This is a genomic window from Paenibacillus sp. J31R120 (genome assembly GCF_056269225.1).
The window spans coordinates 288,357-403,699 of record NZ_JBWDNN010000001.1 but is presented as its reverse complement, the minus strand read 5'-3'; the positions used below and the strand labels follow the sequence as shown (position 1 = coordinate 403,699).

101 protein-coding genes and 3 pseudogenes (2 of these 104 cut by a window edge) are annotated in these 115,343 nt (G+C 49.2%); 31 read left to right on the top strand and 73 right to left on the bottom strand.

The window, feature by feature from the left end; all coding sequences use genetic code 11:
- A protein-coding gene (locus AC0YNW_RS01800) for an NAD(P)-dependent oxidoreductase (RefSeq protein WP_475830534.1) crosses the window boundary here: on the bottom strand, nt 1-307 show its beginning. The gene continues 617 nt to the left of window position 1, outside the view; 307 of the gene's 924 nt are visible here — the first part of the coding sequence; it begins with the start codon at nt 305-307; its stop codon lies beyond the left edge, outside the window.
- Nucleotides 308-655: 348 nt separating this feature from the next.
- Here AC0YNW_RS01800 and AC0YNW_RS01795 point away from each other — a divergent pair, with 348 nt between their 5' ends.
- Complete coding sequence (locus tag AC0YNW_RS01795) at nt 656-1,234, top strand: hypothetical protein (RefSeq protein WP_475830533.1); 579 nt, start codon at nt 656-658, stop codon at nt 1,232-1,234.
- Nucleotides 1,235-1,439: 205 nt separating this feature from the next.
- On the opposite strand, the gene AC0YNW_RS01790 is transcribed toward AC0YNW_RS01795, so the two are convergent.
- Nucleotides 1,440-1,811 (bottom strand): iron chaperone, encoded by a 372-nt coding sequence (locus AC0YNW_RS01790; protein WP_475830532.1) that lies wholly within the window; start codon nt 1,809-1,811, stop codon nt 1,440-1,442.
- 232 nt (nt 1,812-2,043) lie between these two features.
- On the opposite strand from AC0YNW_RS01790, the gene AC0YNW_RS01785 reads away from it, so the two are divergent.
- Both AC0YNW_RS01785 and AC0YNW_RS01780 read left to right on the top strand, forming a co-directional pair.
- Nucleotides 2,044-2,286: a hypothetical protein gene (locus tag AC0YNW_RS01785; RefSeq protein WP_475830531.1), complete on the top strand. Its 243-nt coding sequence runs from the start codon at nt 2,044-2,046 to the stop codon at nt 2,284-2,286.
- 397 nt (nt 2,287-2,683) lie between these two features.
- Nucleotides 2,684-3,595 carry an EamA family transporter gene (locus tag AC0YNW_RS01780; RefSeq protein ID WP_475830530.1) on the top strand — a complete coding sequence of 304 codons (912 nt, stop codon included), beginning with the start codon at nt 2,684-2,686 and terminating at the stop codon, nt 3,593-3,595.
- Nucleotides 3,596-3,712: 117 nt separating this feature from the next.
- Here AC0YNW_RS01780 and AC0YNW_RS01775 read toward each other — a convergent pair whose 3' ends face one another.
- The 3 genes and pseudogenes from AC0YNW_RS01775 to AC0YNW_RS01765 form a co-directional block, all read right to left on the bottom strand.
- The gene (locus AC0YNW_RS01775) at nt 3,713-4,576 is read right to left on the bottom strand and encodes an aldo/keto reductase (RefSeq protein WP_475830529.1); all 864 of its coding nucleotides are present in this window, start codon (nt 4,574-4,576) and stop codon (nt 3,713-3,715) included.
- Nucleotides 4,577-4,616: 40 nt separating this feature from the next.
- On the bottom strand, nt 4,617-4,940 hold the full coding sequence (locus AC0YNW_RS01770) for an ArsR/SmtB family transcription factor (RefSeq protein ID WP_475830528.1): 324 nt from the start codon (nt 4,938-4,940) through the stop codon (nt 4,617-4,619).
- A 164-nt stretch (nt 4,941-5,104) separates the two neighbouring features.
- Nucleotides 5,105-5,337: pseudogene (locus AC0YNW_RS01765) on the bottom strand (sigma factor-like helix-turn-helix DNA-binding protein); the annotation flags it as partial.
- Between the two features lie 138 nt (nt 5,338-5,475).
- Here AC0YNW_RS01765 and AC0YNW_RS01760 point away from each other — a divergent pair.
- Entirely contained in the window at nt 5,476-6,660 is a 1,185-nt protein-coding gene (locus tag AC0YNW_RS01760) for a patatin-like phospholipase family protein (RefSeq protein ID WP_475830527.1), read from the top strand.
- Between the two features lie 301 nt (nt 6,661-6,961).
- Here the strand turns inward: AC0YNW_RS01760 and sigK (AC0YNW_RS01755) are convergent, their stop codons facing one another.
- The 21 genes from sigK (AC0YNW_RS01755) to AC0YNW_RS01655 all read right to left on the bottom strand — a co-directional run bounded on the left by sigK (AC0YNW_RS01755) (nt 6,962) and on the right by AC0YNW_RS01655 (nt 33,262).
- Nucleotides 6,962-7,444, bottom strand: coding sequence for an RNA polymerase sporulation sigma factor SigK (gene sigK / locus AC0YNW_RS01755; protein WP_475830526.1), 483 nt, complete (start codon nt 7,442-7,444; stop codon nt 6,962-6,964).
- Between the two features lie 33 nt (nt 7,445-7,477).
- Complete coding sequence (locus AC0YNW_RS01750) at nt 7,478-10,945, bottom strand: DUF4132 domain-containing protein (protein ID WP_475830525.1); 3,468 nt, start codon at nt 10,943-10,945, stop codon at nt 7,478-7,480.
- Nucleotides 10,946-11,332: 387 nt separating this feature from the next.
- The gene (gene sigK, locus AC0YNW_RS01745; RefSeq protein ID WP_475830524.1) at nt 11,333-12,031 is read right to left on the bottom strand and encodes an RNA polymerase sporulation sigma factor SigK; all 699 of its coding nucleotides are present in this window, start codon (nt 12,029-12,031) and stop codon (nt 11,333-11,335) included.
- Nucleotides 12,032-12,430: 399 nt separating this feature from the next.
- Complete coding sequence (locus AC0YNW_RS01740) at nt 12,431-13,606, bottom strand: N-acetylglucosamine-6-phosphate deacetylase (RefSeq protein WP_475830523.1); 1,176 nt, start codon at nt 13,604-13,606, stop codon at nt 12,431-12,433.
- Nucleotides 13,603-14,379: a glucosamine-6-phosphate deaminase gene (locus AC0YNW_RS01735; protein ID WP_475830522.1), complete on the bottom strand. Its 777-nt coding sequence runs from the start codon at nt 14,377-14,379 to the stop codon at nt 13,603-13,605. The genes AC0YNW_RS01740 and AC0YNW_RS01735 overlap by 4 nt, the downstream gene beginning before the upstream one ends.
- Before the next feature lie 24 nt (nt 14,380-14,403).
- A complete protein-coding gene (gene uxuA / locus AC0YNW_RS01730; protein WP_475830521.1) occupies nt 14,404-15,462 on the bottom strand; it encodes a mannonate dehydratase in 1,059 nt (352 codons plus the stop codon).
- Between the two features lie 28 nt (nt 15,463-15,490).
- A complete protein-coding gene (locus AC0YNW_RS01725; protein WP_475830520.1) occupies nt 15,491-16,258 on the bottom strand; it encodes an SDR family oxidoreductase in 768 nt (255 codons plus the stop codon).
- 50 nt (nt 16,259-16,308) lie between these two features.
- Entirely contained in the window at nt 16,309-17,064 is a 756-nt protein-coding gene (locus AC0YNW_RS01720; RefSeq protein WP_475830519.1) for a sugar isomerase domain-containing protein, read from the bottom strand.
- Nucleotides 17,033-18,298 (bottom strand): neutral/alkaline non-lysosomal ceramidase N-terminal domain-containing protein, encoded by a 1,266-nt coding sequence (locus AC0YNW_RS01715; RefSeq protein WP_475830518.1) that lies wholly within the window; start codon nt 18,296-18,298, stop codon nt 17,033-17,035. The genes AC0YNW_RS01720 and AC0YNW_RS01715 overlap by 32 nt, the downstream gene beginning before the upstream one ends.
- Before the next feature lie 37 nt (nt 18,299-18,335).
- Nucleotides 18,336-19,607, bottom strand: a complete 1,272-nt coding sequence (locus AC0YNW_RS01710) for an AGE family epimerase/isomerase (RefSeq protein ID WP_475830517.1) — start codon at nt 19,605-19,607, stop codon at nt 18,336-18,338.
- A gap of 15 nt (nt 19,608-19,622) precedes the next feature.
- Complete coding sequence (locus AC0YNW_RS01705) at nt 19,623-20,450, bottom strand: carbohydrate ABC transporter permease (protein ID WP_475830516.1); 828 nt, start codon at nt 20,448-20,450, stop codon at nt 19,623-19,625.
- On the bottom strand, nt 20,447-21,370 hold the full coding sequence (locus tag AC0YNW_RS01700) for a carbohydrate ABC transporter permease (protein WP_475830515.1): 924 nt from the start codon (nt 21,368-21,370) through the stop codon (nt 20,447-20,449). Before AC0YNW_RS01700 ends, AC0YNW_RS01705 begins: the two co-directional genes overlap by 4 nt.
- A 68-nt stretch (nt 21,371-21,438) precedes the next feature.
- Nucleotides 21,439-22,773: an extracellular solute-binding protein gene (locus AC0YNW_RS01695; RefSeq protein WP_475830514.1), complete on the bottom strand. Its 1,335-nt coding sequence runs from the start codon at nt 22,771-22,773 to the stop codon at nt 21,439-21,441.
- 27 nt (nt 22,774-22,800) lie between these two features.
- Nucleotides 22,801-23,802 carry a LacI family DNA-binding transcriptional regulator gene (locus AC0YNW_RS01690; protein ID WP_475830513.1) on the bottom strand — a complete coding sequence of 334 codons (1,002 nt, stop codon included), beginning with the start codon at nt 23,800-23,802 and terminating at the stop codon, nt 22,801-22,803.
- A gap of 432 nt (nt 23,803-24,234) precedes the next feature.
- Nucleotides 24,235-25,401 (bottom strand): M20 family metallopeptidase, encoded by a 1,167-nt coding sequence (locus AC0YNW_RS01685; protein ID WP_475830512.1) that lies wholly within the window; start codon nt 25,399-25,401, stop codon nt 24,235-24,237.
- 157 nt (nt 25,402-25,558) lie between these two features.
- Nucleotides 25,559-26,686 carry an alanine racemase gene (locus AC0YNW_RS01680; RefSeq protein ID WP_475830511.1) on the bottom strand — a complete coding sequence of 376 codons (1,128 nt, stop codon included), beginning with the start codon at nt 26,684-26,686 and terminating at the stop codon, nt 25,559-25,561.
- Between the two features lie 80 nt (nt 26,687-26,766).
- A complete protein-coding gene (locus tag AC0YNW_RS01675; protein ID WP_475830510.1) occupies nt 26,767-28,377 on the bottom strand; it encodes a response regulator transcription factor in 1,611 nt (536 codons plus the stop codon).
- Complete coding sequence (locus AC0YNW_RS01670) at nt 28,352-30,109, bottom strand: sensor histidine kinase (RefSeq protein ID WP_475830509.1); 1,758 nt, start codon at nt 30,107-30,109, stop codon at nt 28,352-28,354. The genes AC0YNW_RS01675 and AC0YNW_RS01670 overlap by 26 nt, the downstream gene beginning before the upstream one ends.
- Nucleotides 30,110-30,159: 50 nt before the next feature.
- Nucleotides 30,160-30,978, bottom strand: a complete 819-nt coding sequence (locus AC0YNW_RS01665; RefSeq protein ID WP_387472322.1) for a carbohydrate ABC transporter permease — start codon at nt 30,976-30,978, stop codon at nt 30,160-30,162.
- Nucleotides 30,975-31,856 (bottom strand): carbohydrate ABC transporter permease, encoded by an 882-nt coding sequence (locus AC0YNW_RS01660; RefSeq protein WP_387472324.1) that lies wholly within the window; start codon nt 31,854-31,856, stop codon nt 30,975-30,977. Before AC0YNW_RS01660 ends, AC0YNW_RS01665 begins: the two co-directional genes overlap by 4 nt.
- Before the next feature lie 77 nt (nt 31,857-31,933).
- Entirely contained in the window at nt 31,934-33,262 is a 1,329-nt protein-coding gene (locus tag AC0YNW_RS01655) for an ABC transporter substrate-binding protein (protein WP_475830508.1), read from the bottom strand.
- A gap of 311 nt (nt 33,263-33,573) precedes the next feature.
- On the opposite strand from AC0YNW_RS01655, the pseudogene AC0YNW_RS01650 reads away from it, so the two are divergent.
- Nucleotides 33,574-33,753 (top strand): annotated as a pseudogene (locus AC0YNW_RS01650) (YHYH domain-containing protein); the annotation flags it as partial.
- Nucleotides 33,754-34,494: 741 nt separating this feature from the next.
- On the opposite strand, the gene AC0YNW_RS01645 reads toward AC0YNW_RS01650, so the two are convergent.
- Together AC0YNW_RS01645 and AC0YNW_RS01640 are read right to left on the bottom strand one after the other, a co-directional pair.
- Nucleotides 34,495-35,055 (bottom strand): YdeI/OmpD-associated family protein, encoded by a 561-nt coding sequence (locus AC0YNW_RS01645; protein WP_475830507.1) that lies wholly within the window; start codon nt 35,053-35,055, stop codon nt 34,495-34,497.
- Nucleotides 35,042-35,500, bottom strand: a complete 459-nt coding sequence (locus tag AC0YNW_RS01640) for a VOC family protein (RefSeq protein ID WP_475830506.1) — start codon at nt 35,498-35,500, stop codon at nt 35,042-35,044. Before AC0YNW_RS01640 ends, AC0YNW_RS01645 begins: the two co-directional genes overlap by 14 nt.
- A gap of 582 nt (nt 35,501-36,082) precedes the next feature.
- Between AC0YNW_RS01640 and AC0YNW_RS01635 the strand changes: the two are divergent.
- Nucleotides 36,083-36,244 (top strand): annotated as a pseudogene (locus tag AC0YNW_RS01635) (IS256 family transposase); the annotation flags it as partial.
- 92 nt (nt 36,245-36,336) lie between these two features.
- On the opposite strand, the gene AC0YNW_RS01630 reads toward AC0YNW_RS01635, so the two are convergent.
- The 4 genes from AC0YNW_RS01630 to AC0YNW_RS01615 form a co-directional block, all read right to left on the bottom strand.
- On the bottom strand, nt 36,337-37,635 hold the full coding sequence (locus tag AC0YNW_RS01630; RefSeq protein WP_475830505.1) for an NCS2 family permease: 1,299 nt from the start codon (nt 37,633-37,635) through the stop codon (nt 36,337-36,339).
- 111 nt (nt 37,636-37,746) lie between these two features.
- Nucleotides 37,747-38,568: a purine-nucleoside phosphorylase gene (locus tag AC0YNW_RS01625; protein WP_475831251.1), complete on the bottom strand. Its 822-nt coding sequence runs from the start codon at nt 38,566-38,568 to the stop codon at nt 37,747-37,749.
- A gap of 67 nt (nt 38,569-38,635) precedes the next feature.
- A complete protein-coding gene (locus AC0YNW_RS01620) occupies nt 38,636-40,066 on the bottom strand; it encodes a sulfatase family protein (protein ID WP_475830504.1) in 1,431 nt (476 codons plus the stop codon).
- A gap of 38 nt (nt 40,067-40,104) precedes the next feature.
- Nucleotides 40,105-41,514, bottom strand: a complete 1,410-nt coding sequence (locus tag AC0YNW_RS01615; protein ID WP_475830503.1) for an MFS transporter — start codon at nt 41,512-41,514, stop codon at nt 40,105-40,107.
- Between the two features lie 520 nt (nt 41,515-42,034).
- Between AC0YNW_RS01615 and AC0YNW_RS01610 the strand changes: the two genes are divergently transcribed.
- The gene (locus AC0YNW_RS01610) at nt 42,035-42,967 is read left to right on the top strand and encodes an ROK family protein (RefSeq protein ID WP_475830502.1); all 933 of its coding nucleotides are present in this window, start codon (nt 42,035-42,037) and stop codon (nt 42,965-42,967) included.
- Between the two features lie 279 nt (nt 42,968-43,246).
- On the opposite strand, the gene AC0YNW_RS01605 is transcribed toward AC0YNW_RS01610, so the two are convergent.
- From AC0YNW_RS01605 to AC0YNW_RS01585, 5 genes are all read right to left on the bottom strand, one after another.
- Entirely contained in the window at nt 43,247-44,287 is a 1,041-nt protein-coding gene (locus tag AC0YNW_RS01605) for an LLM class flavin-dependent oxidoreductase (RefSeq protein WP_475830501.1), read from the bottom strand.
- Between the two features lie 142 nt (nt 44,288-44,429).
- Complete coding sequence (locus AC0YNW_RS01600; protein WP_475830500.1) at nt 44,430-45,290, bottom strand: MetQ/NlpA family ABC transporter substrate-binding protein; 861 nt, start codon at nt 45,288-45,290, stop codon at nt 44,430-44,432.
- Nucleotides 45,291-45,405: 115 nt separating this feature from the next.
- Nucleotides 45,406-46,074, bottom strand: coding sequence for a methionine ABC transporter permease (locus AC0YNW_RS01595; RefSeq protein ID WP_475830499.1), 669 nt, complete (start codon nt 46,072-46,074; stop codon nt 45,406-45,408).
- On the bottom strand, nt 46,071-46,859 hold the full coding sequence (locus tag AC0YNW_RS01590; protein WP_387472347.1) for a methionine ABC transporter ATP-binding protein: 789 nt from the start codon (nt 46,857-46,859) through the stop codon (nt 46,071-46,073). The genes AC0YNW_RS01595 and AC0YNW_RS01590 overlap by 4 nt, the downstream gene beginning before the upstream one ends.
- A gap of 22 nt (nt 46,860-46,881) precedes the next feature.
- A complete protein-coding gene (locus AC0YNW_RS01585) occupies nt 46,882-48,192 on the bottom strand; it encodes a homocysteine synthase (RefSeq protein ID WP_475830498.1) in 1,311 nt (436 codons plus the stop codon).
- Between the two features lie 285 nt (nt 48,193-48,477).
- Here AC0YNW_RS01585 and AC0YNW_RS01580 point away from each other — a divergent pair, with 285 nt between their 5' ends.
- Complete coding sequence (locus tag AC0YNW_RS01580) at nt 48,478-49,815, top strand: LLM class flavin-dependent oxidoreductase (protein ID WP_475830497.1); 1,338 nt, start codon at nt 48,478-48,480, stop codon at nt 49,813-49,815.
- Here AC0YNW_RS01580 and AC0YNW_RS01575 read toward each other — a convergent pair.
- Together AC0YNW_RS01575 and AC0YNW_RS01570 are read right to left on the bottom strand one after the other, a co-directional pair.
- A complete protein-coding gene (locus AC0YNW_RS01575; protein ID WP_475830496.1) occupies nt 49,812-50,003 on the bottom strand; it encodes a hypothetical protein in 192 nt (63 codons plus the stop codon). The genes AC0YNW_RS01580 and AC0YNW_RS01575 overlap by 4 nt on opposite strands.
- 50 nt (nt 50,004-50,053) lie before the next feature.
- Entirely contained in the window at nt 50,054-50,374 is a 321-nt protein-coding gene (locus tag AC0YNW_RS01570) for a CocE/NonD family hydrolase (RefSeq protein ID WP_475830495.1), read from the bottom strand.
- Between the two features lie 279 nt (nt 50,375-50,653).
- On the opposite strand from AC0YNW_RS01570, the gene AC0YNW_RS01565 reads away from it, so the two are divergent.
- Nucleotides 50,654-50,869, top strand: a complete 216-nt coding sequence (locus AC0YNW_RS01565) for an aspartyl-phosphate phosphatase Spo0E family protein (protein WP_387472353.1) — start codon at nt 50,654-50,656, stop codon at nt 50,867-50,869.
- A 114-nt stretch (nt 50,870-50,983) separates the two neighbouring features.
- Here AC0YNW_RS01565 and AC0YNW_RS01560 read toward each other — a convergent pair whose 3' ends face one another.
- Nucleotides 50,984-51,601 (bottom strand): GntR family transcriptional regulator, encoded by a 618-nt coding sequence (locus tag AC0YNW_RS01560; RefSeq protein ID WP_475830494.1) that lies wholly within the window; start codon nt 51,599-51,601, stop codon nt 50,984-50,986.
- A gap of 201 nt (nt 51,602-51,802) precedes the next feature.
- On the opposite strand from AC0YNW_RS01560, the gene garR reads away from it, so the two are divergent.
- From garR to AC0YNW_RS01540, 4 genes are all read left to right on the top strand, one after another.
- Nucleotides 51,803-52,699 (top strand): 2-hydroxy-3-oxopropionate reductase, encoded by an 897-nt coding sequence (gene garR / locus AC0YNW_RS01555; protein ID WP_475830493.1) that lies wholly within the window; start codon nt 51,803-51,805, stop codon nt 52,697-52,699.
- 33 nt (nt 52,700-52,732) lie between these two features.
- Nucleotides 52,733-54,079 (top strand): GntP family permease, encoded by a 1,347-nt coding sequence (locus AC0YNW_RS01550; RefSeq protein WP_475830492.1) that lies wholly within the window; start codon nt 52,733-52,735, stop codon nt 54,077-54,079.
- Between the two features lie 34 nt (nt 54,080-54,113).
- Nucleotides 54,114-55,550, top strand: a complete 1,437-nt coding sequence (locus tag AC0YNW_RS01545) for a four-carbon acid sugar kinase family protein (protein ID WP_475830491.1) — start codon at nt 54,114-54,116, stop codon at nt 55,548-55,550.
- An 87-nt stretch (nt 55,551-55,637) separates the two neighbouring features.
- Nucleotides 55,638-56,489 (top strand): class II fructose-bisphosphate aldolase, encoded by an 852-nt coding sequence (locus tag AC0YNW_RS01540; RefSeq protein ID WP_475830490.1) that lies wholly within the window; start codon nt 55,638-55,640, stop codon nt 56,487-56,489.
- A 374-nt stretch (nt 56,490-56,863) separates the two neighbouring features.
- Here AC0YNW_RS01540 and AC0YNW_RS01535 read toward each other — a convergent pair whose 3' ends face one another.
- The gene (locus tag AC0YNW_RS01535) at nt 56,864-57,610 is read right to left on the bottom strand and encodes an IclR family transcriptional regulator (RefSeq protein WP_475830489.1); all 747 of its coding nucleotides are present in this window, start codon (nt 57,608-57,610) and stop codon (nt 56,864-56,866) included.
- 189 nt (nt 57,611-57,799) lie between these two features.
- On the opposite strand from AC0YNW_RS01535, the gene AC0YNW_RS01530 reads away from it, so the two are divergent.
- The gene (locus tag AC0YNW_RS01530; protein ID WP_475831250.1) at nt 57,800-57,880 is read left to right on the top strand and encodes a histidine phosphatase family protein; all 81 of its coding nucleotides are present in this window, start codon (nt 57,800-57,802) and stop codon (nt 57,878-57,880) included.
- Nucleotides 57,867-58,337, top strand: coding sequence for a histidine phosphatase family protein (locus tag AC0YNW_RS01525; protein WP_475831249.1), 471 nt, complete (start codon nt 57,867-57,869; stop codon nt 58,335-58,337). The genes AC0YNW_RS01530 and AC0YNW_RS01525 overlap by 14 nt, the downstream gene beginning before the upstream one ends.
- 223 nt (nt 58,338-58,560) lie before the next feature.
- On the opposite strand, the gene AC0YNW_RS01520 is transcribed toward AC0YNW_RS01525, so the two are convergent.
- Complete coding sequence (locus AC0YNW_RS01520) at nt 58,561-59,133, bottom strand: hypothetical protein (protein WP_475830488.1); 573 nt, start codon at nt 59,131-59,133, stop codon at nt 58,561-58,563.
- Nucleotides 59,134-59,485: 352 nt separating this feature from the next.
- Here AC0YNW_RS01520 and AC0YNW_RS01515 point away from each other — a divergent pair, with 352 nt between their 5' ends.
- Nucleotides 59,486-65,119: a glycerophosphodiester phosphodiesterase family protein gene (locus AC0YNW_RS01515; protein ID WP_475830487.1), complete on the top strand. Its 5,634-nt coding sequence runs from the start codon at nt 59,486-59,488 to the stop codon at nt 65,117-65,119.
- A 63-nt stretch (nt 65,120-65,182) separates the two neighbouring features.
- On the opposite strand, the gene AC0YNW_RS01510 is transcribed toward AC0YNW_RS01515, so the two are convergent.
- From AC0YNW_RS01510 to AC0YNW_RS01470, 9 genes are all read right to left on the bottom strand, one after another.
- Complete coding sequence (locus tag AC0YNW_RS01510) at nt 65,183-65,689, bottom strand: DinB family protein (protein ID WP_475830486.1); 507 nt, start codon at nt 65,687-65,689, stop codon at nt 65,183-65,185.
- Between the two features lie 179 nt (nt 65,690-65,868).
- Nucleotides 65,869-66,798, bottom strand: coding sequence for a VanW family protein (locus AC0YNW_RS01505; protein WP_475830485.1), 930 nt, complete (start codon nt 66,796-66,798; stop codon nt 65,869-65,871).
- A 151-nt stretch (nt 66,799-66,949) separates the two neighbouring features.
- On the bottom strand, nt 66,950-67,303 hold the full coding sequence (locus AC0YNW_RS01500) for a hypothetical protein (RefSeq protein WP_387472868.1): 354 nt from the start codon (nt 67,301-67,303) through the stop codon (nt 66,950-66,952).
- Between the two features lie 55 nt (nt 67,304-67,358).
- Nucleotides 67,359-69,647, bottom strand: coding sequence for a right-handed parallel beta-helix repeat-containing protein (locus tag AC0YNW_RS01495; protein ID WP_475830484.1), 2,289 nt, complete (start codon nt 69,645-69,647; stop codon nt 67,359-67,361).
- 141 nt (nt 69,648-69,788) lie between these two features.
- Nucleotides 69,789-70,031: a hypothetical protein gene (locus tag AC0YNW_RS01490; RefSeq protein ID WP_475830483.1), complete on the bottom strand. Its 243-nt coding sequence runs from the start codon at nt 70,029-70,031 to the stop codon at nt 69,789-69,791.
- 16 nt (nt 70,032-70,047) lie between these two features.
- Nucleotides 70,048-70,365 carry a hypothetical protein gene (locus AC0YNW_RS01485; RefSeq protein WP_475830482.1) on the bottom strand — a complete coding sequence of 106 codons (318 nt, stop codon included), beginning with the start codon at nt 70,363-70,365 and terminating at the stop codon, nt 70,048-70,050.
- 31 nt (nt 70,366-70,396) lie between these two features.
- The gene (locus AC0YNW_RS01480) at nt 70,397-70,993 is read right to left on the bottom strand and encodes a hypothetical protein (protein ID WP_475830481.1); all 597 of its coding nucleotides are present in this window, start codon (nt 70,991-70,993) and stop codon (nt 70,397-70,399) included.
- A gap of 25 nt (nt 70,994-71,018) precedes the next feature.
- Nucleotides 71,019-71,360 carry a hypothetical protein gene (locus tag AC0YNW_RS01475; RefSeq protein ID WP_475830480.1) on the bottom strand — a complete coding sequence of 114 codons (342 nt, stop codon included), beginning with the start codon at nt 71,358-71,360 and terminating at the stop codon, nt 71,019-71,021.
- Nucleotides 71,361-71,377: 17 nt separating this feature from the next.
- Nucleotides 71,378-72,019, bottom strand: coding sequence for a DUF3885 domain-containing protein (locus AC0YNW_RS01470; protein WP_475830479.1), 642 nt, complete (start codon nt 72,017-72,019; stop codon nt 71,378-71,380).
- Nucleotides 72,020-72,261: 242 nt separating this feature from the next.
- On the opposite strand from AC0YNW_RS01470, the gene AC0YNW_RS01465 reads away from it, so the two are divergent.
- Nucleotides 72,262-72,843 (top strand): TetR/AcrR family transcriptional regulator, encoded by a 582-nt coding sequence (locus tag AC0YNW_RS01465; RefSeq protein ID WP_475830478.1) that lies wholly within the window; start codon nt 72,262-72,264, stop codon nt 72,841-72,843.
- Nucleotides 72,844-72,868: 25 nt separating this feature from the next.
- Entirely contained in the window at nt 72,869-74,071 is a 1,203-nt protein-coding gene (locus tag AC0YNW_RS01460) for an MFS transporter (RefSeq protein WP_475830477.1), read from the top strand.
- A 103-nt stretch (nt 74,072-74,174) separates the two neighbouring features.
- Here AC0YNW_RS01460 and AC0YNW_RS01455 read toward each other — a convergent pair whose 3' ends face one another.
- Together AC0YNW_RS01455 and AC0YNW_RS01450 are read right to left on the bottom strand one after the other, a co-directional pair.
- Nucleotides 74,175-74,621, bottom strand: coding sequence for a hypothetical protein (locus AC0YNW_RS01455; protein WP_475830476.1), 447 nt, complete (start codon nt 74,619-74,621; stop codon nt 74,175-74,177).
- 4 nt (nt 74,622-74,625) lie between these two features.
- Nucleotides 74,626-75,360, bottom strand: coding sequence for an HAD family hydrolase (locus tag AC0YNW_RS01450; protein WP_475830475.1), 735 nt, complete (start codon nt 75,358-75,360; stop codon nt 74,626-74,628).
- Between the two features lie 260 nt (nt 75,361-75,620).
- On the opposite strand from AC0YNW_RS01450, the gene AC0YNW_RS01445 reads away from it, so the two are divergent.
- On the top strand, nt 75,621-76,175 hold the full coding sequence (locus AC0YNW_RS01445) for a pyridoxamine 5'-phosphate oxidase family protein (protein WP_475830474.1): 555 nt from the start codon (nt 75,621-75,623) through the stop codon (nt 76,173-76,175).
- A 112-nt stretch (nt 76,176-76,287) separates the two neighbouring features.
- Nucleotides 76,288-77,715: a MocR-like pyridoxine biosynthesis transcription factor PdxR gene (gene pdxR / locus AC0YNW_RS01440; protein ID WP_475830473.1), complete on the top strand. Its 1,428-nt coding sequence runs from the start codon at nt 76,288-76,290 to the stop codon at nt 77,713-77,715.
- An 18-nt stretch (nt 77,716-77,733) separates the two neighbouring features.
- Here the strand turns inward: pdxR and AC0YNW_RS01435 are convergent, their stop codons facing one another.
- The 9 genes from AC0YNW_RS01435 to AC0YNW_RS01395 all read right to left on the bottom strand — a co-directional run bounded on the left by AC0YNW_RS01435 (nt 77,734) and on the right by AC0YNW_RS01395 (nt 86,131).
- On the bottom strand, nt 77,734-78,963 hold the full coding sequence (locus AC0YNW_RS01435) for a benzoate/H(+) symporter BenE family transporter (protein ID WP_475830472.1): 1,230 nt from the start codon (nt 78,961-78,963) through the stop codon (nt 77,734-77,736).
- Between the two features lie 21 nt (nt 78,964-78,984).
- On the bottom strand, nt 78,985-79,728 hold the full coding sequence (locus AC0YNW_RS01430; RefSeq protein WP_475831248.1) for a YggS family pyridoxal phosphate-dependent enzyme: 744 nt from the start codon (nt 79,726-79,728) through the stop codon (nt 78,985-78,987).
- 23 nt (nt 79,729-79,751) lie between these two features.
- Complete coding sequence (serA, locus tag AC0YNW_RS01425; RefSeq protein ID WP_475830471.1) at nt 79,752-81,344, bottom strand: phosphoglycerate dehydrogenase; 1,593 nt, start codon at nt 81,342-81,344, stop codon at nt 79,752-79,754.
- A 247-nt stretch (nt 81,345-81,591) separates the two neighbouring features.
- A complete protein-coding gene (locus AC0YNW_RS01420; RefSeq protein ID WP_475830470.1) occupies nt 81,592-82,077 on the bottom strand; it encodes an NUDIX domain-containing protein in 486 nt (161 codons plus the stop codon).
- 291 nt (nt 82,078-82,368) lie between these two features.
- Complete coding sequence (locus AC0YNW_RS01415; RefSeq protein ID WP_475830469.1) at nt 82,369-82,914, bottom strand: hypothetical protein; 546 nt, start codon at nt 82,912-82,914, stop codon at nt 82,369-82,371.
- 981 nt (nt 82,915-83,895) lie between these two features.
- Nucleotides 83,896-84,312 (bottom strand): hypothetical protein, encoded by a 417-nt coding sequence (locus AC0YNW_RS01410; protein WP_475830468.1) that lies wholly within the window; start codon nt 84,310-84,312, stop codon nt 83,896-83,898.
- Between the two features lie 286 nt (nt 84,313-84,598).
- Nucleotides 84,599-84,685 (bottom strand): hypothetical protein, encoded by an 87-nt coding sequence (locus AC0YNW_RS01405; RefSeq protein ID WP_475831247.1) that lies wholly within the window; start codon nt 84,683-84,685, stop codon nt 84,599-84,601.
- A 129-nt stretch (nt 84,686-84,814) separates the two neighbouring features.
- On the bottom strand, nt 84,815-85,291 hold the full coding sequence (locus AC0YNW_RS01400) for a GbsR/MarR family transcriptional regulator (protein WP_475830467.1): 477 nt from the start codon (nt 85,289-85,291) through the stop codon (nt 84,815-84,817).
- 12 nt (nt 85,292-85,303) lie between these two features.
- Nucleotides 85,304-86,131, bottom strand: coding sequence for an alpha/beta fold hydrolase (locus AC0YNW_RS01395; RefSeq protein WP_475830466.1), 828 nt, complete (start codon nt 86,129-86,131; stop codon nt 85,304-85,306).
- A 429-nt stretch (nt 86,132-86,560) separates the two neighbouring features.
- Between AC0YNW_RS01395 and AC0YNW_RS01390 the strand changes: the two genes are divergently transcribed.
- The gene (locus AC0YNW_RS01390; RefSeq protein ID WP_475830465.1) at nt 86,561-90,298 is read left to right on the top strand and encodes a non-ribosomal peptide synthetase; all 3,738 of its coding nucleotides are present in this window, start codon (nt 86,561-86,563) and stop codon (nt 90,296-90,298) included.
- Nucleotides 90,299-90,381: 83 nt separating this feature from the next.
- Here AC0YNW_RS01390 and AC0YNW_RS01385 read toward each other — a convergent pair whose 3' ends face one another.
- From AC0YNW_RS01385 to AC0YNW_RS01370, 4 genes are all read right to left on the bottom strand, one after another.
- The gene (locus AC0YNW_RS01385) at nt 90,382-91,458 is read right to left on the bottom strand and encodes a cysteine peptidase family C39 domain-containing protein (RefSeq protein ID WP_475830464.1); all 1,077 of its coding nucleotides are present in this window, start codon (nt 91,456-91,458) and stop codon (nt 90,382-90,384) included.
- A gap of 322 nt (nt 91,459-91,780) precedes the next feature.
- On the bottom strand, nt 91,781-92,842 hold the full coding sequence (locus AC0YNW_RS01380; protein ID WP_475830463.1) for an NAD(P)/FAD-dependent oxidoreductase: 1,062 nt from the start codon (nt 92,840-92,842) through the stop codon (nt 91,781-91,783).
- A gap of 47 nt (nt 92,843-92,889) precedes the next feature.
- A complete protein-coding gene (locus AC0YNW_RS01375; protein WP_475830462.1) occupies nt 92,890-94,557 on the bottom strand; it encodes an AraC family transcriptional regulator in 1,668 nt (555 codons plus the stop codon).
- 152 nt (nt 94,558-94,709) lie between these two features.
- Nucleotides 94,710-95,678, bottom strand: a complete 969-nt coding sequence (locus AC0YNW_RS01370) for an ABC transporter substrate-binding protein (RefSeq protein WP_475831246.1) — start codon at nt 95,676-95,678, stop codon at nt 94,710-94,712.
- 2,001 nt (nt 95,679-97,679) lie between these two features.
- On the opposite strand from AC0YNW_RS01370, the gene AC0YNW_RS01365 reads away from it, so the two are divergent.
- The 4 genes from AC0YNW_RS01365 to AC0YNW_RS01350 all read left to right on the top strand — a co-directional run bounded on the left by AC0YNW_RS01365 (nt 97,680) and on the right by AC0YNW_RS01350 (nt 99,796).
- On the top strand, nt 97,680-98,240 hold the full coding sequence (locus AC0YNW_RS01365) for a sigma-70 family RNA polymerase sigma factor (protein ID WP_475830461.1): 561 nt from the start codon (nt 97,680-97,682) through the stop codon (nt 98,238-98,240).
- A 41-nt stretch (nt 98,241-98,281) separates the two neighbouring features.
- Entirely contained in the window at nt 98,282-98,464 is a 183-nt protein-coding gene (locus AC0YNW_RS01360; protein WP_475830460.1) for a YvrJ family protein, read from the top strand.
- A gap of 14 nt (nt 98,465-98,478) precedes the next feature.
- Nucleotides 98,479-98,682, top strand: a complete 204-nt coding sequence (locus AC0YNW_RS01355; RefSeq protein WP_475830459.1) for a helix-turn-helix domain-containing protein — start codon at nt 98,479-98,481, stop codon at nt 98,680-98,682.
- A gap of 316 nt (nt 98,683-98,998) precedes the next feature.
- Nucleotides 98,999-99,796, top strand: a complete 798-nt coding sequence (locus tag AC0YNW_RS01350) for a phosphodiester glycosidase family protein (RefSeq protein ID WP_475830458.1) — start codon at nt 98,999-99,001, stop codon at nt 99,794-99,796.
- A gap of 69 nt (nt 99,797-99,865) precedes the next feature.
- Here the strand turns inward: AC0YNW_RS01350 and AC0YNW_RS01345 are convergent, their stop codons facing one another.
- From AC0YNW_RS01345 to AC0YNW_RS01325, 5 genes are all read right to left on the bottom strand, one after another.
- Complete coding sequence (locus AC0YNW_RS01345; protein ID WP_475830456.1) at nt 99,866-100,429, bottom strand: hypothetical protein; 564 nt, start codon at nt 100,427-100,429, stop codon at nt 99,866-99,868.
- Between the two features lie 624 nt (nt 100,430-101,053).
- Complete coding sequence (locus AC0YNW_RS01340) at nt 101,054-101,917, bottom strand: DegV family protein (protein ID WP_475830455.1); 864 nt, start codon at nt 101,915-101,917, stop codon at nt 101,054-101,056.
- Between the two features lie 141 nt (nt 101,918-102,058).
- Nucleotides 102,059-103,402 (bottom strand): DUF445 domain-containing protein, encoded by a 1,344-nt coding sequence (locus AC0YNW_RS01335; RefSeq protein ID WP_475830454.1) that lies wholly within the window; start codon nt 103,400-103,402, stop codon nt 102,059-102,061.
- Between the two features lies 1 nt (nt 103,403).
- On the bottom strand, nt 103,404-104,693 hold the full coding sequence (locus AC0YNW_RS01330; protein ID WP_475830453.1) for a DUF445 family protein: 1,290 nt from the start codon (nt 104,691-104,693) through the stop codon (nt 103,404-103,406).
- Between the two features lie 160 nt (nt 104,694-104,853).
- Nucleotides 104,854-106,008, bottom strand: coding sequence for a peptidoglycan-binding domain-containing protein (locus tag AC0YNW_RS01325; RefSeq protein ID WP_475830452.1), 1,155 nt, complete (start codon nt 106,006-106,008; stop codon nt 104,854-104,856).
- A gap of 209 nt (nt 106,009-106,217) precedes the next feature.
- Here AC0YNW_RS01325 and AC0YNW_RS01320 point away from each other — a divergent pair, with 209 nt between their 5' ends.
- A complete protein-coding gene (locus tag AC0YNW_RS01320; protein ID WP_475831245.1) occupies nt 106,218-106,904 on the top strand; it encodes a response regulator transcription factor in 687 nt (228 codons plus the stop codon).
- The gene (locus tag AC0YNW_RS01315) at nt 106,901-108,412 is read left to right on the top strand and encodes a sensor histidine kinase (protein WP_475830451.1); all 1,512 of its coding nucleotides are present in this window, start codon (nt 106,901-106,903) and stop codon (nt 108,410-108,412) included. Before AC0YNW_RS01320 ends, AC0YNW_RS01315 begins: the two co-directional genes overlap by 4 nt.
- Nucleotides 108,413-108,425: 13 nt before the next feature.
- Here AC0YNW_RS01315 and AC0YNW_RS01310 read toward each other — a convergent pair whose 3' ends face one another.
- Entirely contained in the window at nt 108,426-109,673 is a 1,248-nt protein-coding gene (locus AC0YNW_RS01310) for a purple acid phosphatase family protein (protein ID WP_475830450.1), read from the bottom strand.
- A gap of 160 nt (nt 109,674-109,833) precedes the next feature.
- On the opposite strand from AC0YNW_RS01310, the gene AC0YNW_RS01305 reads away from it, so the two are divergent.
- Genes AC0YNW_RS01305 through AC0YNW_RS01295 form a run of 3 tightly spaced genes read left to right on the top strand, consistent with a single transcriptional unit; the run spans nt 109,834 to nt 113,250 of the window.
- Nucleotides 109,834-110,547 carry a polyphosphate polymerase domain-containing protein gene (locus tag AC0YNW_RS01305; protein WP_475830449.1) on the top strand — a complete coding sequence of 238 codons (714 nt, stop codon included), beginning with the start codon at nt 109,834-109,836 and terminating at the stop codon, nt 110,545-110,547.
- Between the two features lies 1 nt (nt 110,548).
- Entirely contained in the window at nt 110,549-111,244 is a 696-nt protein-coding gene (locus tag AC0YNW_RS01300) for a DUF4956 domain-containing protein (protein WP_387472534.1), read from the top strand.
- 20 nt (nt 111,245-111,264) lie between these two features.
- The gene (locus AC0YNW_RS01295; RefSeq protein ID WP_475830448.1) at nt 111,265-113,250 is read left to right on the top strand and encodes a CotH kinase family protein; all 1,986 of its coding nucleotides are present in this window, start codon (nt 111,265-111,267) and stop codon (nt 113,248-113,250) included.
- A gap of 43 nt (nt 113,251-113,293) precedes the next feature.
- On the opposite strand, the gene AC0YNW_RS01290 is transcribed toward AC0YNW_RS01295, so the two are convergent.
- A complete protein-coding gene (locus tag AC0YNW_RS01290) occupies nt 113,294-114,577 on the bottom strand; it encodes an MFS transporter (protein ID WP_475830447.1) in 1,284 nt (427 codons plus the stop codon).
- A gap of 405 nt (nt 114,578-114,982) precedes the next feature.
- Between AC0YNW_RS01290 and AC0YNW_RS01285 the strand changes: the two genes are divergently transcribed.
- A protein-coding gene (locus AC0YNW_RS01285; RefSeq protein WP_475830446.1) for a 3'-5' exonuclease crosses the window boundary here: on the top strand, nt 114,983-115,343 show its 5' portion. Its footprint extends 272 nt past the window's final position; only the first 361 of its 633 coding nucleotides appear in the window; its start codon is at nt 114,983-114,985; its stop codon lies beyond the right edge, outside the window.

Sequence of the window (115,343 nt, the reverse complement as noted above, 5' to 3'; positions counted from 1 at the left end):
GCTCCGCGACCGCTTGCACGCCCATTTGCTCAATGCCTTGAACAAGGATGCCTTGCTGCTGAGCTGCAGCTTGGTCAACATAATCCGTATTGTGTGCGCGCACGCCGATATAACGACAGGCGTCCATAGTGGATATAGCAGCAGCTGTCAGCTTGGAATGAACCAGCGCCAGCTCATATTTCGCCAGTACATCGCCTTCTAGCTGCTTGAAATCCACTGTCTCTACTCGAAAATACTGCTCTAACCGCTCTCGCTCAGATTGCTGCAATTCGATTACAGAATCTACCGCGCATAACGATTTGCTCATGCCCAGGCACCTCCCTTTTTTCATTATTTCAACTTACACCTCTTCGTTGTATATATCTGTATATTTATATAAATTTATCATTTTGTCGATATCAATGTTATACATTAGATTCTATTTTGATTATAGGGGAAATTTAGGATGGACTACAGGCGATTAACTTTAATTACTTTATTCGCAGGGTTAATAGGATGGCTAGCCATATACATACTTGCCCACTACACATTCATTGGTATTTTTGTAGCTCCTTTGTTTACCATCGCTCCTTATGCCAGTCTCTTATTTGCGATTATTATGTTCTTCATGACGAGAAAGTGACTTTCGGTCGAACGGCTCCTCGCTGTTCTCTTATTGTTGCCGATCCTGCTTTCGGCGGTAATACCCCGAATAAATCAACAAATCGATTTATATAAAACGCCTACCGATGCATTAATTCGATCTTATTTTGAATCCATTTATTACTCAAAACTCACAGTCATGGACCTCACTGATCCTCTCGTGGAGTATAGTAATCAAAATAAAACGATGCTGGTCAATATAAAATTAATACCTGAGCTCTTTCTTCAAGATATTGAAGCTCGTGAAAAACGAAATACTCAATCTCAATCCGACCATTCACGTGCTCAATACATAATGAATAGATTAACGACTCCATTTATTTGGCGTCCCAGAGAACTAAAAGAATATACCCTCAAACCTGAACATATCATTGTTCACGCTTACTGGGGCAACGAAATGTTGATGGAAGTTCACTTTCAGAAAATAAATAAAGAATATGTGATTATACCTCCATTTCCTAATCTAAGTTTAATTGAGGAAAATGCTCAGGGGTATTTACTGGTTCAAAAAGATGATACCTTCAAAAAAATAAAAGTTTATGATAGCGAAACAGAAAGTTCCGATATTAAGATTGATTTAAAGGTGAATTGATGTTCGTTAACGCCCTTGTCCGTACTGTGAAAACATCATTCATTTTTTTAAACTTCTTATCTGCATAAGAGTTTCGTTCTCGATACAACGGGGCGTCAAAGGACGCAAGCAACGCAAACAATAGAAAAACCGATTGAAGTCATAGGACTCAATCGGTTTTTCAACAGGTTTTAGTTTCACGTTCTTATTAGTGCTATTTCAGGCATTATTTCCGCCAAAAAGTTGTACAATCTGCCTTGTCCACGATATTAAACTCAATCATTTTCTCAAGCAATGAGAAGTCGACCGGATTATCCCAGCGGAATCGCACCAACTCCTTGGTATGATCATAGCCAGCTTGTACAATTTCATCCGCAAATTGAACCATTCCCGCTCGCTCAGGCGCAACAGCCAAATGTTGCTTGGATACGCTAAAGCCAATAATATATGTGTCGTGATCAGTGAACATCGGCTGCTTCCAAGCTATCTTGGGCTCCAAATTCGGATATCGCTCGGCTCCCCATGTCAGTACCTCTTCCGTACGGGCTCGATGCTGCTCGTTCACAATATTTGCTAAATATTCCGCAAAAATTTCCATGTTTTTCCCCCCCTCCTTGAATCACCAGTAACCAAGCCTACATCAAGTATATCAATGAAATTTGCGGCTTACCATTCCTATGCTATTATGCGCTCCATAACATTCTGACCATAAAATCATATCGAAGCATACACCCATCGCATTACAAACCTGTATATACAAGTAAGCATCAAACCAATATAATTACTTATAATTATTAATTTTACCATAAATTATAGAAAGGGATTTGCCTATGAATAAAAAATCATCTCATCCAAGGGTATTAACGATTACCCTATTTGGCCTTATTGGGCTTGTCATCGGTGCAGTATTTTTCATTCTTTCATTTTACGGAGTAAACATTCCTATTGTTATCAACACAACCAGTTATGAAGGAACCTCATCTGCTCTCATGCTGTTGATTGGTTTTCCAATTTTACTGCTGATCATCGGCAGTATCGTCTCTATCTTCGTCAGGTCTTCCGGCAGCAGATAATAATACGTCATCATTCAATCCTTTCACCCGAAGAAACCATTTCATTCCAGCAACGTATTACCTAAAAACTGGATGGTCGGAGGTTATAATGAAACGTGTATCACGAAAAAAGTTGGATACTGGCTCATTCATTTTGGATTTTTTGATAGAGTTATTGATATACGTGCCGCGTCTGGTGATTCGGGCAGTAAGATGGATTTTCGATTAGCTGGCCCCATTTTTTGCAATTAATGATTGACAACGATCATAAAGTGTTTTTATACTGAATACCGAAACGGAATAATAAAACCTGTTTGGGATGTATGTGGACTTTTCTGGAGAACACTCTCTATTTTCGCCACACAAAGGCTTATTGGCCTTTTGTGTGGTTTTTTTGCATTCAAAAAGGGGGATTACAATGAAATTATGGCATTATGCGTTGATCGTTTTTTTAGGAGGCTGCTGTTATGGAATCTTGTCCACCTTTGTTAAACTGGCGTATGCGGCAGGCTTTTCGGTGTCGGATGTAACCGGGGGCCAATACTTATTCGGAGCTGTACTTGCTTGGCTGGCTGTTTTATTTACCAAAAAGACAAAGCTGACTCGCATCCAAATCACCAAGCTGCTTCTATCGGGCATTCCATTTGGATTGACAGGCGTCTTTTACTATCAGGCTCTACAAACGCTTAACGCATCATTGGCGATCATTTTCCTGTTCCAATTTGTTTGGATCGGAGCTCTCTTTGAATGGATGTTTCATAAGAAAAAGCCGACAGGGAGCAAACTTCTATCCATTGGTCTGCTTCTGATCGGCTCTGTCTTGGCTGCCAATATTCTGTTCCAGGGAGGGATGACGTTGTCCTTGGCAGGATGCATCTGGGGCTTGCTTGCTGCATTCAGCTTCACTACGTTCATCTTTTTGAGCAGCATCGTTGAGAAAGCGACCCCTCCCCTCTTAAAAAGCGCTCTACTTTCCACTGGGGGAGTTATCGTCGTGTTTTGCGCATTCCCGCCCACTTTTTTATTTGATTTGGATGTATGGATTGGGGTAGCTCCCTATGGATTGGCACTGGGGATTTTCGGGGTCGTGCTTCCTCCCCTTTTGTTCACTATTGGAATGCCGCATGTCGGCTCAGGTTTGGGCACCATACTGACTGCATCCGAATTGCCGATCGTCATTATCATGTCCTCTGTCGTACTGGGAGAAGTCATTAGTCTGCCTCAGTGGATTGGCGTGATCGTTATTTTAATAGGGATTGCTAGCAGCAATATTCGGTTTAAAAAATCGAACAAGAGACCTGCAGCTATTCAGAAATCTGCCAGCAGCTAACACAAAAAAGCCGTTCGAGATGTACTGCCCCTTGTTATGGATAACAGAGGGCAGTTCATCTCGCACGGCTGCTGCCAATTAATTGTCTTTCATTCTCGATCTTTATATTCCGTACTCCTACAAGAAGAGCTTCATCAGTTTAACAAACATGGGGTTCACCTGATATCCTCTTGGATTGACAGAATATCGCTTCCCAGTATCCAACCTCGCAATTCGCTCCATATCCTCCTCACTCAAATTGAAGTTCCATACATCCATATTTTCCTTTATGCGTTGGGGATTCGAGGACTTTGGTATGACGATTGTTTCCCGGTTTAGGTGCCAGCGTAAAATGACTTGTCCAACCGTTTTTTGATGTCGTCGAGCAATGGCCTTTAGTTCCTCATTCTCCAACAAAGCCTTATTCCCTTGCCCCAATGGTGCCCATGCTTCATGCAATATTTGATGACGAGACATATACTCCCTCAATGGCTGTTGTTGAAATTCAGGATGAGTCTCGATTTGATTAATCATCGGAGTAATCTCCGCATGCTTCTTCAGATGCTCCAGGTGATCGATCTCAAAGTTTGCTACACCTATAACTTTTATTTTTCCCTCAACGTACAATTTCTCTAATGCTTTCCATGCGTCGACATAATGAGGACCGGCAAAATGAAGAAGATACATGTCAAGATAAGTTGTATTCAACTTTTTACAGCTATTCTCAAAGGCCTGCTGTGTCTGCCAATACCCCAGATCGGTTGTCCAAACCTTTGAAGTTAGAAAGAAATCTTCTCGCGGAAGACCACTATTCTGTATTCCACGCCCCAATGCTTCTTCATTTCCGTAAATACGTGCTGTATCAAAATGACGATATCCAGCTTTAATGGCTTCATTAATGGTTTTTTCAAAAACACCGTTCTTCCCTTGTTTGAGATTATAGACACCAAACCCGAGCTGAGGAATGTTCACTCCGTTCGCAGCTGCAATGGACAGATCCATACGTTTTCTCCTTTCTGAAAAACTACGATACATATTGCATTTACTTGCAAAGCGACAAAATGATATCAATCATATTCCGTATGTCCTGCAATTTTTCAATCGCATGGATACGATAATAGTTTTTGGTTCCCTCTTTATGAACGCTAACGATTCCGGCATCTTTTAACACTTTAAGATGGTGGGCTAAAGCAGGTCGAGATAGATGCGTATACTGTCCAATCTCGCCCACCCGCATACCAGAATCTTGTGCTCTTTGGGCTAGAGTTATCAAAATGGCTTGGCGAGTTTCATTACCTATGGCCAAAAGCACAGCTTGGTTACTTTTAAAATTACGCAGCGTACGATGCATAACATCCTGTTCCATCCATTCTCTCTCCTTAGCGAAACCAATTAAACCGTCTGGCAGTGAATAGCTTAACATATGTTCTTCATTCATAATCTATCGGTAAAGGAAATCGAGACCATTGAATGTAGCCAAATACAAAAAAGCCGGCATTAGCCGGCTGTCACAAAACGATGAATACCTCGTTACCTCTTCACCTTATAAAACTCATGATATAGCTTCATAAGCGCCCGCTTCTCAATCCTCGAAACGTAACTCCGCGAGATGCCTAATTCCTTCGCAATCTCCCGTTGCGTCCGTTCATCCCCGCCATGCACCAAACCAAATCGGCCGATACCTTATCTGCGTCGTCATCCGTTTCCGTATCCAAGATATCGATCAACGTAATTTCGTTGCCTTTCTTGTCCGTCCCTATCGGATAACTTGTTATTTTGCATTGCGAGATTGTACACATCAGGATAGATCGCGCGTTATAATATATATAACTTTCCATTACGGAATATAGGCGGCTCTACATTAAAGTTTCCAAGCGAGTAATGAAGGAGGTTCGGAAGTTGTGACATCAACGAATACAGGCAAGTTGGCGCTTGCGCTTGAAGGGGGCGGCGCCAAGGGCGCTTACCATATGGGAGTGATGAAAGCCTACCAAGAGACGGGCCAAACCTTCGACGCCATAGCCGGCACCTCGATCGGTGCCCTGAATGGAGCCGTCATCGCGCAAGGGGATTTCGAGTTCGGATACCAGGTCTGGGAGCGGCTGGACGCCCGATCGATCTTCGACATTAGTGACGAAGAATACCGCTTGCTGATGCGGCGAAAGCTCGATACGGCCGCCTTACGCCATTTGGCTGCGCGTACCAAAAGGCTAATCGCGGACAGGGGCATGGACACGCGAAAAATGCGCCTCTTGATGGAATCCCTCGTCGACGAAAGTCGGCTGCGGGCTGCCGCAGTGGACTTCGGTCTCGTGACGGTCTCCTTGAGCGATCGGGCGCCGCTCGAGCTTTACAAGGAGGATATTCCGCAGGGGCGCATATTGGACTATCTGATGGCCAGCGCCGCTTTTCCCGGCTTTCAGACGACGTACATCGACGATAAAGCTTTTATCGACGGTGGACTATACGACAATTGTCCGATCAACATGCTCGCTCGAAAAGGATATACGAGCATCGTCGCAGTCCGAACGCTCGGGTTCGGCGTGACGCGCAAAATCCGCTATCCTGGCCTCACAATTACGACGATCTCACCCTCCGAGCCGCTAGGCGGTATGATGAGCTTTAGTCCCGAAACGATACGCCGCAGCATGAGCATGGGATATTACGACGCGCTCCGACAGCTGAGGGGCTTGCAAGGGCGCACTTACTGTATTGATATAGGAGGTTTAACCGAAGAGGCTTGCGACGAGAGGCTGGTTTCACTCCCCGATGCCAAGCTGCTTGCGCTCGGCCGTATGCTCGGCGCGAGCGGTATTCCTTCTCGGGAACTGTGGAGCAGGGTCATCGTGCCAAGGCTGTCGAGCAGCATGCGCCTCCCCGCTGACGCCTCCTCCATTACTTTTATCCTCCGTCTGGCGGAGGTACTAGCCTCGGCCAAGGGAATTAATAAATACGCCATCTACCGCTTTCCCGATTGGGTGCGCTCCACAATAAACGGCCCTCTGAAGAACGTCCAAGGACTCGGCTTCCGACAAGTGGAGCTCTGCATGGCGGCTCAGCGCATTTTAGAAGGAATTCGGTTGTGATAAGCTTAGAATTTCGCGGTATGTCTACACCGACGTTTAAGGTAGAAGAAGTAATTTAATTAATGCGATCATTGTAATTGAGTTTGTAATCTCCTTGATTTGTTATTGGATCCGTTAGCGGGAATAACGTCGTGGACCCATCAACATCATTTAAAGGAGTATTTTGCTCGAACTTATTTCTTCATAATTGGTTAGCATGGCCTTATAAATTAAAAAAAGCCGGCATCGCCGGCTAATCAACAATTTTGCATTTTCATTTCTTCGCCTTATAAAACTCATGATACAGCTTCATAAGCGCCCGCTACTCAATCCTCGATACATAACTCCGCGAGATGCCCAGCTCCTTCGCGATCTCCCGCTGCGTCCGCTCGTCTCCGCCGTGCACCAAACCAAATCTGCCAATCACAACTTCCTTCTCGCGGTCATCCAGTATGTCCAGGTTTTTGTAAATCTTGCTCTTTTCGATCTTAAGCTGAACCTTATCCCCGACGTCATCCGTTTCCGTACCCAAGATATCGATCAACGTAATTTCGTTGCCTTCCTTGTCCGTCCCTATCGGGTCATGCAGCGAGACGTCCTTGCGGGTTTTCTTCAGTGATCTTAAATGCATAAATATTTCGTTCTCAATACAACGCGCGGCGAAGGTCGCGAGCTTGGTGCCTTTGCCCGTCTGGAAGCTTTCGATGGCCTTGATCAGGCCGATGGTGCCAATGCTGACGAGATCCTCCAGATCCTCACCGGTGTTGTCGAATTTTTTGACGATGTGGTCACAGGCCGATGTCATACTTAATACCGGCGTTATCACTAACAGAAAAAATTAATCTCGATTCAACTGCCAATCCTCATCAATGCCAATGCGTCCAGCTAATATTGAATCTATTTCATACAAAAGCTCGCTAAACAAATGTGAGGGTAATTCTCCCGGAGCAATTCTGTCTTCGTTCTTTATTTCACTATGCACGTAACTCCCACGGGCAACCGTGCCTGCACGATAAAATTCCAATTCGTAGATTGTGACCACCTCATTCTCCATTCCAATTGGAATTCCGCTGAACGTTAAGCTGGCTCCAAACCCTTGAGTTTCGTGTTCCTTGTAATATTGATAATAGCTGCCGCCTTCAACTACAGAACCTTTTGACCAGCCGAATTTGGTCATCGAACCAAGCAACGAATATCCGTTTATTGTTACTCCCGCATATCGCATTACACAAGTTGCATCTCTTTCCTCGCTTGTTACAATGAACGTATTCCGAACCAATTGAACGATAGGCTGCACAACTTCATAATCCGCTAGATGCTGCTTCCACTTCTGTTTCTCTTCATCGTCAAGCTCCAAGGGATGAACAAGCCTGACAAAATCCATCTCCGAATGTGTGATTTTGTTCCCGTAGGATGTGCAAAAACTCCCGTCATCCATATAGCGATATGTTGCTCTAAGCTCTTCCCCTGTATAGATTCCCCAAACGAGGCCCGAAGCAAAGATATGCTGAACCGGATTGTTAACGAATAGTTTATGCCATTCTGCGAACGTCCACCTTCTCTTGGTTGCAAGAGACTGCTCCAAGCGAATTTTTATCGACTCCCGTATGGTTTTTAACTGTTTTTTCAGCTGCTTGAATTCAGTCTGCGCGCCAGCGGCAAGGACGGTATCATCCGCTTTTGAAGGAGTCGGTAAAACTTTATACGTTTTTCCGCTCTCATCTGTAATTCGCAAGTCATGATTGATTAGAAGTTCCACTCTAAATTGCCTGGATCCATACTGAAGCGTTCGGCCCCTCTTGGCATCGAAACCCAAATTCGGAACGACCCGATCGGCAAGCTCCTCGGTTGAAATTCCTCTTATCATTGCAACTTGACTGAAAGCATCGATAGCTGCCTGCCTAACTTGCTTGAATTTAAACTTTCTTGCGATTTGATCGATGAAGACAAGCACCGAATCCAATGGTGACAATATTAGCGCTCTCACCGCTTCACAAGCGATTGCCCCGCGGGATTCCAAAGGCCATACTTTTATTTGCTCCTGTATCGATGAGACAACTCGCTCGTCACCGAAGGCAGCCGCGAAAGCCAAAACCCATTTTTTCGAAGCTTCTGCGCCATCATAAAGCCATCGCTTTAAAACTTCATGAGCTAAGTCAGCTAGATCATCCCCGCGTAGCGGAGCAGCCAACTCATGTGCCTTCCAATTACGGCTGACTTCTTCCTGAACAACATATAGTCTAAGAATATTAAGTATTACATGATCCTCAACCACTTCTCCGGATTGTTGCACACGAGGACGAGATAATGTCGACGACTCAAGCCACGCCATGTTGGCCGAAGGCGGCACGACAATCATTGGGTTAAAAGATAAATCATCGTTTGAGCCTAATTGATCCTTTAATGAATTGGCGATGAGTTCTTTGATTTTCGCGTTTTTCTCGCTAGTATACAATCTCTGCAGTTCTTGAATAGACTGTTCATTTTCCCATCCGCTAAGTAGTCGAACGACACTTTCTCGTACAGCCGCCTTCTTATGAGCAAGTAGCGGAACGACAGAAGCTACAATATGAGAAATAGGTGTCAGGAGCTTTACAGTCTTATCGCGCACAATCTTGCTATCATCAGCCAGATAGGATACCGCTAATCCGGCAAATCGTTCTGCATCAAATGTCATAAGCATGTTTAAAATAAAACATTTTTCAAGATTAGTATTCGCATGATTAGTGAGATAGCTCGCCAAATGATCTGCGAACTGGACCATGTTTTTATTCAGATAATGGAGAGTTTGCTGTGACCAAGCATGGTCATCTGGATGAACTTGATCTATCTGTGCAGTCTTAATAAGAAAAGGAATTAAATCCTGCAATTCACCCCCAGCTTGCAAATAGGCATCTAAAAATGCCTCAAAGCCAAGCCCATTCTTCAACGTCCAACTGCATAAATAAGCTAATGTTTGATTATCTGTATATGCAAGGAAACAAACTACACGATGATAGAGGCTGGAATGCGACCATAGATGCACAGCAGCCGATAAAAATGGACGGAACGTTTGATCATTAGCTTTATATTGCAGCCACTTTGCCTTAAGCTCGTCAACAATTGGATCCCCGCGAAAGAACCTCATAAGATCAGGCAAGTCCTCCGCCGGCACCTTCTCCGCTATCAATATTTCTTCTATATGAATCAGGAATTGCTCCTCCACTAGCTCCAGATAAGGGTAACCTTCTACAAATTCCCATAAAGCAAGGCATAGGTATAGTGTTTCCAGCTGTGACGAACCTGCAATTGCCCGCTCGTATTCCTGTCTATCACGAGATAGCTCTTCTTGCAGCAAACTCTTATTATCGTAGTTTGCGAGCTGCCGTATATACACTTCTCTTGGTATACCATGCATCGCATAAAAATAAGGAACTTCAAGTCTTCTTTCTCTCCAACCGTAAAAAACAGCAGAGGAAAACAACCTGTAGAAAGCTTCTGGATGGAAGATCACTAGAAAACGTATAAAAGATTTCGAGAACTGAATCAGCTCATGGGTAACTTCCGCCACATAAATGGCCTGTTTCAACCACTTTTCGGATAAGCTTGAGTTTAGATCCCACTCTGTTAGCTTTGCCAATTGCCTAATCTGTTCAGCTCCCATATCGCTTCGGATAGCCTGCAAAATAATCTCAGCAACCGCTGAGGTTTGTTGGTCTCTTTTTAACTCATTTTCAACCCAAAACATAAACTCGTGTTCCAACTGACTTGATGATAGATCGCCATTGTTGTTTACTTTTAACAGATTAGCAATCAGAAACAACCTCTCAATCTTATCCGTTTGTTGTAAATTTTCATGAATTAACTTAGGTTCACGTTCGGCGACATGAGCGATAAAATCAAATTTTTGTTTTTCCATTCGTTTGGATAATTCATCATGCTCCAGAAACCACTTCCATACCTGGCCAAGCGGAATATTATAACTGCTCATGATTGTTAAACAGCCCCTACGCCACAATGCGTCTTCCGTATAACCACAGCTTGCTTCCAGAAAACTAGCTTGTCCGATTTCGAGCATCACCGTTAGTAGTCTCCCCAGCAACTCCGGTTCCTTCCCTCTAAGATGACGCTTGCGGATATATGACCAGATTTTATCCATGCCGCCCACCTGGTAATGCCGCGGTGCAATAATAATTGGCAAATTGTCCGGGATGGGGCCTCCCGCTTCAATAAAATACGCGCAAGTCGCAGCCTGCTTCGCCTCTAAGCCAATAGTAATTAGCATTTGTTCCAATTCACTTGATATCAATATGGACTTTTTATCCAAATTTATATTCACTCCACTCCGTAGTTTTCACATAGCTTTGTTACTGACGAATACTTCTGGCAGCAACAATGAGGCCTGCTTCATTGAATTACTGTTTTAGCTGTTCGTAAGCGTACTAAGGTGCACTCTGGGGCATTCTCCACGCCCGAAATAACGATGCGCTATAAGCGCATACTGTCCGATAATCCTTGGGAAAAGGGAGTTCCAATTCTTAGCAGGTAGTCAATCATGACCGATTAACGTTTGATTGATATTAAATAGTGAACTATATTTGTAATATCGACACTAAATGTATTATTTTGCACACACTATAATGGCTTATTAAACGTGTATCAAACCATAACATCTCCATGTAAAAACGCCACCTTCACCAGGTGGCGTTCAATACTACCTCTTCGCCTTATAAAACTCATGATATAGCTTCATAAGCGCCCGCTTCTCAATCCTCGAAACATAACTCCGCGAGATGCCCAGCTCCTTCGCGATCTCCCGCTGCGTCCGCTCATCTCCGCCATGTACGAGTCCGAATCTCCCTATAACCACTTCTTTTTCGCGATCATCCAGTATGTCCAGGTTTTTGTAAATCTTGCTTTTCTCGATCTTAAGCTGAACCTTATCCGCGACGTCATCCGTTTCCGTACCCAAGATATCGATCAACGTAATTTCGTTGCCTTCCTTATCCGTGCCTATCGGGTCATGCAGCGAGACGTCCTTGCGGGTTTTCTTCAACGATCGTAAATGCATAAGTATTTCATTCTCGATACAACGAGCAGCGAAAGTCGCGAGCTTGGTGCCTTTGCCCGTCTGGAAGCTTTCAATGGCCTTGATCAGGCCGATGGTGCCAATGCTGATGAGATCCTCCAGATCCTCACCGGTGTTGTCGAATTTTTTGACGATGTGAGCGACCAGCCTTAAGTTATGCTCTATGAGCAAATTGCGCGAATGCGCATTGCCTTCAGCCATCAACGCCAAATGCTTTGTCTCTTCTTCCTCCTTCAGAGGCTGAGGAAAAGCATTGTTCTTCACATACGACACGAGCAACGTAAGCTGTTTGATAAATAAAGCGATAGCCGTAAAAAATCCCATGCTCCGTACACCCCCAAGCTGAATGGCTCAGGCTTATTTTTAAGCCCTTGCGCGAAGATTCGTCAGTTGTACATTGTATGTGGGCGAGGGCCTATGTGTGCATGTACGGCTTAATGACCCAGAAAAGTCTTCAATTGCTCACGTGTGTCATTTTATTCATATTGTTTGTCCGGTTCAAAGATATCATCTTCCGAATACAGGTGGGAATCCAACAAAAGAAACCATTCCTAGGTAAAATGGAAGTGCGACCTGCCATTTACGAAGGAATGGTTTCTTTGTGCATTCCATATACCATGGAACAACATTAATTCGTTCCGAGCGGATTATTGAGGTGCTCTTGCGCGGCTATGTGCCGCACATCGAGAAGCGCGCGCTCTACATTCAGAACATCATAGGGCATCACTTGGATGAATACACCTTTACGCCCTGAACATATGTTTCGCGAATCCGCAGCGAATCTCCGTTGCGGTCGAGCAATACGAAATCAGCATCCACCCCTGGGCCGAACGCTAATTCTTTTCCGTTCAGGAAAGCCCGAGGACGAATGGACGCCATGTTCCAAGCCTCCGCGAAGGTGCAAAGCTTATGGCGCGTCATCTGTTCCACGCCCCGAAGGAGCATTTGGGCGGAGCCGGCAAGCAAATTCGGCTGATCGGCAAGATGCAGCCGGCCCTCAGGCGTCAGAACGACCTTGCCGCCGATATGAGGCGTATATTCGCCGGGCGGCATACCCGCCAATTGAACCATATCGCTGACGAGCATTACCCGCTCCCCTTTCACCTTCAATATAACCTTTAACACGGATTCGGGAAGATGAAATCCATCGGCAATCATGCAAGCCCATAACCGATCCTGCGCAAGCTGCTCCCATATATAATTCGGATGCCGCGGCAGCATCAGATGAGCGCCATTGCCCAGATGGGTGGACATGCTCGCGCCGGCAGCCGCCGCCTCCTGAATTTGCTCAGCGGTTGCGCTAGTATGGCCTATGGAGACAATGACGCCGCTTGCCGTACACTTCTCGATAAATTCAGTAGATCCAGGCCATTCCGGCGATAACGTTATGATTTTAATTTTGCCTTGGGCCGCTTCTTGCCAACGCTGGAACAGCTCCCAGTCCGGCGGCTGCACTAATGACTTGCCGTGCGCGCCTCGTGGTCCGTCCTCCGGCGAAATAAACGGCCCTTCGAGATGAATGCCGGCGACTGCATAATCCGTGCATGTATCCGCAGCGCAGGCAGCGGCAATCGCCTCGACCGCCTCAGCGATTGCCTCGGAGCTGTTCGTGATGACCGTAGGCAGATAAGAGGTGACCCCCTCCGCCCACAAGGCATGGGTAAATTGCTGCGGCATCCCGGTTGCAATCGGAAGCGTATTGAAATCCATACCCTGATACCCGTTGATTTGCAAATCGAGAAGTCCTGGAGCAATCCAAGGCTGATTGCCCGCCTCCTCATCCAAGCGGGTCATTCGTTCGATCTTGCCGCCGCTTAGCTCAACCTGCACAAGCTCGCCCGATTCATAATGAATCGCCTTCAGCATGCCGGACTTGATTGCTGCCGCTTCGATTGTCATATCGGGTCAACCCCATAGGCATCAGTATCGACAAACAGCGTGCAGCTTGTATGAGTTCGCAGGATCGAAGCCGGACATTCCGTCGTAATCGGCCCATACAATGTCTTATTTACCGCCTCGCGCTTAGTCGCACCCGGCACCATGCAATATAAATGCTTGCCCGACAAAAGCGCCGGAATAGTCAAGGTAAGCGCATGGGTCGGCACATCGTCGAACAGAGGAAAACATCCATCATTCACCTGCTGCTGCCGGCAAACCGCATCAAGCTCCACTGGCTTCACCCAGAGCGGATCATGAAAATCAGCCACCGGCGGATCGTTGAATGCAAGATGCCCGTTCTCTCCGATTCCAAGGCAGACAATATCAATCGGCTGCTCCTGAAGCAGTTGGGCATATCGACGGCATTCCTCTTCGGCCAAGCCGGTACTATCAATGAGATGAATGCGGCCAGGCTGAACCCGATTGAATAAGCGCTCGCAGATATACGTACTGAATTTTTGCCCGGCATCGGCAGGCAGACCTATATATTCATCCATATGAAAGGCGGTCACCTTCGACCAATCTATGCCCTCCGCCTGCGCAAGCTGATCGACGAATTCATTCTGCGACGGCGCGGATGCAAAGATCATGCGCACGTGGCCCTGCTGCGTAATGAGCTGCTTCATCCGCTCTATAACCTGCTCCGCTGCGGATTCGCCCATCTCTTGCCGCGTACGATATACCTGAACCTCCAATTGATCCACTTGTTTGATCTCCAGCGGTTTCGTCTTCATGTTCATTTCCCTCCGAGTTTATCGCTAGTCGTTTGCACGCTCTCTTTCTTTTGTCACCGCTTCCCATGCACCGTTCAAATAAACCGCTCCGAGCGCACGGTCGTATAGCCCGTAGCCCGGCTTGCCCGTCTCCCCCCAGATCATCCGGCCGTGATCCGGCCTGATTGGACCGGCGAAATTAATATCGCGCAATGCGCGGATAATTTCCACCATGTCCAGCGATCCGGCCCTCGAGAGATGCGCGGATTCTTGGAAGGATCTAGGCCCCGTCCATTTTACATTGCGGGCATGAACGAAATGGACTCTGTCTTTTGCCCCAAAATATCGAATCATCTCCGGCACGTCATTGGATGGGTCCGCACCCAGGGAGCCGCTGCACAGGCAGAGGCCATGATTGGGACTATCATGCAGTCCGATCAGCCGCTCCAGGTTTTGCCGATTGGTAATAATGCGCGGCAAGCCAAATATCGGCCATGGCGGATCATCCGGATGAATAGCCATGCGAAGCCCGACCTCATCGGCCACCGGCATAATCGCTTGTATGAAATAGGCGAGGTTTTCCCACAGCTTTTCCTCTGGAACGGATTGATAATGATCGAATAAAATTTGCAGCTGCCCATCCTCATAGCTGGTATCCCAGCCGGGTAGCTTCAGCTCGCCGGAGAGCGGATTCATCCGCTCAATGACTTCTTCCTCATAAATCAGTGCTGTTGAACCATCATCCAGCTCATAATCAAGCGAGGAGCGAGTCCAGTCGAATACCGGCATGAAATTATAGCAAACGACCGGAATTCCCGCTTTCGCCAAGTTGCGCAGCGTTTGCTTATAATGCTCAATATAGCGATCACGCGTAGGCAAGCCGATTTTTATATCTTCGTGCACAGGCACGCTTTCAATCACTTCCAATTGCAATCCCGCAGCTTCTATCGTCTGCTTCAACGCCATAATGTTCTCATAGGGCCATACCTCGCCTACGGGAATATCATAAATGGCCGTTACTATACCATCGACGCCGGGAATTTGCCGGATCTTCTCTAATGTTACCGGGTCCTGATGTCCGAACCATCGGAATGACATTTTCAATTCAAGCGCCTCCTGCCCTAGGTGATTGTTATATCGTCATAGCCCCGAAACCGCCGTCGACGCGCAAGAGCGTGCCGGTGACAAAGCTTGATGCCCGCTCCGCAGCCAGATAGACTGCGGCTCCTTGCAATTCCTCAGGATTGCCGAAGCGTCTCATCGGCGTATGGCCCATAATCGCATCCGTCCTCTCCTCCGACAAGATGCTGCGATTTTGCTCAGCGGGGAAAAATCCCGGAATGATAGCATTCACCCGAACGCCCGCCGGAGCAAATTCTCGAGCCAGAAACTTCGTCATATTGTTGACCGCCGCCTTGGACGCGGAATAAGTAAACACGCGAGATAAAGGAGGGTCCGATGAAACGGATGAAATGTTGATGATGCTTCCGCCGTTACCTTGCTGCACCATCTGCTGGCCAAATATTTGGCAGACAAGAAACACGCTCTTCAGATTGACATCCATAATCGAATCCCATTCCTCGGACGTAATCTCAAAAAAAGGCGTGGCGCTGTTGACGCCAGGGCAATTCATAACAATATCGACTTGGCCCGACCATTCCAGCACCTCAGCCAGCACGCGCTTCAAGTCCGCTTCCTGCGTGGCATCGGCAGCGAAACATCGGGAGGAGCCTCCTGCTTCTTCGATCCGCCTGCTCACCTCGCGTGACTTGTCCTGATTTCTCCCTACTATGGCAAGCTGCGCTCCATGAGCAGCCAGAGCCGCCGCCATCGCTCCGCCAAGCGTGCTGTTTCCGCCAATGACCACCGCCGTTTTCCCTGACAAATCAAATAGATTCATAGAACCTCCGTGACCGGTATCGACCATACTCTCACCCCCTTGGCCTTCCATTAAAGTTTCTTGATCCTGTCTTTGAACCTCCCGATGAATCGGGCGTTGGCTTCATCGCCGCCGGTCGCATTGCCGCTCATCCAGATCGGCGGTTGAATGCCTTCCTCAGCCAGCAACCCGATCGTTTCGGCGACTAGCGAATTCAGCAAATATGCATTGGCAAAGGTTGAAATGGCCGCCACTTGCTGCTCCATGTCGCCAACCTGCAGGATCGCGTCCCCGACAGGAACCTTGCTGTCCAGCACAACATCCACAAGATCATGAAGATTCTGCTTGGAAGGATGTCTTGCCGCGTGGCCGGCCGGCGTCTCCGTCGCATGGCGGACCGAAGTGACTCCGATCGTGCGTACCCCTCGCTTCTTCGCCTCCAGCGCTGCATCAATCGTAGCGGCATTAATGCCGTATGCATTAATAATGATGAGTAAATCGCCTTCTTGCAGCCCATAATCGTCGATCACGATTTTACCGTGACCAGGCAGCCGCTCGGTCGCCATGGACCGCAATGCTCCTCCGCTTAACAACGTGCCTTCATCGAGAATTGCGCTAATATGCATCAATCCGCCTGCCCGGAAAAATATTTCCTGTGATCCAAGATTCGAATGGCCGCCAGGCCCATACGCATAAACGAGCTTATCCTGCTTGATCTGCTCGGCTGCCATTCGGGCGGCACGGAAAACAGCCTCCTGCTCTTCATCATGCAAAAGCTGGATATGAGCGATCACTTTATTTAAGTATTGGGTCATGAGTTTCGTCATCCTGATTCCTCCCATCCTTGATTAACAGCAGCCCTCTTATTGCTTGTATGATCGTATCCTCGACAGAAGGTGCAAATCTTGCCGGCAATTGAAAAAAAACATGCGACTCATCCGCCTCGTATCCACCCTCCGCAAGCTGCCCGGCAGTTGGAATATAGCCGAGCATCCCGTTGCTGTAACCAAGCGGCAGCACCTTCCCTGCGGAGTGCTCCTTCACATAGCTCCCGTATTCGGTGACGACTTCCCCATCCATCGCCAGCAGCGATAATTCATCCGCAATCGTAACTAGACGGATATGGAACGGCACGGCCCCCTTACGGCTGCCGGTGTCCGGCTCTGCTTCCAATGGCAGCTCTACGGTGACTGACCTGCTGTCGATCATGACAGGTGTAATGCTGCGCATCGGACGACGCAATACGCTCATCACTTGATCCGCCAGCTCGGCACCGAAGCGGACAACCTCCTCGTCGCCTCCACGGTAAAACTCGCCGTCTTTGACCAATCTGGGCCTGACATCTCCGCAGCAGCCCTGCATAAAAAACGCCATCGCATTCGCACCGAGCTTCTCCTCCACCAGCGCCATCGCCACGCCTGGAAACTCGGATGAGACCAGATTCTGATCCGTCGTCGTCGGATGGCAGGCAAAATGTACCATGACCGCCTTCTGCCGGTTGTTCTCGGCAACAAATCGGATCACATTCAATTCGGGATCGACAACCCCTTCCTCATGGGGAGCCATCCGAATTTGTCCGTCCTCCCACCGTCTCCGGTTAATGCCAATCCCGCAATGTCCGATGCCCCGCTCCATCGTCACGGGCTCTAGATTGCCGAATGCTTCTTCGATGGCTTCAGCCAGCTTCTGCTCCAGAAATTCCACGTATTGCAGGTCCATAAGGCCAATAGCATGTTCGAACCGATCGCTTGTCTGCGGGCCCGAATGCGTATGGCTGGCATTCAGAATGACAGCTGAGGACGCAATGCCCCAGCGCCGGCTGATCATGGCGTACATCCGCTCCATACGCTCTGAGCCCCACCAGATAATATCCGCCGCAACGATCAACGCAAGCTCTCGCTCACCTGAAGTGCTGCTTGATTGCACAACCATCGCTTTCAAATAAAGTGAATGCGCCTCCCCTTCCATCTCCCCCGTACGGTGTTCAAACCCTGCGAGCGGCAACGGAAGCAAGGGTGTTATGTTTCGTCTGGCAACTCCCAGACTAAGTGTGACGGTCATCGGTTGATTCCCCCTCGCGGATGGTCATTCAGTCCGACTAGGACGGCTTCGCAGCCAGCAATTCAATGGTCAGCAGCACATTCCTCATAATGTGATAAGGATCCTTCACCGGAAGCGCAACCACCTTCTGCGTCGGTTGCCCTTGCCGATCGCGAATTTGAATCCATTCGCCAGTCAGCGGATCAGGATGCGGGAACGTGCGGAACACGTAATGATGCATTTGATCGTACATGCGCAGGAACTGTTCATCCTGCGTCAGCTTATGACATAACAAAAACGTATATAACGCTTCGGAATGCGGCCACCAAATTTTCATATCCCATGTATCGCAGATCAGCGACTCATACCCATCGTTGATTTTCCGGCCGCGCGGTTCGCCTCCATCCCGGTCCACATAGCGGTAGAGTCCGCCATATACCCCATCCCAACCAATCTCGAACGCCTTCTTGACCACGCGTCCCGCCTTCTCGATCAGCTCTGGACGGCCCAGCTTGCGTGCTTCCTGGAGCACAAACCACATGCACTCGATCGAATGCCCGGGAGCGATTTGCCTGGCAAGCAGCGTATCGCGGCCCGCTTCATGAAGCGGCAGCAGCTCGGTTAGCAAATCCTCCTCATGCACAAACCTGTCCATGATTTCATTCATATAATGCCTGCTGCGTTCGCGAATCTCCAGCCCGGCCGGATGGGAAGCGGCCATCAACGCATCTGCCAGCTCCTGCGCAACATTCAGCATAATCATCGCAAATGACTGTGAGGCAAAACCGTCGGGAACCGGATAAGGCTCGCTGCGCACGCTTCCAGCCTCCAGCCTGGCCTCGATGCTTCTGTACAGCTTCAAGGCCAGTTCAAGCACTTCACTATCGTTCTGCGCCCGGGCATATTCGGCAAAGCCCAATACGACGAAACCGTCCGCATAGAAACTGAGGTCATACCCCTGACCCGGGATAAATTCCTTTTTCTCCCCAGTCTCTGTCAGCAAGTAAGCGCAATTTCCGTTGTCCAGAAACACATGCTTCGCAAGAAAAGAAACCGTCTTTCCGGCATGCTCCAGAATTTTGTCCGCCTTCCAGCCAAGCTGCTTCTCGTCCAGCAATCCCTGGCGGCACATCCGGACCATCCGCGACATAATCCAGACAAACCTTCCTTGCGACCAGGTGAACTTATCGGTGCTCAACAATTCTGTTCCTTCATTATTAAAGCAGGTGTATATACCGCCATGGGTCCGGTCCAGCGCACGCTTCCAGAAAGGCCATAAGCTTCCCTGGAGATGATCCCGATAAAACGAAAGCAGGCTGTTCATTTGCATTCACCCGTTCATCCGTTATTTGCTTCCCGTCATGCTGATGCTCTCAATGATGTGCTTTCTCAAGAAGATAAACACAAGCAAGATAGGCAATACCGACATGACCGATCCTGCCGACATGACAGTCAAATCAATAGAGAATGCCGATTGGAACATCGCCAGGCCCAATTCCATCGTATACAGCTTCGTATCGCCAACGACGAGCAGCGGCCAAATAAAGGCGTTCCAAGCTTCGATGAAGGCGAAAATACCGAGCGCGCTCATCGGCGCTTTGCAGAGCGGCGCCACGATGCGGAAGAAAATGCGCCACTCGGACGCTCCCTCCATCCTTGCCGCTTCCAGCATCTCATCTGGAATTTGCTGCATAATGTTTTGCCGCATAAAGAAAATCCCGAAGCTCATAACCAGATAAGGAGCGACCAATCCGCGGAAGTTGTTCAGCATATCCAGCTTTTGCATTTGCAAATACAAAGGAATCATATAAATTTCGAACGGTACGATTGCTGTCGCCAGCAGAATAGCGAATAATACCGCGCCCCCGATAAAGCGGAATTTTGCAAAGATGTACCCGGCAAGCAGTGAGGTAAAGACAATCGCTACTGCCGAAATCGTCGCCATCCGCAAGCTGTTCCAAAAATAAAGATGAAAAGGCACGGCATCAAATACGGCAACGAAGTTATCCAGCTTAAATGATTTTGGAATAAAAGACGGCGGCCAAACGTTCAGCTCGGTCGGAGTTTTGAATGCCGTCGAGATCATCCAAAGAAAAGGAATGATCATGATGACAGCCCCGATGGTCAAGACAATGATTCGGATGATGCTGGAAAGCCGTTTTTTCTTGGTCATCGTTTCATCCTCCTGCCCGAACTTTTTTTCTCACGCGCCAATCCCATCTGAATGCCAGTCAAGACCAGCACGATCAAGAACAAGATAACGGCTTCAGCCGAAGCATAACCCATATTGAAGAAACGGAAAGCGTTTTCAATCATGTCATATACAAGCACCCGTACTACATAACCCGGAGACCCCTGAATATCCGATGCCAGAACATAAATCTGGCTGAATACGTTATACCCGTGGATCAGAGTAATGACAGAGACGAATACCGTAATCGGCTTCAGCAAAGGGATCGTGATAAAACGGAAAGCTTTCAGCCCGGTTGCTCCGTCAATCGAAGCTGCTTCATAATATTCCTTCGAAATTCCGGTTAAGCCTACCGTAAAAATGATCATATTGTAGCCAATTGTCTTCCACACCGTAAGCATGATGACAGAGACAATAGCCAGCGTTGGATCAAGCAGCCACGGCTTCGGACTGATGCCGAAGAAGGACAATGCGTAGTTGAATAATCCTTGCTGCGAATCCAGAATCCACTTCCAGGTTACGGCTACCGGTACCATCGGCGTAATATACGGCAAGAAATAAATCGCCTCGTACCATGATTTGAACCGAATCCCCCTGGACAGCAAATACGCGATAATGAGTGCTATCGGCACGCTGAAGATTAAGATGCCAAAGGCGATAATCGTCGTGTTCTTGAGTGCAGTAAGGAACGGATCACTTTGAAACAAAGTAACGAAGTTTTCCATTCCGACAAACGGCTTGTCGACAGATACCATATCCCATTGAAACAAGCTGATATAGAAAGTCTTAACGATAGGAATGAACCGAAGATACGTGTAAATCGCTATGATCGGAGTCAGTCCCAGCAGCACAAACCAATGATGCGGTTTAAGCCGGAACCTTTTCTTCGCCAAAGTTGCCATTGTTCATTTCCCTTTCATCCGTTAATAAGGAGAACCCTCCCCGTATTCGGTTCGGGTTCCCGGTTCGATTACTCGGCCAAATGTCCCGCCTTCTTCAAGATAGCGTTCGTATCCTTTGCTAGATCCGCCAGGAATGCTTTCATTTTATCCGGATTATCGACGAGCGACGCATCCGTAAAACCTTTCTCCGATAGACGATCTGCAAATTTAGTCAATATTTCATCAAATTCCGGAATGGTCGGATAAGCATGCAGCTCCTGCTTTGTGAAAAAAGCCTTAAATGCCGGATTTTCTTTGAAAAACTCCTCGAAGTCCAGATCTTCTCTCGCCGGCAGCCATCCGGTCATTTCTACCATCTGCTTATGGTTCTCCGGCTTCATCAGGAAGCGGATGAACTCCCAGGCCGCCTGTTCTTTATCCTTGGCAGCATTCGTCACATAGAAATCGGACATTCCGATTACATTGGCTACAGGCAGCGGCGCAGTTGCGTATTCCAGATCCGGCGCCTTCACTTTAATATCGCCGATTACCCAGGATTCGCGGACGAAGAATGCTGCCATTTCCATTTCGAACGCTTCCGCATCATGCTTGATCGTCGGATCGTCCGTTTTATATTTGTGAACCATATCGATGTACATTTGCAACGTTTTGAGACCGGCTTCATTATCGTAATTCGCCTTATACTTTCCAGGCGAAACTTCTTTTACAATACTGCCTCCATGCTGCGCGAGCAGTGTCCAGAACTTCTCGCCCAGGCCGCTGCCTCCGCCCGTCAGGCGCAAGCTCATCCCTGCACGCTGCAAGTTGCCCGAGGCGTCTTTGACAGCCAGCTTTTGAGCGTACTCCAAAAATTGATCCATGCTGCTCGGCGGCTCTGTCAGTCCCGCTTCTTCGAACATTTTGGTATTGTAATAAATAACCCCTTTTCCGAGCTGATGAGGGATTCCATACACCACATTATCCACTTGAGCGCGATCGGCGATCAATTCCGGATAATTGCCTCCTGTCACAAGCTGGGCCAGGTCGTCAGGCGCCTTCTTCAGCATATTGCCTTGAATGAACCGCAGAGCAATGACCGGGTTGAGCGACACAATATCCGCGGCGCTGCTGGACGGCAAACCTGCAGCGACTTTTTTCTCGAAATCTCTAAGCGGGAAGGATGCGATGTTGACCGTGACGTTCGGATGCTCTTTCTTGTAATCTTCCGCCATTTTCTTATACCAAGGGTCAAGCTCCGGGTATCCTCCCCAGATGGTCAGCTCTACCGGCTTATTCTGCTTATTACCGTCTTTTGAATTGTTTTTTTGCGAGTTCGGGTTGTTAGCGCTTGAGCAGCCGACAAGGGCCAGCGACACGATTAAGACTAGAGAAATTAGCGTGATCAACCTCTTTTTTGCTTTCATCGGAAGTCCTCCTAAACGGATTTTTCGTTAGTGAAGCGATTTCACAGAAGAACGAACAACCAATTTTTCATCTAGCGTAACTTGCCTGTATTCCGCAATATTTTCTTCAAAAATACGTTCAAACAAAATATTCGCTAGCAGCTTGCCCGCATCGTAAGTCGGAATAGAGACCGAAGTGAGCGGAAAAATCATAAGTTCGATATCGTCAAAGCCAACGAGCGAAAGATCGTCAGGAATTTTCAAGCCAGCGCTTCCGCAGGCTTTAATCACGCCCAACGCAATGACATCGTCAAAACAAATCAATGCGGTCGGACGATCCTTCATGGCAATCAACTGGTTGCCCACATCGACCCCATCCTCCAAATGTTTGGCTTCATGGAAGACATGCTCTTCCGATAAGCTGAGGCCGCTGGCCATCATCGCATCCTTAAATCCTTGGAACCTCAGCTTGGAAGCTCTCGACGTTCGCTGACCCGTTACAAACCCGATTTTTTTATGCCCGTTCTCAATCAAATGGTTGGTCACCTGAACGCTTCCGTTATAGTCATCGAACTGTACATAATCGCAGGTCAATCCCGGAATGGAACCGAGCAGAGTAAACGGAATTTTCTTTCTCTTTAATTCATAAATGTGATCGAACGCTACACCTTCCAGCAGCGGAGCGATAATGAGACCATCTACCCGTTTGCCGACCATGACACTGACTTGAGTGACTTCAACCATATGATTCTCGCCGCTGCTGCATAAAAAAACGGTATATCCATGCTCATTGGCAACTTCTTGTACACCTTTCGTAATTTGATTGTAGAAAGGGTTGGTAATGTCTTTAATGACCAGGCCAATCGTTTTCGTGAATTTGGATGTCAGTCCTCTGGCAATTTCATTGGGGACATAGCCATGCTTTTCGGCCGCCTCCAATACCTTCACTCTAGTCTTCTCTGAGAACCCCGCCTTGTTGTTCAGAACCCCTGAAACGGTGCTTTTCGCTAAACCAGTTATTCTTGCCAGATCCGCAATTGTTATATTCATAATCACGACCCTCCTATTCATTTGAACCGTTTCAAATTTTGTGTGTACTTATGGAACCAGTTAAATAATAGCAATAAGTGACTGGTTCGATAAAATTTGAACCGTTTCAAATTCTCATTTTTCTGAATTATAAAGCGTTTTCATTTCCATTGTCAACTACTATTTTGAAAAGGGATACGTGGTGTATCATCAATCCAGCCATGCAAATCGCAGATAAACCGTGCTCGATGGCGTGCGTTGCTTTTCCTTTCATCGGTGTCTGCATGGCTTCCTGCAATCAATCGCCAATAAGAAATCCCCGTATGGCTGGCCGTTGAAGATAACGGCTAGCGGCGGAATTCTGCTAAAGTCCTTGCGACTCGAAAATAAAAAAAGCTTTAAGTCGAGGATACGACTTAAAGCTTTTCAGGTTAGCAGAGGTTCGATTCTTGATTAAGACCCATAAGATAAAATTACATCAATCAAAATATCCGCAGCAAGCGCCACCTGCTCCAGCTCCACCCACTCGTCTTCGGTATGTGCCTGGTCGATAGATCCCGGGCCGAACACGACTGACGGGATGCCGACAAGCGCCAGCTTGCTGGCATCGGTGCAGTACGGCACGCCGTGCGTCTTCACTTCTCCGATCCGCTTGGAAGCCGCTTGCGTAAGAAGCCGCACGACATCGGAATCCGCGCTAGTATTAAGCGTATAATCCAGCACGAACGGCGGATAGACATTGACGCGCGCCCGGTCATCCCCAAGATTCAGCGTAGTCAGCTCATCACGAAGATCCGCCCATACCTGCTCGCTGTCCTCGCCTGGAATAGTACGGCGGTCAATCTTGATGCGGGAGCGGTCCGGAATCGTATTCGGCGCGACTCCGCCGACAATCTCTGTGACACTGAGCGAGCCAGCACCGACCAAAGGATGAGGCTGGGCCAGCAAGCGAGGAGTGACGACATCTCTTAGATGGGAGATGACCTGCACCATGGCATCAATGGCATTCACGCCTTCGCTTGGCCGGGAAGCATGGGCCGACACGCCCACCGTCTCGATCTCACAGCGGACAACACCCTTATGGGCAATGACGGCATGAAGCTCCGTCGGTTCGCCGACGATCGCCGCGCCGAATTTCTCATGGATGTTGAGCAGGTCGAGTACACCTTTGTAATGGACTTCCTCATCGACCGCAGCAGCGAGATAGACCGGAACGGCAGGCACTTGCCCATTCTCAGCGCACCACTCGATAGCCGCCAGCATGGCGGCAAGCGAAGCCTTCGTGTCGCAGGCTCCCCTTCCGTACAGCTTGCCGTCTGCAACCTCTGCGGCGAAGGGCTCGATGGTCATGTTGGTCGTCTGCACCGTATCCATATGCGCCTCCAGCAGCAAGCCAGGCGAATTATTGTTCACGCCAGGCAGCATCCCGACAATGTTCGGACGGTTCGGCAGCACCTCGCGGCGCTCGGCAGACAAGCCTAGCCGCTGGAAAAACCGCTCCACATAATCAGCTACCGCAAGCTCCGGCACGCCCCCTTCAAAGTTGGGATTCACGCTCGGAATTTGCACCAGGTCCCTCAATATTTCCGTCGTACGAGCAGCGTCGATTCTATTGGTCATAACAGTGAGCCGCCTTTCGTTTGTGTGTAGGGTAGTAGCCATTGGTCATAACAGGGGTCAGCAACAGGTTGTTTCAACGGCTCGATGGACGATCCGACAAAACGATTGGATCAGCTGTGCAGCCATAGCTGGAATTCATCTTCAGGAAAGTACATTCTCAATAATTGCAGCCTCTCGCATCGGTTTTAATCCGGCCGACAATTTCTCCGCCGCGCACCGCGTATACGTAGTCGTTCAAATTCGGAATGACGCAGGAGTGGTTCGGAATAATCTCGATGCGATCCCCGATAGACAGGCTGACTTGCGCAGGGTCGTAACGCAGCATGCCATGCTCTTCATTAAGCGAAGCGATCATAACATCCGGCTGGCCGACAATCATCCCGAAGCCATCGGTATGATGGGAACGATCGCTGGTCAACGTTTTGGTTCCGGCGTCAATGGTCGCCATGCCCGGCATCGGCATGCTGATGACCGTAGCAATGACCCGAAGCGCGCAATCCTCAGGCTCTGCAAGGCCCATGCTAACTGCGGACACGTCATTGTATAAATAATTGCCCGCGCGCACCTCCGTAATGCCTTCCGCATACTCACACAGCTTCGACGTTGGCGTCGAGCCCGAGCTAACGATATCAACCGGGATACCCGCTTCACGCAGATCGCTTACAACGCCGCGAATGATCTCCGCTTCCTCGCGTACAGCAGCCTTCAGCGCATCGTCCGTTTGGTTCCGATACACCAGGCCGAAATAAGCCATAATGCCGGCAATCTCAATGCCCGGCAGTTCCCGTATCTTGCGTGCGAAGGCTACAATATCCTCGCCAGGCTGGCGTCCGCCGCGATGAAGACCGCCATCCAACTCGATCAGCACGCGCACGGGCTGTCCCGCCCGCTCGCCAACAGCGGACAAGCCAAGTGCAGCCTCCCAGCTGTCGACGGTAACGGTGACGCGGATGCGGCGGTGCAAACGTTCCAGCCGCTCCAGATTGCGCTCGCCGACGATCGCAAGTGCGACGAGAATGTCGTCGATACCTCCATCAGCGAATACTTCCGCCTCGGACAGCTTGGCCACTGTAATGCCGACCGCTCCTGCTTCAAGCTGCTTGCGGGCAACCTCCAATGACTTATGCGTCTTAATATGCGGCCGATGGCGAATGCCATGCTGAGCCAGCTTCTCTGCCATAAGAGCGATATTACGCTCTGCCGCATCCAGATCAACAAAGGCATAAGGCGTTGGCGGATTGCGGTCAAGCTCCGGCAAACCTGGTGTCATCGTATTATCGTTCATCTCTGTTGCTCCTCTCCCATTAGGGCATCTCTATCTCTTCATACATGAACCTCAGGGTATAATCGTTCGTGCGGTCTTCCTCACGAGCCATACTTGTCCCGGTATTCCTGCGGCGTCAATCCGGTATGCTTCTTGAATACATGAATAAAGGAATGCGCCCGCTGATAGCCAAGCCGGGCGGCAATCTCATAAATTTTGTCCGATGTGTCGAGCAGCAACCTGGCCGCCTTCTCCATCCGTATTCGATAGACGTATTCGGTGATGTTCTCCCCAGTCTCCAGCTTATAAATCTTCGAAATATAGACCGGATGGAGAAAAACATGCCTCGATATCGCGGTCAGCGACACATCTTCGTCGAGATGCTGCTCGACAAATTGCCGCACATCGGCAATCAGCTTCGCACGCGAGTCCTGCTTATCCGTTTCTGCTTCACTGCTGAGCCTGCCCAGCAGCTCCAGCGACCAGTCCAGCAATTGCTGCGCATTGCGGAACGGCAAGCCTACAGTCAGCTTCTCATAGCCCGGACCGATCAGATCAGACAATCGCTGTCCATTCTTATGCGCATAGGATGAAACTGCCGAGGCGATGATGAAGTAGGCCTCCAGTAATTGCTCCTCCGTCTGCAGCTCCGCGGCGATGCTCTTCAGCCGCTGCTCCGCTTGCTGCCATTGACCCGCTTCCAGCAAATGCGACAGGGACGGCAGCTCATACAGAGAAGATAACGAACATGTTTCGTTCTCGCCGATTGCCGCATCCGATACGGTCAGAATAAGATCGGACACATCGCCGATGCGCTTGCGCAGCGTCGATAGCGTGCCGTCATACATCATGGCCAGATCAGTCGGGAATACCCCAGTCCGGCTGATGAGGATCGTCGCCGAGCCGCGCAGGAACGTATGAATCGCATCCTTCAACTGGCTTGCTTTGCTCTCCAGCATGCGGTACAACTCGGCGCAATCTGCGCCGCCCTCCCCGTGCGTGATTAGGAACACCAGATATTGATGCACATCCTTCCCGTGCCACAGCTGGCAATCCGGCTGGAACAGCTCCTCCGCCATGTTGCCTACCGCGTATTCCACGAGCGCAAGACTATGCGGATCATAGTTGTGAAAGGGCTGCTCCAGCCTGACCAGCATTAAGGCAAAGGCCTGCTCATAAAATTCCGGCACAGACAGCATCGTCATCTTATCGCGAAGCTCAGCCGCCGCATAGCGCTTCCCAAGCAGCAGCTCCCCCAGCAGATTGCCGCGCATCTGGGGAAGATTCTCCCGGAGCGCTTGCGCAATCCGCTCTTGCGAGATGACCTCGCGCCACTCCTCCGCAAGCTCGGTGCGCACCTGCGCAACGGCAGCCAGCAGCTCCTCATCCTTAGCTGGCTTCAGCAGATAGCTGACTGCCCCGTGCCGGATCGCTTCCTTGGCATATTCGAATTCCGCATGGCCCGACAGAAGAATACACTTCGTCTTGCGCCAGCGCCGCCGGATCTGCTCCGACAGCTCCAGTCCCGACATGCCAGGCATGCGGATATCGGTCAGCACAATATCGATCGTACAGGACTCCATCACATCCAGCGCTTCCTCGGCGGAATACGCTTTATGAACCCCTGTGATACCCGACTCGCTCCACGGCACCAGCTCTGACAGCCGGTCGGTAATATGCCGTTCATCATCCACGATCAGCAATTGCGCCATGCTCCGATTCCTCCCTCCAGATCATGGTGACTTGCAGTCCGCCCAGCGGACTAATCGCTAGCTGAAGGCCTGAACCCGGGCCAAATAGATATCTTAGGCGTTGATGCACATTCCAGACGCCGCAGCTGGTCTGCTCCTCCAACGGCTGGCGAAGCTTCTGCTCCAGCATCAGCAGCTGCTCGTAAGGCATACCTGCCCCGTTATCCTCCACGACAAGCATATAGCGGCCTTCTCCGGCATGTCCGGTAATCCGAATCAATCCGGCCCCGGGTTTTCTCTCGATGCCGTGGACAATCGCATTCTCCACGATCGGCTGCAGCAGCAGCCTCGGAAGCGGCAGCTCCAGCATCTCTTCCGGCACATCGATCTCATAGCGAAGCCGCCCTAACCGCAGGTTGTGAATTTCCAGATAGTTCTCGACAAGCTGCAGCTCCTCGCGCAGCGAGGCCGGCCGATCTTCCATCCGGGTCGTATACCGGTAATATTCAGCAAGATTCTGAGCCATCGCCACGACCGATGGCGTATCTTGCATTTTTGCCGTATTTATAATGAAGAACAGGCTGTTGTACAGAAAATGCGGGTTGATCTGCGCCTGTAATTGCTTCAGCGTAGCCTCATGCCCCCGTATCTTCTCCGCATAGACGCGCTCCACAAGATCCTGAATTTCCTCCGCCATTTCATTGAACCGCAGGAACAGGAAGTCGAACTCATTGCTTGTGCTGTTCTCGATCCGCGTCGACAGATTGCCCTTCTTCAACATCTGCACCCCGCGCATCAGCTTGCCAATCGGCCGCTGAACATTGCGGTACAGCAAATAGGATGCGATGACACCCATAGCGAGCAGCAGACCGATCGTCGCGTAGAACATCGCGTTCGTCTTGTGAATGGGCTGGAGGATACTCTCCATTGGCACATAATCAACCAGATACCAGCCAAGCTGCTGCGACTTCACATAGAAGATCGCCACACGCCCCATGCCAATATCTGCAACCACATGCCCGCTGACTCCCAGCTCTCTGCCGCCGAGCTTACTCATAACCTCACGGACGGCATCCGTATTCATTGTCGTGCTGCCGATCGGATCATAGGCCTTGTTGTAGAGGAACGGATCGCTTCGCCCGTCCCACTTGACCATGTCCAGCATGCCGGAGATGTTCGATACAGGAAAGCCTACCTGAAACATCGCATCCACCTGCTCTACAGAGGTTGCACTGTACGGCTCCGAGATTTGCCTGATGAAGCGTGCGCCCGGCACCTGGGCATAGCCCTTGGGATCGTCGTCATAGATCCAGCCCTTGCGCAAGGCGAACCGCTTCACGTCGCCCCACGGATCATAATCCTTAAGCAGATTCGAAGACAGCATCATATCTTGCTTTGGCAAATACAACGTAATCTCGTTCATCCACGAGCTGGATACGCTCTGAAGACTCAGCTTCTTGTTAATCCGATATTCCTCGCGCTGCCGATCGTACGGAATCGTCTTATCCCGCTCCATCAGCTCGCGCACATGAGGATCGGCGCTAAGTGTAACCGTATACATAGCCAACTGCTCGATGGTGGCATCGAACTGCTGAAGCAAGAACGACAGCTGCCCGAGACTGTTGGCTCCGATTTCATTTTCCACAACATCCACGCTTACTTTATTCGTATAGCCATATAAGACCAGGACGGGTATTAGAAACAAGACGATCATGATCATAATTTTGGAAAAAATCGTGCTTTTTCGCGGCATGGCAGCGCGCCCCTTTGTGAAAGGCATGTCCTCTTGGTTGTACAAGTAGTTTAGCCCTTCACTGCGCCCGCCGCAAGACCGCTTACGATAAACCGCTGGGCAAGCAGCGCAATAATCAGCACTGGAAGTGTAATGACGCAGGCCGAAGCCATCAGTGCGCCCCAGTTAATTTCGGAATAGGACATAAAGTTGAATACCGCGACTGGAAGCGTCTTTGTCTTGTCTCCCGCCAGAATAATCGAGAACATAAAGTTGTTCCATGAGAAAATAAAAGACAATAGCGATGAGGTAACAATTCCCGGTCCTGAGATCGGCAATACAATTCTTAGGAACACTTGAGTCGGCGTACATCCGTCAATCAAGCCCGCTTCCTCAATCTCCGTCGGCAAGCCCTCGAAGAAGGAGATCATCACCCAGATGATGAACGGCAGGCCAACCAGCATATGGCTGAGAATAAGCGACAGATAGGAATCAACCATTCCGAGCTGCGAGAAAATAATGAACCATGGAATAAGGAACGTGATGCCCGGAATGATGCGGGCAACCAGAATGATCAGACTAAGACCTTGCAGCCGGTGACGTGCAATCGCGTACGCTGCAGGCAGTCCCAGAATTAAGGAGCCGAGCGTCGATCCTGCTGCCACAATAAAGCTGTTGATGATAAACTTCATGAAGTCGTATTCGCTGAAGACATTCACATAGTTTTGTCCCGTAGGCTTGAAGATCAGAAACTCATCGGGTGACATGATTTGCGCCTGTGTCTTGAACGAAGCCAGCAGCATCCATACGAACGGAAAGGCAAAGCAGATGACTACCAAGCCCGTGAGCGAGCTCATGATGATCGTTTTTAATCGTTTTTTTCGCTTCATGAAGCCACCTCCAGACGTTTGCGCACATAGATCATGAACAGCGTTAAAGCCATAACGATGGCAAAAAAGATGACAAGCAGCGTTGAAGCCATACCCAGCTTAAAGTACTGGAAGCCAAGCGTATAGCCGTAGATGTTCAGCGTCTCCGACTTCATGTTCGGACCGCCTTGCGTGGTCGCATAGATAATATCGAACGTCTTCAGAACATCGATCAGGCGCAGCATGACCGCTACGATAATCGTCGGACGCAGCAGCGGCAGCGTCACATACCAGAACTTCTGCCAGGTCGAAGCCCCGTCCACATCGGCCGCTTCATACGGCTCTGTCGGCAGCGTCGCCAGGCCGGCCATGACGATCAGCGAGATCATCGGCGTCCACATCCACACGTCCATCAGAATAAGGGACGGCATAACCTGAGACGGCGAGGCAATCCATAGCTGTGGGCTGAGTCCGATCATCTTGAGCAGCGTATTGGCGGCGCCAATGCTCGGCTCATAGATCAATAGCCAGACAAGTCCCATCGCGACAGGCGTTGCAACCATTGGGAGCAGGAAGATTGTTTTGACCAAGTTTTTGCCAAAAAATTCACGGTGCAGCAATACCGCAATCGCCACGCCCAGCACCGTCTGCACAATTAAGGCGCCAAATGTAAAGACGAAGGTCTGCTTGACCGTCACCCAAAAACGGGCATCTGTTAATAAGGCGATATAGTTGTCGAGTCCGACCCACTTCGGTGGCGTCGTCGAGGACATGCTCCATTCATAGAAACTGATTCGAAAAGTATATAAAATCGGGAATACCATCATAAGAAGCACGAATAATACAGCCGGCATGGTGTATATCCATTTCTGGTTGCGATCAAACCAGTTCGTTCGCATTGCCTCCATCCTTTCTCGTTGCGCCCCGGGATGAAGAAGGGACGCGCCCTACGGACGCATCCCTCCAACTCCGCAGCTTATTGACCAGATTCGTTATCAATTAAGGCTTGGAATTCTTTGTTGGCCTGATCGGCCGCTGCCTGGATATCTTCGCCCGTAATCGCGCGCTGCACGATCGAACCGATAATATCGCGGGCTTCGCCTACGGCATTCACTTGCGGCAGAGAGTGGTCGACGCCGCCCTTCTGCGTCTCCATTGTTACTTCAGCCAGCTCTTTCGGGAAGGCTACTGTGCCTTCAGGGCTTGCCCATACGGACAAGCGCGACCCCGGATTGCCAAGCTTCTGCGTCTCCAGCATAATCTCTTTGCTAGTAGCCCACTCGATGAACGCCCATGCCGCATCCTTGTCCGCAGCTTTGGCATTCATCGCGATGCCCCACGAAGCGATGTTGAACGGCTGTGAGCCCGCATCGCCAGCCGGGAATACCGCATAGCCGATTTGATCGGCGACGGTGGATTTCTCCGGATCAGCCGCGTTCAGATAGATGGAGTTCACATCTGCGAAGAAAGCAGCTTTGCCTTGTGCGAATACGCCAATAGCTTGCGGCCAGGACATATTCAGCACGCCTGGAGGGCCGAAGTCACGAAGCAGCGTCGCATAGGTGTCCATGCCCTTAACCGATTCAGGCGAATTCAGAACTGCCTTGCCGTCGCGCATAAATTCGCCGCCTTCAGAGTACATGAACGACGAGATCTGCGACACAAGCGCGGAACGCTGGCCGCGAGCGGAGAAGCCGTACATTTCCTTGCTTGGATCATGCAGCGCTTTTGCTGCCGCCAGAAGCTCGTCCATCGTCTTAGGGACGGCAATGTTCGCTTCCTCCAGCAGATCCTTGCGGTAATACAGGATGTGCTGCTCGGTAATCGTCGGGATGCCAACGATTTTGCCATCGATCATATTCGTACTGACGGATGCCTTCGAGAAATCATCGAAATCGTAATCCGCATTTTTGTTCACGTACTCATCCAGCGGCTGAAGCCAGCCGTTGTTGTAGAATTGCTTCGCATGCTGCAGCGGGCTGTACATGAACACGTCAGGCGTTGCCGAGCCGGATGTGAATTGTACGGTCAGCTTCTGGGACAATTGATCCTCGAAGTAGCTCTGTACATCCACCTTCATCCCGGTTTCTTCTTCGAATTGCGGAATCAGCTCTTTAATCGCATCCCCCCACGGGTGGTTCGCTGTAGCGATGGACAGCTTCTTGCCCTGGAACGGCTTGTTCCCTCCATCACCTTCCGCGCCCGGGCTAGGCTTGTCGTTCCCGCCGCCGCATGCACTCAGCATGCTGACCGCCAGGACTGCGGCAAGTGTTCCTTGCATCCAGCGCTTCATCTTTCTCTTCATACGATTGACCTCCTGTACAAATAGGATGAATAACGGGTGCATGCTGTCAGTCTTTCTTATCGGGTCACCCGTTACATCTAGACTAAAGCATCCCGCTTTCCGGTTAAATAACGCACATTCAACAACGATAACGAGGGATTAAAGAAATGTTTCGTAATCGCAATCTGATATAAGGGCTGAACACGTTATGAATGATCACAAAGCATTTCTTTTCAAGTATTTGCTAAAAATATTAGAAAATCCCTATTAAGCACCCGATAACTTCTTTAAAATGGAATGAAATATGAAAAGTAGGGAGACAAATACCCATCATGAAAAAAATGACCGTATTCATCACACTATTATTTTTCCTATGCAGCAGCTTGGCTTCTGCCCACCCGGGAAGAACAGACTCCTCCGGCGGACATACATGCCGCACGAATTGTGAGAAGTGGGGACTGGCCTATGGGGAATATCATTATCATAATGGGGGCGGCAAAAGCTCCTCTTCTACTTCATCGACATCATCTAAAGCCGCTGACACCAGAAGCGCGGAGGAGATCGAAGCGGACGGCTATATTTGGAATGGAGACTATTATTTGAAGCAGAGCAGCTATTACAATGCTTTGTATTACTATTTCAAAACAAAAGATACAGGCTACAGCTGGAAAGTAAATGCTTCGAATCAATCGGCTGCGGCCAAAAAAGTAGCTGAGCAAGCAAAAGCCTTCTACGAATCCGACCAGCTCGACAAAGCAAAGCTATATTATGAGCTGCTGGGACAGGACGCCGCCTACAGCAACACATTCCATGTTCCGGCGAAACTCCAGCTCATTCAGGAGCGCCAGGCTTTCCATAATGCCTTTGCCAATGCGCGTTGGTATTTCAATCAGAAGAACTACGTCAATGCCGTCCTGATCGCCGACAAAAAAATGAAAGAAGGGCTTGCCGCGAATAGTCATGCCCTACAATTCATGAAGGATGCAGCTTTAAAGCTCACGCAGCAAGCGTACAGCGCCTTCGCGAATCAAGACTACGAAAATGCCCTCAAGCGCTACAACGTATTGGCGAACGCTGAATACGCCCCTGCCGATCTAAAAGAAGCAGCACGGAAAAACGCTATTATTACAGAGAAACGCATGAGTGAGTAGAACTTCCACCCATTCCATTCTCTCTTTCCGACAAAAAACAAGCTAACTCCGGTGCTGTACCGGCTCCAGCTTGTTTTTTTCGTCGGCATATATCCACTGAGACTATCCTTCCAGAAGACGGCCTTCATCATGCCATTGACCGTACATCTTATTCGCTCGGGTATGCGCTATAAACTTATCCAGCCGTGAAGTATATAAGGCAACATCCTTTTCAACAGACTGGATATTATCGATTCTGATTCTGACATACAGCTCAGGCAATGCCTGAAAGTTGCTATATAGCTCTTCGTCCTGCTTCAGCCTCTGCAGAATATCTTCTTGGATGACGAATGAACCCGGGTCCATCTCTGGCAAAACGCTCCTTCCCGCCTCTGTCATTAAGCCTAAGCGATCCAGCCGCCGGACGCGCTCCTTGTTCAGCTCCGTCCAGCTGCTGTTTTTCCGACGGGGAGAGAAGCGCTGGCCAGTCTGATGCTCACCCCTACGTTTGCGGGTGCTGTCAATCCAGCCAAAACAAAGCGCCTCTTCCACGATGTCCAGATAGCTGATCGGATCGTTCTTCGTTGTAATCAACCAGCAATACGGTTGTACTTGATGATGCTCGCTTAGCCACCCTCGCCATGCTTGGCGGGTACTTAACCGCACGGCATTATCGATGATCATGTGCAATCACACCCTTCTGCTGCTGTTCCCATACGTCTGCATAATGCGGATTGTACATGATGCCCAGCACGTTGCCGAACGGATCTACGACCGAAGCCGTGACGAATCCTGAATCTCCTCTAGGTATAAGAGGCTCGTACTCTGCAGCACCCATCTCCTTCAGCTTCTGAAGCATCGCGTGGATATCATCCACATGCCAATACATAATGACGCCCCCAGGACCAGCAGCTGCTTGGGCAGGCGCAAATCGGCGATCAATAATGCCCAGCTCATGCTGGTAGTCGCCGAGACGGAATTCCGCATAGGCAAGCCGGCCATCCGGTCCCGGTCGTTCAAAATACGGGACGATGCCGAGCAGCTCCGCATACCATGTTTTCGCTGCCTCCACATCATCCGCCCAATAACTGATCGTCGCAAATCCTCGTAAAGATTGTACTTTGCTCATTAGGGTTGCCTCCCGTTTATGGTCAGAGTATACGCTCACTTCGCTTCGCAAGTATGATCACCTCTTCGCAGTTCCAATTGTACGCCCTCAACGCTGACATCTGTCTGTCAGTGTTTCCAATCTTGTTCTGAATAGCCCTGTTGGTGGATGCTGAGAGTGAAGAATTCGCTCGGATCGACTTAAGACTCGGTTCGTGGTGCTGTGGAGTTGAGTCCATTGAGCGATACAGGTCGATGGCATCGACTTAAATGGGCGGGGATGGCGCAATGTGTGAATTAAGTCGATGGCATCGACTTAAAAAGCTCGGGGAGGGTGCATTGTGTCAATTAGGTCGATGGCATCGACTTAAAAAGCTCGGGAATGGCGCAATGTGTCAATTAGGTCGATGGCATCGACTTAAAAAGCTCGGGCATGGCGTATGTGTCAATTAGGTCGATGGCATCGACTTAAATGGGCGGGAATGGCGCAATGAGAGTTGAGTCCATATAATTGTGTAATTATGTACTTCATAAAAAGTAAGCCATGAAGTAAATACTCATCTAGAAAAGTTGCCTAGACCATTCCAGAGGAGAGTATTTATTCATGGCTCACGATCAGGTTACACTAAAAAATCCATTATTAAACCAACTGTTTATCGGAGAAAATCGAGATGCCGGCGCTGCCGCTTTACTTGAGACTGTTTTAAATGAAGTGTCAAAGGCACAAGCGACCGAACAATTAGCCGCTTCGGAATATGAGCGAACACCCCATCCTAAAAAAGCAACAACACCCTCCTCGTGCGGATGGTGTTGTTGCTGAGGCGAACCTTGCGTATCAAGTTTTTCTTCATTTCAATCTTATCCCATTACATGGAGAACAAAGTTAACAAGAAAGAGAGCTGCGGTACAATATAGCGGAAGCGATATTTCTTTTGCTTTTCCTAGTGCAGCTTTCAATATAACATAAGCTATAAATCCGAATGCCATTCCATCTACAATACTGTATGTCATAGGGATTACGGCGATAATAAGAAATGCAGGAAACCACTCGGTAAACTGGTTGAATGGAATGCGCTGTATCCCGGAAAGCATCAAACCTCCGACAATGATCAATACCGGAGAAATTGCACTATCCGGAATCAGCTTAATGATAGGCATACAAAATATGGCCATAAAAAATAGTATACCCGTTGTAATCGCTGTAAGCCCATTGCGCCCGCCTGCCGAAATACCCGCAACACTTTCTACCGTTGAAACCGTAGGGCTCGTACCGAAAAGGCCGGCCGTAATCGTCGAGAGTGCGTTAGCCTGCAAAGAGCGTTTAAATTTCTGAGGCTTCCCTGCCATGCTCAGATGGCTGTTTATCATGCCAATGTTTTCAAACACAAGGACGAGAGCCAGTGTGAAAGCGGCAATCCAGAATGTCGCCGAGGCCAGGCTGCCAAACGAAAAGGCTCCAAAAAGATCCAAGTATACCTGGAGGGACATATTGCCATTCGATGCTTCACGGATGTTTACCTGACCGAGGCCGATGGCAAGCAAGGTGCCACAAGCTATGGTAATCAGAAAGTTACCGGGTACTTTCCTAATGAACAACACCATCGCAATGACTAACGTTACCAAAGTCATCATCGTAGAGGGGTTGGAAAATTCACCCAAGGAAACGAATGTTTGTTCATTGGCAACGACGATGCCTCCTTTTTGGAACCCAATCAATGTTAGAAACAAGCCTATACCTACCGTTGTCGCTTCCTTTAGCGAATCGGGAATGGACAATGATATCGTTCGAGCGAGCGGTGTAAACGCAACAATAGCAAACAGGATGCCCGACACGACCACGGCTCCCAGTGCTTCCTGCCACGTAAGCCCCATCGTTTGAACAATTGTATACGTGAACAGAGCGTTGATCCCCATCCCCGGGACCAGAATGATTGGCGTATCCGCCCACCATCCCATTAGCAAACACCCTACGAATGATGTTAAGGCGGTTGCGATAACCCCTGCTTCAAACGGGATGCCTGCATCCTCCAAAATAGATGCGTTTACAGCGATAATATACACGATCGTGAAAAAGGAAACGAGGCCTGCCATCAATTCTCTCTGCACTGGGCGTTGAAGCTCTACGCTTTCCTTCTTCCGACCAAATCGTTTACTCATTCATGCTGTACCTTCCTTCTTTATAGCCCCTCGCCCACCCGTTACTAGTATGATTGCCGCTTCAGCGCGCTGAGCTGATCTCAACGAATCAACGGATCGCCGCCTTTGCGCTTACATCTCTTCGATTATGCCAAGGACAAGCTGCAAAAATGTTTTTTTGACTTGTTCAGCCGCTTCCATAACTTCCTCATGTGATAAAGGCTGTTCCAGAATCCCCGCGGCTTTATTCGTGATGCATGAAATGCCGAGCACCTCCACGCCTGCATGTCTAGCTGCGATAACTTCCGGGACGGTCGACATGCCAACAGCGTCGGCTCCAATGACTCTTGCGAACCGGATTTCGGCAGGTGTTTCGTAAGAAGGGCCGATATTCCCCAGGTATACGCCTTCACGGAAGGCAAAACTTTTACTGGCTGCAACTTCATGAGCCAATTGAATAAGGCGTTTGCTGTATGCTTCGGACATATCCGGAAATCGTGGGCCTACCTCTTTGTCATTCGATCCGATAAGCGGGTTGGTTCCCATATGATTGATGTGGTCTGTTATGAGCATCAAATCTCCGACTTCAAACTCCACATTAACTCCACCAGCAGCGTTTGTGACAATAAGCTGGTTAACGCCCAGTGCCTTTAGGACTCGCACTGGAAATGTTACGTGTGTCGCAGAGTATCCTTCATATAAATGGAATCGGCCTTTCATCATCACGACATGCTTGCCGTTTATATGACCGGCAACCAGTTCCCCGGCGTGACCTTCTACCGTCGAAACCGGGAAGTGAGGAATAGCGTGATAAGGAATCGAGGTTGCCTCTTCAATTAAATCCGCCAATATACCTAGTCCCGAGCCCAAAATTAATCCAATTTCCGGTCGGTAGCCTAACTCATGTTCGATAAATGATACAGCCTCTTGGACTTGTTGTTTCATGTTGGACATATTTAGCTCTTCACCTTTCAAATACCTTATTTAATTGATTGATTTCCTAATCCCTATACTTTCATGTTTATTGCCGCTGCTTCAATTTCTCCATATGCAGCCGGCCCTCTTGATTAAAGGCAGCAATTCCGGGCACATTCGGTCCCGCAAGATTGCTCTGTCCGGTACCGGTAACAGGCATTCGCGCTCCATCCATCTGCGGATCAGCGTACTTCACGAACCATTGCTCGAGTTGATTCCTCATCGCCTGAACGAGGTCCGCATATGCCGGTTCCCCATACAAGTTGTTGCGCTCCTCCGGATCACGCTCTAAATCGAAGAAAGCAAAAGGTCCGTAAGGATAACGATGAATATACTTATATTGGTACGAACGAATCATGCGCACAGGACCATATTCATCATAGACAACGATGTGACCTTCTTCCTGACCTTCTATGCCATCCAGCAACGAACAGAAGCTTCGCCCCGGCAAATCTGTATTCGATTGATAAGATATGCCTACATACTCGAGCAATGTCGGCATCACATCATATTGACTAAGCAACGCAGAGCTCACTTCGCCTTGCCTAATACGACCAGGATGACTGAATATAGCCGGTACTTTAACAGAATTGTCGTACATATTTTGCGGGTAGGTTGCATTACCCTTGCCCCATATACCATGTTGACCGCAGCTAAATCCGTTATCGCTCATAAAGCAAATTAACGTATTCTCTCGCAACCCAAGATGCTCAAGCTTGTCCAGCAACAGCCCTACGTTATAATCCATCGCTGTAACCGCTGCGAAGTATCCCTTAAGATTCTCCCTGGCCTCTTCGAATACATTCGCGGGATTAGACAGAGACAGGTAATCTGGATGCATAGGTTCCTGTGGACAAGAGTGAAATTGGCATTCGTTATACAGGTCAACATACTTCTGCGGATGCTCTCCAATCCACAAGTGGTGCGGCGCCGTATAATGAACACTTATATAGAACGGGTTCTTCCGCTCGGACTGCTCCTCGATAAATCCCATTGCATCTTGTGTGATCAAATCGGTTAAATATCCCGATTCTTTAATCACTTCCCCGTTTCGCACCATCATCGGGTTGTTGTAATGCCCACCGTCATACAGATAGGTGTACCAGTGGCTAAATCCATTCTGCGGCTTATAGTCATTACACAGCCCCCACTTTCCGCTAAGACCGCATATATACCCTTGCTCGGCTAACAGATCAGTATACGCGACTTGCCCGTCCAAATAAGACAAGTGCGGGTTATCATTCTCTCTGACGAAATCATGTACGCCATGCTGAGAAGGGATTTTCCCAGTAAGAATGGAACCTCTTGCCGGAGTGCACACGGGAGAGGTGCAGAAAAAATGATCGAATCGTATGCCTTCGCTCGCCAATCGATCCAAATTAGGCGTCTTGATCTCATCATTTCCAGCGCAGCCAAGCGCCCATTGTCCCTGATCGTCCGTCAGTATAAACACAATATTGGGTTTCTGAGTTGACATTGTTGTCGTTCCTCCATCCTCTCACAATCTTTTCTACACTAAGCCTGCTTAATCAACGCCTCCTGAGGCTTGACATTTTTCTTAAATATGAATAGGAACATGGACGTCGCCGCTACAATAAGAACTAAAAGTATGACTGACATATTACTGAATGGCGCGGCTTCCGCGCGACCGGAGAAATCGACTAGAGCCTTACTCATGAACGAAGCGCCGAAGAACATCCCGATAAAGGCAGCTCCGATTGAAGAGCCTAATTGCACGACCAGCTTCTCTATGCCAACGCCCGCGCCATGAAATTGAGATGGCAAAAGTTGGGTGTAGTTTGATAAATATCCTGAGAAAAACAGCACATAGCCAATATTGAAAACCCCAAGTCCAATAAATACAGGCACTGCCGAAAATCCGACAAAGAGTGCAACGACCAATAGACCGGTAAAAATGAAACCGCCTCCAAGGATCACCATATTTCTATATCCGATGGCCTTAATAATTCGTCCAGAGAACATGCCTGTCGCAAACGCCAATATATTGGTGAACATATTGAACATCCCGATTACGCTCAGAGACATGCCGTACGTATCCCTCACAATAAATGGGAAAATGAACAGGAACGCCGCTTGGGTCATATAAAAAATTAAGCAAACTAGAAGCGATCCGCTTACCCCTTTAATACTGAGCACACGCAGATCAACAAATGGATCTTTTTTCTTATTGGAATAAAGCACAAAAATGAAGCCAAGTACAATAGCTGCCCCCAACATCCAGAGATACTGCATTTTGAAGGTAAAGAAAAGAATAATAAGTGTGACGACTCCCGTCAGCATAACAACTCCTGCGTAATCAAAAGAATGCTGCCGGCTTTTCTCCTGTGGCATATGCCTGTAAATAGTTGGGATGCTGAATATCGTAATACATGAAAATAAGAAAATGTAATTCCAGCTCAGGTGCTCGGTAATATAGCCGCCGAGCGCATTGCCGAAAGCCGCGCCCAGTTGGAAAATGGCTCCGATAAATCCGAATAGCTTTGCCGCCTCAAGCTTATTGAAATAACGAAGCGCAATAATGACAGCTAGTGCGACCGGTGCTGCAATCGACATCCCGAACAAAACACGGAAAAGAATTAATAGCGTGAAATGATAGACGGAGAATACGCCGAGAACCGAAATAATCGGAAATGTGGCGCAAGTGACAAGCAAGATTCTCCGCATGCTGATGCGATCGGCTAATATCGTATAAACGATCGAGCAAACTCCAAATGCCAGCGTCCCCATTGAGATAACGAGACTCACCGTTGATGGGGCAACTTTGAATTCATCAACAAGCTTTGGGGATATCAAATTGAATACATTGTTATTAAATACAAAGAAAAATTCAAACACCAGCAACCAAGTCAATACCTTCCATATCCCGCGTTTTTCCTCTTTCGACAACTCAGTTGTCGTTCCCATAAATACTCACCCCATCCTTTAGTATGCTCCTTTATTTCAGCTACATGTAACTGTTTTCATTGTAATGGGATTGAGCCTATTTGTACATAACTTTTTTTGAATTTGAATAAAAGTATTTGTTTTTAATTATATAAAACCTGATATTCCAATAATTACTCGTAACTTATTTCGTTTTTGAATGTATGTATACGGATTCTTCATCAAACTATTTTTTCCTATTTTTCTCCATTCTTGTATCCCCATAAGGATTCAGCTAGAATGAGAATGAATTTTCTTTTCTAATGAATAGGAAGTGATTCTTCTGCTTAAGCAATTTACACAACCCATGTCGCCCAAAAATTTGAACTTGCAGACCATGTATCGGATTATTCATAAATTCGGGCCTGTATCGGTCAGTGATGTTGTGGAAATATCCAAATTAAAGCCCAATACTTGCTCTCGCTTATTAGAAGAGCTTCTTCTAGCGAATTTAATTCAGTTGTCCGGATACGGACTCTCCAGCGGGGGACGAAAGCCGCTCATGTATCGGATTAATGCGAAAGCCTATTCGGTAATCGGCATCGACATTTCACTCTCGTATATAACGATTGCGTTGCTTGATTTGGAGCTGGATATTATCGATGTCATAAAGAAAAAACTTCAATCATCTGAAAGTGCCGCAGCCATTCAAGCATTTTGCCTGGAATCCGTTCAAAGCTTAATTCAGGAACATCATATCGATCAAGAGAAGCTGCTTGGGATTGGAATTGGTTCGACCAGTCATCGTCCTGTAAACGGGATCGTGCAATTCATGGAGGAACGATTCCAAGTCAGGATCATAGAGAAAAACGGAGCAGATCTCGCAGCCCTGGGCGAATACCGCAAATTCAATCATGATCAGGGGGAACGGCTCCTTTACACGATGTCTAGCATTGGCATTCGGAGCGGATTTGTAACCAAACTCGGAATCGAAAATCGGCATTCCGTCCTATCCGATCATGCATTCGGCCATATGGTCGTAGATGTGAATGGTCCAAGATGCACCTGCGGCGCCTATGGATGCTTAGAGGCGTTCAGCAGCGTTCGAGCCATTCGTCACGAACTCGTGCGTCAGATTAAGTTGGGGCAACCATCTAAGCTTACTGCGCTTATAGACAATATCGAGCATCTCGAATTCGAGCATATGCAAGAAGCGCTTACGCTTGAAGATTCTTTGACTTGCCACGTTGTAAAAACCGCCGCCTATTATTTTGGCATTGGTCTGTTCAATTTGACCCTCATCACACAGCCGGACACCGTTATTATTGGAGGGGCGCTAGGTCCGAATCCCGTATTTTTCAATACTGCGGTCGACGCAGTTAAAAAAAGAATGTCAACCCTGCCTGAGATGAACATCCAATACAAACCTGCCGCAAACTACAACATTGTTGCCATTGGTGCAGGCTGCCACGTCATTGATTCATTTACGGAATAATATACAGCTCCTTTTGAATCATTTCCTCGCATATTTCCGCAAAAAAGCATCGTCCCGCATAAAGGGAACGATGCTTTTATTACGTTGAATCGCCGCAGCGACTTATCGATATAGATTAACTTATAACGGCGATATCGTTCTTGCGATACACCGAATACGGCCTATTTCGGTTGAGAGCAAGATGTAGCCCGCAGCAACGTTCCAGTAACTGGGGACTTTCTCGACAGCCTGAACAAGGCGCAGCCGTTATTGGCTGCGCCTTGTTCTTTTCATATCCAATTAAGGAATAGCTCGGTCGGCCTCCTTCTCTTCAGAAGCTGTTTGTGCCGCTTCAATGAGCAGCTCGAAGCTGCGGATACGCTTCTCCGGGTGGCGAATCGGAGCAAGCAAGATCAGCTCCGGCACATTCAGCCGCTCAGCCTTGCGCTTCAGCTCGCGCCATACCGACTCGCCTGTTCCTTTTGTAATATGCGGCTGCTTCACTTCGATCGTATACGGCTCCGTCGACTGCTTCTCGAATTGCTCCGCATGCTCCAGCGTCGATACTGTGATCGTGCGACCGCTTGCCAGATGAATCTTAATCAGCTGCACTTCGCTGGCAATCGCCGCAGCCTCCTCTTCCGTATCCGCGGCAATAATCGATAACGCCACCAGCGGTAGCGGCTCCGAGCCGCGCACCGAAGTAAAGGCATCACGATAAGCGTTCAAAGCCTCTTCCGCTGCATCCTCATCGCCCGTAATAAATAAGGAGAATACGTACGGCAATCCGAGGCGTGCGGCTTGCTTCGCGCTTTCGACCGACGTGCCGAGAATGAAGAGATCGGCGGGAATAAGCGGGAGCGGCGTGGCCTTCAATCCGTACAGCGGATGGCTCTCCTCCAAGGAATCCGTTAAGTAGCGGTCTAGTTCCGCGAGCTTCTCCGTCAAATCCGGCAAGGTACCGTCATTGCTCTGCCGAAGCGCCTGCGCAGACTTTGGCAATCCGCCCGGCGAACGTCCGATGCCGAGATCGACCCGGCCGGGCGCCAGCGACGACAGCACGTTGAAGTTTTCCGCAACCTTGTACGGGCTGTAATGCTGGAGCATAACGCCTCCTGAGCCTACGCGAATCCGCTCCGTGCTTGCCAGCAAATACGAGATGAGCACCTCCGGCGACGATCCCGCTACATGAGTGGAGTCATGATGCTCCGATACCCAGAAACGGTAGTAGCCTAGCTGCTCTGCCCGCTGCGCCAGCCGCACGGTACTCCTTAACGCTTCCGAGCCCGTATCTCCTTTATGAATAGGGCTTTGATCCAAAATGCTTAATCGTACAGCCATCTTGCAGCCTCCCTGTGTCATAAGTTTGATCGCATAGATGCGAGCAAGCCGCCCTCGCAAGTAGGACGGCTTTGCCGCAAGTTTCTAACTTGGTTTTTCTTGTTTACTTAGAGAATGTCGCTCGTTCTGGCTTAATCGCCCATTAGAATGCCGGTACAACAGCTACGCCGTACTTCTCTTCAATGAACTTCTTCACCTCTGGCGAAGTGAGCGCATCGTGCAGCTTTTTGATTTCCTCTCGGTTCTCGTCACCCTTGCGCACGACAATGATGTTGGCATATGGAGAATTCGCATTTTCACGGAACAGAGCTGACTCCGGATCAATCTTCGCTTCCAGAATCAAGTTCGTATTAATAATAGCGCCGTCCAGATCCGGCAGTGCACGCGGCAGCGTCGCGGAGTCGGCTTCAATAAATTCCAGCTTAAGCGGATTGTCGACAATGTCCTTCGGCGTCGCCTCATAGGTCGTGAGATCATCGCGCAGCTTGATCAGACCTTGCTCCTGAAGCAGCACCAGCGCGCGGTATTCATTGGACGGGTTGTTCGGAATGCCGATTTTGGCGCCTTCCTTAATCTCATCCTTCGACTTGAGCTTATCAGAGTAGAAGCCGATTGGCTCCACGTGAACCTTCGTCGTCACAGCAAAATCATAACCCTTCTCATCCTTGATCGAATCAAGGTAAGGCACGTGCTGGAAGAAGTTCGCATCGATCTGCTTCTCATGCAGCGCCGGATTCAGCTGCCCTTCATCGTCGAAGACCACCACTTCAAGGTCGACACCCTTCTCCTTCAAAGACGCCTTCACCTCATTCAAAATCTCGGCATGCGGCACGGCGGCGGAGCCGACCTTCAGCGTCACGCTTCCCGTATTGCCGCCAGCTGCCTCCGACGGCCCCGGCTCATTGCCCTTTTCCTTATTGCCAGATGAGCAGCCCGCAGCCAGGATGGCAAGAGTCAGCATAAGAGCAGCTACTGTAATCGATTTGATTTTTTTACGTTTCATCGGAATCATGACCTTCTTTCCTGTAATTGGATTCATGTGATTGCATTGTCTATGTATCGATTCCTGCGGGCGCTGGAATTGGATCATAGGATTGAATTGGATGAATCGGATTGCCTTATTCCCGTTTGAACCGCCGCTGCTGGATGCTTCGGGCCATCCAATCCCCCGTCCATTGAATGAGTTGAACGAGCACAATAATAACGAGCACGGTAGCAAGCAGAATATCCTCCCGGAACCGCTGATAGCCGAATCGGATTGCCAGGCTGCCCAGCCCGCCCGCTCCGATCGCTCCGGCTACTGCCGTAAATTCCGTAATCGCAATGACGGCAATCGTTGCAGCGCGCACAAGCGCGGGCAATGCCTCGGGAATGAGCACCCGAAAGATGATAACGGCGGGAGATGCGCCGACCGACTTCGCTGCTTCGATCTTGCCCCCGGCAACTTCTTTGAGCGAATTCTCGATAATTCGCGCCAGGAATGGAGCTGCACCGATGGACAATGCCACGATCGCCGCTTTCGGACCTAGCGAGGTACCGACGATGAATCGCGATACAGGCAGCAGAATGACGATTAGAATGATAAATGGCAAGGAGCGAACGGTATTTATGAAGAAGCCGATCACCTTGTTCAGAATCGGAATCGGCAGAATGCCGCCCCGTTCTGTCACGACCACCGTAATACCGAGCACCAGACCGATCGCGAGAGCGAACAGCGACGACCAGAACACCATATACAGCGTCTCCAGCAGTCCGGTCCACAGCAAATCGAATAGATCATCCCTCATATGCCCGCACCCTGTCCCTCTACCAAAAACCGATTGGCGTAATAGTTTTGCACAATATGGACGAACCGCTTTGACGTGGCGCTTTCGGGATGCATAAAAAATTTATCCACCGTACCCGTCTCTACAATTCGACCGCCTTCGATGACCGCCATCCGGTTGCAAATATGCTGCAGCACATCCAGCTCATGCGTAATGAGCACAATCGTCAGCTTCAGCTTGCGGTTAATATCCTTCATCAGCTCCAGGATGGAATGCGTCGTCTCCGGGTCAAGCGCCGACGTTGCCTCATCGCTGAGCAGCACATCGGGGTCGTTGGCGAGCGCCCGAGCAATGCCGACGCGCTGCTTCTGCCCTCCGCTCAGCTGCGACGGGTACATGCCCGCTTTGTCAGACAGCTGCACCAGCTCCAGGATGTCGGTCACGCGATCGCGAATTTCGGCTTTGCTCTTCCCCGCCACCTCCAGCGGGAAGGCGACATTCCCGTATACCGTGCGGGAGTCCAGCAGGTTGAACTGCTGGAAGATCATGCCGATCTTCTGGCGCGCTTGCCGCAGCTCCTTCCCCTTCAGCAGCATAATATCCTTGCCGCCGACGAGGATGGAGCCCGCATCCGGCTCCTCCAGCCGGTTCAGGCAGCGGATGAGCGTTGATTTGCCCGCGCCGCTGAAGCCGATAATGCCGAAAATATCTCCCCTGTCGATATGCAGATCGATTCCGTCAAGCGCCTGTATCGCAGCTCCTTTTGCCGTAGAATAGCTCTTGCTCAGTTGTTGTACTGTAATCATGCATACTGCCTCCACCCTGCCCTCAGGCCTCGCTGGCCGGCACTTGCTGGCTTAGCTCAATCGCCTGTTTCAAATCTTCGATGATGTCCTCAATCGCTTCCGTTCCGATCGACAGCCGGATTAGTCCCGGCGTAACGCCTGCCGCCAGTTGCTCCTGCTCCGACAGCTGCAAGTGCGTCGTGCTGGCCGGGTGGATAATGAGCGACTTGGAGTCGCCGACATTTGCCAGATGAGAGAATAGTTTTACGCCATGGATGAGCTGCTTGCCGGCTGCGACGCCTCCCTTGATTCCGAATGCGAGAATCGCTCCCTGCCCTTTTTTCAAATATTTCTGCGCCAAGGCGTAGGAAGCGTGCGACTCAAGCCCCGGATAGCTGACCCACTCAACATCCGGATGGTCTTCCAGATACCGGGCTACAGCCAGCGCGTTCTCGCTATGACGCTCCAGTCTAAGATGCAGCGTCTCCAACCCTTGCAACAGCAGGAAGGAGTTGAATGGGGACAAGACCGCGCCGATATCTCTCAGCAGTTGAACTCTAGCTTTCGTAATATAAGCCAGCTCCTTGAACGCTTCTGTAAACACAATGCCTTCATAGCTCGAATCAGGCTCCGTCAGCCCCGGGAACTTGCCGCTCGCTTCCCAGTCGAACTTGCCGCCGTCTACGATGACCCCGCCGATCGACGTACCGTGACCGCCAATAAACTTGGTGGCGGAATGAACGACAATGTCTGCGCCATGGGCGATTGGCTGAAGCAGATAAGGGCTCGGGAACGTGTTATCCACAATGAGTGGAATGCCGTTGTCATGCGCCGCTTCCGCGATCGTCTCGATATCCAGCACATCCCCTTTTGGGTTGCCGATCGTTTCTGCGAAGATCGCTTTCGTATTGCTGCGGATCGCTTTGCGGAAATTCTCAGGGTCCGACGGATCGACAAAGGTCACGTCGATGCCGAATTTCAGAAAGGTCGTGGCGAACAAATTGTACGTGCCCCCGTACAGGCTGGCCGAGGATACGATATGGTCCCCCGCTCCTGCAAGGTTGAAGATGGAATACGTGATTGCCGCTTGACCCGATGCGGTAGACAAGGCCCCGGCGCCGCCTTCTAAGGCAGCGACTCTTCGCTCGAATACATCCGTCGTTGGATTGCCTACGCGGGTGTAGATATGACCGAACTCCTTCAGTCCGAACAGGTTCGCCGCGTGCTCGGTATCACGAAACCCATAAGATGTCGTCTGATAAATCGGTACCGCTCTTGCAAAGGTAGCGGGATCAAGCTCTTGTCCTCCGTGGACAGCCAGTGTCTCAGGACGGTAGTTTTGCTCGTCTGCCATGTTCAACACTCTCCTCGTATGATGAATGGGTGAACAAAAAAAGGAGATGCAACTGAACGATCAGCAGCATCCCCGGTTATCCGGTAGAATAATATTGAGTATTCATACCTATTTAGTTGGACTTATGAACACAGTATAGGCCAGCTTCCCGGATTCGTCAACATTTCAAAAAAAGATTATTTCAAGCAATCATTTGAAAATGGGGATTGACGCAAGAATTGGCACCGTGTTAAATTATTTTCCAATAAATCTTATATGATTAATTGGATATGGGGGGTGCACAACATGACAGCGAAACGTCAAATTAAACTATCGGCTTATCTGGTCGGGACCGGCATGCATACCGCCTCATGGCGGCTGCCGGGGGCGCAGCCCGGCTCCAGCATCGACATCGACTATTACAAGCGGTTGGCTCAGGCGGCCGAGCGCGGCAAGTTCGATATCGCCTTCCTGGCCGACAGCCTTGCCATTAACGAAGTGTCCCATCCCAACATTCTGAACCGCTTCGAGCCCATTACGCTCATCGCCGCTCTGGCCGGAGCTACGTCACATATCGGCCTGGTCGCCACCGCGTCCACCTCCTATATCGAGCCGTTCAATCTGGCAAGACTGCTCATGTCGGTCGATCATATCAGCAAAGGTCGAGCAGGCTGGAATATCGTCACAACACGTGATCTCTCCGGCAATACTGCCCGCAACTTCGGTGCCGAGGAGCATCTGGAGCACAGCTTCCGCTACAAGCGCGCGGCTGAATTTCTGCAAGTCGTACGCGGGCTGTGGGACTCCTGGGAGGACGACGTCTTCGTGCGCGATAAGGAGTCCGGCGTATTCTTCGATCCTGAGAAGCTGCATCGTATCCGGCATAAAGGCGAGTTTTTCTCCGTAGAGGGTCCGCTCAATATCGGCCGTTCCCCGCAAGGCCATCCCGTCCTTGTGCAGGCAGGCACCTCGGATTCCGGCCAAAGCTTCTCTGCCCAGGTTGCGGAAGTCATCTTCTCGATCAAATACAACTTTGAGGACGCCGAGCAGTTCTACCGTTCATACAAGCGTATTGTAGCGGAAGCCGGACGCAACCCGGAGCATGTCCATATCCTGCAGGGCTTCTCCCCCATCATCGGCAGCACGGAGGCGGAGGCGACGGAGAAGCGAAAGCAGCTGGAATCGCTTATCAGTGAGGATACCGGCATCAGCTTCCTCTCCGATTATTTCAAGGATATCGACTTTACCGGCTATACGCTGGACGCGCGCGCCGATGAGTTGGGGCTCGGCAAGCTTAAGCTCGCCAAGTCGGATTACCGTAAGCATCAGCCAGTGATCGAGCGGGAGAATCCGACGCTTCGGGAGCTGTACTCCTTGCTTACCGGCGCATTCAGCGGCGAAGATTGGGTCGGTACCCCGGAGAAGATCGCCGAAACCATTGAGCGCTGGTTTCTCGGCGGAGCAGCCGACGGCTTCATGCTGATGGCGCCTTCTCTGCCCGACGGGCTGGAGGTCTTCGTCGACCAGGTGGTTCCGATCTTGCAGAAGCGCGGACTATTCCGCACCGAATATGAAGGCGCCACGCTTCGCGAGCATCTGGGCATCCCCATTCCGCCTAACCGATATACAAGCATTCATGCCTAAATGACGGGGCTGGCCCGACGCTGCGGCGCCGTCCAGCCCGCTATTTTTACTGATTCATATAGCTTGCCTTCGCTCGATATACACATTCGAAAATGCCCTTGCGACTTCTGCTCCACACCGCACCCCCACCGGCATAAAAACAGAGGCTGCGTCCGGTTTTTATCAAAGCGCAGCCTTGGTCTTTCCATAACCCCACCCTTCATCCATCGATGTCGGGAGCCTCATCCAGCCCTCATGCTCACAGGGCCCCGAACTGTCCTTCTGATTGCCCTTTGCCCCTTCTATCCTGCACGACAACAACATACCCGTGTCCGGCATACCAGCTCGGGAGCGCATCGTTCATCGTCTGCTTGTCTTCCTTGTTGTACGGCGTGCGCAGCAGCACCGGATGATCTTCAACATCAGCGGGACGGTAGATTTCCGTGTATAGCTTGAAGCCATCTCTCATCACAGCCGCAACATCTCGCCCAATGAGGATATCGCTCCATTTTGGCCGTATGGTCGCTCCTTTCGTGCTGGGATAGGGAACAAAAAAAGAAGACGCGCTGTAACAACGCATCTCCGGTGATCCGGTAAATACCAGCCTCTTTGCAATCGATAAGGATTAAACGGTTTTGGACTATTCATTTCATAATCCCCATTGGATTATTTGGTAATTTGTGTATATACTATCATTGATATGGACCAAGCGTCAAAATAACATACGATCCAGAAATTCACAAAACATTCTTCGACTTTTTATTCCACATATCGCCATTCTTCTCTATTTGTTGTAAACTATAGATAAGAAATGATACTTTCGCATGAAATTTTATACTTTCAAAGGAGGATTAGCCCTTTGGACTGTCCATGTAGGAATCAAATCGAGAAGCTCAGAGTCATTATGGAAAACACCTTTGACGAGTTCCAATCCTTCGTCGACCCGTCCGTACTGCTAGCTAGCCAAGCGCTGGACGACGCTCTTGTCCAATACCGCAAATGCCCGATGTTCAACCAATGCAACCAATGGGGGCGCACATGCACAGAAGATAAGAAGAAGCGCATGGCTGGCTAGCACGCCCCTGCCATCCCTTTACACATAGACTGCAGCACCTGAGTGACTCCAGCTTTCTTGCCCGCTGCCTATTGAAAGAAGCCCCGAGACACTCGGAGGCTTCTATTGTCATGCCTAATGCTTCCCCAGATGCAAATAAAAATCCAAATCCGCCTGTAGATGCTCCTTCATCAGCCTCTCTGCGGTTGCTGCGTCATGAGCGCGAATCGCATCCAGAATATGCTGGTGCTCATCAATCAGGAACGGGCGTTTATAATAGACGACCGCTCTTCGGAACAAATAGATGATGGATTGCATCCGATCAATAATACTAATAATTTCCGGGTTCCGGCTCGCCTGAACGATCAGATCATGGAACTGCTTGTTCGCATCCATCGTTACCTCGACCGTGCCTTCGTGCGCAATCGTGATGCATTCCTGCACCTTGTCCTGAGTCGCCTCGTCCATATAAGATGCTGCGCAGCGCGCAGCGAAACCCTCCAGAAGCATGCGCACCTCGAAGATATGGCGCAAATCCTCCACTGTGGGCTGTACGACACGCTTGCGCTGAATGAGGCCCTCCTGCTCCAGCTTCCGAATCGACTCTCTGACAGGCGTTCGGCTGACGCCGAGTTCTTCCGCAAGTCGTTCTTCTACCAGCTTTGTTCCTCCCGGCAATTCTCCGTTCAATATTTTATCCCTAATCAGCTCATAACAATGCACATATGCCGCTTGAAACGCCTGCTTGCTCATGAATTTAACCTTCCTTTGCTGCTCATAAAAATAGCGGTTCGGTACAGACTATCTCTAAATTATAAAGCTATCGAATCGCCTTTGAAAGTGGAATCCAATATTTATTTTGTATCCATTTCGTATTTTTTGTATACATTTTTAAAATATTTGTGTACAATAACTTTCGAAATCACTAAACAACACGATATAGGAGGTTCCAACATGAAGATTGGTTTCGTTGGACTTGGCATCATGGGTAAACCAATGGCCAAAAATTTGATTCAAAAAGGTTATAGCCTTACGGTGTACGATCTGAATACGGAAGCCGTTGCCGACGTGGTACAGGCGGGTGCAGTGCAAGGAGCTTCCCCTAAAGCCGTTGCAATTGAAAGCGATGTCATAATTACGATGCTCCCTAATAATGCAATTGTGAAGAGCGTTGTTCTTGGCGAGGACGGCATTATCCATGGAGCCAAAGAAGGCACTATCGTAGTCGATATGAGCTCCATCTCGCCCGTCGTGGCGAAGGAAGTGGCCGAGGCTCTTGCGGCGCAAGGCATCTCCATGCTGGATGCACCGGTAAGCGGCGGCGAGCCCAAAGCGATTGACGGCACCTTATCCATTATGGCGGGCGGAGATGAAGCGGCCTTCCAGCGCGTACTGCCCGTTCTTACTAGCATGGGCAAAGATGTGGTCCGTGTCGGCCCGAGCGGCAGCGGCTCCACAGCGAAGCTGGCCAATCAGATCATTGTAAACGTTAACATAGCAGCCATGTCCGAAGCGCTCGTATTGGCGGCAAAAGCCGGCATCGATATCGAGAAGCTCTACCAGGCGATCCGAGGCGGATTGGCAGGCAGCACGGTGCTTGATGCCAAGGTTCCCATGATTCTGGAGCGCAATTTCAAGGCGGGCGGCCGTGTTGACATTAACTTGAAAGACCTGACGAACGTGATGGAGACGGCTGACGCCTATGACGTGCCGCTTCCGCTTACAGCCCATGTGCGCCATGTATTCGAGACGCTCCGGGATGAAGGCAAGCAAGCACATGATCACGGCGGCATCGTTCAGTACTACGAGAAGCTGGCGAATGTGGAAGTCGGCGGCAAGAATCCTAAATAATCAACAACACTACGACGAAAAGGTGGAAGCCCTATGTTAACCGGACCTATGCTCATTGTTGCATTCGTTATTGCATTAGCCTTTCTCTTCCTGCTTATTATCAAATGGAAGGTTGAACCGTTTCTCGCTTTGACTGTTATCGCCTTCGGAACGGCGATCGCCATCGGGATTCCGCTGAAGGAAGTGCCTGGCATCGTCACCTCCGGCTTCGGCAATACGCTTACAGGGGTTGGCATTTTGATCGGTCTTGGCGTTATCTTCGGCCAATTCCTTGGCGCTTCCGGCGCGATCGAGAAAATTGCCGAAGCGCTGCTGAAAATATTCGGCATCAAGAAATCCCCGGCAGGCCTTGCCGTATCAGGTACTATCGTATCGATTCCTGTCTTTTTCGACGCCGCTTTCGTCATTCTGAGCGGATTGCTGAAGAGTCTCGCCTCCCGCACAGGGATCTCGATTATTACGTTCGTCACGGCGCTTGGCATCGGCCTCATTACCTCTCATAACATGATTGCGCCTACGCCTGGCCCGATGATCGTAGCTGAGAATACGGGCTCGGATCTGGGATTGTTCATTCTGTACGGATTAATCTGCGCTATTCCGGCTACGCTTGTCGGGGGCTTCGTATACGGCATGTTCATCGGCAAACGTGTGAAAACCGAAGTGAAAGCAGAGGACATCAAAGAGGTGAAAGTCGAGGAAGGCTCGCGCAAAGAAATCAGCACGGCATTGTCCTTCGGCATGCTGGCGCTTCCGATCGTGCTAATTCTGGCGAATACCTTCTCCAAAATGCTGTTCCCGGGCACGTCCATTGAGACGTTCTTCGGATTCATCGGTGACAAGAACATCGCCCTGCTAATAAGCGTTCTGGCGGCGATCATCTTCCTTCGCCCCTACATTGCGGACAATTACAACAAACTGTATTCCGAAGCGATCGCTACGGCGGGCATGATCGTACTCATTACGGGCGCGGGCGGCGCATTCGGCGCAGTCATTAATCATAGCGGCATCGGTGACTATCTGATTACGACGATGCAGAGCTGGAGCATTCCGGTTCTCATGCTGGCCTTTATTTTCTCTCAAATCCTGCGGGCATCACTCGGCTCTTCGACGGTGGCGCTGGTGACAACGTCTACTATCATGGGACCGCTTATTGTCGATCTGGGCGTATCGCCTATTCTGCTCGGCCTCGCAATCTGTGCGGGCGGCATCGGCTTGTCACTGCCGAATGACTCCGGCTTCTGGGTCGTGAACCGCTTCGGCAAGCTGACGGTGCCGCAGACGCTTAAAGTATGGACGCTCGGCGGTTTCATCGCCGGCCTGACCGCGCTGGCTTCCGTCTATGCGCTTAGCCTGTTCAGCGGCATTCTGCCAGGGCTGTAATCTCCCTAACTATAAATAAAAAGGTGTGAAACCTATGCATATTGGAAACCGATTGGCGAAAGACGTATTTGACCGCTTGCCTGCTGTCGACAGCAGGCAAGTGAATGAATGGCTTAAAGCGGAGCTGCAAAGCTTCGACCGGAAAATCATTGTGCTGGACGATGATCCGACCGGCGTTCAGACGGTACATGGCATCTCCGTGTATACAGATTGGTCGCTGGAGACGATGCTCCAAGGCTTTCGCGAGCAAGAATCGATGTTCTTCATCTTGACCAACTCGCGCGGCCTCATCGCAAGCGAGACGGAAACGGTTCACCGCGACATTGCCCGTCATGCGGCGGAGGCGTCCAAACAGCTTGGCGGCAAGCCTTATCTGATTGTGAGCCGCGGCGATTCCACGCTTAGGGGACATTATCCGCTGGAGACCGAGACGCTACGCCAGACTACGGAAGCGGCTTCCGGCATCCCGTTTGACGGCGAGGTCATTCTGCCCTTCTTCAAAGCGGGCGGACGTTATACGATCGACAACATCCATTACGTTCAATATGGCGAGGAACTGATACCTGCGGGCGCAACGGAATTCGCTCGTGACCGCACCTTCGGATATACCGAGTCCGATCTGGGACGTTGGGTCGAAGAAAAATCAGGCGGTGCATTCAAAGCTGCGGACACCACGTACGTCTCGCTAGACAGCCTGCGCGCGCTGCAAATCGGAGACATCGAGGAGCAGCTTATGAACGTAAGCGACTTTAATAAGGTCGTCGTTAATGCCGTCGACGACATCGACGTGAAGGTGTTCGCCATTGCGCTAGTGCGTGCGATGAAGAAGGGCAAAACGTTCATGTTCCGTACGGCTGCGGCCTTTACGAAAGTCATTGGCGGCGTAAGCGACAGACCGCTTCTGACGAAGGAAGAGGTGGTGGACGGCCAGCCAGGGTCCGGCGGGCTGATCCTCGTCGGCTCGCATGTAAAGAAAACGACCGAGCAGCTTGAGCAGCTGAAAACATGCGATTTTATAACCTTTATCGAATTTGATGTTCATCTGGTGACGCAGCCGGAAGCATTCAAAGCCGAGATTGACCGTGTCATCGCCGAGTCAGAAGCGGCAATTGCAGGCGGCAAGACCGTTACAGTCTATACGCGCCGCGAGCGGCTGGATCTTGGGGAAGGCAAGCAAGAGGAAGAACTGCAGCAATCGGTGAAAATTTCGGATGCCGTCACCAGCATTGTACAGCGGCTGAACGTGCGGCCGAAGTACATCATTGCCAAAGGCGGCATTACATCCAGCGATATCGGCACCAAGGGATTGCGCGTACAGCGCGCAACGGTCGCCGGACAGATCCAGCCCGGCATTCCAGTCTGGATTACAGGAGACGAAAGTAAGTTCCCCGGGCTGTATTACATCATCTTCCCGGGCAATGTAGGATCAGTATCCACGCTGAAAGATACGGTAGAGCTGCTAGAGCGATAATCCATCGGGACTGAAGACAAATCGCGGCGCGTGCGGACAACTGATGATGCCCTGCATACGCCGTTTTATTGGGGAAGGAGTTCAATCATGCTACTATCGACCAAAGACATCTTGCTGGCAGCACAACAAGAGAAAAAAGCGGTTGCCGCCTTTAACGTATTTAATCTGGAGACGGTGCAAGCTGCTGTGCGAGCGGCAGAGGAAGAGGATCGCCCCGTGATTATCGCGCTCGGCGAGCGTTACTTGCCTACCGTCGATCTGGAAGGTTTCGCCGCGCTGGCAATCGCTATCGCACGGAAGGCAACCGTTCCCGTCGCGCTTCATCTAGATCATGCCTACGAAAAGGAATCCATAGTCCGGGCAATCCGGTGCGGCTTCACGTCTGTCATGTATGACGGCTCCAAGTACGAGCTAGAAGAAAATATTGCACGCACGAAAGAAATCGTAGAGCTTGCCCATATGGCAGGTGTATCCGTGGAAGCGGAGATCGGCTCCGTATCAAGAGGCGCTTACTCCGACGAAGAGGAAGGTGACGGACGACTGACCGATCCCGCCGACGCCAAGCGTTTTGTCGAGGAGACTGGCGTTGACTTCCTGGCTGCGGCTATCGGCACGGTACACGGCATGTATACGGGCGAGCCCAAGATTGATCTGGAGCTGCTCCGCAACATACAAGCATCGGTGCAGGTTCCGCTCGTGCTGCATGGCGGGTCTGGCACGCCCGATATGATTATTGCCCAGGCAATCGAAAGCGGCATATGCAAGGTGAACATCAATACCGAGGTATCCCTCGCCGCCGTGTCTCATCTGATCCAATTTGCCTCCACGGCTGAGCCGCAGCGTGCTCACCTGTCCACGATCATGGCGGATATGCAAGGCACAATCTTGCCGGTCATGAAGAAATTCGTAAAGCTGCTGGCCCAACAAAAGCAAGCATAGAGCTGCAAAAGTTAGTCTGTAAATCGTGATTGAGCAAAAGAAAGAAGCCTTCCTTGAAATCGAAGTGTTTGACACTTCCAGTTCCAAGGAATGGCTTCTTTTTCTTTAACAGTTGTCATGGCAGGAACAAACGGAGCAAGAACTAGCTGGAGAAGCGATAGCGTTCGCCTTTGTATTCGGATTCCACCATTAAACTCGAGTTCAGGGAATCCGAATTGGGCAGCGATCGGAAGTATTGGTCTTGCGCAGTTTGTGCTCAGCCATGGCATAGTCTTTAAATTTGTGACATCGTCTTGCAATTAAAATAGAGCTGCCTATTAGTCAAAAAAGACTTTTAGACAGCTCTTGGTGTTTCAGATGAATTCCGTCTCTGCTCAGCTCGATAACCCGCCCAGCTTGCACGAGATTCGCGAAGCGGCATCCCTTACCTGTTCGATCACAGCAGGAATTTCATCCTTGTTCAGCCGATGGATCGGACCTGCCGCCGACAGACTCGCCACAATACGCTGCTGAGGATCAAGAATTGGAGCCGCTACGGCGAAAGCATCCGAATCGTATTCGCCCAGCGTGAAGCTATAGCCCTGCTGCCGGATCGTATTCAGCTCCTGATATAACGCTTCGGCTCCTTGCTCGCCTTCGGAGAACAGCTTGCACATCTCCTCGATAATCTTGTCGCTTTCGTAGGCGAGCAGCGTCTTGCCCGATGCGCCCAAATTAAGCGGGAGCACTCGCCCGTTCTCGATGGATAACCGGATCAGCCGCTTGCTCGTCACATTTTCGATGCAGATCGCCTTCGAGCCGGAGCGCACGAACAGTACGGTCGTCTCTCCTGTCGCGAACGTCAGCTCTTCCATAATCGGCCGGGCAATCGTCAGCAGGTCCTTCTCGATCTGCTGCGACAGGCTTCTGGCCAGATCGAAGATGCGCAGGCCAAGGCCAATCTGGCCCCTGCCCTTGCGCTCGACGAAGCCGTTTTTGATCAGCGTCTGAATGAATCGGTACGCCGTGCTGTCCGGTATGCCCACCTTCTCGGCGATTTCGCTTACAGTGAGCGTCGAGCCGGACTCTGCCAATACGAATAATATATCGATTGCTCTTCCTAACGTCTGTGTTCCGTTCATATCAGCACCTCGGAGGTATGCTATACTTGGTCATTTATCGTGATCATTATATCATACACGCCATTCCCCGCGAGCTTTTGACATCGATCTTTTTTCCAGCCAAAGCAGAATCAGATTGGCCTGTACTTGTAGAAAAAGGAAAGAACAGACCTATGAAGAATACATAACGGGAGGGGAGGGAAATGGATTATGATCTATGTTGTCAGACACGGTCAGACGGATTGGAATAAGGAAGGCAGATTGCAAGGGCTACGGATTGCCGCTGAATGAGGCAGGCATTCGCCAAGCTGAGGAACTGAAGGAGCAGCTGGCCTCCGTTCGATTCGACCATGTCATTTCATCGCCGCAGGCGCGGGCGATTCAGACTGCCGAGATCGCTTCCGGGCTTCCCGTGCATATCGACGAACGGCTCGATGTCTTCGACCTTGGTGAAGCGGATGGACTGAGGAAGAGCGAGGTGACGCTGGCAGGACCGGTCCCCGATGCCAGCATCTATAAGGGCGTGGAAGATATTCAAAGCTTCATGCAGCGGGTTTTCGCGTTCATGGGAGAGCTTGAAGCCCGTTATGGTCAAAGCGGCGTGAACATCCTCTTATCAGGTCACCGCTGTACGACAGGCAGTATCGGCGCTTATTTCGAAGGCGTGCCTGAGGACCGCAATATTTTGCGATATTCGTCGGACAATGGTGCATATAAAACGTACACCTTCCGATCCACAGCTTCTTGATCTTGACTCTTGACGCTCAAGGAAATTCCGCACATCCGAAGCGAGCCATTCACATCCATGCGATACCCCAATCGGCTGCATAGGCTAACGACTTCCTTTAGTAGCTAGCCATGTAGTTGTCCTGGTACCTAGTCCCCTGAGTAGAAACAGACAGGACTTCATAAACGCAAACAACCCGTCCCTTCTATTCAATAGAAGAAACAGGTTGTACTTTGTGCTGCTATCAGACTGTTTTGGAAGCCGCATGCCTCTCCCCGCCAAGCTCTGCCGCAGCTTTGCGATACCAGGCATAGTCCCATTTGCGATTCAAAAAATAATTGCTGTCGATCAGGACAGGGATGACCTCTGCCCCTTTGTATAACGTCCGATCCCCTACCTTCTCCACCCGAAAATGATAATGAAACCGGATCAGCCGGTACAGCAGCGGGTCCAGCAAAGCGATAGCGAACAGCTTCTGGCGCGTCTCCGCATAGTCGAACAAATTGTACATGAGCAGATCCAGTGCCGAGCTGGATCTGAATTCTCTCGCAATCGCGAATTTGTCGATCACAAATACTTGCCGGTGATGACGCTGGATACGATCAATTCCGCTGAAATCAAATACGCGGTGCAGCTCGTCCGATCCCTGCGGATCATACGGCGCGAACTCCGCCGTACCTGCCGGCTTGCCGTCCACATAGAGCAAATACGCGTCCCCTACCGCCTTCTCATGCTCAAATCCTTTTTCATCCCACACTTCCATCCACAAATTGTCGAACTGTCTCCGCTCACTCTCATTTTCTACACGTATGATCAATATCTCCCACCCTCGCTACTCTAGTAAGTGTTCTTAATAGAGAATTATAGCGCTTTTTCTCGTAAAATGCCAACTATTCTATCTTTTTCAACAAATTGTGAAGGATTCATGAATTTCGGCTTCGGCTTTACAGATGTTTCACGCCTCGCAAATGCCCCCATAACATTCGTGGATTACATTGGATACGGGTGAACACCCCCTATAGGCAAGGGTACGAGATGGAGAGAAAACCCTTTTATGAATCGACAATGAATGCGTTCCGCAGATGCGCGATGCTTCCTGAACCGATGCGTAAAAGGGTTTTTTGCCGTGCTCAAATCTCTGCCAACCCAATGGAGAGGATGAGGAATTCATGAGACGAGCTTCAAAGCTGCTGTCCGCCATCATTTGTGTAACTTTGTTATGCGGATTGCTGCCGCCTATGCAGGCGATAAGAGCGGAGGGCTACCCGATGTCTGATCATCTGGTATCGGATACAGAAGGCAGCCTGGATGGCACGCTGGAGGAAGGGACACAGCAGGAGACAGAACAGCCTGCCGAAGAAGGCGGCGATTCCGACCCGGCAGAGACGGAGGCTCCGGCGGAGGAAGAGGGAACTGACGGTTCGGAGGAATCCGGCGAGCCGACAGAAGAGAATTCAGAGGAAGCTGCTGCACTTGCGGCTGCAACGCAGCTGGAACGCCAAGCCCTATCCGTTCCAAAAACCGATTACGCGCCTGTAATCGACGGCAAGCTTGACGACATGAATTGGAGTCTGGACCAGCCGATTGAGCGGCTGCCTGGCGGCGTGCTGCCGGCGGATGCGCCCGTTGCTCCGCTTGCGAGCTTCGGCGCCCTCTGGGATCAGCAATACTTATATGTAGGCGTGCGCATCGAAGACGATACGCCGCTTGCGCAGCAGTCCGGCTACTGGTTCGATCAGGACAGTGTCAGCCTGTTCGTCGATCCGACACTGCACCGCTCCTCCCCGTTCGCTGCTAGCGATATGCAAGCGGGTTTCATCTTCCGCGAGCAATCCGCGACACCGCAATTCAACTTCGGCGCTGCTCTCTCGAATCATGCGGGCAAGGATGACAAAGGCATCATGCGCGCCATAAGCAAGACGGACAGCGGCTGGGAGCTGGAAGTCGCGATCAGCTGGGAGCTGCTGCAATTCGACCCGCAGCTCTCCCGAGAGCTGGGGCTGGAGATCAGCGTCATCGACCGATTCGGCGAGGACACCACGATGCAGCGTTCCGCTTATTGGAGCGCATACGAATCATCGTCCTTCTGGAACGATACGAGCGGTTATGGCACGCTGACGTTAAGCGATGACATTGCAGCCGGACCGGCCGATCCGATCTTGCTGCAAGAAAGCTTTGACAGCGTACCGGATGGAGAGCTCCCGGCAGGCTGGATCTCCGATGTGAATGCGGGCAGTCCCCCATTCGGCGTCAGCAACGGCAGGCTTGAGCTGAAGGGCAACGCTTCCGGCGCACAATCCCGAGTGACAGCTCCTGTACAATGGGACAATTACACGGTCGAAGCCGAGCTGCAATTCCATAGCGTGCTGAATGCGGCGAGATGGGCATCGCTCATCTTCCGCGGAACAACGGAAGGCAAGCAGCCTTACAACCAAATGGCGATCCGCCAGAACGGCAGCTATGAGGTCTCATACCGCAAGCCGGATAACGCCTGGTCCGTTATCGCTTCAGGCCTGTGGCAGCCGCTTGCGCTGAATGAAAGCTATACGATGAAGGTTCGCGTATTCGGCGACAACGTCAAGGAATATATCAAGCCTGCTGGCGCGGACGAATATGTCCTGCTCGTCGACCGGAGCTTCTCCCAGGATTTGCTGAAGCGAGGCAAGGTCGGCTTTCAGGTAGACCAGGCCCATGCATCCTTCGATAATCTGGTCGTCACGCGCCTTACAGCGGAGACCATCAGCTTGTCGCTGCCGCCGCAGCTTGAAGCATTGAGCGGGCCTGTGGCCTTCACCGCTGCTGTCGACTACTCGGACGGCATTAGCGAACCGGTGGAAGCCGCGAAGCTGAAGCTGTATTCCTCCGACGAGAGCGTTCTGAAGGTGGTCGGCGGACAGCTTTATCCTATTCGTGAAGGCGCAGCAACCCTTACAGCGATATATGCTAATGCGGAGGCCACCTATGAAGTAAGCGTAAGCGCGTCGCAGACTGGCGCGAAAGTAGTATCGATGAAGCATGAGCAAGGCTATGAGCTGGCAACGGTCGGCACACCTGCTGAGCTGGCGAACTGGTCCATCCAGGCAGAGCGCAGCGACTTCACATCCGGTACGGTACAAGGGACCGAGCTGGAATGGACGGTCGAAGGCGATGGAGTCGAAATCGCAGACGGGAAGCTGCTTGTGAAGAGCAGCGGTGTACACCGGGTAACCGGGTCCATCGATGGCGTCTCTATTACGCTGCTAGTCGTAGCGAAGAAGCAGGACGAAGCAAGCTACGTGCTCTATGAAAACAACTTCGATCAGCTTGCGGACGGATCGATGCCAGAGGGCTGGACCCGCAAGGAAGGCACGACAGCTTCCCGCGCAACGGTGAGAGACGGCGCATTCGAGCTTCATGCATCCGCAGCGCCCGACAATCCTTCGCGCGTAGTGCTCCCGGATTATCTGGGCCTATTCGGCGACTATAAGATCGAAGCCGATGTCACCCATCTAAGCGCGAATGATACGGCAAGATGGCACTCCATCATGTTCCGCATTCAGAATGGAGATTATCCGTACTATCAAATGGCCGTCCGTCAAGACGCCACTGCTGCGAACGGCGTGGAATTCGCCGAGCGGAATCCGGCGAACGGCTGGTCCATTTTGGACAAAGGCCCATTCAAAGAGCGGATCGACGCCAGCAAAATGTATCATTATACCGTCGTAGCAAAAGGAAATCGCGTGCAGGAATGGATTAACGATTCACTAATCGTCGATACCGATTCTGCCATAGCTTATGCGAAAGGCCCAATCGGACTTCAATCCAATGGAAGCGTCATGCGAGTCGATAATGTAAGAGTTACGCTCCAGCTGAAGGAATTGCCTCCCATGCCGGCTGACCGGTTCGCCAATGTACACGAGCCGGACACAAAAATCGTCATGGGGCCGACCATCGTAACAGAGCTGGCAAATTCAGAGGGGCTTGCTCTGTTGTCCGGTCCTGCAACTCCGGCGACCGTCATCCTTCATGTAGACGAGAAGCTGAATGTCGTGGCTCCATCTCATTTGAATACCGTTCTGTCGGATGTTCCGTCGATTATGGAGCAGATCGAGGGCAAGATCATCCCGGCCTTCTACGTCCATTCGGAAAAAGCGGCGGACGCAGTAGCTGCCTATGCCGAGGCAAACGGCCTGGAGGATGCGTTCATCATCTCTGATCATGGCGAGTGGATTGCCCGCGTGAGAGCTGCTGTCCCGATGCTGCGCGGTATTCTGGACTTCAGCTCGGTGGCCGTAACGAAGGATTCGCTGCTTGATATCCGCAGAGCAACGACCATCAGCGGCTCCAAGATCGCCATCTTGCCGCAAGCGGCAGCAACCAAAGAGCATATCGAATACTTGCAGCAGCGTACCATCGTCGTGTGGACGAAGGAGAAAGCCGCAAGCGCCGACCGCTCGCTTGCTATGCATGGGCTGATTGCGACCGGCACGAACGGCATTCTGACCGGAGCGCCGCAAGCCGCTTTTGACGCGCTTGCCGTCTACAACAACGCAACGACGCTAATCCGCAAGCCGTATATTATTGGCCATCGCGGCATGCCGTCGAAGTCGCCGGAGAATACCATCGAAAGCAATCTGATGGCATACGAGAGCGGCGCCGATTATATTGAAAACGATATGTATGTGACATCCGACGACCATCTGGTCATTATCCATGATTCCGTCTTGCAGAATACAACGAACGGAACCGGCAACGTAGAGAGCTTTACACTTGAGGAAATTAAGAAGCTGAACGCCAACAAGCCGTACCCGAACGGCTTCCCGGACGTCAAGGTGCCAACGCTGGATGAGCAGATCGAGCTGGCCAGAGAGAAAGGCATTATGGTATATGCCGAGATCAAGACGGCCAATCCAAGAGCGGTCGACGTCCTCGTGAAGGTGATCGAGGAACAGAACGCTGAAGACCTGATCAACGTCATGGCCTTCCACTCTTCGCAGCTGCGGCTATTCTCGGAGAAGCTCCCAGGCATGCCTGTAGGCTTGCTTGTCGGCAGCGGCACGGAGACCGACATCAACGTCGGCAAAGCGCTGCGCGATACGATTCGTACTACCCAGTCGCTAAATGCGACCTATAATGCAGGCTTTATCGGTATGGGGCCAGCCTATATGGAGGCGTCCAAGCATCGCGGCATCATTATCTCACCTTGGACCATCAACGGACTGGCAGACTACACCGATTTCTTCCTTCGTGGAGTTTTCGGCATTACGACCGATTACGCTTATTATTCCGCAGACTGGAACGTCGCTCTGAAAGCGAAGGAGCAAAGCTATTCCTTGAAGCGAAATGAAGAGCTAACGCTGACGGCACTGGCAGAGACTTATAATCGCACAAGCCATGAAGTTGTGCCGGAGATCGTATGGCTGCAAGGACAGGAGCTGTTCGATACGACAGGCAACACAATGAAGGCTCAAAAGTCTGGTACAGCCTCGCTGCTGCTCCGCTATACGACGCATCTGGACAGCGGAGAAGCGTATGATCTGTATACCGCACCTATTCGTATCACTGTTCAATCTTCCGGCAACGGCGGTGATGGCGGTGGACAGACGGGTGAAGAGACAGGTACAGACGGTTGCGAGGTTCTGCCTTCAGCAGGCGCTTCCGTGAACCTGACGGTTTCAGAAGCTGGAGCCGCTTGCGATCAAGCGGTGCGCGAAGCGCTTCAGTCCGCTGCAAGCGTACATGTTCAATTCAAAGGGGACACTTGGCAAGTAGCTGCAAACGCATGGACGGAGTCGTCCCGCTCGAAAAACGGCACATTATCGGTAAGCAACGAATGGGCCACTTACCGTATCCCGGCCGCCGTCTGGAATCCGCAGCTATGGGAATCCATCTCCGGCGCCAACCTCAACGAACTTCAAGTTCGCTTCACGATTAAGAAAGCAACGAATGACGAACAAGCGGCCGCGCTGAAAGCTGTGCAGCAAGCTGGCGGCAAGCTGCTGAGCGAGGTTATCTCCTTCGAGATCGAGCTTGTGGATCAGGCCGGTAAGGTCTGGCCTGTACCGCTCGGTACGGCATACGCGACCCGCGATATTATGTTCAAGCCGTCAGGTGACGCCAAGCATACAACCGCGCTGCAATTCATGCCAAGCACAGGCGAGCTGCAATTTGTCCCATCCCGCTTCACATTCGAGGGAGACAAGGCAACCGCCCATATGAAACGCAACGGCAACAGCATCTACCTGATCGCTTCATATGACAAGTCCTTCTCGGATGCTTACGGCCACTGGGCGCAGCAGGATATTGAGCTTGCAGCGAACAAAGGACTGATTAACGGCGTCAGCAGCGATCAGTTCCTGCCTGAACGCAGCATTACACGCGCAGAATTCGCATCCATGCTGGTACGGGCGCTTGGTCTTGCCGACAGCACAGCCGGCAGCTCGTTCACAGATGTACCGTCTGACCGCTGGTATGCGCGTGATGTTGCCGCAGCGGTGAAGGCCGGCGTGATTAAAGGCTACGGGGACAGAACCTTCCGTCCAGACCAACAGATCACAAGAGAAGATCAAGCTGCTATGCTGGTTCGCGCGCTAGCCTATGCCGGCGCTACTATCCCGGCAGTCGATCAAGCGGATCAGCTCCTGCAAGGGCAATTCAAGGACGCACACAACATTGTATGGGCGCATGAAGAGCTTGCCGCAGCTGTAAAGCTCGGTCTGTTGAAAGGCATGCAAGGCGACGTCCTTCAGGCTGACCGCCACTCGACAAGAGCACAATCCGCTGCTTTACTCATTCGATTCCTGACGATAGCAGCATTCATCTAATTCCTATTACGAAGGGGCAGCCCGACAGGTCGTTTATGACCTCTCGGACTGCCCCTTTCTTGATTAGAGATGGGCTTTTAGCTTCTTAATTTGCTCGGCATGCCGCTGCTCATGCATATACAAGAGCTCAATCCACTGATCAAGCGGCAAATCTCCGAAGCGAGGATGATTCACAGCGATCTCCTTTAGAATAGCTTCATCCTCAATCTTCACAAGCACCTCCAGCAATTGCTGTCTAGACCCGTCAAGCAGCTGAATGAGCTCCGTCACTTCAAAAGGTCCTTCATCCGGCTCGGCTATCTCCGGCGCCCTGTATTTCACAGCTTGATCCAGCACGACCTCAACAGCTTTTCGTCCGGCATGGGATATCGGCTTCCGCTTCAAACCGAATACAATGGCTTTGGTAAACAAGACTTCCGTCTTCCATAGATGATGACAAATCTGCCCGATGCTCCAGGCATCCTCTACTGCGAACCGATTGAATTCATTTTCGTTGAGGGAAGAGATTTCTTGCAATAAATACGCTCTGGCTGCACTTAGATCATGTTGATAGCGTTGGATCAGCTCCATATGAATGCCTCCCATGACAATGATCATCTCAAATCCTATTATATAACAAGGTATTAAGACTTGGTACTAAATATGACTTGTGATGAAGCCAGCAAATAATCGCTGACAAAAAAGGAGGTCCAGGGCGTACGCCCCGAACCTCCTTCCTATATCTCTGAACCGGTTTGTGAATGGAATATCTATTCCACGATGACACTCCGCTCATCCATCCTCACTTCTTCGGGCAGCTTCCGTGATGCGCCAGGCACTTCCCGAGGCTGAAGCTCCAGAAGCTCCGATGAATAGATGGAGATGCTAACAGCTCCCGCATTGGCATATGCGCGAATCAGGATCGGCTGGTCGTAGCGGTTCTCGAAGACAAAGTCCGGCCCATACCAGCTAACCGTCGCATCGCGTCCGGCGGGTACATAATGAACTCTTCGGCTGTGGGAATACCGCTCCACGATCGTCAGTCCCGCCCGGTCAACGGCGTTGAACAGCGTCGAGGAAATTTGGCAGATACCGCCTCCAATATCTTCATACATCTCGCCTCGGACAATGACCGGTGCGCGAAGATATCCCTTCTCCTTCGTCCTCATACCGACGGTCCCATTGAATGAAAACCGCTCGCCCGGAAAAACAACATGGTTATTGATCGCCATCGCTGCCAGCGCGATATTGGCAGAACGATTGCGATTGCGGCTATTGTAAAACGTCGTGTATTGCCCGATCTGCCTGACCTTAATGCCTGAGAGCACCTCGCTATCGACGCGGGGATAGATGCGGCGCAGCGGAACTTCCAGCCTAAGCGGCTCACCCTCCAGCATATAGCCGTAGAACAATCGCTTGAACGCATTGCGCTCCAGCTTGAGCCCCGGCTTCTCCGGCACGATACGCCCCGCTCCATCCAATGTCGCATTTACCGGGTCGCGCTCCACCTTGGCTGCAATGGTATCCATCAGCTTGTTCAGCCGCTCCTCGTTCACAAGCGGTCCTACCGGCAGCGGATACGAATAATCGGACATGAACACATCGTCCTTCACAACTTCCCCACGAGATTCGATGGTCAGATTCGGATATACCCATTGATGCAGCGCGATCAGAACGGCAAGCAGCCCATTCCATCCCATATTCGTCCAACTCCCGATTCTATAAGGTAACCGGATTAGTATGCGATAGTTGCAGCCGCTCCATTCTTCGCGATGTGCTTTTTTTGCACACACAACTAAAGGGCATCCTCTTCCGCATCAAAGCGGTTCGGGATGCCCTTGGCCCTTATCGTTACCTCTTATCAATCTGTAATAACGTCACATGTTTCGTCACATACGTGTCCTTCAGCTGGTCCTCCGTAATCACCTTCAGCTTAAGCAGGCTGGCAATCCGAGATAAGTCGGGCTTGGATAGTAGCCGCCACAATTGCAGATCGGGAAGCGCCTCCGATAGACGCGTATCATCATATTCCTTCCGCTCCTGCTTCACCAGCTTTACCTGGAAGTTGCCGACTGTCGTTTCGGTTACGCCTTGCTCTTCGTAGTACGCCAATATTTCATTGCGCAGCTCCTGAAGCTCTTGCTCAATCTCCTTTTGCTTGCTCTTAAGCTGAAAATAACGGCCCACTTGACGATTCACCCTGATCACGCTCCTCTAACGCCATTTATATGCGCCAGGAGATGCATCTAGCATCAAGACGTTATCGTGTATCCGTCTGCGTCTTCCCGCTTGCCGGAATCGCGCTCGCGCTTGGGCTGACGAGCTCATTTTGAGAAACGGCATCGTTCTCTTTAAGCGCGAGCTTCGCATTGGTCAGCTTGTTGTTCTCTATCGTATAGGCAGGCGCACCTGTGCCCGCATAGGATGTGGAGATGCCGATCACCGGAATATTGGTGATGATCTCGTTCCCGCGAATAACGGCAGCCAAGATATCATGTCTGTCATTCCGCTTCCAATAATCATTCAGCTTAATGATTTCAATCTTCTCTGATGTCAGCGCGTTGCCCGTAATCACATTATTTTCGATCAACACATTTTTGGCCGACTGCACGCTGATCGCTTGCGTATTGCCCAGCAAGTTGAAGGTGGAGTTCTTTACCGTCAGATCCAGCTTCGCATGATCGGCAGAGATGCCGGTCCAGGCTGATTTGCTCAGATTGAAGGTGCACTGATCGAACACATACTTCCCGGCAAGACTGACTCCGATTGCGCCATGACTCGCTCCCTCCGCTCCCGAAAACTCGCAATTGTTATAAGTCGCAGGAGGCAGTGATACACCATAGGTGGAATTGAAGCCGCGCACCTTCAAATTGTTAATGACGCTTCCTGGCTCAATGCCTCCGGTCACGGTCCGAAGCGCGGACTCACCCGTAATCGTAATATTGTCGAGCCGCAGCTTTTTGCCCCACAAAGCGAGTCCGGACTCCAGCTTCTTATCTTTGCTTGTAATGGAGACATTCGAAACTTTAATGCCGAATGCGTCTTTTGAGGAAAGCGACAGCACGGAATCCGTCATCGTCATCCCGTCAATCGTCACATTCGTGCCGATAAAGGAAGCAAGCGCCCGGTCCACCCGGTTGCCGATAAACGTAGCGTTATGATAAGCCAATATGCGCGCCCCGTCGAAATGATTATTTTGAATAACGGCGCCTTCGAACGGTTCCGATATGGCAAGTCCAATGACGCCTTTGGACCGTAACCGATTGCCCTCCACCAGCGCTCCCGCGCCGTCGTACAGAATCAGATCGTAGGAAGCATTGCTGTGAAAGTCGTTGTCTTTGATATAAATATTGCTGTTGAAGTGCCCGTTATAATGGTAACCGCCCTCCACATCGATACCGGATTGAGGCAGCGTCCCCTTCATATGATGCAGCTCGTTGTTTTGGATGAGAACCCGGTCGGCGCCGCCTACCGTAATTCCTTGCCTCCGGTTATAAGCAAACTCTGAGTTTTTCACTACGATATCGGAGCTGACGGTGCGGCTCCACAGCTCAATGTAAGCATCTTTGCTATCGGCTTTTTGGAAAATAAGATGAACGCTCGCGGCTTTGTCCGGAATAGGGATCGTCTCCCGAACCTTCTTGCCCTTCACCAGCTCCACGAATTTGCCGGACTTGTCCAAAAACACCAGGTCGAACGTGCCAGGCAGCTTAATATTGTTCGTAATCTCAAACTTCTTTTGCGATTGGAGCAGCGAGTGGCTAAGGCTGATCGGCTGCTTGGTTCTAATCTTTTGCTTATTCGCAACAGCCTTTCCCTTGTCATTAAATTCTCCTGATACGAAGCTGGCTGCGTATAAGTCCATAATAAGCTTGCCATGTCCGCCGATCATCAGGCCATCACCTGTAAATTCCGTCGCCTTCACCCCGTCGATGGTAACGGCGTTCGCGCCTTCTATCGTAATACCATAGCCGCTCTCATGCGTGCCGGCAGAATGCACGCTGTCCTTCTTCTTATAATTATGCGTCTCCTTGTCTCCTTTGTAGCTGCCGCCTCTCAGCACGACATTTTCGACGCCGACTCCGATATAGAACGTATGGTAAAATTCCTTTTCATTCGTCTCTTTCTGAATGACGACATCGTTCGGAAGATCGAGGATCAGGTTGCTCACCATGTTAATATAACTGTTTTTGTCTATGAGATAAGTGCCCTTTGGCAGAGTGACCGCGTGTATTTTATTTTTGTTCGCCCATTGCAGCGCTTTGTTAATGCCTTTCGTCGTCTCGATAGGCTTCGTCCCGTCGTTGTGGATGCCCCACTTCTTCAAATCAATCACTTGCGGCGTCAGCTTCTCATCGGCAAGCGCGGCTCCCTTCGGCAGCTCGCCCTGCACGACCGCGTGGTTAGCCTTGCTCGAATCACTCGACACAGCTGCTGCAAGCAAATGAGCATTAGACGCAAGTCCACGTGTGAACCACGCACCCGCTCCAGCCTGAGTCCATAGCGAAACCTGTATCGCAATGAGCACGCTCCAAACTATCCATTTCATTGTAATCCTCCCAGCTTGACGGTATATTTTATCAGAATAGACATAACCGTCCACATTAACTATAGCAGGATCATCGTTCTTGATAAAGAACATATAGACCTAATTTTATGGGAGACTGCTCATAAAAGATTACCGATTCCTTTATGACCTTCCCTTGTTATCCTTCTCGTTGCCTCGTTTGAAGTTCCCCGTAACCTTAGCCATGATGAGCTGAGCTTCTTTATGTTCTTTGCCCTCGATCGCTTTCAAAAACTTCTCGCTCGCCTTGCCGGACAGAATCGTGACCTGTCTCCCTTGCCAGTCAATAAATACCTTATTGTCTTTGCTCGTTTTGAATGTGAACACTTCTTCGCTAAGTCTATCTCGTTTGTCGATGTTGCCCATTTGAACGCCGCCATTCTTATTTGTTGAAAAACATAGTTAATATGCCGAGTGCCCGGATTTCGGTTTTCTCGCCGTCTTCGAAGGTGATATTGCGCCTATACTCCGTATAAAACCCCGTATTTGTCGTCTTCCCAGATTTGTGCGTAATGATTTTCTCCGTGTTGTCTATGACTTGTTTACAGTTTCTCATGTTACCATCATAAGTGCAGTAAATCCCGTGCTCCCTCTCCAGCCAACTCGTAAACCTGGGATCTGCATTACCAGGGTTCGTAATCCCTAATATAATGAATGCGACCATAATAACGCCAAAGGTTAATTTCACTTTTCTGTTCATTTTTCCTCCGCTCCATGGTAGTAAAGACGGATCAATGCTCAAACCATCTTTTCATTTGTTCTCTTACCGCATCTGCTATCTTATTGTCTCTCTTGCCAATCCATCTGTATAGAGGTCCATCTATAAAGTCATGAAGGTGTTCTACTGATTTATCAAGACTTGCTACAAGCTCTTTATACTGATATTCAATTGACGAATAACCCTTGCTTACGCATGCCTCCGGATCATCTGGCCAAACCAACGCATTATCCCCTTCATACGTGATACCTGGGAATGGATCATGTCCCAGCCATGGACTTTGTTTATTTGTAATCGAATGTACAATATCCGAAATCTTTTCCAAGCCACAACAACAGCTTGGCAGAATAAAACTCTGCTCATCTTGAAAAAAAGCAATTCCGCCAGAAAGAGCAACTTCCTCTTGCTTTAATAATTCATTGAACGACTTCTGGAATGACTGATTAACAGGGATATGATTGAAACCAAATAAAAGGATGAGAAATAACGCAACATCATGATCATTGGATTCTGAGGATAAACAAATAAACTCTCTTCGTATGACTTCGCTGGTCATCCATTCAGGTTGATCATAGTAAGGGTCCATAACTACTGGTTTTGTGTATGGCATTTATCCATTCTCCTTCTAATGCCCATCACTTGTTAAAAAACATATTCAAAATCCCGACAGCATGGATATTGACGGATTCTCCGTCCAGGTTCCTGTAATGGTCCTTGTAAATGGTATAGAGTCCGGCATTTTTGATCGATCTTGATCGCCAGTCCAGTTCTTCTTCCGATTCTGCAGCTTGTACACAAATAACGAGATGAATGGGGTCGTGAGTACAGAAGATGCCATGTTCTTTCTCCAGCCAGGCCATATACTTCGTGTCGCCACTAGAATCAGGGTTTGTCAACATAAGCACAATGGTCGCTGCTACAATAACCCCTAATCCAATTATCACTTTCCTGCCCAGCTTCCCTCCATGATTCGGCATGTCTATCCCCTCCGATGCTACAATTCTTTTCTGAAGATCTCGTCAATTTGCTCTCGATCATAATCGAGAATCCATTCATTGAACTTGTGATATAGAAAAGCGATATCCTCTTTACGGGACGCGACAATATCGATCCCCCGGTTATCATACATATGGAACACAGTACGGCGGTCAGGATCAATGAAATATACCCGGTCAACCACAGATTCTTTCTTTTCCGAAAACCCGCCGATCGATCCGAGCAGCGACATACAGTCTACATCCGAAGCGGTGCAGCGAACGCCGTACATGATGGAATAACCTGTTAGCTCGTTTGTATCTTCATCCAGCGCCGGTTCTTTATAGATTTCTTCAATTGCTTGCTGTAATTGGTCACTTAAAAAGGTCGAGGTGAAGTCCACCATACCTGCCACCGCCCATTCCATCGGCTCTACAGGTTCATACGAACCCACCACGATGTACATGGTCTGGTCCGGCTGAAACAGCGCTTGGAATAACGTAATTGCCCTTTCTTTCACAATGGCAAAATAGGTCTGATCATCGATCGAGGAATCCGATAGCCCCGCTTCAAAACGAATGCCAACCTCAGCGTTATAAAAGACCGGAGGTTCCAGCACAACTCCCGTCAATTGCTGTTCGATAAATGCTTTTATGGACATGTCCTGCTTCCCCCTCAGCCTCAGCTTCCTATTAATTGTAAACGAAGCAAGCCATAGCCTCCACACTTTTCGCCAAAAAAGTATTATGCCGCCTCATAAGGACAGCGACATATGCGTCATTCATGAACATTCACCGATTAGGGCATCATTTGGTCATGACCAAGCATTTTCCAGTTGCGGAACATGGTTTTATTTGTTAAGATAACTGACGAACGTTCGTTAATTATTTGGGGGCGGTAAGCATGAAAAGTGATGAAATTAAGGAGGCAGCACTTAAGTACTTCACCATCCATGGTTATGAAGGGGCATCCTTATCCCAGATTGCCGATGAAGTAGGCATGAAGAAACAGTCGATTTACGCCCATTTTAAAGGAAAAGACGATTTATTTATGCAAGTGTTGCGGGATGCCAAGGAGACCGAGCTATCTTCTAAGCTTGATTATTTCAGCGAGCTTGACGCGCAGCATCCGGAGAAGGATCTGTACGGATTTCTGAAGCTGACCATTGATTTGTTCCAGAAGAATGAGCAATTAAAGTTTTGGCTGCGCATGTCGTTTTTCCCCCCTGCTCATCTGGTGAAAGATGTCAGCGAGGAAGTCTTGGATATTGAAGATCAAGTTCAAGCAATTCTGGAAAACAAATTCTTGGAATGGCTTAAAACGGATGCCATTGTCGGCATAAATGCCAAGTCCGTGACTATGGCTTTCACAGGAGTCGTGGATACGATCTTAATCGAGCTTGTATACGGCAATGATGAGCAGCGGCTGAAGGATAAGCTGGAGGCTTGCTGGTCTGTATTTTGGCGAGGCATTTCACATCACTGATTCTGACACAATGAGGTAGAGAAAGATGAAGAAGAGTATCCATCAACAAAAAGCAGTCTTAATCATACTGCTCAGCAACATTTTTATCGCATTTCTAGGTATTGGGCTTGTCATACCCGTCATGCCGTCCATTATGACGACGATGGATTTGTCGGGCAAAACAATGGGCTACTTGGTTGCCGTATTCGCAGTCGCACAACTCCTGATGTCGCCGATCGCCGGACGTTGGGTTGACCGTATCGGCCGCAAAAAAATGATCGTCATCGGCTTATTCATATTCGGCGTTTCGGAACTGATATTTGGTTTAGGCACTCATGTCTATTTGTTATACATTTCAAGGGTTCTTGGAGGTATTAGCGCCGCATTCATCATGCCAGCCGTTACGGCATACATTGCGGATGTGACGACTATCGAAGACCGTCCGCAAGCGATGGGCTACTTGTCCGCAGCCATCAGCACCGGATTCATCATAGGTCCCGGCATTGGCGGCTTCATTGCGGAATACGGAATTCGTCTGCCGTTCTTTTTTGCGGCGGGAATTGCGTTCCTGGCTTGTATCATGTCATTCTTCATCTTGAAGGAGACACTCACCAAAGAGCAGATTGCAGAATACTCGACTCAGGCTAATCAATCCAGCTTTCTGGGCGATATGAGAAGATCGCTGAAGCCGGTTTTCTTTATCGCATTTCTAATCGTATTTGTACTCGCCTTCGGCTTGTCCGCTTATGAAACGATCTTCAGCCTGTTCTCAGATCACAAGTTCGGCTTCTCGCCTAAGGATATCGCTGCCATCATTACAATAAGCGCAATCTTCGGCGTCGTTGTACAAGTCTTCATGTTCGGCAAGATGGTCGAGAAATTGGGTGAAAAGAAACTGATCCAGCTCTGCCTGATCGCAGGCGTTATCCTGGCGGTGCTGTCCACGATGGTGTCCGGTTTCTGGATGGTGCTAGGTGTGACGTGTCTGATCTTCCTCGCCTTCGACTTGCTGCGCCCGGCATTGACATCCTACTTGTCCAAGGCAGCTGGCAAAGAGCAAGGCTATGTCGCAGGTATGAACTCCACGTACACGAGCCTCGGCAACATCGTCGGCCCGGCTATGGGCGGATTGCTGTTCGATATCAATATCAACTATCCGTATCTCTTCTCCGCTGTCGTGATGTTCGTCGGTCTGGCGATAACTGTATGGTGGAAGGAAAAACAGATGTCTGCGGGATTTGCGGAGTAAAGCTTGTGGGGGGTTGCCTTTTGGGACAGCTTCAGGTGAATAGATGAAGCCTTCCTTTGGATGCATACAGCGCATTCGAAGGAAGGCTTTTTGTATATCCTTATTATTGAGGACTGCCCGACTCCTGCCCAACGACTTGTTCCGTTGCTATCCTGAATTGTGTAATGGAACCAACCAGGTCGGTAATCTCGTCTTTGGACATTCCTTTGGTATCGATCTGAAACGCTCCCGATATCTTTTGTGATTCATTGCTTTTCACAGGGGTATTCACTTCTAATGTAATATTACGCTCGACTAACCGTTCCAAAATCTCCTTCGAAATAACGGGTGTCACCGATAAGACGACTACTGATTTCCCGAGCCTGTTCCACACATCAAAAGAATACGACACTCGCGTAATGTCTGGATTATCGCCGCCTAGCGAGGTGGAAATCATGTTAACGACAATGCCATCTTCAACAACCTTATCTTTCTCTCCCGAATTCGTGCAGCCGATCAAAGCTGCGAACATCAATAGACATACAAAAACAAACGCAAGTTTCCTCGTCACTTTATTACGACTCCTTCCTTTCTTGATGATTTGTTGCAAGCAACCTCAGAAGCTCGGGCAGTTCTTTGATCACACCATATGCCGTGCCATCAGCAGGCACGGGCTTCCCCATCTCATTGAGCCATAAAGCTTTGATTCCCAATTTAGCAGGGCCTGCCACATCGTTCCTCCAATTATCGCCGACAAATAGGGTTTCATGAGGCTCCACGGAGAAGTAATCTAGAGCTGATTGATAGATGAGCGGGTGGGGCTTCTCAACCCCGATTTGTTCGGAGATGAAGATGCTCTCTTTTGGGAAAAACACATCATATCCTAATGCCTCGATCTTATTGTACTGCCAGCTGGCCGTCCCGTTGGTTACAATACCTAGATGATAGCTGCCGCATAATAGTTGCAAGGTTTTTGTAATTTCCTCGTTCGGCTTGATATGAATTCTGCTGAATGTCTTGTATCGATCTTCAAAAGTGAGCGCGAATTCTGGAGCAATCTCCCTGCCATGGTCTCGCAATGTACGGGTAATTCTCTCGACTCGATATTGTTCCACCGTAATTTCCTGCCGCAGATACAACTGCTCCAGATCCAAATCGTGCTTCCTGTATGCTTCAAATAGCTCATCGATATTCAAGTCCCTGGTTTCCCGAAAATAACGAAAAGCATCCTTCGCGCTCGCTTCCCAATAATCACGGAAGTAGACTAGCGTATCGTCCAAATCAAATAATACCAGTTGGAAGTTACTCATTAACATACTCCGATCTTTTTTCATACTAAATTGTGGATATAATTGTCAATCACTCAAACCCAATATATCATTCCTTTTGTGCTAAGCATAGCTAATTAAAAGCTATCGTTTTTTCCGAGGGCTTTCGTTCATTCTACATCGATATGGATTGCTCGAAACTCATTATTTTGGATATAGCAAACCATCATAAATCAGCTAGGATAGACTCATAACTATAAAATTTATGTATTCATTTAGCAGAAGAAAGGAAGCCACTCCCTATGAAACCCATGATTCATGCACAAAGAAACTGCGAGGATCAGGAAAAGATCGACCTTTTCTTGACGAATACGCGTACTGGCTTATTAGGCTTGGCAGACGGACCCCAACCGTACGTCGTGCCTTTGAATTACGTCTGGTGGAACAAATGTATTTACTTTCATGGGCTAAGCAGCGGCAGAAAGATTTCCGTTATCCGGCAAAATCATAACGCTTGTTTTACTGTATTCGAAGAATATGGAACCGTAACAGATCCCGTCCCAGCCAAAACAGATACGGCTTACATGAGCGTCATGCTATTCGGAATTGTGGAAAAGGTGGATCAATTGGATGATTCGACAAGTGTTCTTCAACAATTTTTGAACAAGTATGTACCCGGTTATTATGACCGCCCGTTATCGAAGGTTCATGTCGATAAATACCGCTCCTCGCTTGATCATCAAGCCGTATCGGTATATCGCCTGCGGCCGCACACCATAACAGCGAAAGAAAATCCGGTAGACGAGCAAAACATGTTTGATTCGGGAAGATCGGTTTCCAATTGCCCGGCACACTAAATTTCAGAGGCAATCCGTTTGATCTTGCTTACAAATTGCAGAAGAGGCACTCTATGTGATAGGATTCGTACAATCTATCATTTACACGAGTTCCATTGGAGGGGGTAGCCCAATGCTATCATTCAACCGTGACGACAACCGTCCTATATGGCAGCAATTGCTGGATCAAGCTATCCATAACATTAAGACGGGAAAGTGGCCGCCAGGCGAGCTGCTGATTCCTTCTCGCGAGCTTGCCCAGCTGGTAGGAGTGTCACGCTCGACGATCCAGATTGTATACGAGGAATTATATAGCCGTGGATATACGATCACTTCGCGTCGGGGCGGTACAAGAGTGAGTGATTGGACGTTCCGTCCTCATTCCTCCGAGTCCGTCACTCCTCAGGGGCCGCTTCAACCCGAGTTGCCTGCTTTAAATGCAACTGCAAGCCACTTGCAGAGCTGGCTCCGCGGCAAAGAGAATACCTATGCTGATATTGACTTCAACCCTCATGAGCCTTATTTGGATGACCAATTCCATAAGCAATGGCGGCAATCCTATATACAAGCCTCGTCCGTACCTGACTTGACTCAATGGTCATATGGCAACGCCTACGGTTATGAGCCGCTGCGCGAGCAAATTCAAAGCTACTTGTCGCTTGCGCGTGGCGTCCATGTACAGATCGACCAAATCCTATTAACTTCAGGGGCTCAGCATAGTCTTGATCTAATCGCTCAAGCGCTCTTACAAGAAGGCGATACGGTTTCAGTAGAAGATCCCGGCTTTCCTGCTGCCTGGATGGCGATGAAGTACCGGGGCATGGAGGTCAATCCCGTACCTGTCGATGAGCATGGTCTGCAAGTTGATCATATTGACCCCAGTTCCAAGCTGGTCTTTGTTACCCCGTCGCATCAATGTGCGACGGGTGTCATTATGTCGGAACCGCGCAGGCAGCAATTACTTCATCTGGCGGCACAACGCCCTTTTTGGATTATTGAGGATGATTATGACAGCGAATTCCGCTATCGTGGCGATCCGCTTCCGACTTTGTTCAGCCAGTTGCCGCAAAATACGCTGTACATGATGAGTTTTTCCAAGATGGTCGCCCCCGGTGTTCGGCTATCCGCGATTGTTGGTCCTAAGGCGGCCATTCGCCAAATTGCCCAAGTACAGGAGCTGGTGTATCGGCATCTTCCGATTATGGAGCAAGTTACACTTGCTCATTTTATCGAGCACGGCCACTTTATTCGTCACATGCGCAGAGTCCGTAATGTATACCGGCGCCGGCATGAAGCGATGACGAAAGCAATCGCCGCAACCGATCTGGGTCAACGCTTTACGCTAAGCGGCGTAGAAACGGGGCTGCACATGCTGCTTGAAACCGAGGCGTCCTTCGACGAAGAAGCTGTCGCGAATCAAGCGCTCCAGCATGGGGTTCGGGTTTATCCGCTTAGCACGTATTGCCTGGAAAGCAATCGCAAGGGATGGGTGCTGGGTTTTGCCAAAGTAGATGAAGCCGCCATAGAAGAAGGCATTTATCGCCTCTCGGAGATGCTTTAAGTAAGCAAACTTGCCCGATTAAGATTTCTGGCCAGCCTGATAAGAATCATCCGCATCATATGACTTTCTCCGAAATTGCCCATGCATCCATGCGTGGGCTATTAAGCCTGCCATCAATCCCCAAAATGCGCCTCCGACTCCTAGTAAGGTAACATTGGCTGCTGTCGCCAAAAAAGTAATAAGTGCGGTCTCGCGGCCTTTGGGGTCCGTCAAAGCATTAGCCAAGCTTCCCCCTATTGTGCCGAGCAGCGCCAGCCCTGCCAACGTCGCAATAAATGTGGCGGGCAGGATGAGGAATAGTGCGGCCAGCGTAACCCCAAAAACCCCAACGATGATATAAAAGATTCCACAGGCAATCCCGGCAAGGTAACGTTTTTCCGAATTTTCATGTGCATCCTTCCCTGTACAAATCGCTGCCGTAATGGCCGCTACATTAAAAGCATGCGAACCAAATGGCGCTGCAAGGAGCGAACCCAAACCTGTTACGGTCAGAATGGGATTGGCGCTTGTCTTGAATCCGTCGTTCCGCAGCACAAGCATGCCAGGCATATACTGTCCCGTCAATGTTATGATGAACAGAGGCAATGCCACGCCTAATAACGCATGCCAAGAAAATTCCGGAACAACAAATACCGGTGAAGCCGCGGCAAGCTTGATACTGCTGAAATCAGCTTTTCCCGTAGTAATCAAATAAACTAACCCGATTGCTAATATGCCTATGATCGCATACCGGGATGTAAAACGCCGCAGTACGATATACGCAGCAAACAATATCACGACCAGCGTAGGATCAACCTCAACGCCGCCAAAAGCCGAGATCCCGAATTGGAGCAAAATACCTGCCAGCAATCCGGATGCAATGCCAGGCGGGATCATTCGCACGAAGCGTTCGAACATCCCGGATAATCCCAACAGGATAAACCCCAGAGCGGAGATCATATATGCGCCAATGGCTTCCGCATAAGGGGTTACCGCAAGTGCCGAGACGAGAAAAGCGACCCCTGGCGTTGACCACGCCGTAATAATCGGCGCCCTGTAACGGTAGCTGAGCCATATGCCGGTTATTCCTACCCCAATGGATATCGACCATATCCATGAAGCGGTCATTTCAGGGCTCAACCCTGCGACTTTCGCCGCCTGAAATACGAGGATAAAGGTTCCGCCATAGTTGACTACGACCGATATTAAAGCCGCGATCGTAGGCGATATGAAATCGCGGCCGCGCAGCGAAGGGAATCTTGTGTCCATCAGCGTTCTCCTGCCTCTCCTCTATTCATCCTCGCGTGCTTCTTCATTCCAGTAATACCCGTCCGGCAGATAGCGCTGCCCGAATACGTTTGTACCTACTCGAATGATCGTGGCACCTTCTTCTATAGCCACCCTATAATCACCGGACATCCCCATGGAGAGAATATCCATATCTACTCGCGGAATCTCTTTATTCTTGATTTGCATCTGAATTTGCTTTAATAATCGGAAGCAGTGCCGAGTCTCGTCACTGCTCGCGCCAAGCTTTCCAATCGTCATCAAGCCTTTGATATTCAGTGTTTCAAATTGGGACAGTTGTTCCACCAGTTCTAGTGCCGCTTCCGGCAAAACGCCAAACTTGCTTTCTTCATATGACGTGTTGATTTGCACTAGAATATCCATGGCCTTATTCTCGTTCTGCAGCTGCTGATGCAACGCCTGGCCTAACTTCAAACGGTCTACCGAATGGATGAGCGTTACATATTTGATTACATCCTTAACCTTATTCGTCTGCAAGTGGCAAATAAAATGCCATTCCACCTGTTCGTATTGCTGCATAAGCGGAAATTTGCTTCGCAGCTCCTGAGCTTTATTTTCCCCGAATAACGTTTCACCCGCTTGCATGGCCCTTTCCAGTTTCTCAATCGGTACTGTTTTGGTCGCCAGCAACAATTTCACTTCATCTATGTTGCGCCCTGATGCGAGACAAGCCAGTTCCATCTGTCGCCTGATTGTTTCGAGATTCTTTTCTACTAAAGCATCCATATCCATTCCACCTCCAAATAAGGCTAATCAAAGTTGATCTCTCGTACACGCTTAATTGCAGAGAGCGCGCTTAGGGCCTCCATCACTTGCTCGGGTACTTTCTTATCCACTTTCAATATCATGACCGCCGAACCGCCAATCTCGGTACGGCCAACCTGCATCGTAGCAATATTAACGCCGCTTTCTCCAAGCAACATGCCGACTCGCCCAATGATTCCTGGCTGGTCAAGCTGTGAGATTAACAGGATGTACCCTTCCGTTTTGAGCTCTACCGGATAAGGCCCTATGCGAATGAGACGTTCGCCGACGCCAGCCAATACCGTCCCCGTTACCCATCTTTCTTCTATCGTAGTCTTTAATCGAATCGTAATTTCATCGGCCATGCCTTGGGCAATCATGGATTTGCGTGTCTTGACCTGGACGCCCCGCTCCTTCGCCCTATATAAGGCATTAACGATATTGACTTGTTCCGGGCCGAGATGATGAGACAATATCCCTTTGAGCACATAGGGTACAAGTGGCGCAATATCAGTGTCTGTTAACCCTCCCGCGCATTCAATCGACACTTCCCTCACAGCGCCATCAGTCATTTGAGCCAGCGACTTTCCCAGTTGGTCGCACAAGGTAAAGTAGGGCTGCAGCCTGTTACGAAGCCCGGCCGGAATGGCAGGCATATTAACCGCATGCTGAACCGGTTCGTTACGCAAACAGCGGATAACCTGCTTCGATACTGCTACAGCTACGTTCTCCTGGGCTTCAATCGTAGATGCGCCCAAGTGCGGGGTAACAATGATATTGGGATGAGTAAAAAAGGGATGACTCGGCTCCGGTGGTTCCTTCTCAAACACGTCAAAAGCAGCGCCGGCCACAATCCCTTCATCTAGCGCTTCGAGCAGGGCGGCTTCATCGACAATTCCCCCTCGGGCGCAGTTAATCACACGCATTCCCCGCTTCATTATGCTGAATTGCCGCTTCCCGATCATATGATGCGTGTCGCTCGTCAGCGGCGTATGCACCGTAATGAAGTCCGCTGCTCGCATAATCTCATCAATTGTCATAAGCTTGATCCCCAGTTCATCCGCCTTTTCTTCTGTCAGAAAGGGATCATAGCCAATTATGGTCATACCGAACGCCGCGGCGCGCCTTGCTACTTCGATTCCGATACGGCCGAGCCCCAGCACGCCAAGAACCTTGCCTCGCAGTTCAACGCCAAGAAAGGATTTGCGATCCCATGCCCCGGCAACGGTTGTCGAATAGGCTTGCGGGATATGCCGAGCCAATGCCATCATCATGGCAAAGGTGTGCTCGCATGTCGTAACTGTATTGCCATCCGGAGCATTAACCACTACCATTCCCCGGATCGTTGCGGCATCCAGGTCAATATTGTCAACGCCGACTCCCGCCCGGCCTATAACCTTCAATCGGACCGCAGCTTCCAAGATGCGACTAGTAACTTGGGTATGGGAACGGACGAGCAGCGCGTCATACGCACCGATGATGGCTATAAGCTCGTCCTCGCTCAATCCCGTCTTCTTCGTCACTTCCACATCCGCCGCACAAGTCAGCTGCTGTAGACCAAAATCGCTAATCGGATCTGATACTAAAACCTTATACATGGAACATCCTCCTTCTTTTCCGAGCACTTAACCAGAGGCTGAGCGGAGGCAAAAGTCAAATAGCCCACTCAACCAGTCATACCTTGTCGGAGTTCCCTGCTAGTTTATCAAGAGTTGGATTGGAAATGGATATCCAAACTTATCGTTATGATGCAATCCAAAAAGCAGGTGAAAGTAAAAAAAGAAGACACTTGTGCAGTGTCTTCTCTGTTATTTGATTAACTTTTCGGTTTTGAGCTGAACAAACCTACACCTTTTTTGAATAGCTCTCTAATTTGAAGTCTTCTATGATTTCAATATTTCTTCGGCTACTTATGTATTCCACAATTTCTTTTCTTATGTTTGGAAATAAAATGATGCTATCGAGCGTTTCTAAAGGAACCCACTTAATATCCGATTGACTCGAATCGGGATAATCAGGGAGTCTAGGATCAGCTCCCTTTTTTAGCGTACATTCAAATATCAAATTTAATGTGTGAGGGGCATCAGGATAATCGCCTGACTGTTTGTGTGATGCACATTCGTATACAAATGCAAGCGGTCCTACTTCTACCTCAGCCGCTGTCTCCTCATAGACTTCCCGCTTCACACCTTCGATTATGGTTTCACCTGGTTCGGCCCCGCCACCAGGCAAATTATAATGAATCCCCTTGTCGTCTTTATATTCTACTAGCAAGATGCAGTTATCTTTTATGACTAATGCAGTAGGTCTGACTCTTATGTGGTAGGACATTGGGCACCTCGCTTTTTTATCTTTTTAGAATGGATGATTTCTAAAACACAGTGATGAAAAGTGTCACTCAAATAAAAGAAATGTTTTCGACGACACTTAGCGTGTCCATAGCTATAATCGCCGACATGTTCAGCTTGATCACTATCATAATCCAGAAGAATATTAAAGCTGTTCTCGCTTTTGGTATAAACAGTTTAATTTTAGTTCTAATCCTTTTTGTCATTTTCAATATCATCAAAAGCTACTCTTTATTAGAGTAACCCTCATTCTAATTACAATAAATAACTCCCCTTACAGCTCACCGAATATCATCCACGTTAAAAACAACTCATAATAATTTAATAGCAGATAAAGCACAGAAGCATATAAGATCCCTGAAAGGAATGCCGTTCGATCCCTCCATGGCCTCAAAAAGATCAGTCCAGCCATAATCTGAGCCATCAAAATTAAAGAGCGTATGGATTCTTCCATCGGCGCAGACTTGCTGAGCGAGTCGATCAGTTGTTTAATCAAACCGTCGTTCCCGTAATCTAGCACCAATAAAAACCCCAGAATCAGCGGGATATATAAGGCGATCATCATCCTCCAAGCTGCATTCATTGTGGGAAGCTTTATTTTTCCTATCGCTAAAATCAACGCGCATACAAAAGTGAATAGCAACTGCATGATGACAATACGCAAAAATGAACTGGCAAACCATTCATTTGAAAAATCAGAATCTATGAAATAATGAACCCCTATCAGAATAAAATAACCAAACATCAAAGACAAAAATAACGATAGCCATATCCTGATCAGCTTGCCAAAATACAACTTGGGAGATGCGGCATTCTTCAAAATCATATCCTCCTCGGATTGGAGCGCTCAGATGATGTTAAAAATCATCTGAAGTATACATTTTGTTGCATACAGGGCACTTCAAAAAGTATGTTCTTTTATAGTTCTTCGAAAAAGAGTATGTTCCCATGTTATTTGACCAACCTTCACCTAGAAAATCATCTTTAGAATCTCTTTTCAATCTCGAATCGCAATCCACACAGTGGTGTTTCTTGAAAAAATAATGCTTTAATTGTTTAATGGTAAGCTCAGCTGTATATGATCTGCCTTTCAAGATTTTAGTTGTAATTAACACCAACATTAATATGACGAAAAAACCCATAATAGATATAAATGTGAAACTGAAATCCTCCACCTATTCATTCTCCTTTGAATCGTTTAACTACAGCCAGTTATCGTATAAAATACCCGTTAATAGCAGCATATAATTTAATATAAGTATGTAAAATACGGTTGAATATATAATTCCCTTTATGAAACTATTCTTGCTTTTCCAAGGTTTTATAAATATCAGACCCGTTGTAATCATAAGCATCATTTGTAAGTGAAACACAATCGATTCAATATGGTGAGACAACTTATCGGTATTCACAAGCTTGGAAAATATATCAATAGTACCATTATCAATAACTAGTAAAAAACCTGCAATTAACGGCAAGCATATTGATAATAGTAACCGCCCAATTCTATGAATCCTCGGAGTCCTTACTTTAGAAATAATAAATGCAAAAGGGAACGTAAGTACAATACTAGTTAATACATAATAAATATAAGTGATAGCCGATTCCTCAAAAAGAAATTCAGAACCCGTTAGCTCAATATAAACAATTAAAATAAGACAACCAAGCAACTGGGACAGAAATAGCGACAGCCAAATTTTGATCAACCCGAAGTATGAATCGGAAAATGCGGTATTTTTCAAAGGATAATGACCTCCTTAGAATTAAACCCTGATAACCTTTTTACCAAAGCACTCACTGTTTACATGCATCTGATATCAAAATTTGTGCTGTAGCCATCATTCAAAGCAGTAATCTGATAAATCAATTTATCGTGGTCATTCTCATTGAAGCTCACTTCGATCGTCACTTTTGAAGTACCTTTTGCAGATTGAATCGACACATCTTTATAATAGTCCATAATTTCTTCTTTAGTTAAAGTTGTTTCGAATGTTCGTTCCGCTTTAAAATCACAGTGGTCACCGTTGGCAACCTGGACACCTACTTTTGAATCTCTTGATAGCTCCTGGGTTGACGGGGGCACTGGGTAATTAAATAAATTCTTCGAGTATTTATGTAGTGTTATATTGTTTTGAATCATGTTAATGATTGGCGGTGAAATCATTGCTAATAGAAGACAGACCATTACCGCGAAAAATACCAGTATTCTTTTTTTCATCAGGCACCCCAACAATGTACTTATCCTTAAAAGCCCATTTTAAAATAACCCTCAATCATAAATGATAGTCTTTCAAACTTCATCAAATCTCGCTTCTTCAACAAGCGAATATAAAAAAGCACCCTTTTTCAGATTGTAATTATCATTAAGGACTTGATATTTCCTTGGCATTTATAAACCACTTTTTAGTTTCTCTAAGGAACTTCAGATCACAACTTATCTACAAACTTCCAAAAAACAACTGGATAATATTACAATCCCTTTTGAATATACCATGTCTTTTGACCTATGTATAGAAAATAACCCCGCCCATACTGGGCGTACCATAAAAAAAGAAACAGCCTCTACGCTGTTCCTGTTCATATTGATTCAGAGGGAATGCACCGTTACTGGTTGAATTGGTATATATACGCTATTAAAAACAAGTGCCGTCTTGTAACACGACAGACAAATCCGTCCCTTTACGTCTATAGCGTGAGAATGATTTGATTATTCCCCCTGATTATTCGGACTGTTTCCACTCGTCGAGCGCTTGCTGATGCAGACTTTGCATCATCTCCGCCCACTTTTCCATCTCCTGAAGCTTTGTGTTCCCCGTTTGGCCGGTGCTCTCCATTGCCTGACGACCCTGCTCGACAATTTTGTTAAGCTCCTGAAACCCTTGTATTCGAAGCCGTATCGCGTTCACCCAAGCCTCATCCGACAAAACAAAATAATCCGTTCGGTCCAGCGGTTTCTGGGTGATCTCCAACATGCCGATGGTAATCAGCAGGCGAATATTCGTTGAGACGCTGCTTCTGCTCACCTGCAATGTCTTGGATATGGCTTCCGCCGAAATCGGTTCGGAAGCTGTCAGAAGCAATCCCAATATTCTCCCGCCAATTCGAGGGATTCCGTAACTTTCATAATACAATCCCATTTTATCGATGAACTTTTGGATAGCTGCAGATATCTTCAACTCATTTTGCTTCTCTGACATAATGATTTCCTCTCATTCCATATTGGCTTTGGCATTAACGGGATTATGATGGTCGAGAAACGATAACAGAAGTCGGTTGAACGCTTCCGGATGATCCTGGTTGGCACAGTGCCCTGCATGATCGATCCAGTGAAATTCGCATGCCGGTTCGCGTTCTGCCCATAATGGCGCATTTTTCTTAATATTCCCGGTCTGGTCATCCACTCCGCAAACCAACAGAAACGGCCTCTGAATTCGATAGTCTTCTTCTTCATGCAGGCATGCCGTCGTCGCCAGAAATATTTTCTTAAAGTCGGTTGCACCGACCAAATGGAAGCATTCGCGCAAATACTCGCGAACACTCGCCTTGACCGAGCTGGCACGAGCACTTTGTTCGACCATCGTGTTCCATGGATAGATGGACAAGAGAAAAGGTGTCATGCCGATAAGCAGCTTTTCCATGAACGAGAGTTTCATTGTGTTGCAGGTGCAATCGATCAGAATCAGGTTTTCCACTCTGTCGGGGTGATAGAAGGCGATCTCTTGCGCCGTATTCCCGCCCATGGATTGACCGATAAAAGTAGCTCGTTCTATGCCTTCCTTGTTCATAATAACCAACATGTCCTCGACCAGCAATTGAATGCTAAAGTCTGCTCCGATCGGTCTGGATTGTCCATGCCCTCTGGCATCCCACAACAGCACGCCGTATCTGTCATCGAGGGCTTGAAGCTGTTCGTTGAACATCAGGTGGTCCGCTCCCGCGCCATGCATAAATATTAACCACGGGCCGTGATGTTCAGGAGTAATCCAGTAATGGATCGTACAGCCATCCTTCCCTATCGTTCGAAGTTCCAGCGTCATTGTCGTTCCCCCTTTAATACATTTCTCTGATTTCAGTATATACTGAAATCAGCGAAAGAACAATGCGCCCGCTATTGCGCCCCTATTTACCATAAATCCACATCATCCAACATTTTACTCTCCCAAAATATAGCGTGCTCTCCTGCCCCTCATTATCTCTTCTTCATATAAAACTCACTTTTTTTCTATTGAACTATGTTACTAGACATTGTACATTAATATTAATCTGGAAATGATTAGTTAAACCACTGCAATCCCATGCCTGACACCTCAGTCACATTCTTTCCTTACTGTATTCCCCTTTCATGACTTGTATCCGATCAATCACCGTATCTCACTAGCTGCGTTTCGACATCAAACATCCTTTTTCCCATTTTGGTAAAACAAACGTTTCTTCAAGTATGGATAAAATCAGGGGGCTAATCGAACATGCCAAACAAAACGATGGAAAGCTACTGGCTTCAGGAGCTTGAAGAGCCGTTGCCAAGACTGGAGCTGCCTACCGACAAGTTGCCGGAAAAGATTCGATCTGAAAAAGGCAGTGTAGTTGCAACAAATGTAGGAATGGATCGAATGGAGCGTGTGGAAGCGTACGTGCTGCAGCAGCATGTGGATAAGCAGACGCTGCTTTTGTCTTGCCAAATCGCTTTGCTTCACAAGCTAACTGGCGATCATGACATCATCGTTGGTATCAAGTCTGAGGTGGATAATCATTCGAACGGATCGCTGTCGAACCTGCCCGGGCTTCCTATAAGGGTTAGCTTCCATGAGGGAATAGGCTTCTCTGGCTTGCTGCGGCAAGTGGAGGGAAAATGCTCACTTGGACTTCGCAACAGCCAGTTTCTGTATGAGGAGCTTGCATCCAAGTTTGATCTTAAGCAATCGGGCCTGGAGAACGCGCTGTATTCGTCCATGTTCCGATATATAGATTCTTCCTTCTCTCAAAATACCGCTGGTGACACTTCTTTGCCGCTAGTATGGCAAATCCGCATGTACGATGACGATGCTGAACTACAGCTTGTATATGATCCTTCCTTATTTCGGGCGGAGACGATCGAGGCTTATATGCGTTACTACTTCCATATTATCGATCAGGTGCTGGACAAACCCCAGTTAGAGTTAGCTTCTATCGGTTTGCTCACTGAACAAGATATTAAAGAATCGCTGCTGGCTTCCTCTGTACTACAAACGGACAACGATACGGATCGTCTGATGGCGCATGAGCAATTCGAGCGGCAAGCTTACCTTACCCCTGAGGCCCCGGCCTTAATATTTGAACAAAAGACGATGTCCTATAGGGAACTGAATGCCCGTGCTAATAGGCTTGCCCGTACCTTGCGTGCCGACGGAGTGGCGCCTGATGAGATCGTAGTGCTTATGGCCGATCGCTCACCTGAATTGCTTATTGGCCTATTGGCCGTGCTGAAAGCGGGCGCTGCTTATCTGGCTATTGATCCGACCTTCCCAGAGGATAGAAAGCAATTCATGCTGGAGGACAGCGGCTGCCGCTACCTGCTCCTGCAGCGTGAGCTTCAAGGAGATATCAATGCGCAGCGAATTTGGTATCTCGACGAGGAATCCAGTTATGATGAGGATCACCGCGATCTTGAGCCTGTATCCGATATGGATAATCTTGCCTATATCATTTACACATCCGGTTCGACCGGACGGCCAAAAGGCATTATGATCGAGCATCGCGGTCTGGCGCATTTTTTCGCCGGATTTGCAGCTCAATTGCCGCTTAAGCCAGAACAACGCATCTTGGGACTTGCGACAGTGTCCTTTGACATCTTTATTGTAGAAACGTTATTGCCCCTCTCGCTCGGCATGACGATTGTGCTGGCAAGCGAAGTGGAGAAAAACGATCCTGCCCGCCTATCCTCCCTGCTGGCAGAGGCACAAGTTGATGTCTTACAACTGACCCCGTCCCGCTACAAATGGTGGTCGGCTCAAACCGGCGCCACCGAAGCCTTCAGCTCCTTAAGCTTGCTTATGATTGGCGCAGAGCCGTTAACGCCATCCATCTGGCAATCGCTAAAGGCTTGTTTGTCGCCTTCCGCCCGCCTATTCAACCTGTACGGTCCGACTGAGACAACTGTGTGGGCGTCGGCGCAAGAGGTTACGGAGGAGCAACATCCCATTACCATTGGCCGCGGCCTAGCGGGAACACCGTTCCTTGTCATGAATGCCGACGGACAGCTACAGCCGGACGGAGTGCCAGGCGAGCTGTACATCGGCGGGCCTGGACTTGGCCGGGGATATATGAATCGTCCTGATCTGACGGAGACTGCATTTGTCAGCCATCGTTATCGCAAGGGCGAGAAGCTATACCGTACCGGGGATATCGTACGCAAGCTTCATAATGGCGATTTCTTATATATCGGACGACGGGATTTCCAAGTGAAAATACGCGGCTTCCGTATTGAAATGGGCGAAATTGAGCAAGTGCTGCTTCGTTATCCAGGCATTCGCGAATCCGTCCTTCACACTGTGCCGATTGCGGGACAGGATGAGCTGGCGCTCTGCGCCTATATCGTGGCAGAGGAACAACCGGATGCAGCCGAGCTGCGACAATATCTGGCCAGCCAGCTTCCGGCCTATATGATCCCTTCCTATATGATGAGTCTGGAAGCTATTCCGCTCACCCCTACCGGGAAAGTGGATCGCAAGTCGTTGCCTGATCCGACGAAGCAGCCCGAAGGCATGCTTCAAGACTTCGCAGCTGGCGGCGAGCATGACAACGAACCGCAAAATGAGCAGGAAACTATTTTATTTGCGGTATGGGAGAAGCTTTTGGGTCACCGCGCTTTCCATCGGAACCAGCCTTTTTTTGACTCGGGCGGCAGCTCCATCATGATCATTCGGGTATGCAGCCAATTGGAGCAAGAAGGCTGGAAGCTGAAGGTGGAAGACTTGTTCCGGCATCAGACCATTGCCGGAACCGCTCCACTCATGAAGAGAACGAATTCGGAGCATCAGGAGTGGAGTCTGTTCTCAGGCACGATTGAAGGAAAGGTGGAGCTGATTCATGGGCAGCAAGCATATCTGGCGAAGGCCCGCTCTAGCACAAGCGGAAGAGTATATGACTATAACATCGTTTACCGTCCTGAAGGTTTTGAAGAGAGATTGCTGAGGCTTGCTCTATCACGTGTGATGGAGTGGCACGACGCTCTTCGCATCGGTTATTTTCCGAAAGGCGATGAAATCATTCAATATAATCAGGGAATGTTCGCGCCGGTATTCAAGTTCGAGCAAAGCGAGCTGCCGAAGGATCAGCCCATTATCCCTTATTTGGAGCAGATGATGAAGGAAACTGACTGCCGGAGGAACAGATTTTCCGACTGGCGTCTTGAGGCGCATTGGTGCAAGGGAGTTGCGGGTGATTATTTGGCCCTCATGGGTGACCCGCTTGTGCTGGATGCCTCCTCCTGGAATATCTTATTGGAGGATTTAAGGTCAGCCTACCAACAGGCAGAAGCTGCAATAGATATTCGCCTGCCTGCCAAAACAAACTCGTTCCAGCTTTATGCCCAATTAATGAAGGAACAGGAAGCCACGCGTGGCGGACAGCATCAGCTTGACAGGTTGAATCATACCGCAATGCATAGATGCACCGTTAGTCTGGGAGCGGATTTGACGGAGATCCTCCTCACCTCTTTCACCGATGAGAACGACGAATGGTTTGTGGAAAATATATTGGCGCATACCTTGCTCCAAGCCCTTGCTGAAGAGTGGCGTAATGAGCAGGCCCATATCAGGCTGGATGGCAGAAGCATAACCATACCGGGGCTGACTTACAGCCGGACGATCGGCAGAATGGATCAGACGTTGACGGTTGCGCTGAGCCAATATGCTTTTGAACCGGATCGACCTATTCAGGAATTTGGCTCTGCAGGTGATAAGACCTCTGTGGATGATGACATTGCTCCCCCAACTCGTCTCCTCGTTCGGATGGACAAGCTGGCAGCTACTACGCCAGAGCTGGAAAGCATTCATCATTACCTGCAGCCTACAGGACACTATGAGATCGAAGGCTCCTTCGGCAAGTCCGGGGCGGAGCTATATGTAGCGTTCGATTATGAGAATAGCGAGGATTCAGCTAAAATAAGATTGCTTGCGGACAGAGTGCTTGGACTGATGCAGGACGTTGCCAGCTGGTGCAAGTAAACCGCATTAGTAGATAGACGAATAGCCGCCTGTTCGTGCAGGCGGCTTTCAGTGTTAAGCGTCACGCTAAGACGATAGTTACATTATGCAGGCAGGAGCAGTTCCGTATGCCGCTTCAGTTGGTCCATCAGCTTGGGGATCAGCTCTAGCTCCATTTCCCGCATACGCTCCAGATTTTGCTTGATGCGTTCATTCACCCCCGGGATTCCCTTCACGACATGCTCGGCATAGAGGTTGCGGGATTGACGGGCCAGCTCCTCCAGTTCAAGAAATTCAAGAAGCATGCCTTCGTCTTGCGGAAGATTGTTTTCTTTTTGCAAGTAGGCGACGCGGTTTCTGAGCATTTTCTTATGCTCCCAGAGCAGATGAAGCTGCCGTGGCGGATTCGCCCGCACAAGGGATTCGGGATGAAGGTTTAAGATGTGGAAATGCTCGATCAAGTGGTCATAGCAGGCGATCCCGAAGGTCAGAAATTCTTTATCAGGCGAGAAGTAGCGATTCTGGTCATTGTTGCTGCTTTCGGAACGCAAGTATTCCCCAAGCTGCTCATAGATTAAGCGGATGTTCAAGGAGTAGACAAAGTGAGGCAGCAGCGAGAAGAAGTAGTTGTATTGGTCGTAGATGGCATTGTTTTTCAAATAGTTGTCGATGGAGTGAAAAGCCTGTTCCAGTTCGTCAAAGGTTGTCTCGTGGTAGCCTAGCAGCAGGTCTTTGCCGAAGCCGTAGGTGTGATAGATTTGGCGATCCTCGTCATAGCCGTAAATAAGCACATGATGGGGAAATGGGTAAGCGTGGTACGCGGTGGTGTAGGAGATGTGGTATTCATCAAGAAATAATACGGGATAGACGCCCTCCTGAATCTTTTTGATCAAGAATGGATGAAGCTTATCCTTGAAAATCTCATAAAGCATAGGTGTATCAAGCGTACTGGATAATAGGAAGGGATTGTGATTAAGCTCGTTATTCCCTCCGCGATAAAAATCGAAAAACAATTCTTGCTTGTCCTCCAGATAATTCTTGTTGCAGCATACCTGGATAAAGTTGCTGTAAAACCAAGGATTAAAGTTCGGCATCGAGCTAGTGATGCTAAGGGTGTACGCCCAGCTCAACAGCCCATACAGCGGTGGATGGACAATTGGAAGCACATGCTTGGCCAACATGAAGAACCTCCCTGTTCGTCGGATAGGATAAAAAAGATTGTATAAAGTTGTAGTTATTATAAAAGCTATTCCTTGTTATTATATCAATTTTTCGGTTTTTTTGTAATAATTTAAACAGAAATGCAGCGATTAAATCATAATAGCGATTGCTTCCAGTATGCATATACGACAATAAGACACGTACCCTCTAAGGTAGTGTCTTGTCCTGACCGTATGTTCGAGAGAATAACCTGGCGGTCATTGCACTCGTGCAGAAGATTCGCAGCTCGGTGTCCCAATCTCTCGATCTGGTTTGCGATTCATCTGTTTGAATAGAAACATTTTAAGCATCTTCATCCGCCACGCCAAGCGCTTTATTCCTTTCCTTGAACTTGGCATTATGGGAAGAAACATAGGCCATCTTCGACGCCTCTGGCTCCATATACAGCTTGGCGCTATTGACTGCCAACACTGCATCGTTAAACGCACCTGCGATTAGTTGAACTTTAGACAAATAGTTCGCTGTATCTCCTGCTACAAAAATACCGGGCAAATTGGTTGCGAGCTTCTCGTTCACATTAATCGTCCATTGATCCATATCCATACCCCAATCGACAATAGCGCCGAAGTCACCACGCAGCCCATGATTGACGATCACGGCATCTACCTCTAATTGTTCCGTTTCTTCCATTAGAACACCCTCTGCATTCACCCGGGCAATCGATACCGCTTCAATGGCGTCACCGTTAGTATTGCCATGAAGCCTAGCCACCGCAAATGGCGTACGAACGTCAACGGATGATTCCTTCATCCGCTTCACATTCTTCTCATGTCCGCCGAAGCGTTCACGGCGGTGTACGACAGTGACACTTGCGGCAATCGGCTCCAATTCGTTGGCCCAGTCGACTGCGGAGTCGCCGCCGCCGGAGATGAGCACACGCTTACCCCGGAAGCCTTCGAGCTCTTGTACGGTATAGTGCAAATTCGTCACTTCATAACGCTCGGCGCCTTCAATGTCCAGCTTCGCCATCTTCAGCACACCATACCCTAACGCCAATACAAGCGTACGTGTATGGTGCTGCTCTCCCGTTACGGCAGTCAGAAGCATGGTCCCATCTGCGAGCCGCTCCAGTCCGCTGATCTGTTGACCCAATACGATGGTTGGATCAAACGTATGCGCCTGCTGAATCATTTGCTGAATGAGCTGTTCGCAACGGATTGGTGTAATCCCGCCAACATCCCAGATCATTTTCTCCGGGTAAATCAACAGCCGTCCGCCCAGCTCTTCCTTTGCTTCGATCAGCTTGGTTTTCATATCGCGCATGCCGCTGTAAAAAGCCGCATACAACCCGGCGGGGCCTCCGCCAATAATCGTAATATCATAAAGCTCCAACGCCTGTGTCATGCCGCTACCTCCTGATGAAATGGTTGATCGTCTTCCACTAAACCAAATCAAATCGTTTTCTTCTTAAACATATACGGCAGCACCTCTAACAACCGTCCACGTGTAATCGGATCATCATAATTCCATGTAACATCCATATAATGAAGCTTTCCTTGAGTTAACTCGGCTATAGCCGCGATCTCTTGGCAGTGAGCAGCTGTTTGCAATTCTGGGCGGGAAGCCACGATGAAATTGCGATCTCCGGCATAGTATTTCATTTGATGCTGCTGAATTTCTATCCATGCTTGCCCTTGCTCGATTAGTTGCAATACTTTGGCAGAGGGACGAAAGCCAAGAGATTCATACAAGGTGGCAGCCAATCCGTTGTGGCCCATCATATAAAGTTTTCCACCTAACTTGAGATAAACAGCAGCAGTCTCCCCAGCAGCATAAACATCTGATAATTGCCTGCGCACCAGTCTTACTTTGTCCTCATATCTAGTCATCCACTTCTCAGCCGCTTTACTGCGTTCAAATAATTTAGCGATATACCTTAACCGCTCAAATAGACTAAACTTGCTGTTCAGAATAACAGTAGGAGCAATTGCATCTAATTTCTGCAAATCTTGTTCTGGATGAAAAAAGCTAAGTAATGATAACTCCGGCTGCAGTTGTGCTATTTTATCCGGATCTGCCCAGTACCCGATATTATGAATATTTCGCAGCTTATCGTGATAAATCACATTATCTTTCATGATAGAGATGGCAGCTCCTATGGGAGCTATGCCTAGAGCCAGTAATTCCCCAAGTGTAAATTTGCCATCAGTCACAATACGTGTTGCATCATTAGGAACATGAACCTTTCTGCCAAGCGAATCGATAACTGTCTTTTGCCCAGTAAGAACATGGATATTGGCATATTCACGCGGAGTGCTCCCCGTTAATTTATGAAAGCACCTGCTAAAATAGTATTCATCCCTAAACCCAACTTGCCGAGATATTGTGCTCAATGGCTCGGTGGAATGACACAGAAGTTTCTTGGCATGTTTGATACGCAAATGCGTCAAATAATCAGTTGGCTTCTGCCCGGTCAATGTTTTAAACTGTTGGCTATATTGCCATCTGACCATTCCGGCCATATTAGCCAGTTGCTCTACTGTTAATTCCTCATCAAAATGCTGTTCCATATAATGTAGAGTATGTTGAATCATTTTAATCTTATCTTCGTTCTGCACATGGGAAGCTTGCTCATCTAACTGGGCCATCCATCCTAAAATAAGTTGAAGCCTGCCTTGCATCATAATCATCTCTGATGCGGATAGAGAGGAACAAGCCCGATTCCTCATCCATGGTTCTTTCCCTAATACTTGCTTGACCCCAGAAAATAATAGATGATAAGGATAACCGCAAAGCAAGGGTGGATGAGCAACCGGATTCAAAGCCAACCCTTCTACCTCGAAGGTTTCAAAGATAAAGCGCGCAAGCTGTGCCTCCCCGTTGCTTGATTCCACAGTGCAGTGATGTACAGGTAAAACGAGAATGCAGCTCCCTTGACGAAGTTCGATGGCAACTTTGTCTATATACAGCCGTATACCGTGACTGAGTGCTATTAATAATGTGCATGAATTTGTTTCATTGTCGATTGTTCCTTCATTATCGCTGATTACTGGCGACATCTGGTCAACTTGTAGCCTGTCATAGTGTTGCAGCCTAATATACAAGGGCACTAGATTCATAAGCAACTCTCCAACTATTGAAAGTGATTATCATTATCGTTATTGTAACATATAATGACCTGCTTTTAACTACAGCTCAGCTTTACTAGTTGGAGAATCACTTTTTTAGAAAAACAAACGGTTTAAAGAACTAACTGAGCAGTTACAACTTCTTATGACCGTTGCATCCACTTTGGCAGCTCTTTATACAATTGCTCCAAAGCCAACAAGCCATCTGTATTCCATTCAGAAGAAACAATGTACACATTTCCCTTTTGGACTGCAGGCAAAGTTCCCCATAGCGGACTTTGCAGTATTCGATCAGATTCCGATTTACTTTCATCCGTATCTTGTACAAGTACAAACAAATGATCACCAGCATACTCGGGAAGCACCTCTTCTGAAACCTCAACGAAAGATACGCCTTTGTGATCAAGAATATTTTCTTGTACAGCTGGCGGGACGGCAAAGCCGTGCTCTCCATAAATAACGGCGCCAAGCGAACGATTGCCCATAACATAAAGCGTTTTACCTAACTGATAAAATACGGTAGCTGTCTCCCCTTCAGCTAATTGAAGCTTATCGAACATTTCTTTCGACTGTGCTTCAAACTTAGCAGTCAACTTAGCTGCCTCATCCTGTTGGCCAAAGATATTCCCCATCTCCTTAACACGTTCGGCATAAGGAACAGACGGGTTGAAGGGGATCGTAGGAGCGATTTTCGACAATTTCTCATTTTGCTCTGCATCCGCATTGTAATAACTATTAATGATTAGATCCGGATTCAAAGATAGAATTACCTCTGCATCGCCTGGATTACCAACATCGACTATTCCTTCAATTCTACCCTTATAATAACTTTCATCAGCATGAACAAGATTACTGCCAACGATCGGAATATTCATTACCAAGAAATCGCCAAGCGTCGGACCGATATAAACGACTCGTTTTGGATGTGCAGGTATTTCAACTTGCTCCCCTTTAATCGTTGTATATTGAACTGTTTTTTCACTTTCCTCTGCCTGCACTTCAGCTTGAGTTGGTTGCTCACTTTCCTTTCCCTGTACATCAGGCTCGTTGCCTCCAGTATTACCACATGCCGATAATATGAATAAAAGGAGCAGCATCCCTCCCCATAACATAATTCGCTTTCCATGATGTCTTTTCACGCTTGTTACCCCTTTCCTTCTCGCTTTTAATTGAAAATGATTATCATTACCTGTGTTATTATAGCTTGTGGCAAAAGGGGAAACAATGAAAAAAGCGCAATGATTTGTTTGGAAAAATGTCAATAGAGCGTGTCTATAAAATGTAAAAGAACCGTACAATAGTACGGCTCCAGACTATATAAGCATGACTCTCCGGATTAATTCAATCCTTATTCATTTAAAACAAAGCTCGTAAAACTCTTCCGAGAATCCGAACCAAATGATTCCTAAAATAATCATAAGCACTCCAATTATTTTCAATATCATTTCCAATGGTTTTAGTATTGATTTTGTTGTGAAATTTTCTTCAAATTCGTAATTAGGTTTCATCATCCTGTAACTATTAAATCTAACAAATGTATAGATCAAATCAGAGAATGAAAAAAATACTATTCCTACTATAAATACGGGTATAGATAGATAACCAAACATTTCTGGAGACCATTCTGAATCTAGACCTCCATTATAACTTCCTCTAAATCTAATAATATTACAATCTTATAATGCGTTTGTACGCCCGACTCAACAGCCCATACAATGACGGATAAACAATCGAAAACACATGCTTGGCCAACCTAATTCCCCCTGTTCGTCGGATAGGATAGAATGAATTGGTAAAAAGTTTGTCATTCTTATGAAGCCTATTGGTTGCATTTATATCAATTTTGTGGTTTTTTGTAGAATAGGGATAGAAGTTTTGGGATTAGCCTCATACGAATTACATGTTAGTCCGGCCATAGACATTGATTGTCAATGGTCGGATTGAAACAGACTTGGATATATAAAACTTAATAAATTTTACTCTGTTTTTCTTAAGTCTGTACTTACTAACCTCTTTACTACTATTGTAGATCATGATCAAATAACTAATGTAAATTCCTTCAATAATTTTATCCAACAGACCATACTTAAGTTCATTTTTCATTAGAGACTTTGAAAAATCATCAATCGACAAATGTGATTTTGCAATATTGAAAATATCCTCAAACTATTTGCCCTACTTGCTTTAAATCAGAGCTACTAGAATCTAATTCAATTACTATCCTTTTCAAGAACTGGGTTATACGGGTAACCTATCTAAAAATCAGTCTCTAATTGAATGCACCGAATAAAAAATAGTGATGTCAACCTACATAGATATGAGTATAAAACATAGTCTATTTAGTCATCTTTGAATCACTTTCATTAATACAATCGATCCTATCTACTTTATAAAATGGATGACCGACTAGGCAAGGATACTCTTTAGAACTCTTTTTTCTGAAATAGCATCCAGAAACAGAAGATCACCGCCCATTATTTCTCGGTCATGTTCTACACTTCCAATTAGAAGCCATTAAACTTGTTCTAAATTAGACTCTCCAGGTTTTTAATAGGAATACTTCATATCTAAGCATTTCATTAACTCCTAAAATAAAAAGCATCTCTAAAAAGCGCTAGGATTCTTTAGAGGTGCTTCCTCAAAAAAATTAAGTTAACCAGATTATAAAGGCTTCTTAGATATTCCGGACTATCAGGAAGTTGTTTATAAGATAAACGGGTGGATCCAGCAATAGAAAATCTAATGTAACTCGCGCTTACACCTTTCATTTAAAAATATTGTGGTGCAGTGCCAGGATCCTGGAAACTCGATATATCCTTTCTTAGCATTGAGGTGAATTCGCTGTTCAATATGAACTGATGAATCCGCCTCTTTATCGTTAGCATTTGTTCAAAAAATATTCCAAATTTTCTAGTTCTAAGGTTGATATTTTCCGACTTTCTAATACTTTAATAGTATCACACGCTGTTTTTAGACAGGATATGCTATTCTAAAGTAGTGAAAAGCATCCGGTTCTTTTTTTTTTTGAATAAAAACGAACATATGTTTTTATTTTTAATGCAATTGGGTACAGATCCCAAATTATGCACACCATTTTAGGGGGTTTTCCGACAATGATTGCAGACTTTCAGAATAACGAAGTTAGCACAAAAGTCCCGTTTATACATTCACCTGCAGCACAAGAAGAACTACCGAAAAGTGATCATCAAGATTTGTCTACTATCGATGAAGAAGAGTCACATCGCCAATTCATATTCAGAATCAGATTCATCAAATACTTAACTTCAGCTATGCGTTTTAGTCAAATTGATTTTGATAAGCGGAGACAAAAGAGAATTACAAAAACACCTTTGGTATTTGATACACCACTAGGCGAGAGTAAGGATATTAAGTATGGTGAACTCATTCAATTGGAACATACCCAAAATGATCAGGAAATGTTCGTCCTTAGTACGGAACAATTTTTAGCACAGATCAGCGACGAACGAGTACACCATGCAATTACACAATTAACATCCAAACAGAAAGAGATTATCACACTGTCATACGGCTGTGACGAATATGATGTCGAAATCGCAAAGAGGTTAGGTGTTTCCCCGCAAGCCGTGTGCAAATCAAGAAAATCTGCTATCGATAAGTTAAGAAAAATCGTGACCACTGCCTACTCTAAGTAGGGATTACAGATTCATCGTTGTATGGGAAGGAGGTGAGGCGTATGAATGAAGACATTTGGGTTAATCTGATCACAGGTTTAGGCAATCAAAGCTTTGCTATCGTGATAGCATCATACCTGTTGATTCGGTTCGAAAAGAAAATTGAGTCACTTAATCTTTCTATCATTAATCTTGTCCAAGTCATTAAAGATAAGGAAAGTGGTGATCTGAAACGAAACGTTTGAATTTATATCACTTAGTGGAACGAGCACAACAAGGAGATGTTGAAGCGTTAGATGTGATTGTGAAGCAATTTTCGCCCCTAGTCTATAAAACTTCCATGAACACCCACCCCCAAGAGCGAGAAGATTTACAACAACATCTATTCGAACGTCTCATTAGAATTGTGTTGTCGTATGATCTGAAATCTACACCTACTACTAGCGAATTCAAACTAAAATGACATCTCAAAAGGCCCTCAATTTATAAAGTGAAAGAGATGGCTTTTGTATTTCCGTACTAGCCAAACATATGCACATCATTGAATGTAACTTTAGTTGATTGAACAGAACAAGAAAAATATTTTAAAAAAGTTTCTCGATAGGTTGATTCTAGAAGGCTTAAAAATACTTTATAGATATGACGCAGAAATCTTAACTACGTCACTCGATAGAGAGTAGTAATCATCACCCCGTTCGAAGTGAGGGATACACTTCGCTAAGGGTTATATCCCAAAGATCCAATACCTCCATCGACCTAACCAGAAAGGAACGATACCCATGACAACAGCTAAAGTGGTAAAAACAACGCAAAATGGTAAAGAAGTAAGGTACATTATCGCAGATTTGGATTGCGTTAAAGTCGAAGCGATCCCTGGATCTGTAGGAACATCAACAAAGTTCGGAATAAACGGGACGTTTTTCAAAGGTAACGGTGATCTAATGGGGGTTGCTCTTAACAGGACAGGCACAACAGCTGCTCCAGTGAAGACTGGTGGTAACAAAACTGCTTATGCAGATAATGGTGAACTTAAAGATACTAAACGAGGCGTTCTGTATCATTTTAATCCTTCGCATCCTATAACTTCGCTAGAAATTGACAATAAAGTTGTAGACTATTGGAACGACTTTATCGGGGCAACATCTTCTAATGTGAAATGGGCGATTGGCGGTATCAGTTTACACTTAGATCAGTCATACACTACTGACACTACCTACTATGCCGCTATCAAAGATTCGCCGGAATATGGTAGAAATCTTGGTCATAATCTCCCGAATGGCCGTTCAGCCATCGGTTTTGCCATTATCGGCGGCCAAAGAAAGATCATCCTTGCCACTTTCCAAAATGCTAATTACTGGGAAGTAAGACAGTTCTTGAAAGGGCTTGGTTGCACAAAAGGCGTTCACTTGGATGGTAGTGGATCTTCGCAACTCCGTTATAAACGTGTTATCAATCCTGTAGGTTCGTCTGTAACTGAGGTTTGGGAGCCGAAACCAGATGCGCCCAGCGGTAATCGACCTGTATTCAGTATGGTGACTGTCAATCCAACAACATGGGAAATTGCGACCGGTTTTTAATTAGAAAACGGACTGACACAGTTTATGTGTCAGTCCGTTTTATTGTGGTTCTTAAAGTGGATTTCATTATCACCAGTCAGCTGTTGTGAAATACCTCCATTTATTATCTTCGAATTTAAAAATAAATAATTGTTTCCTTTCGTCCAAACCTTGAAACTCATAAATGTTAAAAACGTAATCCAACTCAACAGCCTTGAAATTTTCAGCTTCATCAAAAGAATCGTATTTATTTGGATCATAGTTAAAATTCAAACTCTTAATGCTAGTAAAGTACCCATTGAGTTTTCCCTCGGACTGATTGTTTTTTGTTACTTGTAAATTATAAGCTTCGCGATCTTGTTCGAATGCTGCTTTCATTATTTTATTAAGCGTCTGCACGATACCCAGTTCATCACCGTCATACAAACTCTCATCAATAGGTTCCGCAGGAGGTGGATCTGGAGCCACGGTTTCAGTTGGCTTTGCAGTACTGTCTACAGCAATTTCAGTTGGTTTCGGAGAATTTTCTAAAACAGTTTCGATGGGTTTCTCGGTAGCACTAATTTCTTTCATTTCGGAATCTGAAACACTGTTTTCTTTCGAACAGCCAATTAAAAGCATGGTGAGCATGAATACATAAAATATTTTTTTCATCGTCGATACTCTCCTTTAATTGAGAATGATATTTCCAAATGATTAGACGCAACCTGCAATTGTAAAGTTGCTGCAAATAAACAAAAATCAGGAAAACTAAAAGGGCGTGCGTAAGTAGTATTATTGTATTACCAATTACCAATCGCTTTTTAAACAGTAGGTATTTTAAGTCTTTATACTTAAAAACTTATACATAGGTTACTAGTGTTTTTTTGGTAGAACCTACTTTATATTTTTCCTGAATTATATGAATTAACACTCAGATATCCAAAAAATTCATTAAATAGGTAAATGTTATTCCTGGCTTAATAGTTATTATTTTGATAAGTCTGTTACTATGGGTTATCGATTAGTTAGAGCGATCAACGGCATATCAAATAGCCCTTTCTTTTTACGAGGAGGAGTTAAGGGGTTATAACTATAAGAAAGTGAAGTCTAGGCAACTACAGGAGATACTTCTCCACAAGTTTCTTCTGAGAACAACTCCCAAATAAAAAAACCGCACGAGAGTACGGTTCTGAAGCTTTTAAGCATGGCGCGCCCGTTACAATTCGAACGTACGACATGCAGTTTAAAAATCATCTCACAAATATACCATAATCCTTTTAACTTACTCCGAAATATCTACTTCCGCAAATAACTAATCGCCACCGTCTTAGGCCCAGTATGCGAACCAATCGTACATCCGCCCTCGATCATAATGATCTCTTTAACAGACGTATGCTCTAGCAAGTAGTTACGCATATAGTCCGCCGCCTTCTCAGCCACAGTCTGAGCGATGATGACGACATTTTGATCAATAGAGTCAATATTATCTACAATATTTTGCATAACGCCCTCAAGCGCCTTTTGTGTCTTGCCACGGTATTTCTTAGTAGATAGGATAAGGCCTTGCTTGATACCAAGCACAGGACGAATATTCAATAAGCTGCCGATCATGTTCTGAATGCTGGATACGCGGCCGCCCTTGTGCAAGTAATCCAGGCGGTCAATCAGGATGTCGATCTCGACGCGGTCTCGGTGCGACTCAAGATGTGCGACCACCGTATCCATATCCTTCCCCTGCTCCAGCAGCCGTGCGGCCATAATGACGAGCATGGCGGTGCTTGCCGATAAGTGGATGGAATCGACGAGCGTGATCCGTCCCTCGGGGAAATCATTCATGGCAATTCTGGCATTCTGGTATGTGGAAGACACTTTGGCAGACATGCTGATAAACAAAACCGAATCTCCAGCGTCAATTGCGTCTTGAAATGCTTGCGTGAAATCATCCGGCGAAGGCGCTGCTGTACGAGGCAATACCCCGTTCTCCTCCACGCGCCGGTAGATCTCCTCAGTCGTAATATCAATTCCGTCCCGGAAGACTTCCTCGTTGAAAATAATATATAAAGGCACGATCGTAATGTTATATCTCTCTATCCATTCTTGCGGCAAATCCGACACGCTGTCTGCGAATAATCTAATGTTGTTCAGGCCTGCTTCCTCCATTCGATAGTCTGTCTATCACTATATATAGTATAAACGATTTAACTTTAATGTCAGCGTTTTCTTTTCAGGGTAATGTGTCCATTCCGCGAAAAAAAAAAGCCCCTACCGCCAAGCGGTACAGACTTTCCCTCCATTACTTTCCTAAAATAGATACTCCAGCAGCGGCCCATAGATGCCATGCAGGAACACGAAGATAAGTGCCCCCACCCCAGCTCCGATAAATGCACCGTTTAACCGGATACGCTGCAAGTCCGTTTCGACCTTGCTTTCGATAAATTCTACCAGCCGCTCCTCGGTGAAGCCCTCCAGCGTCTTGCGCGCAATACGCCCGATCAAGGCATGCTCCTGCTCCATGATGCCGTTGATGAATTGCTTCAAGTAACGATCGAGCTGAGCCTTGGTCTCCTCATCCGCCTTGAACGCTTCCCAATACGCGCCGATCAACTCCGACAGCCAGTTCTTCACATCGTCGACATGAAGCTGGCGCTCTTCTGCTGCCAAATACTTCAGCTCGCTGCCTGCAAGCAGCATGCCTCTCATGCTGTCCAGCAGCGCATGGATGGAAGGCTGGAGCGACAGCTCATCCAGCAGCTCAAGCTTCCACTTCTCGATGGTCGCAGCCATGTCCTCGCTCGTCTCCAGCTTCTCCGCCAGCTCCATCAGCCGGACCTCTACTAGCACACGAAGCTCATGCTTCGGATCCCTCAAATCATTCATAAACGATTGCAGATCATTGTACAGCGTATTCGCAGCATCATCCAGATTCAACGCATCCGCTGCCTCGGCGAAATCAACCAGCTTGCGCTTCAGCCACTTGGTGAAGGAGCCTCCTTCGGAGACGAAGTTGTCCTTCTCCTTCGTCAGCATGGCGCGAATCGCTTGCTTCGTATCCTCGCTAGCGACCCGCTTCGCCGCATACTCGACGACCTGGCCCATCCACTTCTGAAAATCGCTGTTCACCAGCAGCCAGCGAAGCCCTCTCCCACCGTAACGGGACAGATCCATCCCTCGAAGCGAGCCCCGAACATATCCGTCCAGCTTGCCAGCCAGCTTCTCCGTATCCGTTCCCTTCACCCAGGAGAGCAGCAGCTCCCAGCCTTTCTCGGCAATACCCATGCCGCCGCTGCCCTTGCGGTCCAGCCAGCCGATGATGGCATCCACTATGCTGTAAGCCATCAGTTTATCCTTGATCATGCTTTTGCTGAGCAGCTGCTCCTCTACCATAGCGGCGACACCTTCGACCAGCTTCGTCCGATTGCGCGGAATGATCGCCGTATGCGGAACCCAGCGCATGCCAAGCGGATGCCGGAACAAGACCGTCACAGCGAACAGATCGGCCAGCGCCCCTACCAAGCCCGCTTCCGCGGAATACAACAACAGCTTGGACCACCATCTGCCAGGATACCAATACGTCAAGGCAGCCGCACCGATGAATAATAGAGCCAGCAGCAGCAAGCTAAGATTGGCTTTTCTTCTCATCGTCATGTTATCGCCCCCCTATCCAGAACGTGAGCAGATAGAGAACGAGGCCGACCAGCCCGCCTACAACCATCCCGTTAAGCCGAATGTATTGCAGGTCCTTGCCTGCCTTTTCTTTGATTAATTCAATAAGCTCTGCCTCTGAAAAAGAATTCAGCTTCTCTCTCACCAAACGTCCGATAAGCGCATGCTTGTTCTCAATCCAGCCGAGCAACAACGACTTAACGCCAGTGTCGAGCGCTGCCTGAAGATCCTCACGCGTCCTTAATTGCTCTAGCCCTCTGTCAATTTCCTGGCGCAGCCAGCCTAGCGGGGATGACTGCGGGGCTCCCTCTTCTTGAGCGGCTGCCATAAGAGCTGCCCGCGCCTTCTCGATACGGGCCTTCAGCAACTCCTCCAGCGGGACATTCTCCTGAATCTTGGCCAAAATAGTCAGCTTCCCAGCCTCAATACTCTGGCGAAGCGATTCATCCTCCCGCAGCCTGCGTACAAACTCGGCAAGAAACAGCTTAAAGCTCTGACGCTGCGGATGATCCTCCGCAGCGAACTGCTCGATGAAGGTGGCCAGCCAGTCCTGAACCTTCACGCTAATTGCCGGCGCATTCAAGCCCGCTGTGAAGTCGACCAGTCTGCGGCGCAGCTTCTCCCCTTCATAGGATCGGATCGCCGAATCAGCGAACTGCTCGACAAGCGCCCGGAATGGCTCCGACTTCACTAACTGCACGAGCGGCTGAACGACAAAATTGATAATTTTATCATCATAGCCGTTGCGAATGGTCCATTCTCCTACATCTGCGAGCACATCGGACACCTGTAAGGAGCCAGCATGATCGTAGGCGAATCGTTCGATGCCTCCGGCCAGCCCGCCCGGCTCCACCTTCTCCAGCAGATCGCCTGCCAGCTTGCCTGCGAATTGCTGCACCTCTTCGCTTCCGCCACTCTCGGACAAATAGCGGACCAGCACCTTGCCCAGATCATGTTCTTCGAGCGTGGCTTTGATCGATGCAACCGTCAGCAGCTCCTTCTCCACCATGTCGACAAGCTCGCCAATCAGCCGCTCTTTATTACGGGAAATAATATGAGTGCCCATCCATTTCGGCCATTTGATCCGCAGAGGATCACCGAATAATGCGCTAATTGCAAAAGAATCCGCCAGTCCACCAATTGTCCCGGCGCTGAATATGGCGAATAACAGCCCTCCCGCAAACGTGTGCTGGAAGGGGAACGCCGCCAGGATACCTACCCCCGATAAGATCAAGATGGCGTTGGCTTGTTTTTTCACGCTCCAATTGTTCATCTCGTTGCCCCATTTCGCTTGCTAGAATACGGTAATGATAGTTTAACCTTTTTTGGATCGCCCATCCACTCGTCTCTAGTCGCGTTCATGGCAAAAAGCCGCCCCGACCGGCTATTCTCCGTAAGGAGCACCCATCGAGACGGCTCTTATTCGTTACCTCTTATTGCTGACTGCGCGGCTGGCTGTCGATCTTGCCGCTTGGGGGAACTTTGCCGCCCGGAGGCGTTTTGCCCGCTCCGCCACCGCCGACATTGCCGCCCGGTGCTTTGCCTGCTCCGCCGCCGCCGACATTGCCGCCTGGCGCTTTACCTGCTCCGCCGCCGCCAATGTTGCCGCCTTTACCTTCGCTAGCACCACCGATGTTGCCGCCTTTGCCTGCTCCGCCGCCGCCGATGTTGCCGCCTTTACCTTCGCCAGCACCACCGATATTGCCGCCTTTACCTGCTCCGCCGCCGCCGATGTTGCCGCCTTTACCTTCGCCAGCACCACCGATGTTGCCGCCTTTGCCTTCACCAGCTCCGCCGCCAATACCGCCTTTGCCTTCGCCACCGCCGATGCCGCCTTTGCCGCCGCCGATACCAGCTCCGCCGCCTGCACCGCCACCAGCTCCGCCGCCTGCACCGCCACCAGCTCCGCCGCCTGCGCCGCCACCTGCGCCACCACCAGCTCCGCCGCCTGCACCGCCACCAGCTCCGCCGCCTGCACCGCCACCAGCTCCGCCGCCTGCGCCGCCACCAGCTCCGCCGCCTGCACCGCCACCAGCTCCGCCGCCTGCACCGCCACCAGCTCCGCCGCCTGCGCCGCCACCAGCTCCGCCGCCTGCGCCGCCACCAGCTCCGCCGCCTGCGCCGCCACCGGCTCCGCCGCCTGCACCGCCACCAGCTCCGCCACCTGCACCGCCATCTGCGCCAGCGCCAGCTTTACCAGTGCCTTTCGCTTTGCTCTTCGCTTGAGCTTTCGCTTGGCCTGCTGCGCCTTTTGCTTTCGCATAGGAATAGCTGATCGATTGCAGCGTCTTCACATCCACTGAACCTGATACAGATAGACCATGCGTCTTTTGATAATATTTAACGCCTTTGACCGTTGCAGGGCCATAGTAGCCATCGATTGGACCACTATAGCTGCCGATTGACTTCAGCATGCCCTGAATAACGTAGACGTCCGGTCCTTTCGCTCGTTTGCCTACAGCTAGAGATGTATTCGGCAAGCTGAACATCAGCGCAAGCGTAATGATTGCCACGCTTAAGTATTTGGCCGAGCGCCATCCCGCGCCCACTTTCTTTTTCGAATATCCTTCCACTTGCTTATCCTTCATTCGTTTGCACCTTCCTTTTGTCAGCCTGATATGGATTGTTGCTACCACCGTTACTATCCCCAAAAATCGCATTTCATTTCATCCAAATGAAAAAAAATCCGCAAGCTGAAAATTTGCTGAATATCGCCCTATTTGGGCTGCAAGGAGTTGGATATTAGCAGCCTTACGCTCATAATAGAAGGATAAAGCCATCAAGTGGAGGACAAATGATGCGAACGCTGAACGGAATCAAAATTCTCGTCGTCGATGACGAGACGGCTATCGTGCAATTTTTGGAGATGGGACTGGCGAATGAAGGAGCGCAGATCGCAACAGCCGAAGACGGCAGACACGCGCTTCAGACTGCGGGTGAATTCCAGCCGCATGTCGTCATACTGGATGTCATGATGCCGGATATGGACGGATTTGCGGTATGCCGGGAACTCAAGCAAGCGGGATCGCAAGTGGCGGTCATTATGCTGACAGCCAAGGATGAAGTAGAAGATCGCGTCTATGGACTGTCGCTAGGTGCGGACGATTACTTGGTCAAGCCATTCAGCTTCGAGGAGCTGCTGGCGCGGATTCACGCCAGATTGCGCAACCAATTCCCCAATCTGCTTGGCGAAGTGGCCTATGGCCCCTTCGCCATCGATGATAAGCGCAAAGAGTTTCGTTATCGGGAGGAAGCTGTCGAGCTGTCGCCTACGGAATATGAGCTGCTTAAGTACATTGTCATGAATCATGGCGTGGTGCTGAGCAAGTCGCTAATTTTGGAGAAGGTATGGGGCTATGATTTTGGCGGGGAGCAAAATATCGTCGAGGTCTATATCCGCTCCCTGCGCGACAAGCTCGGCGACAAGGAGCACCGCTTAATCCGCACGCTTCGCGGCGCCGGATACCGGATGGACTTGCCATGAGGGAGCGTACCGGAATCGTCCGCCGCATGCTTCGGCCCGGTTCTCTCCGGCTACAGCTGCTAGTTCGTTCCTTGCTTGTGCTGGCAGCATTGTTTGTGCTGATCGGCTCCCTGCAATTCCTGTTCATGAGGGACTTCCTATACCGCAACAAAGCAGAAGCGCTGAACGCCCAGCTCATGTCCCTCCCACCCGATCTGTTCCGGCTGGACGGCAAGGAGCCGGGCATCCGACATCCCGGCAAAGTACGGCCGGATTCTCCGTTATTATTCCAGCCGGGATTTTCGTTAATTGTCATTGATGCAACGGGAGAAGCGCAGGCTGTAACCAATGACGGCAATATCGATCCGAAGGATACACCGCTGCTCAGAATCGAGGGGTACAACGAGATCCACCTGAAGCTGCAAGCCGGAGAACGTCCCGACTATCAGCTCATCACAGCAGAAAATGGGACGCCATATATAGCCGTATTCCGTTTGGCCGCCCGCCCCGGCGACAAGGACGGCAGCATGCTGCAAGCCGCCGTCGAGACGGAATCGCTGCGCAATCAGCTGCTTACACAGGTCGCCATCTTCGCCGCGCTTGCTGCCGCGGCTCTAATCGCGGGACTACTGCTGTATCTGCCTCTGCTGCGAAGAACGCTGCACCCGCTCTCCAAGGTCGTACAGGCAGCGGAGCTGACGGATGCAGGCAGCCTGAACACACGGCTGCCGGAGCGGCAAGGACAATCCGAGGTCGACTCCTTGTCCGAGGCGTTCAACAGCATGCTTGTGCGTCTCGATTCCGCATTCGAGCAAGAGCGCGCAACCAATGAACGGATGAGACGTTTTATTGCAGACGCCTCCCATGAGCTGAGGACGCCAATTACTTCCCTGCACGGATTTATCGAGGTATTGCTTAGAGGGGCGGCTGCGGATAAGGAGCAGCTCATGCGCGCGCTCGCCAGCATGAAGACAGAATCGGAGAGGGTCAACAAGCTGGTGGAGGACCTGCTTCAGCTGGTCAGGCTTGAGCAGCCCGCGCCGCTCAAGCTGGACCCGGCAAGGCTCGATCTGCTGCTGGCGGAGATGGAGCCCCAGCTTGCCTTGCTGGCAGGCAAGCGGAGTCTCGTTGTACGCGCCACCAGCAACGTCACGGCCCTCATTCACCGGGACAAGCTGAAGCAGGTGGTACTTAACCTCTTTCATAATGCTGTTCAGCATACCGATGCCAAGACCGGAGATATCGAGGTTATTCTTGGAAGCAGCGGAAATACCGCCCGCCTCGAAGTTCGGGACAACGGCTCCGGCATTGCTTCCGCTCATCTCCCGCATATCTTCGAGCGCTTCTACCGAGGGGAGGAGTCCCGCTCGCGCGCGCGAGGCGGAACCGGGCTCGGTCTTGCGATTACGCAATCAATCGTTGAAGCCCATTATGGGCATATCGAAGTGTTCAGCGGTGTTGGTGAAGGAACTTCGTTCCTCATTACAATTCCGCTGTATGAGAATCGATCTATAGACCCGCATCCATAAATCATCACGCGGACTATGACGACGTATGCTCTAGCACGAACTCGTCCCATAGCTTGCCATCCGTATCGTATGCCTGAAACTTAAGGATGTTCCCGCTGATCCGAATAGCGGCGAACATCCTTTTGCCATTCTGGAGGTGTACCTTGTGGTAGAACTGGTCTTGCTTCTTCTCGTTCAGCTTCTGTCCGGCGGCATTCGTCACGACATAGACCGTTCCGGCGCGATCCAGCACATGCGAATCGTTGCCTGTGGCCATCTTACCATCCCGCAGCGGGTAGGAACGTGCGTATTCATGGTTATGCCCCTGCAGCACCAAGTCCACCTCGTACCGGTCGAACAGCTCCACCCAATCTCCGATGTTCTTGTTCTGATTGCCGCCGTATGGTCCTCTATGAAGGGAGACGATGACCCAGTTCCGCGTATTTTTCTCCAGCACCTCCTCCAGCCACTCCGTCTGGCCTTTTATATTGGATTCCGTGTTGAGCATGATGAACCGGGCATCGTCATAGTCGAAATAATAGGTCGTCCCCTCGATCGAATCCAGCGCGCCATTGTCCGGCACATGGAACAGCGAGACGAACGGCTCCGCATCCCCGTCCACCTCGTCATGATTGCCCGCAACCGGCATGAGCGGAACGGAGGACAGCCAAGGCGCAGCCTCGCGAAAGAAAGCATCCCATGCTCCTATATCCTTCGGATTTTCCGTCAAATCGCCATTATGGACAATAAAGGCGGCATCCGGCACACTCTGGAACGCTTGCTTCAGCGTATCTCCCCACAGCTTGAAGTCCGCGTCCGTCTCTCCTTGCGAATCCGTCACATTAATAAATGCAAAGCCCCCGTCCGCATGCGAATCCGTAATGGTATAAAAAAGCTCTGTCCCGCTCCAGCCCTTCGCAGAGCCGTCCCCGACCCGGTAAGCATAGGTCTTGTCTGCTTTCAGACCGGAAATGGTTGTCTGATGCACCATCCGCCGGTTGCCATCTGTCGCAATTAGATCAAAAGTGCCTTCCACCGTCGCCACATGTGCGCTTTTCCAGTCCACCTCACGGCTTTCGCTCTCTACATATTGAATCAGGCTTCTATTCAGCTTGCTGCCGCTCTGCCATGTGAACGACCGGACGGTCGCCGCATCCTCTCCTACATTCATGACGAGAGAATACGGTTTGTCCTGCGCTCCGTTCTTCCGGCCTTCCACCCAGAAGAACACGCCAATGATGACAATCGCAGACAAAGCGATAATCAGTCCTTCCTTCTTCATTCTGCTCACCTGCACCTTCGTCCATTTGTTAGCCAAAGCTTAACATAACCGTCTCTTGACGCGCATTCAGCAATCTTTCAGCGGGCCTTAAGTTAAGAATAAGTAAAGATTTATACAATAGCAGTGGTTACAGAGAAGCGATCGAAACGAGGTGTGAAAAATGAACGGAGAACTCCAATACCGCAACGAGCTAAAGTTTATGATTAACCATCATCAGCATTTCATCATCCGTCAGCGATTGAAGGGGCTTATGAAGCGAGACAAGCATGCCGGCGCCGGCGGCGAATATCATATCCGAAGCCTATACTTCGACGATATCCATAACACGGCGCTGCATGAGAAGCTGGGCGGCATCCGGGACCGGGCCAAGTACCGCATCCGCATCTACAACCACTCCGACGGCGTCATTCATTTTGAGAAAAAAATCAAATTTAAGGACTACATCACCAAAGTGAAGGAGCCGCTTACCCGTGAGATGTACGATGCGCTGCTCGCCGGAGACATCAGCATCCTGCAAGAAGGCCGCAAGCCCTTGCTGCTCGAAATCCACGACCGGATGAAGCACAGCCTGCTGGCGCCCAAAGTCATCGTCGATTATGTACGCGAGCCTTATGTGAACGAGCACGGCAATGTGCGCATTACGTTCGACAAGGAGCTCCGCACCGGACTGCATGCGACCGACATCTTCAACCCGGAGCTAGCTCCGATCCGAGCGCTTGACCAGAACCTGATCATTCTGGAGGTCAAGTTTGACGAATACATGCCTTCGGCGATCCAGACCGCGATTCAATTGGAAGGCTTAAACCGCCAATCCGCATCCAAGTATGTCATTTGCCGCAAATATTTGAAATCGAACTCATGGGAGGATTATTAAAATGGATACATCTCAGCAATCAACTAATTTCTCGGATATTATACGCAATTCGGTATTGGACAACTTCGCGTCAGACATCAGCCTTAGCAAAATCCTGCTGACGCTGGCCATAGCGTTCATCATTGGACTGTTCATCTACCTGCTCTATCGCCGCATCTTCAGCGGGGTGCTCTATTCCAAAAGCTTCAACGTCTCGCTAATCGGTATGACCATGATTACGGCAGTTGTCATTATTGCGATCAACTCCAATCTGGTGCTGTCACTCGGTATGGTCGGCGCCCTGTCGATCGTCCGCTTCCGTACACCCATCAAAGATCCCACTGACCTCATCTTCCTGTTCTGGGCAGCTGTAGCGGGCATCGTAACGGGCGCAGGCTTCTACAATCTCGCGATTATCGGCTCAGTCATCGTCGGTCTGATCCTGTTCTTCTTCGTAAAAGGCGGCACCGCAGAGACACCGTTCCTGCTCGTGGCCCACGTCGAGAGCGACGAAGGCGAAGAGCTGCTGCACAAGCATGTGAGCCAGCATGCCAAGCGCTTCAACGTTAAGCAGAAGAACGTCTCCGCAGGCTCGATCGAGCTGACGCTAGAGCTTCGCCTGAAGGACCATACGGGCCGCTTCGTGAACCAATTGAGCGCATTGCCAGGCGTGCGCAGCGCCGTCTTGATCAGCTATAACGGAGATTATGTATCTTAAGAAACGGAGGGGATGAACCGATGGGAGCAATCCGTCAATACGCGTACCGGCTGATGACGCTTCTGACCGTCGTCGCCCTTGTCGGCGTCGCGCTGGCCATGGACTCCGGCGTAACGGGAACATTCGGCGCGCAGACCGTCTCAGCGGATGAACAGTTGCTCGATGAGCGGTATTTTCCACAGGATAAAGTTGTCGATGTGAAGATTACGATTGACCCTGACGACTTTCAGGACATGCTGGACAATGCCGCAGCAGAGCAGTTCAAGCAAGCGTCTGTGGAGTACAATGGCGAGACATTCGAGAACGTAGCCATTCGGACCAAAGGCAACCTGAGTCTGAACAGCGTCGTGAACATGCCGGACTCGGACCGCTACAGCTTCAAGATTTCATTCGACGAATACGTCAATCAGACGCTTGGCGGCATCAGCAAGGTTAATCTGAACAACAACTATAGCGACAACAGCTATATGCAGGAATTTTTATCTTATGAATTAGCGGAGGAGATGGGATTGCCCACGCCAAAACGCTCCTACGTCAACTTATATGTGAACGGTGAGCTATGGGGCTTCTATCTTGCTGTAGAGCAGATTGGCGACGCTTATTTGGAGCGGCATTTCGGCAAGGTTTACGGCACGCTTTACAAAGCTAATGGAGGCAGCGGCAGCGAGCTGACATGGCTGGAGACGGCGGAAGCCTACACCGGACTCGATGTGAAGTCCGATAAGCGCAATGATGAGGCTCTGCTCGCCATGCTGGACGAGCTGAATAACGGAAGCAACTATGATCAAGTACTGGATACCGACAATGTGCTGAAGTATATCGCGCTGAACGCCGTCATCGGCAATATGGACAGTTACTTGTCCGAGAAGAAGCATAACTACTATTTGTATGAGCTGGACGGCATCTTCTCTGTACTGCCATGGGACTACAATATGGCTTTCGGAGGATTCGGCGGGTCGGGCATCCTCATCGACGAGCCGACGACAGGCGCTGTAGCTGATCGTCCGCTCGTCAGCAAGCTGCTTGCCGTCGATGCCTACAAGGAGCGGTATCACGAGATTATCTCGGAGATGCTGGACGGTTATCTGGAGAGCGGCCGCTTCGAAGCTAGAGTCGCGGAACTGAAGGCCATGATTTCGGAGGATGTGAAAGCTGATCCTACAGCTTTTGTCACCTATGAGCAATATGAGCAAGGCGTAGAGAAATTACTGAGCTTCACGGAAACGCAGATCGCCAGCATAGCCAAGCAGCTCGACGGCACGGAGCCATCGTCCGGGGACGGCACCGGCAGCGGCAGCCGCGGTTTTGGCGGCGGAGGGTTCGGCGGATTCCCAGGCGGCGAGTTGCCGGAGGGCTTTACGCCTCCTGAGGGCGGATTCTCAGGCGGGCAGATGCCGGAGGGATTCACACCTCCTGAAGGCGGATTCCCAGGCGGGACTGCATCGGAGAACAGTACGGTCCCTGAGAACGGCGGCTCGGCCGAAGCCGCTTCTTCTAGTGACACTGTTGCGGCCAGCCTAACGAACAGCCAAGGCGGGCAACTCATACTGGCTACGGCGACAAACAGCCAGCTTGGCGCTGTCCAACAGCAATCCGCACCGAATGCTGCTCAACCTGACAATCCAGGCGAAAATGCACAAGGGCAAGCCAATCCCGATGCGTCTCAGTCTGCTAACCCAGACGGCAATACGCAAGAACAGACTACGCCAGACAGCCAGAACGGCGAGCAACAAGCGCCGAATGCGGGCCAGCAGAACGGCAATGGGGCCGGAGGCAGAAATCCGCAAGGCGGCATCCAAGGCCAAGGTGGACAAGGCGGCTTTATGGGCGGCGCTAGACCGGAAGGCATGGGCGGTATGGGAGGCTTAGACGGCGGACGCTTCCCAGGCGACACGACAGCGATGAACGAAGGAAACGAAGAGGAAGCGATAATGGCAGCTGTCTCCGCCGTTATCCTGCTGGCATCATGTCTCTTCATCGTCTTCTACAAGCGCAGACGACTCTAATCTGTTGGAATTAAAAAAGCAGCGCTGAGCCGCTGCTTTTTATCTATGCCTCTTTTGCCGACGAAGCCTGCTCCGTCACTGTCTTAGGCTGATCCTCACTGATCAGCCATGCCAGCGCATATTGCATCAAGGCAGCGCCGAACAGGATAATCGGCATCCAGATCGATTCCAGATCGGAGCCGAATATGGCCAGCAGCACAATCGACACTACTCGTCCAATATTCAAGAACACCTCTCGCATGACGACCGACTCGATGCGCAGCTGTCCTTTTAGCGGCAGCTCTCCGATAATCCGGTAGTAATAAGAAGTAAGCGTATTGATCGCAAGCGGATTGCAGATGGAGAACAAAATCATGAACAGGACAACAGACCATAGCTCCACCTGAATGAGCAACAGGGCCGCGCCAAGCACCGTTCCGCTCGTTGCGAGGAACACGTATCTGCGCACATTTTCTTTTTGCGCCCTGCGGGAGATGACATAGCCTGTCGCCACCGTCAGCGCAGAGAAGAAGACGCCGAGATAACCGACCCAGTCCTCCCGGTTCACAGCCTGGAAGAGCAGGATGTTGGGCAGGAACAGCATTATGCCTTGGAACAAACCAAGGATCAGGAAGCTGTACAAGCCTTTGACCCACCGCTTATTGCGCCGCATGACCTCGCCCATCAGCTTCAGATAGTACGTCTTGTGATGCGTCTTGATTGTTGGAATCTTGAAGCTGATCAGCGCGGCGACTACGAACATGATAAAGGCAACCGTAAAGATCAAAATATAGCCTGACAAACCGTCATTCCGCTGGATGACGAAGCCCGCTAGCGCGGGACCAGCCAGACCGGCAGAATTGAAGGTAACCATATTAATGGCTAAGAAACGAATCCTGTTGGCATCCGTCGAGACATCATATTGCAGCACCAGATACCCCGTCCAATAGAAGCCTGACGCAAAGCCGTTAAAGATCGCAAACCAGATAAAATAATTCGGCACCTGCTCCTGCGCCAAAATAACAAGCAAATAAAAAAACGCAATCATGACAATACCGAGCCGGTAGGTCAACATGCGATCATATTTTTTCGATATCCAGCCGCCGACTGCAAAGGCAATAGGCGTAATAATAAAGCTGATAATATTGTAGGCGGCATTGATGACCAGATCCTCAGTCAGCCTCCACAAATACAAGTTCAGGAACAGTCCCGACATGGACGCGCCGAACTGAAAACAACTATGAATAATAAGTGCCGTTACAGCTTCTTTGCCAAGCTTGCGCTCCGGCGGCAAATCCCCTCCTTTTATCCCGCTCCAGATTCGTTCCAAGACTTCTCCCAGTCGCATGTGACGTTCCTCCGTTGCATAAAGCAATTATGTACGTACGTCTCTTATCTACCAACAGTGTATCACATCCATGAAAGATAGAAAGAGCGAATTGTACAGAATCCAAAATTCACATTGCATAAGGAACGCCCCCTTCGCCTCACACTAAAAATATCTCTTGGAAAGGAGGTCGAACTCATGGCGAAGCAGCAAGGACATGCGAGCAAAAACACCAAAACAAAATCGTCGGACAAAAAAGGAAATGCGTCCGGCAACAACCACTAATCCATAGAACGACGCGCCTCGGGACTGCTTTTTTGAAGCCGGTTCCGAGGTTTTTCGCGTTTTTGGAAAGGGGATCGGGCTTGCGTGTAGAAGTTATAAGGATAGTGCTCTACGAATTTACATAAAAAGTGGTGAACATATATGACTCTTTTACATGAACGATCCTTTACCGTATTCGATTTCGAGACGAGCGGACTCGATCCCAAGAACGACCGCGTCATCGAGATGGCGGCCATTCGTGTCGTCAATGGCGAGATCGCAAGTGAATTCAGTACGCTAGTCCAATATGATGGCAAGCTGGCGCCGAAAATCACCGAACTCACCGGCATTACCGACGATATGACCGCATGCGGGATGGATGAGGACACCGCGTTCCGCATCTTGAACCGGATGATCGTTGGTGACCAAGTGCTCGTAGCTCATAATGCACAATTCGACCTGAGCTTCCTGCATCATTCCTTGATGCGCATTGCCGGTCGATCCTTCCGCAACGACTTTATCG

What these genes read in the sequence shown, in the direction of transcription:
- AC0YNW_RS01790 (WP_475830532.1), bottom strand. Translation starts at nt 1,811, where the DNA reads ATGGAAATTTTTGCGGAATATTTAGCAAATATTGTGAACGAGCAGCAT.
- AC0YNW_RS01785 (WP_475830531.1), top strand. Translation starts at nt 2,044, where the DNA reads ATGAATAAAAAATCATCTCATCCAAGGGTATTAACGATTACCCTATTT.
- AC0YNW_RS01780 (WP_475830530.1), top strand. Translation starts at nt 2,684, where the DNA reads ATGAAATTATGGCATTATGCGTTGATCGTTTTTTTAGGAGGCTGCTGT.
- AC0YNW_RS01775 (WP_475830529.1), bottom strand. Translation starts at nt 4,576, where the DNA reads ATGGATCTGTCCATTGCAGCTGCGAACGGAGTGAACATTCCTCAGCTC.
- AC0YNW_RS01770 (WP_475830528.1), bottom strand. Translation starts at nt 4,940, where the DNA reads ATGGAACAGGATGTTATGCATCGTACGCTGCGTAATTTTAAAAGTAAC.
- sigK (WP_475830526.1), bottom strand. Translation starts at nt 7,444, where the DNA reads ATGACATCGGCCTGTGACCACATCGTCAAAAAATTCGACAACACCGGT.
- sigK (WP_475830524.1), bottom strand. Translation starts at nt 12,031, where the DNA reads ATGGGATTTTTTACGGCTATCGCTTTATTTATCAAACAGCTTACGTTG.
- AC0YNW_RS01740 (WP_475830523.1), bottom strand. Translation starts at nt 13,606, where the DNA reads ATGACAATCGAAGCGGCAGCAATCAAGTCCGGCATGCTGAAGGCGATT.
- AC0YNW_RS01735 (WP_475830522.1), bottom strand. Translation starts at nt 14,379, where the DNA reads ATGAAGACGAAACCGCTGGAGATCAAACAAGTGGATCAATTGGAGGTT.
- AC0YNW_RS01725 (WP_475830520.1), bottom strand. Translation starts at nt 16,258, where the DNA reads ATGAATCTATTTGATTTGTCAGGGAAAACGGCGGTGGTCATTGGCGGA.
- AC0YNW_RS01720 (WP_475830519.1), bottom strand. Translation starts at nt 17,064, where the DNA reads ATGACGAAACTCATGACCCAATACTTAAATAAAGTGATCGCTCATATC.
- AC0YNW_RS01715 (WP_475830518.1), bottom strand. Translation starts at nt 18,298, where the DNA reads ATGACCGTCACACTTAGTCTGGGAGTTGCCAGACGAAACATAACACCC.
- AC0YNW_RS01710 (WP_475830517.1), bottom strand. Translation starts at nt 19,607, where the DNA reads ATGCAAATGAACAGCCTGCTTTCGTTTTATCGGGATCATCTCCAGGGA.
- AC0YNW_RS01705 (WP_475830516.1), bottom strand. Translation starts at nt 20,450, where the DNA reads ATGACCAAGAAAAAACGGCTTTCCAGCATCATCCGAATCATTGTCTTG.
- AC0YNW_RS01700 (WP_475830515.1), bottom strand. Translation starts at nt 21,370, where the DNA reads ATGGCAACTTTGGCGAAGAAAAGGTTCCGGCTTAAACCGCATCATTGG.
- AC0YNW_RS01695 (WP_475830514.1), bottom strand. Translation starts at nt 22,773, where the DNA reads ATGAAAGCAAAAAAGAGGTTGATCACGCTAATTTCTCTAGTCTTAATC.
- AC0YNW_RS01690 (WP_475830513.1), bottom strand. Translation starts at nt 23,802, where the DNA reads ATGAATATAACAATTGCGGATCTGGCAAGAATAACTGGTTTAGCGAAA.
- AC0YNW_RS01685 (WP_475830512.1), bottom strand. Translation starts at nt 25,401, where the DNA reads ATGACCAATAGAATCGACGCTGCTCGTACGACGGAAATATTGAGGGAC.
- AC0YNW_RS01680 (WP_475830511.1), bottom strand. Translation starts at nt 26,686, where the DNA reads ATGAACGATAATACGATGACACCAGGTTTGCCGGAGCTTGACCGCAAT.
- AC0YNW_RS01675 (WP_475830510.1), bottom strand. Translation starts at nt 28,377, where the DNA reads ATGGCGCAATTGCTGATCGTGGATGATGAACGGCATATTACCGACCGG.
- AC0YNW_RS01670 (WP_475830509.1), bottom strand. Translation starts at nt 30,109, where the DNA reads ATGCCGCGAAAAAGCACGATTTTTTCCAAAATTATGATCATGATCGTC.
- AC0YNW_RS01665 (WP_387472322.1), bottom strand. Translation starts at nt 30,978, where the DNA reads ATGAAGCGAAAAAAACGATTAAAAACGATCATCATGAGCTCGCTCACG.
- AC0YNW_RS01660 (WP_387472324.1), bottom strand. Translation starts at nt 31,856, where the DNA reads ATGCGAACGAACTGGTTTGATCGCAACCAGAAATGGATATACACCATG.
- AC0YNW_RS01655 (WP_475830508.1), bottom strand. Translation starts at nt 33,262, where the DNA reads ATGAAGAGAAAGATGAAGCGCTGGATGCAAGGAACACTTGCCGCAGTC.
- AC0YNW_RS01645 (WP_475830507.1), bottom strand. Translation starts at nt 35,055, where the DNA reads ATGATCATCGATAATGCCGTGCGGTTAAGTACCCGCCAAGCATGGCGA.
- AC0YNW_RS01640 (WP_475830506.1), bottom strand. Translation starts at nt 35,500, where the DNA reads ATGAGCAAAGTACAATCTTTACGAGGATTTGCGACGATCAGTTATTGG.
- AC0YNW_RS01630 (WP_475830505.1), bottom strand. Translation starts at nt 37,635, where the DNA reads ATGAGTAAACGATTTGGTCGGAAGAAGGAAAGCGTAGAGCTTCAACGC.
- AC0YNW_RS01625 (WP_475831251.1), bottom strand. Translation starts at nt 38,568, where the DNA reads ATGTCCAACATGAAACAACAAGTCCAAGAGGCTGTATCATTTATCGAA.
- AC0YNW_RS01620 (WP_475830504.1), bottom strand. Translation starts at nt 40,066, where the DNA reads ATGTCAACTCAGAAACCCAATATTGTGTTTATACTGACGGACGATCAG.
- AC0YNW_RS01615 (WP_475830503.1), bottom strand. Translation starts at nt 41,514, where the DNA reads ATGGGAACGACAACTGAGTTGTCGAAAGAGGAAAAACGCGGGATATGG.
- AC0YNW_RS01610 (WP_475830502.1), top strand. Translation starts at nt 42,035, where the DNA reads ATGTATCGGATTAATGCGAAAGCCTATTCGGTAATCGGCATCGACATT.
- AC0YNW_RS01605 (WP_475830501.1), bottom strand. Translation starts at nt 44,287, where the DNA reads ATGGCTGTACGATTAAGCATTTTGGATCAAAGCCCTATTCATAAAGGA.
- AC0YNW_RS01600 (WP_475830500.1), bottom strand. Translation starts at nt 45,290, where the DNA reads ATGAAACGTAAAAAAATCAAATCGATTACAGTAGCTGCTCTTATGCTG.
- AC0YNW_RS01595 (WP_475830499.1), bottom strand. Translation starts at nt 46,074, where the DNA reads ATGAGGGATGATCTATTCGATTTGCTGTGGACCGGACTGCTGGAGACG.
- AC0YNW_RS01590 (WP_387472347.1), bottom strand. Translation starts at nt 46,859, where the DNA reads ATGATTACAGTACAACAACTGAGCAAGAGCTATTCTACGGCAAAAGGA.
- AC0YNW_RS01585 (WP_475830498.1), bottom strand. Translation starts at nt 48,192, where the DNA reads ATGGCAGACGAGCAAAACTACCGTCCTGAGACACTGGCTGTCCACGGA.
- AC0YNW_RS01580 (WP_475830497.1), top strand. Translation starts at nt 48,478, where the DNA reads ATGACAGCGAAACGTCAAATTAAACTATCGGCTTATCTGGTCGGGACC.
- AC0YNW_RS01575 (WP_475830496.1), bottom strand. Translation starts at nt 50,003, where the DNA reads ATGGAAAGACCAAGGCTGCGCTTTGATAAAAACCGGACGCAGCCTCTG.
- AC0YNW_RS01570 (WP_475830495.1), bottom strand. Translation starts at nt 50,374, where the DNA reads ATGCGTTGTTACAGCGCGTCTTCTTTTTTTGTTCCCTATCCCAGCACG.
- AC0YNW_RS01560 (WP_475830494.1), bottom strand. Translation starts at nt 51,601, where the DNA reads ATGAGCAAGCAGGCGTTTCAAGCGGCATATGTGCATTGTTATGAGCTG.
- garR (WP_475830493.1), top strand. Translation starts at nt 51,803, where the DNA reads ATGAAGATTGGTTTCGTTGGACTTGGCATCATGGGTAAACCAATGGCC.
- AC0YNW_RS01550 (WP_475830492.1), top strand. Translation starts at nt 52,733, where the DNA reads ATGTTAACCGGACCTATGCTCATTGTTGCATTCGTTATTGCATTAGCC.
- AC0YNW_RS01545 (WP_475830491.1), top strand. Translation starts at nt 54,114, where the DNA reads ATGCATATTGGAAACCGATTGGCGAAAGACGTATTTGACCGCTTGCCT.
- AC0YNW_RS01540 (WP_475830490.1), top strand. Translation starts at nt 55,638, where the DNA reads ATGCTACTATCGACCAAAGACATCTTGCTGGCAGCACAACAAGAGAAA.
- AC0YNW_RS01535 (WP_475830489.1), bottom strand. Translation starts at nt 57,610, where the DNA reads ATGAACGGAACACAGACGTTAGGAAGAGCAATCGATATATTATTCGTA.
- AC0YNW_RS01530 (WP_475831250.1), top strand. Translation starts at nt 57,800, where the DNA reads ATGATCTATGTTGTCAGACACGGTCAGACGGATTGGAATAAGGAAGGC.
- AC0YNW_RS01515 (WP_475830487.1), top strand. Translation starts at nt 59,486, where the DNA reads ATGAGACGAGCTTCAAAGCTGCTGTCCGCCATCATTTGTGTAACTTTG.
- AC0YNW_RS01510 (WP_475830486.1), bottom strand. Translation starts at nt 65,689, where the DNA reads ATGGAGCTGATCCAACGCTATCAACATGATCTAAGTGCAGCCAGAGCG.
- AC0YNW_RS01505 (WP_475830485.1), bottom strand. Translation starts at nt 66,798, where the DNA reads ATGGGATGGAATGGGCTGCTTGCCGTTCTGATCGCGCTGCATCAATGG.
- AC0YNW_RS01495 (WP_475830484.1), bottom strand. Translation starts at nt 69,647, where the DNA reads ATGAAATGGATAGTTTGGAGCGTGCTCATTGCGATACAGGTTTCGCTA.
- AC0YNW_RS01490 (WP_475830483.1), bottom strand. Translation starts at nt 70,031, where the DNA reads ATGGGCAACATCGACAAACGAGATAGACTTAGCGAAGAAGTGTTCACA.
- AC0YNW_RS01485 (WP_475830482.1), bottom strand. Translation starts at nt 70,365, where the DNA reads ATGAACAGAAAAGTGAAATTAACCTTTGGCGTTATTATGGTCGCATTC.
- AC0YNW_RS01480 (WP_475830481.1), bottom strand. Translation starts at nt 70,993, where the DNA reads ATGCCATACACAAAACCAGTAGTTATGGACCCTTACTATGATCAACCT.
- AC0YNW_RS01475 (WP_475830480.1), bottom strand. Translation starts at nt 71,360, where the DNA reads ATGCCGAATCATGGAGGGAAGCTGGGCAGGAAAGTGATAATTGGATTA.
- AC0YNW_RS01470 (WP_475830479.1), bottom strand. Translation starts at nt 72,019, where the DNA reads ATGTCCATAAAAGCATTTATCGAACAGCAATTGACGGGAGTTGTGCTG.
- AC0YNW_RS01465 (WP_475830478.1), top strand. Translation starts at nt 72,262, where the DNA reads ATGAAAAGTGATGAAATTAAGGAGGCAGCACTTAAGTACTTCACCATC.
- AC0YNW_RS01460 (WP_475830477.1), top strand. Translation starts at nt 72,869, where the DNA reads ATGAAGAAGAGTATCCATCAACAAAAAGCAGTCTTAATCATACTGCTC.
- AC0YNW_RS01450 (WP_475830475.1), bottom strand. Translation starts at nt 75,360, where the DNA reads ATGAGTAACTTCCAACTGGTATTATTTGATTTGGACGATACGCTAGTC.
- AC0YNW_RS01445 (WP_475830474.1), top strand. Translation starts at nt 75,621, where the DNA reads ATGAAACCCATGATTCATGCACAAAGAAACTGCGAGGATCAGGAAAAG.
- pdxR (WP_475830473.1), top strand. Translation starts at nt 76,288, where the DNA reads ATGCTATCATTCAACCGTGACGACAACCGTCCTATATGGCAGCAATTG.
- AC0YNW_RS01435 (WP_475830472.1), bottom strand. Translation starts at nt 78,963, where the DNA reads ATGGACACAAGATTCCCTTCGCTGCGCGGCCGCGATTTCATATCGCCT.
- AC0YNW_RS01430 (WP_475831248.1), bottom strand. Translation starts at nt 79,728, where the DNA reads ATGGATGCTTTAGTAGAAAAGAATCTCGAAACAATCAGGCGACAGATG.
- serA (WP_475830471.1), bottom strand. Translation starts at nt 81,344, where the DNA reads ATGTATAAGGTTTTAGTATCAGATCCGATTAGCGATTTTGGTCTACAG.
- AC0YNW_RS01420 (WP_475830470.1), bottom strand. Translation starts at nt 82,077, where the DNA reads ATGTCCTACCACATAAGAGTCAGACCTACTGCATTAGTCATAAAAGAT.
- AC0YNW_RS01410 (WP_475830468.1), bottom strand. Translation starts at nt 84,312, where the DNA reads ATGAAAAAAAGAATACTGGTATTTTTCGCGGTAATGGTCTGTCTTCTA.
- AC0YNW_RS01400 (WP_475830467.1), bottom strand. Translation starts at nt 85,291, where the DNA reads ATGTCAGAGAAGCAAAATGAGTTGAAGATATCTGCAGCTATCCAAAAG.
- AC0YNW_RS01395 (WP_475830466.1), bottom strand. Translation starts at nt 86,131, where the DNA reads ATGACGCTGGAACTTCGAACGATAGGGAAGGATGGCTGTACGATCCAT.
- AC0YNW_RS01390 (WP_475830465.1), top strand. Translation starts at nt 86,561, where the DNA reads ATGCCAAACAAAACGATGGAAAGCTACTGGCTTCAGGAGCTTGAAGAG.
- AC0YNW_RS01385 (WP_475830464.1), bottom strand. Translation starts at nt 91,458, where the DNA reads ATGTTGGCCAAGCATGTGCTTCCAATTGTCCATCCACCGCTGTATGGG.
- AC0YNW_RS01380 (WP_475830463.1), bottom strand. Translation starts at nt 92,842, where the DNA reads ATGACACAGGCGTTGGAGCTTTATGATATTACGATTATTGGCGGAGGC.
- AC0YNW_RS01375 (WP_475830462.1), bottom strand. Translation starts at nt 94,557, where the DNA reads ATGAATCTAGTGCCCTTGTATATTAGGCTGCAACACTATGACAGGCTA.
- AC0YNW_RS01370 (WP_475831246.1), bottom strand. Translation starts at nt 95,678, where the DNA reads ATGTTATGGGGAGGGATGCTGCTCCTTTTATTCATATTATCGGCATGT.
- AC0YNW_RS01365 (WP_475830461.1), top strand. Translation starts at nt 97,680, where the DNA reads ATGATTGCAGACTTTCAGAATAACGAAGTTAGCACAAAAGTCCCGTTT.
- AC0YNW_RS01360 (WP_475830460.1), top strand. Translation starts at nt 98,282, where the DNA reads ATGAATGAAGACATTTGGGTTAATCTGATCACAGGTTTAGGCAATCAA.
- AC0YNW_RS01350 (WP_475830458.1), top strand. Translation starts at nt 98,999, where the DNA reads ATGACAACAGCTAAAGTGGTAAAAACAACGCAAAATGGTAAAGAAGTA.
- AC0YNW_RS01345 (WP_475830456.1), bottom strand. Translation starts at nt 100,429, where the DNA reads ATGAAAAAAATATTTTATGTATTCATGCTCACCATGCTTTTAATTGGC.
- AC0YNW_RS01340 (WP_475830455.1), bottom strand. Translation starts at nt 101,917, where the DNA reads ATGGAGGAAGCAGGCCTGAACAACATTAGATTATTCGCAGACAGCGTG.
- AC0YNW_RS01335 (WP_475830454.1), bottom strand. Translation starts at nt 103,402, where the DNA reads ATGACGATGAGAAGAAAAGCCAATCTTAGCTTGCTGCTGCTGGCTCTA.
- AC0YNW_RS01330 (WP_475830453.1), bottom strand. Translation starts at nt 104,693, where the DNA reads ATGAACAATTGGAGCGTGAAAAAACAAGCCAACGCCATCTTGATCTTA.
- AC0YNW_RS01325 (WP_475830452.1), bottom strand. Translation starts at nt 106,008, where the DNA reads ATGAAGGATAAGCAAGTGGAAGGATATTCGAAAAAGAAAGTGGGCGCG.
- AC0YNW_RS01320 (WP_475831245.1), top strand. Translation starts at nt 106,218, where the DNA reads ATGCGAACGCTGAACGGAATCAAAATTCTCGTCGTCGATGACGAGACG.
- AC0YNW_RS01315 (WP_475830451.1), top strand. Translation starts at nt 106,901, where the DNA reads ATGAGGGAGCGTACCGGAATCGTCCGCCGCATGCTTCGGCCCGGTTCT.
- AC0YNW_RS01310 (WP_475830450.1), bottom strand. Translation starts at nt 109,673, where the DNA reads ATGAAGAAGGAAGGACTGATTATCGCTTTGTCTGCGATTGTCATCATT.
- AC0YNW_RS01305 (WP_475830449.1), top strand. Translation starts at nt 109,834, where the DNA reads ATGAACGGAGAACTCCAATACCGCAACGAGCTAAAGTTTATGATTAAC.
- AC0YNW_RS01300 (WP_387472534.1), top strand. Translation starts at nt 110,549, where the DNA reads ATGGATACATCTCAGCAATCAACTAATTTCTCGGATATTATACGCAAT.
- AC0YNW_RS01295 (WP_475830448.1), top strand. Translation starts at nt 111,265, where the DNA reads ATGGGAGCAATCCGTCAATACGCGTACCGGCTGATGACGCTTCTGACC.
- AC0YNW_RS01290 (WP_475830447.1), bottom strand. Translation starts at nt 114,577, where the DNA reads ATGCGACTGGGAGAAGTCTTGGAACGAATCTGGAGCGGGATAAAAGGA.